This is a genomic window from Phreatobacter sp. GW821-FHT04C01, from assembly GCF_059420385.1.
On record NZ_JBWKTP010000004.1, the window covers coordinates 189,704 to 303,095 of the forward strand.

Below are 113,392 nucleotides of genomic sequence, written 5' to 3' on the forward strand. Positions count from 1 at the left end.
CCCCCCCCCCCCCCCCCCCCCCCCCCCCCCCCCCGCGGCCGGCCGGTGGAACGGAACCGGCCGCGCCACGTTGACCGCTCACGTCGAGGCGCTGGCCGGCCAAACGGCCGGGCACTGGCGCCGGAGGTCCGTTCGCGATGCGCCACGAGCCGGTCGAACAGCGCGATGCCGAGGCCCCCGGCGCCACCGATGGCTCGGGCAAGCCACGGCTGCTCGACATCCTGGGGCCGGGCCTGATCACCGGCGCCTCCGACGACGATCCGAGCGGCATCGCCACCTATAGCCAGGTCGGCGCCCAGTTCGGCTACGGCCTCGGCTGGTCGCTGATCGTCACCTATCCCCTGATGACGGCGGTCCAGATGATCAGCGCCCGCATCGGGCGGACCACCGGCAAGGGCATTGCCGGCATCATGCGCGAGCACTTCCCGCGCTGGCTTCTGATTGCGGTGGTCCTGCCGCTGCTCGTCGCCAACATCATCAATATCGGCGCGGATCTCGGCGCCATGGCCGATGCGACCCGGCTGATCGCGGGCGGGCCGCAACTCGTCTACCTCGTGGGCTTCGCCGTGATGTCGACGGTGCTGCAGGTGTTCATGCGCTATGAGCGCTACGTGGCCTTTCTCAAATGGTTGGCCCTGGTGCTGCTCGCCTATGTCGCGACCTTGATGATGGTCCATATCGACTGGGCCGAGGCGCTTTATCGCCTGATCGTTCCGGAGTGGCGTTTCGAGCCATCCTATGTCGTCGGGCTGGTCGCGGTGCTCGGCACCACCATCAGCCCCTATCTGTTCTTCTGGCAGGCTTCCCAGGAGGCCGCCGACGTCAAGGCGATGACATTACGGAAGACGCTCAAGAGCACGCCCGGCCAAGGCACCGTCGCGCTTCATCGCATCCGCTGGGACACGATGATCGGGATGGGGATTTCCAACGGCATCGCGCTCGCCATCATGCTGACGGCGGCGGCCACGCTGCACGGCCATGGGGTCTCCGCTATCGAGACCTCGGCGCAGGCCGCCGAGGCCCTCCGGCCGATCGCGGGCGCCGCCGCCGAATTGGTTTTCGCCGCGGGCATCGTCGGCACCGGCTTGCTGTCGATCCCGGTGCTGGCCGGGTCGGCCGCTTATGCGGTCGCCGAGACCTTCAGGTGGCGCATCGGGCTCGACCGAAAGCCGGGCGATGCCAAGAGCTTCTATGCCGTGATCGCCGTGGCGACGCTGCTGGGCGCCGCCCTCAACCTGTCGCCGGTCAATCCGATCCAGGCACTCTATTGGAGCGCGGTGCTGAACGGCGTCGTGGCGGTGCCGGTTCTGGTGGTGATGATGCTGATCGCGGCGCGGCCGGCGATCATGGGTGCCTTCACCCTGACCGGCTGGCTGCGCGGGCTCGGCTGGGCCACCACCGTCGTCATGGCCCTGGCCGTCATCGGCATGATCGCCACGGCTTTCCAGGGGTAGATGCGGCGCGCCGGCCAAGGCGGCCTCCGCCATCGCCCCCCGTTGGCCCGCATCCGGGCCGAAGCGGCGTCATGACACGAAAACGGGGCGTGGCGTAGAATGGCGATACGACGATCGACGGGCTTATTCATGAGGGAGGGGCGCATCATGGCGCTGCGCGGTTGGGCGACGTTCGCCTGGCAGGCCGATTATGGCCAGTTCTATCTCATCGACTGCGACGATTCCGATTTCATGGCGCCAACGGAGATCACGGCGGAAATGGAACGACGCAGCCTCTGCGTTCCGGCCACGGGAATCGTGATCTATACGGAAGGCAGCCTGCAGCAGCACATCCGTATCGCCATTCACGATCGCGAGCCGGATCACGCGCCGGTCGAGCCGATGAGCGGCAAGCCATGGACGCGGATCGAAACGGCGGATGTATGTTTCCCGTCGCGAAAATTCGCGATTTCGAGCCCATCGATGCCCCATCCGCTGCCGGCCGGGCCGGTCTTTTGTCTGGATGCCGCGACGGTGACGGCGCGCATCAGCTGGATGGAGTTTCAAGGCGGCCGGGATGACAGTGTCCCGGTCGAGCCGGATGTCATCGATCTCGCCTTTTGGGGGCGTTAGGCCACGTCGGTCCGTGCCGTCGGTCTCTGCGCTCTTGGTCGCCAGCCGATCCGCGGCCAAGCACCGGGACCGGGCCGAAAGCCGTGGCGGCAACCGCGAGGCCTTGGGGGAGGGCCGAACGCCGGACGTAAAAAATCCCCCGCGCCGGCGCGGCGCGGGGGCGAAGCCCAGCGATTGTCAGCTGGCGGCGCGCAGATTGACGCCGGCATTGGCGACCGCGGTCAGCTTCTTGTCGGCGGCCTTTTCCTCGTCGAGATTTTTCTGAAGCACGGCCGCGCAGTCGGCGCGCCCGAGCTGCTTGGCCCAGGCCACCAGAGTGCCGTAGCGCGTCATCTCGTAGTGCTCGACGGCTTGGGCCGCGGCGATCAGGGCGGCGTCGAGCACCTGCTTGTCGGCCACTTCGCCGGCGATCTCGTCGGCCTCCTTGAGAATGCCGTCGATGGCAGGGCAATCGACGCCGCTGACCTCGATCCCATGCATGCGGAACACCTCTTCCAGGCGCGTGACATGGCCTCTGGTCTCGGTGAGATGGGTGGCGAAACCGTCGCGCAGCTGCGGGTCGGTGGCCTTGTCGATCATCGAGGGCAGGGCCTTCACGATCTGGTTTTCAGCGTAATAGATGTCGCGCAGCGTGTGGACGAACAGGTCGTCCATGGTTTGAATATCTTTCGAGAACCAGCCCATGGCGGTCTCCTGCAGGTTTGAGGAATGATCGGGAGGGGGCGTCTCCGTCGGAGCCGTCAACCGAGCAACGTCGGCCTGGTCGTGCAGTTCCGGGACGCCGCGGTTTGTCCGTTCCGGTCAGCCGGTCCCGTGGAAACGGCGCGCAGGGACGGATCGGCCCGTGCCTGCGCGCCGCCGGTTCGATCGGACTATTCGATGACCTGAACGATCCGCCGCGTCCGCGGGTCGACCAGCACCGTCCGGTCGTTCACGATGGTGTAGCGGTACTGCACCTCGCCATACTGGCGCGGCACCTCGTAATAGGTCACGCCGGTGGCCGGCAATTCGGCGCCGACCACGACATCGGACGAATAGCGGTAGGACGGGTGATGGCGCTCCATCACATAGGTGCGGAACTGCGGACGCGAGGCCTCGGCGATTCCGCCGACGACCGCGCCGGCGACGCCGCCAACGGCCGCGCCGACCGGACCGCCGACCAGCGCGCCGCCGACCGCACCGGTCGCGGCGCCCGTGCCGACGCCCGGCGGGATACCGGGAGCCGGTGCACGCTCAGCGGGCTGCGCCAGGGCCAGCCCAGGCATCAGGGCGATACTCAGCACGGTCATCTTCGCGAGAGAATTGCGTTTCATATCAACCTCCTCCTCGGATTTCAGGCGACATTGCCTGGTTTGCATGGACTGAGGAGGAACGTCCCGGCGCCCGGGCCGGTTCGGGAGAGGTGCGAATAAACCGACGCGGCGGATACCGGCATTGCGTGTATTTCAACGCAGTTCGATCCAGACGGGCGCATGATCGCTGGCCCGGGGAAGGCCGCGGACCGCGCGATCGACGCCGCCCGCGACAAGCCGTTCGGCGATGTCCGGGCCGAGCAGCATGTGATCGATCCGCAGGCCGGCGTCTCGCGTCCAGCGGTTCCGCTTGTAGTCCCAGAACGTGTAGATCCTTTCCTCGGGAAACAACTGCCGCAGCGCGTCGGTCCAGCCCTGGCCGACGAGCCGGCGCCACGCCTTCCGGCTCTCCGGCTGCAGCAGCGCGTTGTCGGCCCAGGAGCGGCTCGGATAGATATCCATGTCGGTCGGCACGACATTGTAGTCGCCGGCCAGGACGACCGGCACGCCGGCCGCCTTCAGCGCACGCGCATGGCTGATCAGGCGCTGCATCCAGGCGAGCTTGTAGGTGAATTTCGGGCCGGGCTGGGGATTGCCGTTCGGCGCATAGAGCGAGGCGATCACCATGCCGCGAACCGCCGCCTCGACATAGCGGCTCTGTTCGTCGTGGCGTCCGCCGGGCAGGGCGGTGCGGGTCAGCACGGGCTCGGCGCCGCGGGCCAGGATCGCCACGCCGTTGAACCCGGGTTCGCCGACCCAGACGGCGCCATAGCCGGCTTTGGCCAGGGCGGCGGCGGGAAAGCGTGTTGCCGCGGCCTTCAGCTCCTGCAGGCAGACGATGTCGGGGCGGGTGGCCTCGAGCCAGGCGAGCAAATGCGCCAGGCGTCCGGCGATGCCGTTGATGTTGAAGGTTGCGATCCGCATCGCCGGCGCGGGCGCGACCGCTAGTTTCGATCGACGAAACGCGGCGCGGCCTCGAGCTGCAGCTTGGTGCGGTAGACAATGCCGAACATCCTGCCGGTGGGGTCGCGCATCCAGTTGACCTCGGTCCAGTCGACGGCGACGGCCTTTTCGCCGATGCCGAGGAAGCCGCCGACCCCAAGCACGATCTGATGGGCATGCCCGTCATTGGTGACGACGATATTGTTCACGTCGCCGATATTGTCGTGGTTCTCGCGGAGCGCGTTCCAGTCGGCCTCCGAAAGCGTCAGGATCACCACGTTGCGGGCGGGCGCGCGCGGGTCCGCCGGCGCACCCGGCGGCGTGCCGGCGGCGCTTGGCCGGTGGGTCGCCGCGTTGGCGGCGGGGGTCCCCGCTTTCGGGGCGTAAATCTTGGCCCCCAGCATGCTCGTGACCGTGGTTTCGCCCGGGCTCAGCGTGGTCGGCTGCGCCGGCGCGCGGGCGGCGGGGATGCCTGGAGCCGGCGTCACGGTCGGCGCCGACTGTGGGGCGGGGGCAGGGGCAGGCGCCGGGGTCTGGGCCTGAACGCCCGCTGTCAGCGCCAGCACGGCTGCCGTCGTCATCAGCACTCTGGTCAACATCGTCGCCTCCGGATTTTCAGGGGGCGGCAGCGTCGCCGGCGATCCCCCAGGATGACACAGGGAACGTCCCCGGCGATCCGAAGTTCCCCTGGCGGTCCGACCGGCGCAGCGGCGGCCTCTCGCGGCGAGGGGCGGGGCCTGCGCCGGTTAGCCGGCTTTCCGGACCTTGGGCCGCGGCGCCGTCGCTTCGGCCTTCGCCTTTGCCCTCGGGGCTTTTCGACCGCCGCGCGATGCACCCGCGGCGCTGGCGCGAAGCGCGTCCATGAGGTCGACGACCTTGGTGGCGGCCGGCGCCGGGCGGCGTTTGACCGGCCGTCCTTCCATCTTCGCCTTTACGAGCTCGGCGACGGCCGCCTCGTAGCGATCGTCGAAGCCGGCGGGATCGAACCGGCCCTGCTTGGTCTTGATGATGTGCTTGGCGAGATCGAGCATCTCACCCTTGATCTTCAAGGCGGGGATCTCGTCGAAGGCTTCCGCGGCCGGGCGGATCTCATAATCGAACTTCAGGGTATGGGCGATCAGGCCCGGGCCGTCCGGGCGGATCAGCAACGCGCGCACGCGCCGGAACAGGATGGCCCGGGCAAGCGCTGCCACCTTGCCGCTCGCCATGCCTTCGCGCAGGACCACGAAAGTGTCCTGCGACAGCCCGTCGGCCGGCGCGAGATAATAAGGCTTGTCGAAATAGACCGTGTCGATCTGGTCGCAAGGAATGAAGCTCTCGATCGCCAGGGTCTTGTCGCTCTCGGGCATGACCCTGGCGATTTCCTCGGGTTCGAGCACGACATAGCTGCCGGCCGACACTTCGTAACCCTTGACCTGGTCGTCGCGATCGACTGCTTTGCCGCTGGCCGGATCGATGAACTCGCGGCGAACGCGATTGCCGGTCTTGCGGTTGAGGATGTGGAAGGCGATGCGGTCGGTCGTCGAGGCGCCGGAAAACAGCGCGACGGCGCAATTCAGCTCGCCGAGCGTCAGATGGCCTTTCCAATTGGCTCTGGGCAACGCCATGACGGCTGTCTCCAAGGGACCCGCCAGATTCAACGCCGTCGCCGGCGTCATGTTCCCGGCGCGGCCCGGCGGCGCGGAACTGCCGAAGGGCCTCGGGCGTTGAACGGGGGATCGCAGCCGCGCCTGCACCTGTCGACAGCGAGCCGACCATGGCACCAAGATCGTTCTGGAAGGGCTACCTCAAACTGTCCCTGGTCACCTGTCCGGTGGCGATGGTGCCGGCGACGACCGAGGGCGACAAGGTGCGCTTCCATACGCTCGACCGGGCGACCGGTCACCGGGTCGAGAGCCGCTACGTCGACAGCGTCACCGGCAAGCCGGTCGACGACGATGACGAGGTCAAGGGTTACCAGACCGGTGCCGAAGACTATGTCATGCTGGAAGACGACGAACTCGACGACGTCGCGCTGGACAGCACGCGGACGATCGACATCGACACCTTCGTCGAACGGAGCTCGATCGCCTGGATCTATCAGGATCAGCCGCATTATCTGGTGCCCAACGGGCGGGTTGGCGAGGAGGCCTTTTCGGTGATCCGCGACGCCATGCGGGCCACCGGCATGGTCGGCATTTCCCGGCTGGTCCTGTATCGGCGCGAGCGCGCGGTGATGCTGGAGCCGCGCGATGCCGGCATCGTGCTGTGGACGCTGCGCTATGGCGACGAGGTGCGCGACATCGAGGATTATGTCGGCGGCATCGAGGCCGGCAAGCCGGCGCGCGAGATGATGACCATGATCAGGACGCTGATCGCCAGGCGCACCACGGATTGGGATCCGGACATGGTCAAAGATCCGGTTCAGAAGGAGCTGCTGCGGCTGATCCGTTCGAAGAAAAAGCGCACGGCGCCGAAAGCCGCCGATCCGGCAGGCGCCACGGCGCGCCGGCAGCCCGGTAACGTCGTCAACCTGTTCGATGCGTTGAAGAAGAGCCTGCAGGCGGAACCGGCGCGCGGCGGCAAGACCCGGTCGAAACGCCGCTGACCCGCCTCGGAGGCGTTTCAGCGCGGCGCCCGCAGGACCTTGCCGGTGCTGTCGGCGAAAGCCGGCCGCTTCACCGCGTAGGCGCGGCAGAACAATTCGCCGCGCTCGGTCAGGCGCATGTGGCGGCTCCGGACCTCGATCAACCCGAAGCTCTTCATTCGCGCGATCATCGCGGCATCGACCACCCGTACGACGCCGGTGGAGACGTCGAGAAGGAAGCGCTTCTCGAGCTCGCCGAGGTCTTCAGGTTGGACTTCAAGGGGGTGAAAAAGAGGACTTTCAGCCATCCGGCCTCCCATTGCGCTGGTGTGGTTGATTGTCAGTCCCAACCGATGGAATGACCGGCCGTTCCGCGACAGGTGCGTTTTTGTTCCCGGGCCCGCTCGCGGGCCGATTGTGGCTCTGGCCGGAACCGCTCGTTCCGGTAGGGCGTTTCCTTGGCGACGATCCAGACCCAAGGAGACCATCGATGTCCCGGAAAATTCTGACCGCCCTCGTGTTGTCGATCGGCATGATCGGCGGCGCGTTCGCCCAGGCTCCGGCGCCCGGCACCACCGGTTCGCCGCCGCCCAGCGCACCGCCCGCCATCAATGTGGCGCCGCTGGAGAACGGCGCCAACAGCTTCACCGAAGCGCAGGCGCGCGCGCGCCTGGAGCAGGCCGGACTTGCCGGCATCGGCGAGCTGAAGAAGGACGATCAGGGCATCTGGCGCGGCCGCGCCACGCGCAACGGCGCGGCGGTGGCGGTCGGGGTCGATTTCCGCGGCAATATCAGCGTGCAGTGAGCTGCTCGCCAACCCATTCACATCTCGAGGAGATGATCATGACCACGGTAGTTTCGGCGATCTATGACAGCTATGGCGACGCGGTGGCGGCGGTCGAGCGGGTGAAGGCGGCGGGCATCCCGGCCGAAGACATCAGCCTGGTGTCCAACGACACCACCGCTGACCGCTCCGGCTACGGCGATTACCGCTATCCCGGCACGAATGAAGCGGCCGAGGGCGCGGGGACCGGGGCCGGCCTCGGCGCGGCGGTCGGCGCCGCCGGCGGCCTGCTCGCCGGCCTCGGCATCATCGCCATTCCCGGCGTCGGGCCGGTGGTCGCCGCCGGCTGGCTCGCATCGACACTGGTCGGCGCGGCAACCGTCGGTGTCGCCGGCGGCATGGTCGGCGCGCTGGTCGGGTCCGGCGTCGATGAAAGCCATGCCCATGGTTACGCCGAGGGTGTCCGGCGCGGCGGCACGCTGGTCAACGCACGCGTGCCCGACGCCGATCGCGGGCGCATCAAGCTGCTCCTCGATACCGGTTCCTATGACCTCGCCGGCCGCGACCAGGCGTGGCGCAGCGACGGCTGGACCGGACGTTCGCCACCCACGCCGCTCTGATCGGGCGGCTGCAGTCACGCACGGGAGCGGGCCGCCGACGAGGCGGCCCGTTTCATGACGAGGCGCCCGCCCGAGCGGGATGGCTGAACCGTTTCTCGTCGCATTTGTTCCCTGATCTCCGAAAAAGATCGGTGACGGTCTCGGCGCGAAAAGAGGAACCAAGACAGGGATATGGCGGTTCTATCGGCAGCGGCGCAGGGCCGTCTTGGATCAAAGGGATCACCGATCATGAGCAGCACCACCGACAAGATCAAAGGTCTGGCCAACGAAGCGGCCGGCAATGTGAAGCAGGCCGCCGGCAAGGCGATCGGCAACAAGGAAATGCAGATCAAGGGCGCCATGCAGGAGCGCAAGGGCGAGGCCCAGCAGGCGGTCGGCAAGGCCAAGGATGCCGTGAAGAAGGTCGTCGACGGCGCCTGACGCCGTCAATGAGCCCGGCGCCCTCGCGGCACCGTTCGATCAAGGCTGCGCCGGCGCGACCGAAAGGGCGCGCCGGCGTCGCTATCTTGCCCCCGGCAACGGAAAGGCCGGCTGTCCCGATGGTTCGCCCGCCGGGTCGCGCAAGAGCGGCCCGCGGCGCGGCTCGCGGTTCAGAGCTGAAGGAGCATCCGATGACCCGTTCGACCGACAAGGCCTATCGCCGTCTCGCCGAAGCGACCGCCGAGACGCATCGCACGATCCAGCGGACGGTCGATGCGCCGAAACCGGAGACATCCAAACGGGTTTCGCCGCGGCCGACGGCCGAACGCGACTATCCCTATCCGCCGCTGCCGCCGCAGCATCTGTCGAAACCTGGTCTTGAATCGGAGGTCGAGCCGCGGCCGCAATATGAGGCGCCTCATTACAAGGGGTCGGAAAAGCTGCTCGACAAGACCGCGCTGATCACCGGCGGCGATTCCGGCATCGGCCGGGCCACCGCCGTGCTGTTCGCGCGCGAGGGTGCCGATGTCGCCATCGTCTATCTGAATGAACACCAGGACGCGGCCGAGACCCGCCAGGCAGTGGAGGCGGAGGGCCGCGCCTGCCTGTTGATAGCCGGCGACGTGACCGATCCGGACTTTTGCCGACACGCGGTCGAGACCACGCTGGAACGCTTCGGCAAGCTCGACATTCTCGTCAACAACGCCGCCTTCCAGGAGCACGTGGACCGGTTCGAGGACCTGACCGACGCCCATTTCGACAAGACGCTGAAGACCAATCTCTACGGTTATTTCTACATGGCCAAGGCGGCGACGCCGCACCTGCCGGCCGGCGGCGCCATCATCAACACCGGCTCGGTCACCGGCTTTCAAGGCAGCCGGGACCTGATCGACTATTCCATGACGAAGGGCGGCATCCACGCCTTCACGCGCTCGCTGTCGGCGCATCTGGTGGAGCGCGGCATCCGGGTGAACGCGGTGGCGCCCGGACCGGTGTGGACGCCGCTCAATCCGGCCGACAAGGCGGCGCCCGATGTCGCGCAATTCGGCGCGAAGACGCCGATGAAACGCCCCGCTCAGCCGGAGGAAATCGCCCCGGCCTTCGTGTTTCTCGCCGCATCCGCCTGCTCCAGCTACATCACCGGCGAGATCCTGCCCATCATCGGCGGCTATGGCCCGGGCTGAGGCTGGTCGTTTCCACTCCGTCGTCGAGGTGTCGTCATGACCGAGAAGCAACGCCGCAGTGTTTCGCCGGATGACGGCCAGGCCGGGCCGTTGACGACGGGCGCGGCGCGCGACCTGACGATCCGCCGGATCCGTTCCGGCCGCGGCTTCCTGTACCGGGATGCCCAGGACAAGCCGGTGACCAAGGCGAGCGTGCTGGCGCGCATTCGCGCGTTGGCCGTGCCGCCGGCCTATGCCGACGTCCGGATCGCGGCGGACCCGAATTCGCATCTTCAAGCCGTCGGCCGCGACGAAGCCGGCCGGCTGCAATATCGCTATCACGCGGAGTGGGAGGCGGTGCGCGAGGCCCGCAAGGCGAAGCGGCTGGCCCGTATCGCGGAGGTGCTGCCGCGGCTACGCGCCGCGGTGAAACGCGACCTCGCCCTGGACCCCGGCGGGCGCCGCCAGGCGCTGGCCCTCGCGGTCGCGCTGATCGATCGCGCCAATATCCGGGTTGGCGGCGATGCCTATGCGCGCGCCGATGGCGGACGTGGCGCGGCGACCCTGCTCAAGCGGGATGTCCGCATCGACGGCTCCCGCGTCCAGCTCAACTTCCGCGGCAAGGGCGGCAAGGCGATCACCTGCGACCTCGACGATGCGGTCATCGCCAAGGGCCTGTCGGCTCTGGGCAAACTGCCCGGCCGGCGGATCCTGCAATACCGGGGCGAGGACGGCGCCGTCCGCAAGGTCGGTTCGGCCGAGATCAATTCCTACCTGCGCGACACGGCCGGGGTGGCGATCAGCGCCAAGGATCTGCGCATGCTCGCCGGCAGCGCGCTCGCGGCCGAGATCCTGATCAAAGTCGAACCGGCGCCGCAGGATCGGGCCAAACGGCGCCAGCTGGCGGCGGTGATGCGCGCGGTATCGGAGCAACTGGGCAACACGCCGGCGGTGGCGCGCAAGAGCTACGTCCATGCCATCGTGATCGACGCCTTCCTGGCGGGAACCCTCAAGCGCCTCTATCGCGCGACCGAGCCGCGTCGCAACGTCCGGCGGGTCGAGCAGATGTTGCGTCGCCTCGCCGGCCGGGTTCGAAGCCGCCGCCGATCGCACTCGGAGGCCCCTGCGCAGCGGCTGGAGGTTTCCGTCGGTGGCCATGGCTCCTGATCGCCGGCAGGCCGAGAGCGAGAGTTCGGCGCATGACGACCTCCGTGAGGGCAGGGCGCCGTGGACCCGTCCCGAGGTTCCACGCTTCGCTCCTCCGGGCGAGAGCCTGAAATGCGATGTCGCCGTTGTCGGTGCCGGCATCACCGGCTCGCTGACGGCCGAGCATCTCTCGGCGCGTGGCCTGAATGTCGTCCTGATCGATCGCGAACAGGCCTCGCTCGGCAGCACCGCGGCCAGCACCGCCATGCTGCAGTGGGAAATCGACCGGTCGCTCGTCGAACTCGGCGGCCTCTACGGATTCGAGCGGGCGACGCGCGCCTATCGGCTCAGCCTCGCCGCGGTTACCGGGCTCGGCGACCTCATCGGTCGATTGGACATCACCTGCGCCCTCCGGCCGCGATCGACGCTTTATCTTGCCGCGGGCGAGGCAGGGCCGAACGACATCGCCGGCGAATTCAAATTGCGCCGCCGGGCCGGGCTTCCAGGCCACCATCTCGACAGCGGGCGCGTGCACCGGTCTTTCGGCATCGATCGGCCGGCGGCGATCCTGTCGCCCGGTTCGGCGGAGGCCGATCCGATGGCGTTGTCGGCCGGCCTCGCCTGGATCGCGGGGCGGCGCGGGACGCGGTTCGTCGCCGGCGATGCGCAGGATTTCGACGAGACCGACCGTGATGTCCATATCGGTCTCGCCGACGGTCGGGAGATCGAAGCCAAGCACATGGTGCTGGCTACCGGCTATGTCATGCCGGATGTCGTCGCCAGCACCCTGCACAAGGTGACCTCGACCTGGGCGATCGCGACCCGGCCGCAGGACCCGGCCAGGCTCTGGCGTGATCGCGTGCTGATCTGGGAGGCGTCGGAGGCCTATCATTATTTGCGAACCACGGCCGACGACCGGATCATCGTCGGAGGCGGCGACGAGCCTTATAGCGACCAGGACCGGCGTCGCGGCGAGGCCACGCCCAAGCATGCCGCCTTGCGCGCCATGCTCCAGGCGTTCTGGCCGCGGGCCGAGGGCGACATCGCCTTCGCGTGGTCGGGTGCATTCGGCCAGACCGAGGACGGCCTGCCGCTGATCGGCCCGGCGCCCGGCCGGCGCCGCATTTTCGCCGCCTATGGCTATGGCGGAAACGGCATTACCTTCAGCTACATGGCGTCTCGCATGATCGGAGCGATGATCGCCGGCGACACCGCGGCCTGGCATGCGGATTTCGCCCTGGATCGCGACAGCCCGGGGTAGCGACGCGGTGGCCCTCGGCCGCGACGCGGAACGCGATCGGCCATGGCGCGTTGATCGCCTGCACCGTCCGCATTCCGCTCCGACGGCAAGAATGGCGCCCGCATCATGGCCAAAAGCGACGCGAAAACCCGTCCCAGCGAAACCAAGGCGAAGTCCGCCGAGCTGACGATTGGCCACGGCGCCCTGGAACTGTCCTCGGTGACGATCGACAGCTACAACCTGGAACTGCGCGACAAGGACGGCTTCATCGGCGACCGGGCGAGCAAGCGCGCCTTCGCCGACAAGCTCGACGATTTGCGTTCGCGCCTGCAGAAGGTCGATGCCGACCCGATGGGCGACGTCGCCACCGAGGATATCAGCAAGAAGCAGCTCGACCTGCACGTGACCGGCAAGGACGCCACGGCGGCCGCCATCGTCCATGGCGCGATCGAGGAGTTTGCCGGGGAACTGGCGGAGGTCATCAGGCGCTTCATGCGCACCAAGGGATGGGGCGGCGTCGAGCGGATTGCCGCCGGCGGCGGCTTCAAGGAGAGCCGGGTCGGCGAACTGGCGATCGCCAGGGCCGGCGTCATCCTGAATGCCGGGGGCAGCCAGGTCGATGTCCGCCCGATCCATCACCATCCCGACGAAGCCGGCCTGATCGGCGCCATTCATCTCGTGCCCGCCTGGATGTTCGCCGGCCACGACGCCATCCTGGCGGTCGATATCGGCGGCAGCAATATCCGGGTCGGTGTCGTCAGCCTGAACCAGAAAAAGGCCAGGGACCTGTCCGAGGCCGAGGTCTGGAAGTCGGAGCTCTGGCGCCATGCCGACGACAGTCCGTCGCGGACCGACGCGGTCGACAAGCTGATCCGGATGATGAAGGACCTGATCGGCAAGGCGGGCAAGGCCGAGTTGAAGCTGGCGCCTTTCGTCGGCATCGGCTGTCCCGGATTGATCGAGGCGGATGGCCGGATCGACCGGGGCGGCCAGAACCTGCCCGGCGGCAACTGGGAAAGCGAGAGCTTCAACCTGGCCAATACCCTGGCCAAGGCGATCCCCGACATCGGCGACCACGAGACCTTCGTAGTGATTCACAATGATGCGGTTGTGCAGGGGCTCGCCGAAATCCCGTTCATGCAGGATGTCGGGAAATGGGGTGTCGTGACCATCGGTACCGGGCTCGGCAATGCGAGTTTCAGCAACAAGGCCGGCAAGTGATGGTGGAGCGGGCCATGGCGGGCCGGCGGCGCGCCGCCCCTCCGGCCGCAGCGCCACCCCCCGCGTTCACATGCGGTCCGGCGGATTGGTCGGGTCGGCCGGCGGGATCGGCTGGGTCGGCGGCTCCGGCTGTTCCGGCTGCGGCGGGATCGGCGGCGGGATCGGGCCCGGAAAGGGTTCCGGGGCCGGTTGCGGATCACCGGCCCGCCGGATGTCGTTGTCGTCGGCATGTTCGACCCAATTGGCCATCATCATCTCCCTTTGCTCGTGGGATGAACGGCGCAGGTCGCCGGTTCGTTCCGGTTTCAGCCGAGTTTCCCGGGCCGCGAGCGAAAATGAACCCGGGGCCGTCCCGCGCGTTGCGATCGGCGGGCGTCGCGCCGGCGGCCGCCCGAGGCCGGGTTCCGCCGGTGTTTGCACGGCCCGGCCTTTTGCGGGACAAAATCCGGGCTGGGCCTGGCGATGCGCGACGATTGGACAGGGCGACATGGATCTTTCGATCAGGCACGTCACGACCTATCACTATGGCTGCCCTGTCGAATTCGGCCCGCATCGGCTGATCCTCAGGCCACGCGACAGTTTCGATCTGCGCATCCTCGACACGCGACTCGATATCCGGCCCATGGCCCAGGTCGACTGGATCCACGACGTCTATGGCAATCCGGTCGCCATCGCGACGTTCCAGGAGCCGGGCGACCAGCTCGAAATCGTCAGCGAGCTCACGCTCCGGCGCTACGGTTCGACCTTTCCGCGCAATCACGTGACGGCGCGCAGCGCCCAGTTCGCGCCGCGCTATTCCGACGGCGAACGTATCGTTCTGCAGCCCTTCCTGGCACCGGCCTCCAGCGATGACGGATCGGCGCTGGCCGACTGGATCCATCAGGTCCTGTCGGGCGATCCGGTCGGCACCGACCCGATTTCCCACCTGCTGAATGCGATCCATGCCGGCTTCACCTATGTGGTGCGTTATGAGGAGGGCGTGCAGGCGCCGGCCCTGACGCTCGCGCTTGGTTCGGGCTCCTGCCGGGATCTCGCCTGGCTGTTCATCGAGGCTGTCCGGCGGCTTGGTTATGCCGCGCGCTTCGTCACCGGCTACCTGCATGGCGACCTTTCCAACCAGGACGCCATGCGTGCGCCGGTGAGCCTGACCCATGCCTGGGCGGAGATCTTCATCCCGGAGGACGGCTGGGTCGAGTTCGACCCGACCAATGCGCTGGTCGCCGATCCGCACCTCATCCGGGTCGCCATGGCCCGGGTGCCCTGGGAGGCTTCGCCGGTATCGGGCAGCTTCACCGGCCCGGCGGGGGCGCTCGGCGGCCTGTTCGTCGGCGTCGACATCGTCGGACTGCCCGATGACGGGACGACCGAACATCCGCGCGCCGCGTGAACGGACGGCCGAAGCCCGGTCGTCCGGCACGCAGTTCAGAACCGGCAGACCCGCTCGCCCCAGCGATTGATCCAGCAGCGGCGGCGCCAGGGCGCCGGTGGTCCCCAGGGACCCGGGCCATAACCGTAATAGCCACGGCGCCAGGGGCGGGGGCGGCCCCAGCCGTAACCGTAATAAGGCCGCGGGCCCCAGCCATATTGCATTTCGCGAGGCTCGGCGGAGAGCGGCGCGGCTTGCGCCTTGGCGCCGATGCCGGCGACCACGCCGCCCGCCAGGATGGTGAAGAACAATCTGCGGTCCATTGCAGCTCCTCCTCGAGACCGTCCATCTGTTCCGACAACGTCAGCCATCCGGCCGGGTTCCGTTGCTCGCAGACCGATCCTGCTCCGGCGCGCAATTCGACATGATCGCGGACAGCGACTCATGTCTAACGTCCCCATTCGCCTGCGGAGATTCCAGCCCTGGAAACGTCACTCTACCTGCCGGTCAAGCGCTTCCTGGAGACCCTCGGCTTCGTCGTGAAGGGGGAGGTGGCCGGTTGCGACCTGGTGGCCGTCAAGGATGGTGCGCCGCCCGTCGTGGTGATCGGCGAACTGAAAATGTCGTTCAATCTCGAACTGGTGCTGCAAGGTGTCGATCGGGCGGCGGTCTGCGACGAGGTCTGGCTCGCCGCGCGCATGTCGGTCCGCGGCAAGGGCCGGGAGAGCGACGCGCGCTTCCGCAATCTCTGCCGCCGCCTCGGCTTCGGGCTGCTCGGCGTGTCGGAGGCCGGCGACGTTCACGTGCTGGCCAATCCGGAGGCGCCGGGCCTGCGCAAGAATGCCAAGCGGCGGTCGCGCATCGTCGAGGAACATCGCAAGCGCCAGGGCGACCCGGCGGCCGGAGGCAGCACGCGGCAGCCGATCATGACCGCCTATCGCCAGCAGGCGCTCTGCTGCGCCGCCGCGCTGCGCGAGGGGCCGCTTCGGCCGCGCGACGTCAAGCTGCTGGTGCCGGAGGCGCCGAAGATCCTGCAAGGCAATGTCTATGGCTGGTTTTCCCGTCCCGAGCGCGGTCTCTACGGCCTGACCGAGGCCGGCCGGGAGGCGCTCGTCCGCTGGCCGCAGCCGCAGGCCGCCGGCGAGACCCATCCGCCGCGGGATCGGGCGCAAGCGGTGCCCTGACCGGCCGGCGCGCCCGCGGTGGGCTGGCCGGCAGGCCGGGGGGTGAGGAACCAATGGGCTTCCGGCCGGTTGCTTTGTCGAGCAAAGGGCAATCCCACAAGCCGGAGGTTTCCATGGCCTATATTCCGTCCGCCATTCGCAATCAGATGCACAATGCCCGCGGCATGGCCGATGATGCCGTCGAGCGCGCCGGCGAGGTGGCCGGCCGCCTGCAGCAGGACGCCGATTATCTGACGCGCTATCTGAGAACCAATGCGGAGGGAATGGCTTCGGCCGCCAATGACCGGCTTCGTAGCTTCGGTATCGGTCCGGAGGTGGTGGCGCAGGCCGCCGGAACACAGGCGACGAAGCTGCAACGGCTGCTGTTCAAGCATGCCGGCCGCCATCCGCTCGGCGCCCTCGGCGTGGCGGCGGTCGCCGGGGTGCTGGTCGGCCTCTATTACGCGCGGCAATCGCGCGAGACGTCGCCGCGGGCGCCAGCCGTGCATCGGCGCAGGAGCGAGGACTGACCTCGGGCCGCCGCCGCCGGAATTCCGGCGCCGCGCGCCGGGACTTGGCTACTTCGCCCGGCCCGGCATCAATCCGTCGAGCAGATCCATCGGCAGCGGGAAGACCACGGTCGACGAGCGCTCGCCGGCGATGTCGTGCAGCGCCGAGAAATAGCGCAGTTGCATCGCCTGCGGTTCGCCGGCGAGAATCCGGCCGGCCTCGACCAGTTTCTCGGCGGCCTGCTGCTCGCCCTCGGCATTGATGATCTTGGCGCGCCTGAGGCGCTCGGCCTCGGCCTGTTTGGCGATGGCGCGGATCATCGATTCATTGAGGTCGATATGCTTGATCTCGACATTGGTCACCTTGATGCCCCAGGCGTCGGTCTGCTGGTCGAGGATCTCCTGGATGTCGGCATTGAGCCGGTCGCGTTCGGCCAGCATTTCGTCGAGCTCATGCTTGCCCAGCACCGAGCGCAGCGTGGTCTGCGCGAGCTGGCTGGTGGCGGCCATATAGTCGGCGACTTTGACGATCGCCCGCTCCGGATCGATGATGCGGAAATAGAGCACGGCGCTGACCTTGACCGAGACGTTGTCGCGCGAGATCACGTCCTGCGGCGGCACATCCTGCACCACCAGGCGCAGATCGACCTTCACCATCTGCTGGATGAAGGGGATCAGGATGAACAGCCCCGGGCCCTTCACCCCGCTGAACCGGCCGAGCGTGAAAACGATGCCGCGTTCATATTCCCGGAGGATGCGGATCGCCGCCGCGAGGAACAGGACGACGACGACCACGAGCAGCACATAGGCCAGATAGTCGAACATCACGGCACGTCTCCCCTGTGAGCGCCCGGTATCGGCCTGCGCCGGACCATGAGCGTCAAACCCTTGATATCGCTGACCTCGACGGTGTCGCCGGAGGCGAAGACCTCGGCGCCCTGGGCCTGCCAGCGTTCGCCGCCGGCGAAGACATGGCCTTCGGCGCCGGACCAGTCGAGAACCCTGGCGGGCAGCCCGCGCATGGCCTGGGCACCGGTCCGCACCGGGCTGCTGCGGGCGCGCCAGAGTGCCCCGGTGACGACCATGACGAGGCCGCCGAGCAGGATCGCGGCGCTGGCGACCAGCGGCCAGGCCAGGTGGGCGCCTGATGTCTCGCCCCGGAACAGCATGGCGGCGCCGAGCACAAAGGCGGTGACGCCGCCCAGGCCGAGGACCACGGTCGGATTGTAGGTTTCGATCACCAGGAAGACGAGGCCGAGCAGCATCAGGCCGAGGCCGGCATGATCGATCGGCAGCATGTTGAGGCCGTAGAGCCCGAGCAGCAGTGAAATCGTGCCGACGACGCCCGGCGCGACCACGCCCGGCGACGAGAATTCCAGGACCAGCCCGTATATGCCGATCACCGTCAGGATGAATGCGATGTTGGGATTGCTGATCACCTGGAGCAGCTGGATCAGCCAGCCCGGCGTCAGCGTCTCGACGGTCAGGCCTCGGGTCGAAAGGCGCTGCTGGCCGCGGCCGGCGACCTCGACCATGCGGCCGTCGATCTGTGCCAGCAGTTCGGTCGGGCTCGCCGCGACAAGATCGATGACGCCGGCCTGCAAGGCGCCGCCCGCGGACAGGCTGGCCGCCTCGCGGACCGCCTTCTCGGCCCAGTCGGCATTGCGCCGGCGCAGTTCGGCGAGGCTGCGGATGAGGGCGACGGCGTCGTTGGTCGCCTTCGCGGTCATCGCATCCTGGGCCAGGGGCGCCGGCGGACCATCGGTCTTGCCGTCGCGGCCGGGAGCGGGCGGGCCGGAGGGCGCGTTCGGCGACGGGCCGCCGATCTGCACCGGTGTGGCCGCGCCGAGATTGGTGCCCGGCGCCATGGCGGCGACATGGGTCGCATAGAGAATATAGGTGCCGGCGCTGGCGGCATGCGCGCCTGACGGCGCGACATGACCGATGACCGGCACGGGCGAGCCGACCACGTCGGTGATGATTTCGCGCATGCTGGTGACGAGCCCGCCCGGCGTGTTCAGGCGCAGGATGACAACCGTGGCGCGCCGCTCGGCGGCGGTTGCAAGCGCATCCTTCAGGTAGCGTGCGGTCGCCGGACCGATCGGGCCTTCGAGGTCGATCGTCAGGGCAAGCCCGCGTCCGCCGGCCTCCTGCGCCGAAACCGGTGCCGCAGGGGCTGCGAGGACAAGGGCGATCATCGCAACAAGAAAGGTCGTCAGCGCCACTTTCATGGCATGGACCTCCTGACGCGATTCCATATGGGGTTGTTTTTTCAGAGCTCCATAAGGGCAGTACCGATCAGGGACGGCTCAGGCGCAGCAAGGCCGGCCTCCATGGCGCGACAGGTGGGGCCGCGACAGCGGCCGCCGTTGTCATTGGCGTGCGGCGGCCCGCGCGGCGACGCCGGTTACGGTCAGCACGAGCGGCGCGCGATGGTGACCGGTGTTGGCGCCAAAACCATCGGTTCCGGTGATCGCGACATCCCGGCCGATGAAACGGCGAAGATCGCGATATGCGGCGCGACTTGCGGGATTTCTCTCATCGAGCCTGAGGTGAATGCGGTTGAGCCTGACGCGCTCCAGCTCCTGGTCGCCCTCGGCATTGACGCAGGTGACCTGGCGAAGGGTCAGGATATAGGCGGGTTCCGGGGCATCGCCGCTGCGGACATCCTCGTAGCCGGGCGGGCCTGGAAAGATGTGGTGGCTCAAGCGCCCGGTGAAACGCGATACCGCGGTCCCACCGACCTCGGCGCAAGGGGCCTGGCCCTGTGTCTGGGCATTGCCGGGGCTTGCCGACAGCAAGCCGATGGCGAGGGCCGCGATCACGGCTTTCAAGGTCATCCACGTGCCCATCGGAGGTTGAACCGGTAGAGATTTGTATCCAGAACAAAGAGGCAACACAAGGGCCGGCATCCGGCACGCGGGATCGCGTGCCGCGGGCGTCGGCCGGACCGGTCACCGTGTCTGCCGACAAGCTCAGGACGCCCCCGGCATGGCCTGTTCCATCGCCTGGTTGAACAGGCCCGAGCCCTGCAGGCCGATGCCGCCGTCGACGACGATCTGGGCGCCGGTGATATAGGCGCCGAGCGGCGAGGCGAGCACCACCGCCATGCCACCGATATCGTCGACCGTGCCGTAGCGGCCGAGCGGCACCATGCGTTTCCAGGTGTCTTCGCCGGCCGCGCCGCCGAGCCGCTTCATGCCCTCGGTGCCCTCGATCGGACCGGGCACGATGGAATTGGAACGGATGCCGTGGCGGCCCCATTCGAGCGCGAGATTGCGCATGAGATTGTCGATGCCGGCCTTGGCAGCGCCGACATGGGCCTGGAAGGCGAAGGGCAGGTAGGCCTGTCCCGCCGAGACGAAGATCAGGTTGCCGCGGGTTTCCTTGAGCTGGTCGAAGGCGGCGTGCGCACCATGGAAGGCGCCGAGCAGGTCGATCTCGACCACGGTCCTGAAGCCCTTGGCGCTGATCGCCTCGGCGCGCGCGACGAAATTGCCGGCGGCGCCGCAGACCATGGTGTGAACCGGTCCCAGTTCCTCGCGGCTCCTGGCCAGCGCGGCCTCGACGGCCGCGTAATCACGGACGTCGGCGACCGCGGTCGAGACCCGAGCACCCATGTGACGCAGTTCGGCGGCGGCGGTCTCGAGCCGTTCGGCGGTGCGGCCGCAGATCGCCACATTGGCGCCGACCGACGCGAAGCTCTTGGCGATGCCGAGATTGATGCCGCTGCCGCCGCCGGTGACGAACACGGTATGGCCCTTCAAGAGGGTGATCGGTAGATATTTGCTGGCGTTCATGGTCGCCTCCGAACGATCGAGGTCATCAGCACTGTCGTATGACGGCGATGCTACTCCATCGCGCTCGCGGCGACAGGCGATCGCGCGTCCGCCATTCGGCCGATCCACGGTCAAAGGGCACCGGCACGCGCCTGCCGCCCCTTGATCGCCGGCCCCGTCAGATCGCGCCGCCGGCGCGCAGGCGCGCGATGTCGGCGGGCGCATAGCCGAGTTCGGCGAGAATGGTCTCGCTGTCGGCGCCGAGCACCGGCGGCGGCGTGCGCGGCTCGGGATCGCCGCTGGCGAGGCGAAAGCCGGCGCGGACCACGGAAACGCCGCGGTCGACGCCCGGAACCGCGTGGAAATGCCTGATCAGCTCGCGCGCCTCGACCTGCGGATGCGCGAGCACCTCGGGCACGCTCAGCACCGCGCCGGCCGGCACGCCTTGCTGGTTCATCAGCGCGGCCCATGCCGCGGCGGGCCGCGTCGCCAGGGCGGCCTCGATTTCGACGGTCAGCGCCGCGCGGTGCAGCTTGCGGTCCTCGCGCCCGGCGAAGCGGCGATCCTCGGCCAGGTCGGGCCGGCCGACGAGCCGGCAAAGCGTGACGAATTGCTCCTGCTTGTTGGCGGCGATATTGAGCAGGCCATCGCCGGTGCGGAACGTGCCGGAAGGACTGGCGGTCATGTTGTCATTGCCCATCGGTTCGGGCTGGACGCCGGCGATCAGCCAGTTGGACACCGCCCAACCCATCGAGACCAGGGTCGCTTCCAGCATGGAGACGTCGATCTTCTCGCCCGCCCCGTCGCGCTCGCGCCGGAACAGCGCGGCGGCGACCGCGAAGGCCGCGGTGATGCCGCCGAAGGTGTCGGCGACGGGATAGCCGACGCGCATCGGCGCCGAGGCCTTGTCGCCGGTGACGCTCATGACGCCGGACAGGCCCTGGACGATCTGGTCATAGGCCGGATTGTCCCTCAGCGGTCCGTCCTGGCCGAAACCCGAAATGGCACAATAGACGAGGTCCGGTGTGACAGCCTTCAGCGCCGCGTAGCCGAGCCCCAGGCGGTCCATCACGCCCGGCCGGAAATTCTCGATGACCGCGTCGGCGGTCGCGACCAGGCGCAGGAATACCGCCTTGCCGGCATCGCTCTTCAGGTTGATCGTCACCGAGCGCTTGCCGGCATTCTGGGCCAGGAACGAGGCACCCATCAGGCGCGTGTTGAGCTCGGGATCGGCACCGAGCTGCCGTGCCAGGTCGCCGGTGCCGGGTGTCTCGACCTTGATCACGTCGGCGCCGAGCTGGGCCAACTGATAGCAGCAGAACGGACCGGCCAGCACATTGGTCATGTCGAGGATGCGGATATCGGCTAGCGGCAGCGTCATCGGCCGGGCTCCTGAAGCGGTAAGGCGACGCCGGCGGGCCGGCGCAGCGCATGATGCGGCATCATCGGGCGAAAAACCCGCGCATTTGCGGGCGGCGACCCTGCCGGCGGTGCTCGGGGCTCATCCCGGCGCCGGGGTGGGGCAATTGATGATTGGCCGCATCCATGGGGCGGCATGCCGCCGGCGGTCGCGGACAGGCGAGCGCGCAATGACCCGAACCGGCCGGATGTCCGAAACGGACCGCGCGCACCGACCGCCGCAGCCTGCTGGCCTCGGGCGTCGCCGCAGTGGCGATTTTTCGCTTCCTGTCCGGACCTGCCGACCGAAGGTCGCGATCTTGGACGGCGGCCGGCCGCCGCCGGTGCTTCGGGCCGCGCGCCGAGGCCGGCGCCGGTCACTCCGCCGCGTGTTGCCGGATCGGGCGCGGATGGCCGAGCAGCGTCGCCTGTGGCGCGAGCGCGATCGCGTGCCGGAAATGCAGGATCGCCTCGTTCAGCAAGGTCGCCGCTTCGGTCTCCAGGACCAGCCCGGCATCGCCGCGCTGCACCTGGCCGGCCGCGACGAAGGTGCTCTGGACGATATGGCGCGCGCCCATGGATTGCAGGACCGGCCGCAAGGCGTAGTCGAGCGCCAGGACATGGGCGAGGCTGCCGCCGGTCGCCAGCTGCAGGATGGTCTTGCCGGCGAAGCCGAATTGCGGGAGCAGGTCGAGAAAGGCCTTCAGCAGACCCGAATAGGCCGCCTTGTAGATTGGCGTCGCGACGACGATGCCATCGGCCGCCTCGATACAGGCCATGGCCTCGGCAAGGCCGGCATCGTCGGGCCTGGCGCCGAGCAAGGCCGCCGCATCGATATCACGCAGCCGGATATGCCTGACGGCGAAGGATGCCGGGGGCAACTGGCCGAGCGCGTGCTCGGCCAGTTGGGCCGTGGCCGAGGCCGGCGAGGGGCTGCCGGATATCGCGACGACCAACAGCTTTCGTCCGGTCTTGTCGACATGGCGCGCCAGCATCGGCTGCTCCTGTTCAGGCCGTGATATCGGGCGGACCGATGCGCTCAGGCGCTCGGCGGCGGCAGGAACTCGACCTCGTGCAGGGCGGCGAGCCGCACCACCTCGGCCGGATCCGGCACGTTGTGCAGGGCGTGGAACAGGTCGAACAGCCGGCGCGTCGGCGACACCCAGAACAGGCAGGTGGTGGTCTTGCCGGACCGGTTGAAAATGCCGTGGGGGATGCCAGTGGGCAGCCGGGCGAGATCGCCGGCGACCGCCTGCATGTCCTTTCCGTCCAGCCAGAAATCCAATGTTCCGTCGAGCACATAGACGAACTCGTCCTGGGTCGGGTGGATATGCGGCGGCACGAAGGTGTCCTTCGGAAAGGTCGCGTGCCAGGACAGCGAATTCACCGAATGCTGCTTCGGCACATAGGTCTGGCCGAGAATGTTCCAGGCGATTCCGTCGAGGCCGTCCTGGCTGCGGGTCAGGCCGGCGGTCATGGTTGTGGTCATGGTGTCTCCTTGTCGATGGCGTGGCCGGGCCGGCGGCGGATGGGCCGGCCGGACCGCGCGATGGCGAATTGTCGGGGCAGGTCCCGGCGGGCGGCCTATTCGGCCGCGACGCCGAGGGCCGGCTCCTCGGCCTGGATCTGGCGGGCCTTCAGCATGGGGATCACCTCGTTGGCGAGGCCGGTCAGGGTCCGCACGACCTTCCAGTGCGGCATGTCGCCCCGATGGATCTGGAAGATGATCCGGCTCGAACCGGCTTCCTCGGCCCATTGCTCGATGGTGTCGGCGACCGTCTTGGCGGTGCCGGCGACGACGCGGAACTGCTGGCGGATCTGGTGCCAGTCGAAGGCGCCGCCATGGCTCGAGGGCAGCATGCGGCCGTTGCGCTTCTTGAACTCGTCGAGGCTCAGATAACCCGGCGCGTCGATGAACCGGCCGGCCTTGGTCAGGGTGGTGAAGAAATAGCGGACATGCGGCTCCATCTCGGCGAGGGCACTCTCGTCGTCGTCGCCGATATAGACCATGCAGACGATCGGGATCTGGTCGGGCGTGATGGTGTGGCCGTAATGGGCGGCGCGTTCCTTCAGCGTCTTCTGCGCGGCGAGCTGGGTGGCGATCGGGCTGAAGGTCGAGGAATAACCGAAGCCGCGCTGGGCCGCGAGTTCGATGGTGCCCGGGCTGCCGGAGCCGACCAGATAGACTTTTGGGTGAGGCTGCTGGTAGGGCTTGGGCCAGATGTTCAGGTAGCGGTAATTGTAGAAGCGGCCCTCGTGGCGGATCGGGCCATCCTCGGTCCAGGCGCGGATGATGACGTCGAGGGCTTCCTGCTGGCGCTCGCGCGAGGTCACCGGGTTGACCGAGTTCGACCAGTATTCCATTGGCGTGCCGAGCGGGAAGGCGACCTCGAGGCGGCCGCCCGACATGACGTCGAGCATGGCATAGGACTCGGCCAGGCGATGCGGCTGGTCGAGGCCTGCCGGCGTGCCCATGACGCAGATCTTGGCCTTGGTGGTCTGCGGGATCAGCGCCGCCGCGATCACGGAGGCGATCGGCATCAGGCTGTAGGGCGTGTTGTGATGTTCGTTGACGCAGACGCCGTCGAAACCGAGCTTGTCGGCGAGCACCAGCTCGGAGAGGTAGCGCTGGTAGAAGGCGTGGCCGGCCTTGGGATCGAAATATTTGTTCGGGAAGTCGACCCATAGCGAGTCGAAGTCGTCGATATTCTCGGGCAGGTCGGTATAGGGCATGAAATGCCAGGCGTAGAACTTGGTATCCGGCAGGATCGGCATCATTTCTCTCCGTTTTGACCGAAGGGGTGTCTCAGGGGGCGCTCAGGCGCGCTTCAATCGCCGGCGGCGGCGGTCCGCGCCGCCTGGATCGTCATGGCCGGCGCGGTGACGGGCTGGCGCAGGCTGGCCGCGCGGGCCTCGGCCTGGAACCGGGCAATGGTCGCGGCCGGCCGGATCAGGACCCAGGCGATCACCGCGCAGACGGCCTGCAGCAGGCCGAGGACCAGGAAGCCCAGGGCATAACCGGCCGCGGGCGTCGTCCCGCGCTCGACCACCAGGCCCATCAGGTAGGGCGCGAACGAGCCGGCCGCCGAGTTGGCGATGGTCGAGAACAGGCCGAGCATGGCGCCGCGCTGGGCAACCGGCGTCACCTCGGCGATGACGGCGGGGCTGAGCGTCCAGACCAGGGTCGGCAGGCCGAAACCGATGGCCAGCAGCGCCAGCTGCAATGGGCCGGGCGACAGGAAGGTCATCGCCGCGGTCGCGGCCCCGCCGGCGACCAGGCACAGGCAGAGGAAGCTTGCCCGGGCATGGCGGCTCGGCACGCCGGCGAGCATCAGGCGCTGGGACAGGTAGCCGCCGCCGAGCACCAGCACGATGCTGGCGATCCAGGGCAAGGTGGTGAGCCAGCCGGTCTCGGTGGTGGAATAGCCGAGGCCGCGGGTGAGGTAGGGCGGCAGCCAGGCCAGCATGATGGTGATGCCGCAGGCGACCGCGAAGCCGGCCAGCGTATTGCCGATGAAGGTCCGGTCGAGCAGCAGCAGGCGATAGCTGACCGGCTGCAGGTTGCCGGCCTCGGCGCTCGGCCGGTTGACCTTGCCTTCGCTGCCGAAGATCAGCCAGAGCACCACCCAGGCGGCGGTCAGGGTGCCGAGCAGGCCGAAACCGAAACGCCAGCCCTGGGCGACGATGAAATAGGCGACGACCGGCGCGGCCAGCACGATGCCGAAGGCCGCGCCCTCCGAAACGATGCTGGTCGGCACGGCGCGACGGTCGTCCTCGAACCATTTGAACACGGCATGCAGCACCACCGCGAAGGCCGGCCCTTCGCCCAGGCCGAGCAGGACGCGGGCGGCCACCACCTCGTTCAGCGTGGAAGCCCAGAGCATCGGGAATTGCGTGGCGGCCCAGACGGTCGCGAGCCCGGCGAGAACCCATTTGGTCGGCCAGCGGTTGACCAGGAAGCCGCCGGCGATGCCGGCCACCGGATAGACCCAGTACATGGCGCTGGCCGCCAGTCCGAACTGGCTCGGCGTCAGGTTCAGGTCGCGCATCAGCGGCACCGCGGCAAATCCCAGCACCGCCCGGTCGGCGAAGGCGAGGATCATGAACAGCGTCAGCATGAAGACGATGAACCAGGGTTTCAGGCTCTCGCGTGTCGTGGGCATCGTCCCCTCCGGACTTGGATGTTCGGTTCGTTCGGACGCCGGGCGGTTCTTGAATGACCGCGTCCTGGCGCCGGGCTTTTTGGTGGCGTCGCGCTCAGCGGGGCGCGAGGAACGCGGTGACGCGGGCCGCCGCCGAAGGCGTGTCCTCGAAGACCAGGTGGCCGGTGCCGGGCAGGCTCTCCAGCCGGGCGTCGGGCAAATGCTGGAGCCAGTGGGCGGCATGGGCGATCGGGCGGACGCGATCCTGCTCGCCCCACAACAGCAGGGTCGGCGCCCGCACGCGGTGCAGCCATTGGCCGAGCTTGGGATTGCCGGATGCGCGCTCCCAGATCAGCCGCGCGACGGCGGTCGTCTCGCGGTAGCGCAGGGTCAGGAATTCGAGGTCGTGGCCCTCGGGCAGGAAGGGCGCCAGCGCCGCCGGATTGGTCGCGAGATAGCCGGGCAATTGGGCGGGCGGGATGGTGAACAGGTCGGTTGCCGGCGGATCCTTGACCACCAGGCCGGCGGGGGCGACCAGCACCAGCCTGTCGAGCCGGTGGGCGTGGGCAATGGCGAATTCGGCGGCCATCCAGCCGCCGAAGGAAAAGCCGACCAGATCGAAACGCTCCAGCCCCATGGCGTCGAACAGGTCGAGATAATGCAGCACATAGTCCTGCATGGAATCGATCCGGTCGTCGTCACCCGATTCACCGAAGCCCGGATGGTAGGGAATGATCACCCGATGGCTGTCGGTCCAGCGCCGGGCGAAGCCGAAACCCGGGAAGGTGCCCGAGCCGTGCAGGAAAACCAGCGGCCGGCCGGTGCCGGCGGCATAGACGACGGTCTTGATGCCGCCGATCTCGAACTCCTGCCGGTCGAACCCGTCGAGGGTTTCGCGGGTGCGGTCGATGACGGATCCCATGGCATTCTCCCCACTTGCCGCCGGGCGCCGGCGGCTCTGAACCTGGGATCGAGTGTGGGGATGGGCGGCAAGGGCCGTCACCTATCGAAAGATAGTCGCCGGTGAAACGTCATCCGGCTGTGCCGAAGCGCCGATGCAACCGTGCCTGGACGACGGTTGAATTCTGGCGGGGCGCTGACACAATGGCCCCCTGATCGGCGATGAGCCGATGGCCGCGGTGATGCCCGCGCACCGACCAGATCGCGAACCATTTCCGCGCAGATGACCGATCTTATTGCCGAAGACATTTTCGATCCGGGGTTCGGACGCGCAGGCGTCCTGGACCGGCAAGCGGTGTCCGACCGCCGGATGCCGCCGCCGCCGGAGCCGGCGCTGCTGCTCCGGCCGCGCCTGATGGCAGACCTGCAGGCCATGCGGGGCGGTCGCCTGACCATCCTGCGGGCACCGGCTGGTTACGGCAAATCGGCGCTGGTCCGGCAGTGGCGCGATCACCTGGTCGCCGAGCGGCGCCACGTCGTGACGATCGCGGTCAGCGGGCAGGGGGCGGTGCTCACCGACAGCATCAGGCGCCCCGCCACCATCCGGCTCGACAGCCATCAGGCGATCGCGCCGGTGGTCGAGGAGCGCCAGCGTCAGCGCGGCGAAAGCGTGCTGATCATCGACGACTGGCATTTGCTGGCCGCCGATCTCGCCGACGGACTGGTCGAGCGGATCGTTTCCGGGCGCGATTCGGGGCTGCATGTCCTGCTCGTTTCACGCCTTGCGCCCCGCACCGCCCTGGCGCGCGCCCGGGCGCTCGGCCAGGTCTTCGATATCGACGCGCGCGCCCTGCGCTTCAGCCGCGAGGAGGCCGCCGACCTGCTGCGGGCCGAGGCCGGCCTGAGCCCCGACGCGACCGTGCTGGCCGATCTGATGCGGGCGAGCGAAGGCTGGCCCTTTGCCTTGCGCGCCGAGGCCGCCGGCCTGCGCAACGGTGTCCGGCGTGGCGCAGGCCAGCGGATATCAGGCGAAAGCGGGCTCATCCACGACTTCTTCCGGGAGGAGATCGTCGGCCCGCTGCCTTCGGCCGTGCGCGATTTCCTGGTCCGCACGGCACTGCTCGATCGGCTCGATCCGGATCTTTGCGACACGATGCTGGGCGCCTTCGGCAGCGCCGACATCCTGGAACAGCTGGAACAGGCCGGCCTGTTCGTCGAGGCGGTCGACGACCAGCGCGGCGGCTATCGCTACCATCGGCTGTTCAGCCAGTTCCTGCGCAGCCTGCTGCGCCGGCGGCCACCGGCCGAGGTGCGGGCCCTGGCGATCCGGGCGGCCGACTGGCTCGAGCTGAAGGGCTGGTTCGGCGATGCCGCGGGCCAGGCGATCGAGGCCGGCGCCTTCGATCGCGCCGCCGACATTCTCCAGGCCCATTGCTTCACCGCCTATTGCAACGGCACCGGCCACGGTTTCGCATCGCTGATGTTGCGCCTGCCGCGCCGGGTGCTGCGCAAACATCCGAAACTCCTGCTCTATGCCGCCCAGGCGGCTTCCGTCAGCCGTGAATTCGGCCTGGCCGAAGACCTGCTGAGCCTGGTCGCCGACCATATGCGGTCGGCCAGCGCGCAGGAGACGTCGGACGGCGCCCAGCTCGACCATCTGGTCCTGCACAAGCGGATGCTGATGGCCCAGGCCGAGGACGACCAGCCGGCGGCGGAACGCAAATGTGTCGAGCTCATGCGCAATTGCGACAGCTTCGACCCCTATACCCGCGGCACCATTTTCGGCTCGCTGCTCTATGCCCGGCGCGAGCAGTTCAAGCTCGCCGATGCCGGCGATCTCGAAGGCTCCGGCATCCGCGAGTTCAACCGCTGCAACAGCCCCTATGGCCTGGTCTGGCACCTCTCGGTGGTCGGGCCGACCCGTTTCCTGACCGGCGACCTTGCCGGCGCGGCACGCCGGCTCGAACAGGCCTTGACGCTGGCGACCGCGTTCGAGGACCAGAGCTGGCTCGCCGAGCTGCCCGGGCCGCTACTGGCCGAAGTCGCTTACGAGCGCGACGACCTGGAACGCAGCCGCGACCTGCTCGCCCGGCATTTCCCGTCGAGCGCCAGGGGCTTTGTCGATCAATATGTGGCGGGATATCTGACCGACGCGCGCCTGACCGCCCTGCGCGGCGATGTCGGGGCGGCGGAGGCCCTGCTGGTCCAGGGCCTGGCGGTGGCCGAGCAGCGCAACCTGGATCGCCTGCGCCAGAACCTGATCACCGAACGGATCAGACTGCTGCTGCATTTCGGCCGGCGCGACGAGGCCCTGAAGGTCGGCCAGGAGGAGGCGCTTCTGGCGGCGCCCGACAGCGTCAAGCCGCGCGCCGAACTGACCTCGCGCGACGAGGCACGCGCCTTCGGCTGGATGCGGCTGGCGATCGCCCGCGGCGCGGCGGCGGAGGCGACGGCGCTTGCGCAACGCTGGCTGCGGCTCGCCGCGCAGGCCGGGGCCGTGCGATCGGTCGTGCGCTGGGAGATCCTGCTGGCCCGCGCCTTCCTGGCCGGCGACGACGAACGGCAGGCGCAACGCGCGTTGCGCTCGGCGGTGGCCCGCGCGGCGCCCGGCGGTTTCATGCGCAGCTTTCTCGACGAGGGCGGCGACGTGCTGGGCCTGCTGCGCGGCCAGCTCGACGCCTCGCCGATCTGCGACACGCCGGCCGACCGCTTCCTGGCGCGGCTCCTGGCGACCCGGCCGGACCAGCCGGACCGCCAGGCGGCGGGCCATGCCGGTATCGTCGCCGGCGAACACGGCGCCTTGAGCGCGCGCCAGATCGACATTCTCCAGATGGCGGGCGCCGGCATGCGCAACAGCGAGATCGCAGAACGGGTCGGCATGACCGAAGGGTCGGTCAAATGGTATCTGCAGCAGATCTACGACCGGATCGGCGTGCGCCGCCGCTCCGGCGCCATCCAGCGGGCGCGGGAACTGGGCCTGATCGGCTGACGCGATGGCCGATCTATTGGCCGGCCGAATAGATCACGGCAAAATATCATAGCGCCGGTTATTGCCAGGGGCCCGCGCTGTGCGGAATGTTCACGATGTCGCCCGCATGGCAGCGGGGCGGCCATTCCTGTCGAAAAGTGCCGGCGATCTCACCTATAAGGTGATCGGCCACGACCTCGGTTTCCGCGAATCCGAGGCCCTCGGCGGGATGACGGAGAGTGTGCTGACAATGCAGGTGGCTGAACAACTGGGCGAGCTTCTCGACGTCGCCGCGCCCGCCGTCACGGTCGAGCAGGCGAGATCGCTGGCACGCGATCATTTCGGCCTCGACGTCACGGTCCGGCCGCTGACCGGCGAGCGCGACCGGAATTTTCACCTCACGGATATCCGGCGCCGGGCCTATGTGCTGAAGATCGTGCATCCGGCCGAGGATCGCGCGGTCACCGATTTCCAGAGCAGCGCGCTGCTGCATGTCGCGACGGCCGATCCGGGCCTGGCGACGCCGCGCATCATTCGCCCGCGCGGCAGCCATTTCGGCGACGTTGCCTGGCGGGTCGCCGGTCAGCCGGACCGGCGGGTGCGCTGCCTGAGCTATCTCGAAGGACGGCCGCTGCACCTGACCGAGCGCAGCGCGGCGCAGCGGCGCAATCTCGGCGCCTTCCTGGCCCGGCTCGACCTGGCGCTGGCCGGGTTCCGACATCCGGCCGAGAACCACGACCTGCTCTGGGACCTGAAGCGGGCCGATCGCGTCCGGGGCCTGCTGGCGGAGATCCCGGATGCCGAACGCCGGGCCTTGCCGCAGCGCGCGCTCGACCGTTTCACCACCCATGTGCTGCCGGTTCTGCCCGGCCTGCGCAGCCAGGTGGTTCACAACGACTTCAATCCGCACAACGTGCTGGCCGGCCCGACCGACGACGACCAGATCGCCGGGGTGATCGATTTCGGCGACATGGTGCGCTCGCCGCTGATCCAGGATCTCGCCACCGCCTGCGCCTATCAGCTGACCCCGGACGGCCATCCGCTGCAGGGCGTCGCCGAGATGGCCACGGCCTTCCACGCGATCTGCCCGATCCTGGCGGAAGAAGTCGCGGTGCTGCCGGACCTGATCGCCACCCGCCTGGCGCTGACCATCGCCATCAGTTCGTGGCGCGCCGCGCGGCACCCCGACAATGCCGACTATATCCTGCGCAACCAGGCGGCTGCCTGGGCCGGGCTCGCGCGGCTCGACGCATTGCCGCGCGAGGACGCCATCAACTGGCTCGGCGCCGAAATCGCCAAGGGATGACGCCATGACCATGATCAATGCCTATGACGCGGCCGCCGCCACCGGCATCGGCGAGCGCGAGCGCCAGCTGATCGCGCGCCGCGAGCGCCTGCTCGGCCCGGCCTACCGGCTGTTCTACGCCAATCCCGTGCATTTCGTCCGCGGCGAGGGCGTCTGGCTCTACGATCCCGACGGCAAGGCCTATCTCGACGTCTATAACAACGTCGCCTCCGTCGGCCATTGCCACCCGCATGTGGTGGCCGCGCTCGCCCGCCAGTCGGCCGTGCTGAACACCCATACCCGCTACATCACCGACGGCATTCTCGATTATGCCGAGCGGCTGCTCGCCAAATTCCCGGCCGAGCTCGGCCATGTCATGTTCACCTGCACCGGCAGCGAGGCCAATGATCTCGCCTATCGCGCCGCGCGCACCTTCACCGGCGGCACCGGCTTCATCGTCACCGAACTTGCCTATCACGGCGTCACCGTGGCGATCTCGGAAATGTCGCCGTCGCTCGGCCAGGGCATTACGCTGGCGCCCAATGTCCGGACTATTCCCGCGCCCGACCTCTACCGTTCCGGCGGTCGCGACGTCGGCGAGACCTTCGCCGCTCACGTCCGCGCGGCGATCGCCGACATGCAGGCCAAGGGCATCAAGCCGGCGGCGCTGCTGGTCGACACGATCTTTTCCTCCGACGGCGTGTTTTCCGACCCGGCGGGTTTCCTGAAACCGGCGGTGGCGGCGATCCGCGAGGCCGGCGGCCTGTTCATCGCCGACGAGGTGCAGCCGGGCTTCGGCCGCACCGGCGAGGCGATGTGGGGTTTCGAACGCCACGGCCTGGTGCCCGACATGGTCACCATGGGCAAGCCGATGGGCAATGGCCATCCGGTCGCCGGCATGGTGGCGCGGCCGGAGATTCTCGAAACCTTCGGCCAGCGCACCCGCTACTTCAACACCTTCGGCGGCAATCCGGTGTCCTGCGCGGTCGGCATGGCGGTGCTCGACGTCATCGAGGACCAGGGTCTGGTCGCCAATGCCAAGGTGGTGGGCGAGCGCCTGATGGACGGCCTGCGGCAGCTCGCCAAACGCCATGAACTGATCGGCGACGTGCGCGGCGCCGGCCTGTTCGTCGGCGCGGAACTGGTCACCGACCGCGCGACGCGCCAGCCGGCAACGCTTGAAGCCGCCAGGCTGGTCAATGGCCTGCGTGACAAGCGGGTGCTGATCAGCGCGGCGGGCCCCGCCGCCAATGTGCTGAAGATCCGGCCCCCGATGGTGTTCTCGTCCGACAATGCCGACCTGTTCCTGACCGCGGTCGACGAGGTCCTGACCGATATCGCAAGGACGCGTTGATCCCGGTGGGGCCTTCGAATGTGAGGCCGCGTCAAATCGAAACGTTGCAGTGCGGTCGGCGGTCCTTCGAGGCTCGCAAGAGCTCGCACCTCAGGATGAGGGATGTAGGTGTATGGCATTGATGTTGCTCATGAACCTTGAACGAATGAGCACATCTTGCACCGCCTCTGATGCAACCCTCCACCCCCTCATCCTGAGGTGCGAGCTCTTGCGAGCCTCGAAGGACGGCCGAGCGTCGTGCCGTGCGCTTCAATTCGAGACGATCAGACTCTAGCGGAGTATCCGGCGTGAACCTCTTGATCACCGACACCGTCGCGGTCACCTGCGACGATACGCGACGCGTTCTCGACCATCATGCCATCGCCGTCATCGACGGCCGGATCGCCGCGATCGGACCGACCGCGGAGCTGGAGGCGCATTATCCGGCGCTCGAGCGCTTCGACGGCCGGCGGCTCGCCGTGCTGCCGGGCCTGGTCAACGCCCATACCCACACCGTGCTGATGGCGCTGCGCGGCACGGTGGAGGATTGGTCGGGCGACGCGATCTACCGCTACATGACGCCGATCTCCTATGTGATGACGCCGGAGGAGCGCTCGGTCATCGCCATGCTCGGCTGCCTGGAGGCGATCCGCAGCGGCACCACCACGCTGGTCGACCCGTTCCGCCATGTCACCACCTATGCCAAGGCCATGGCCTCGACCGGTATGCGCCTGTGGCTGTCGGAGGCCTGCGCCGATATCGACACGCGGCGCATCCGCCACGGCGACTATGCGGTCGACCAGGCCTTCGGCGAGGCCTTTCTCGATCGGGCGACGGCGCTGATCGAGACCATGCACGGCAGCCACGGCGACCGGGTGCGCTGCCAGGTGGCGGCGCATGCGCCGGACAATTGCTCGCCGGCCATGCTCGCCAAAGTGCGGGAGATGGCGGCGCGCCATGGCGTGACCCGGACCATTCACCTGTCGCAGAGCCCGGGCGAGGTGGTCGCGGTGAAACAGGCCCATGGGCTGACCTCGGCGGCCTATCTCGACCGCGAAGGCTTTCTCGGCCCCGACCTGATCGCGGCGCACTGGACCTTCTGCACCGAGGCCGATATCGCCATCCTGGCGGGGCAGGGTGTCCAGATGGCCCATACGCCCGCCAGCATTTCCCGGCGTGGCGCGCACAAGGCGCTGATCGGCAAGATCCGCGACGCCGGTGTCAGCATCGCCTTCGGCACCGACAATATGAGCGAGGACATGTTCCAGGCCATGGCCTTCGGCTCGATCATCCACCGCACCGGCCGCGGCCGGGCGGAGGAGGGCGGGGTCTCGCCGTCGCCGCAGGAGGTGCTCGACGCGGTGACCCGGGCCGGCGCCCGTTCGGTGGGCGCCGAAGCCGAGATCGGCGCGATCGAGGTCGGCAAGAAGGCCGACCTGACCTTCATCGATCTCCATACGCCGGCGCTCCGGCCACTGATCCGGCTCGTCTCCAACATCGTCCATTACGGCCATCCCGGCATCGTCCATTCGGTCATGGTCGACGGCGTCTTCGTGATGCGCGACCGCAAGGTCCTGACCATCGACGAAGAGGCGCTGCTGAACGAAGCGGATATCGTCACCCGGCGCGTCTGGGAGCGCATGGTGGCAGCCAATCCCGACATTGCCCGTCCGCCCGGCGAATTGCAGTGGCTCGGCGCCTGAGCGCCTTGGCCTTTTGATACCCCTGACCGTTGCGATCCCGCCGGCGTCAGGCCGGCGCGCGCGGCGTTTCAACCAACCCTTCCGCAACGACGCCAATCACGGACCGTCGCAGATGTCTCAGGGCCGCTCCGGCCCCGGCCGCCGCCACGTTGGCGGGACCGGGTCTCGTCCGCGCGGCCTCCGCCACGACGCTGCGTTTCGTGCCGGGGATCGATTCGGCATTGCCGGCGTGATGAAGGGCACGGCGGTGCTCTGGAACGTCCGGCCGGCCTGATCGGCGCGCCTCCGACGATGGGGGCCACATGTTCGAATCGTGTCGGGCGCGCCACCGCTCGCGCCATCACCGGCTCATCAGATTATCGGCCTTGGCCAGGTTCTCGGCGGGTGAAGCAAAGAACCGCCGCAGTTCTTTGGCGACCAGCCTCGGCTTGCCGACATTGTCGGCTGCCATGTGACCGATGGCCTTGAGCTCCACCCGCTCCGCCCGCGGCAGCTCGCGCTGCAGCGCATCGAGCGCCATGCCCAGATAGTGGTTGGAATTGTCGCCGCCCATCAGCAGCACCGGCAGGCCGATTGCGCCGAAGCGCTGCGCCTGACCCGCGGTGGCGGCGACGAGCCGTATGTCGTAGTGGACGGTCGGCACCAGCGCGCGGATGGCGGCCGCCGCCTCGCCGCTGCCGCGCAGGGCCATCCGGATCATCGGCGTGAGCAGTGGCCGGGGCAGGTTGGTGAACCAGTCGCGCCGGTCGCCGGTCCCCTTCATCGCCGAGACCATGGCGGCGGCGATGTCGCCGGCCGCAAGATCGGCCTCGTAGCGCGGCGCGAAATCGAGCGGCGACGGCGAACCCACCGGCACCGGCGGCTCATAGAGCGCAATTCTGTCGAAAGCCTGCGGATGGCGCAGCGCCGTCCACAGCGTGGCGATGGCGCCCGAGCTCAGCGCGAATACGTCGCGCGCGCCTGTTCGCGCCAGCACCGCCGAGAGATCGTCGACCTCGGTATCGATGCCGTAGTCCGCTCCTGGCGGGCCGCTGAGGCCGCGCCCGCGCCGGTCCGGCAAGTAGAGCGTGAAGCGGTCGGCCAAAAGCTCGGCGAGCCGCGTGAAATTGAGGCTGCTCTGCATCGCGCCCGGCAGCAGAACGAGGCCGGGACCGACCCCGATCTGCCGATAGCCAATAATGCTGCCGTCGCGCGAGGTGGCGTGATCCATCGACCATGGGGGCATGGCTGAACTCCGGGTTCGCCGCCGATGCGACGCTGGACGCAGGTGGTGGCGGACGGGCTGTCGAGCGGCGCGCCGCGCGGCCGGCGACGTCTGCGGGTCGAACCACCATGACGCCCGCGCCTCGAGCGCCTCGGGCACGCCCGGGCGGTGCAGCAGAAGCCCGCTCGCGCGGTTGACCAAGCGTGGCGCCAGCGCCGCCGGCTGCCTCGGTTCGTTGTGGTTCGGCCGCGCCGGGAGCTCGATCACCTGCGCATTGGCCCGAACCGGTTTCAAAGCCAGCGCCAAGCCGACCGGCCGACCTCCCGCTATCGCGACGTCAAATTCGGCCATTCGAAAACCTTGATACGGTGTTCGCAGTAACTCATATATGGTACTGGGTACGCTGTTCGCAATAGGAGAAATGCATTGGCCGAAACCGCCGTCCCATCGGTCATCTGGATGCGCCCAACACGCGGCAGCCGAGGCCCACAGCCCTCGCGTGACCGCGAGGCGATCACCAGGACGGCCATCACCATTGCCGACCGCGAGGGCGTCGCGGCCGTCTCGATGCGCCGCATCGCGGCCGAGATCGGTACCGGTACGAGCTCGCTCTACCGCTATTTCGCGCGCAAAGACGATCTGCTGAACCTGATGGTCGATGGCGCGCTTGCCGGTGGTGAATCTCGGCCGTCCGGTGATTGGCGCGCGGATATGCGCGATGTCGCCGAGGCATTGCGGGCGCGATTCAAAGACCACCCATGGCTTTGTTCGACGCTCGCGGGCAAGCCGACCCTCGGGCCGAACAGGATGCGGGCGCTCGAACAATCGCTGTCCCAACTCGAGGTCACAAAACTGAGTCTGGCCGAGCGGTTGGTGATCATCGACACGGTTGCGTCCTATGTGCGTGGCTTCGTCGCTTCCGAAGTCGCCGATATTGCCGCTCGCGCACAGTCGGGCCTCGCCGAAGAGCAATGGGATTCCGATCAGGCCGAATATGCTGAATCGCTCAAGCGATCCGGAAATTATCCGCTTTCCGCGGCCTTGTTCGGTGAGCTCGAGAAAACCGAGTCCGCGCACCGGCAAAGCGAGGGCTTTGCCGCAGGCCTGGATATCATCCTCGATGGCATCCAGGTTCGGCTCGATCGCCGTAAGGCCTGAGGTTTCAAGCCGTCTGGCGAGCCTCGGGATTCCAGATGGGTGCTCATGGCCGCCCGGCATCGACGCTTACGACGATCAACACTCGGCCGGCGTCTGCGGGAGGCCGGAAACCAGCCAGGTGCCGTTCTTCTTGAGCGCACCAATGGAGCAACGCGGCCCATGATCGAGGGGCAGGAATTTCTCCTATCGGCGCGTCGAATTGTGCCGTTGCGTCACGGCATGGGGCGTCCTATCGTCTGAGCATGAGAGCTTCCATGCAAGGAAGCCGCGCTTTAAGGATCGGGAGGAAGTCCATGAGAAGATTGATGATTGCGGCCCTGTGCGCGTTTGCCGGCCTGGTGACGCGCGCCGAAGCCCAGGGCACGGCGCCGGCAAGTTGGCCGCAACGGCAGGTCACCGTGGTGGTGCCCTTCACCGCCGGCGGCACGACCGACCTGTTCGCGCGCATTTTCGCCCAGGCGATGCAGCAGAAATTCGGCACACCGTTCATCGTCGAGAACCGCGCCGGCGCGGGTGGCACGGTGGGCGCCGGTTATGCCGCGCGCCAGGCCAATGACGGCTATACGCTGTTCGTCGGCACCGCCAGCACCCACGCCATCGCGCCCTATGTCTACAAGACGCTGCCTTATGATCCGGACAAGGATTTTCAGGCCGTCAGCCTGTTCGCCACCTTGCCGAACTTGCTGGTGATCAATCCGCGCATTCCGGCGCGGACGCTGCCCGAACTGATCAGCTATGTGCAGGCCAATTCCGGCAAGCTCAATTACGGCTCGTCGGGCATCGGCGCCTCCAACCACATCCCGGCCGAAATCTTCCAGAACATGACCGGCGCCAAGATGACCCATATCCCGTTCCGCTCGTCGAACGAGATCATGAATGCGCTCGCCGGCGGCCATCTGGATCTCGCCTTCGACAACATGACGCTGGCCTGGCCGCAGGCCCAGGGCGGCACGGTGCGCGCCATCGCCGTCACCAGCAAGGAGCGCAGCCCGACCGCGCCCGACATTCCGGCGATCGCCGAGACGCTGCCGGGCTTCGACGTCGCGACCTGGCACGGGCTCTATGCGCCGGCCGGAACGCCGCGGCCGATCGTCGAGCTGATCTCGGCGGAAGTGAAGCGGATCTATTCGCAGCCCGACGTCATCGCCAAGCTGAAGGAGATCGGCGCGGTCGCCGCGCCCAATACGCCCGATGTCTTCACGGCTTTCGGCGCGTCGGAACGGGCGCGCTACCGCGACATCGTCAAGGCGGCGGGCATCGAGCCGCAATAGGGAACGAAGCGGCGAGTGGCGAATGGCGAGTAGCGCATGGGGATGATGCCGCGCGTGCGGCGCATGAATCCTCACCCACGTCTTCGTGGGAGAGAATGGCCTCGGCAGAAGCAATTGCTTCTGCCCGACGGCAGCGGCCGGTGAGGGCGGTTGCGTCGGTGCTATCGGTGCATTTCGGGCCGAATTGACGGGCCGGCCCTGTTCAAACCCTCCCCCGGCGCCTGACGGCGCCACTCTCTCCCGCAAGCGGGGCGAGGGTTGACGCGCACGGCGCGATCGGTTGCACCCCCATTCGCCATTCGCCATTCGCCATTCGCCATTCGCCATTCGCCGCGACTGCTCTAACCTCGGCAGCATGACCCCGATTCCGCGCCGTTCCGACAGCCTGTCCCTGAAGCAAGCGCGGCGGATCGCGTTGGCCGCCCAAGGTTTCGGCCAACCGCGCGCCGAGGAGCCGGCACGCCGGCGCGACCTCAAGGCGATGATCGAGCGGCTCGGCGTGGTCCAGATCGACTCGGTCAATGTGATTGCCCGGGCCCATACCTTGCCGGGCTTTTCCCGGCTCGGCCGCTACGACACCGCCGATCTCGATGTGCTCGCCTATGGCGGCCGCAAGCGCAGCCTGTTCGAATATTGGGGGCACGAAGCCTCCTACCTGCCGGTCGACCTGCAGCCGATGATGCGCTGGCGCATGGCACGCGCCGCGCGCGGCGAGGGGACCTATACCGGCCTCGCCAAGTTCGGCCGCGAGCGGCAGGAGCTGATCGGCGAGGTGCGCCGCGAGATCGCCGATCGCGGCCCTCTGGCCGCCTCCGAACTGTCGCATGATCATCGGGGCGAGGGCGGCTGGTGGGGCTGGTCCGAGGGCAAGCGCGCCATCGAATGGCTGTTCTGGGCCGGCATCGTCACCACCAAAACCCGCCGCGGCGCCTTCGAGCGGGTCTATGACCTGACCGAGCGGGTGTTGCCGCGGGCCGTCATTGATACGCCGACGCCCGAGGATGCCGAGGCCCACCGGGCGCTCGTGCGCATTGCCGCTTTCGCCATGGGGGTCGCGACCGAGCGCTGCCTCAGGGACTATTTCCGGCTCGAGCTGGCCGATGCCAGGGCGGCGGTCGCCAGCCTGGTGGAAACCGGCGAGCTCTTGCCGGTGACCGTCGAGGGCTGGTCGAAACCGGGTTATCTCGCGGCCGGGGCGCGCATTCCCCGGCGGATCGAGGCGCGCGCTCTGCTCGCGCCTTTCGATCCGCTGGTCTGGCAGCGCGAGCGCACCGAGGCCTTGTTCGGGGCGCGCATCCGGCTGGAGATCTATGTGCCGGAGCACAAGCGCACCCACGGCTATTACGTGCTGCCCTTCCTGCTCGGCGACCGAATCGTCGGGCGCACCGACCTGAAGGCCGACCGGGCGCGCTCGACTTTGGTGGTCCAGGCGGCGCATGCCGAGCCGGGTGTGGTGGGGGCCGAGATCGTCGAGCCGCTGAAGGCCGAGCTCGCGCTGATGGCGGCGTGGCTCGGGCTGGAGCGGGTGGAGATCAAGGGCAAGGGCGATCTGGCGGAAGTGTTGGGGCAGGGCTGACCGAATCAACCCTCTCCCGATGGGAGAGGGTTGATTCAGCTGCGCTTTTGCTTTTCGCCCCTATTCGCCGTTCGCGCCGTTCACCGCCCCTTGGCCTTGCGCCATTCGGCGAAATCGACCTTCGACTGCTCGTCGGTCGGTGGGTAGAGCCCGAGGATCGAGCGGCCTTCCAGCACCTTTTCGGTGACGAAATCCTCAAAGGCGGTCATTTCCACGGCCTCGTCGGCGATCGCATCGGCGATGTCGGCGGGAATGATCACCACACCTTCGCCGTCACCGACCACCACGTCGCCGGGCCAGACCGCGACGTCGCCGCAGCCGATCGGCACGTTGATGTCGAGCGCCTGGTGCAAAGTCAGGTTGGTCGGCGCCGAGGGCCGGTGGTGATAGGCTGGGATCGACAGGGTGGCGATCTCGGGGCTGTCGCGGAAGCCGCCGTCGGTGACCACGCCGGCGACGCCGCGTTTCATCAGCCGCGACACCAGGATGCCGCCGGCCGAGGCCGCGCGGGCATTCTTGCGGCTGTCGATGACCATCACCGCGCCCGGCGGGCATTCCTCCACCGCCTTGCGCTGCGGGTGGCCGCGGTCGAGGAAGACCGAAAGCGGGTTCAGGTCCTCGCGGGCCGGGATGTAGCGCAGCGTGAAGGCCTCGCCGACCATGTTGCCGAGCGCGGGGTTGAGCGGGTGGACGTCCTGGATGAACTGGTTGCGCAGGCCGCGCTTGAACAGCGCGGTGCAGAGCGTCGCGGTCGAGACGCCCTTGAGCTTGTCGCGGGTCGAGGCTGTCATTGCCATGGTCAGATCCAATCTCAATAAATGGCCGGTTCGCCGACCGGCGCGCCGAACTGGGTTTCAAGGAAGTCGAAATCGCAGCCGTCATGGGCCTGGCGGATATGCTGGGTGAACATCCAGCCGTAGCCGCGCTCGTAGCGCTTGGGCGGTGGCGTCCATTCGGCGCGGCGACGGGCGAGCTCGGCGTCGCTGACCTCGACGTCGATGCGCCGGGCCGCGACGTCGAGCGAGACCATGTCGCCGGTGCGGATCAGCGCCAGGGGCCCGCCAATATAGGCCTCCGGAGAGACATGCAGGATGCAGGCGCCGTAGCTGGTGCCGGACATACGGGCGTCCGACAGGCGCACCATGTCGCGCACGCCTTGCTTGACCAGCTTTTTCGGGATCGGCAGCATGCCCCATTCCGGCATGCCCGGGCCGCCATGGGGCCCGGCATTGCGCAGCACCAGGACATGGTCCTCGGTGACGTCGAGGTCGTCGCGGTCGATATTGGCCTTGAGCGCCGGGTAGTCGTCGAAGACGAGCGCCGGGCCCCTGTGCTTGAGGAAGCGTGGCGCGCAGGCGCTCGGCTTGATCACGCAGCCGTCGGGCGCGAGATTGCCGCGCAGCACGGCGAGCGCGCCCTCGGCATAGATGGGATTGTCGACGGTGCGGATGACGTCGTCATTGTAGACGCCGGCGCCTTCGAGCGTTTCCGACAGCGGCCGGCCGGTGACGGTCAGCGCGTCGAGATGGAGGTGGCCGGTCAGCCGGCTCATCAGGCCGGGCAGGCCGCCGGCATAAAAGAAGTCCTCCATCAGATAGGTGTCGCCGCTCGGCCGCACATTGGCGATGACCGGCACCTTTCGGCTCGCCTTGTCGAAATCATCCAGCGTGATGTCGACGCCGGCGCGGCGCGCCATGGCGATCACATGGATGATCGCATTGGTCGAGCAGCCCATGGCCATGGCGACCGTGATGCCGTTCTCGTAAGCCGCGCGGGTCTGGATCTTGGCCGGCGTCAGGTCCTCCCAGACCATGTCGACGATGCGCCGGCCGGCCTGGGTGCACATGCGGATATGGTTGGCATCGGGGGCGGGGATGGCCGAGGCGCCGGGCAAGGTCATGCCGATCGCTTCCGCGATGGCGGTCATGGTGGAAGCGGTGCCCATGGTCATGCAGACGCCGTAGGAACGGGCGATGCCGGCCTCGACCTCGGTCCAGTCGGCGTCGCTGATCTTGCCGGCGCGCCGCTCGTCCCAGTATTTCCAGGCGTCCGAGCCGGAGCCGAGCACATGGCCCTTCCAGTTGCCGCGCAGCATGGGGCCGGCCGGCACATAGATCATCGGCAGGCCGGCGCTGGTGGCGCCCATCAGCAGGGCCGGCGTGGTCTTGTCGCAGCCGCCCATCAGCACCACGCCATCGACCGAATGCGAGCGGATCAGCTCCTCGGCATCCATCGCCAGGAGGTTGCGATAGAGCATGGTGGTCGGTTTGACATTGCTCTCGGACAGCGAGATCGCCGGCAATTCGATCGGAAAGCCGCCGGCCTGGAAGATGCCGCGCTTCACATCCTCGACCCGCGTCTTGAAATGGGCATGGCAGGGCTGGGCGTCGGACCAGGTGTTGAGAATGGCGATCATCGGCTTGCCGGCCCAGTCGGCGGCGTCATAGCCCATCTGCATCCAGCGCGAGCGGTGGCCGAAGCTGCGCAGGTCGTCGGCGGCGAACCAGCGGGCGCTGCGCAGGTCGGAAGGCGATTTGCGGGTCATGAGGCGTTTCTCTCGGAGATTCTTTGTCCTGGCGGTCTTTGGATCCATCCAAAGGCCTTGAGCGATCGAACACAAGCTCAGTTCTGCAGACCCCATTTGATCACCGTCGCCCGCGCGATGCCGTGGAAGACGAGGCTGTCGCCCACCAGGCCGATGATGATCTCGCTCCGCCGGCGGCTGCGACACCGGCAGCAGGCCCGAAAGCGGCGGCCGGCTTGAGCATCGAGCCCGGTTTTGGCATGATGGCGCACGATTTCTACCGACGAGACAGGGTTGGCCGAGGCAAATGCCGGGCGAGAACAGCGACGATTCCTCCAGCCCCCGACCACGAAGTCGGCTGGCATCGCAGAGCCGATGTCAGCGTAAAAATCCTTCGCACCATCAGCATCCCAGGGATGTTCTCTGACGTTCCGCGCGACCGCCGCGCGGAGCGGCGGTCGCTTGCTGCCATTTTCCCGACAACAGGACCGCTTCGATCATGGAATGGATTGCCGACCCCAACGCCTGGATCGGTCTCGGCACGCTCGTCGTGCTGGAGATCGTGCTCGGCATCGACAATCTCGTGTTCATCGCGATCCTCGCCGACAAGCTTCCGCCGCATCAGCGCAACCGGGCGCGGATCATCGGCCTGTCGCTGGCGCTCGTCATGCGGCTCGGCCTTTTGGCCTCGATCGCCTGGATCGTCACGCTCCGGACGCCGCTGTTCTCGCTCGGCGGGTGGCCGTTTTCGGGACGCGACCTGATCCTGATCCTGGGCGGTGCCTTCCTGCTGGCGAAGGGCACGATGGAGCTGCATCATCGGCTCGAGGGCCCGCAGGAGCAGAAGCCTGGCCAGGTCGTCCACGCGGTGTTCTGGCAGGTCATCGCCCAGATCGTCGTGCTCGACGCGGTGTTCTCGCTCGACAGCGTCATCACCGCCGTCGGCATGGTCAGCGAACCCGCCGTCATGATGATCGCCGTGGTCATCGCCGTGGTCGTCATGATGGCGGCGTCGCGGCCCCTGATGCTGTTCGTCAGCCGCCATCCGACCGTGGTCATCCTTTGCCTCGGCTTCCTGATGATGATCGGCTTCAGCCTGATCGTCGAAGGTTTCGGCTTCCACATTCCGAAGGGCTATCTCTATGCGGCGATCGGTTTCTCGGTGCTGATCGAGGCGGCCAATCAGGTCGGCCGGGCCAATCGCGTGCGCGTGGCGAGCTCCCGGGACCTGCGCGACCGCACGGCCTCGGCGGTTCTGCGCCTGCTCGGCGGCGAGCGCGAGACGTCGCCTTTGTCGGAGACCGTCGACGGCATTGCCGAGCGGACCGCGGCGGCCGCGGTGTTCAAGCCCGAAGAGAAGGAAATGATCCGCGGCGTCCTCGACCTCGCGGAGCGGCCGATCCGCTCCATCATGTCGCCGCGCAACCGGGTCGAGTGGCTCGATCTCGATGATCCCGAGGAGACGTTGCGCCGGGACATCCGCCGGCTCACCCATTCGCGGGTGGTTCTCGCCCATGGCCGGGTCGACGATTTCGTCGGCGTCGCGCTGGTCAAGGATCTCTTGAATGCGCTCGCCCATGACGGCCGGATCGATTGGTCGAGCGTGCAGCGGCAGCCGCTGGTCGTTCACGAGAGCATCAAGGTGCTGCGCGCCATGGAGCAGCTGCGCCAGGCGCCGGTGCAGATGGCCGTGGTCGTCGACGAGCACGGCGCCTTCGAGGGAGTGGCGACGCCGGCCGACATTCTCGAAGCCATCGCCGGCGAGTTCCCCGACGAGGGCGAGCAGGCGGCGGCGGTCGCGCGCGCCGAGGACGGTTCCTGGATGGTCGACGGCGCGGTCGACATTCGCCGCCTGAGCAGCCTGGTCGAGGTCAATCTGGTCGACCGCCACAACCGCTATGCGACGCTCGCCGGCTATCTCCTGTCCCATCTCGGCCACCTGCCGGTTGCGGGCGAGCGCGTGGTCGAGCAGGGCCTGGCCTTCGAGATCGTCGAAACCGACGGCCGCAATATCGGCAAGGTCAGGATCTCGGTTCAGGCCGCCCTGGCCGACCCGTCCTGACCAGGAACTGGCGGTCAGTCGCTGGTCCGGATGGTCCAGGTGGCATGCTGGACGAAGGGCTGGGCCTCGAGCATGCGGGCGACCGTGTCGAGCTCGGCCGAATCGACGGCCGTCGACATCAAGGTAGCGACGACCTCGATCAGGTCGTCGGCGCGTTCGACGGCGTCGACCTCGCGTGCCGGGTAATGGGCCTTGTCGAGCAAGTCGACGATCAGTTCACGCGCCTGGTCCTGGCGCTCGGCCGGCACGGTGACGCGGATCTCGTAGGTCGCCTCGGTCTGGCTCTCGTCGATCGGCGAGCGGTTGATGGCATTGACCAGCGGCCGCAGCAACGTATTGCCGGCGAGCACCACCAGCGCCAGGAGCACGGCTTCGGCCGGCAGGTCGGCGCCGGCGAAGGCGCCGACGGCGGCCGAGCACCAGAGCGTCGCTGCGGTGTTCAGGCCGCGGACGTTCATGCCCTCCTTCATGATCACGCCGGCACCGAGAAAGCCGATGCCGGAGACGACATAGGCCGTGACCTGAATGGCGCCGCGGGTGCCCTCGAGCCGCATGCCGAGATCGACGAAAGCGGCGGCGCCCACCGCCACCAGCACGGCGGTCCGCAAGCCGGCGGTGCGCTGGCGGTACTGACGCTCGGCGCCGATCGCCGTGCCGAGCACAAAGGCGGTGACCAGACTGACCAGCGTGTTGAGGAATTCGGCGAGATTGAAGGCGGTCAGGGCATTCATGGGGCACTTCGCGGCGCGAGCGGATCTGACGAGAATGACAGGCCCGGCTCAATGCTCAAGTGTTGTGACAGGAACGTGTCACGGGGCCGCCGGGCGAGGGTGGTCGCGTCGGTGCTCTCGGTGCATTTCCGATCGATGCATGAGATGAGACTCGGCCGGTTCCTTCGGCGCGGAATGCACGTCACGCATCGACGCGGCGACCCTGACCCCGGTCCTCCGGACCGACCCTCTCCCACGAAGGCGCCGGAGAGGGTTGCGCGCGAGGGGCGCGCGACTCATCTTCCATTCGCCATTCGCCATTCGCCATTCGCCATTCGCCATTCGGGACCGCCGCACCATGCCAGACGAGCACCTGCCATTCCCAGCGGCCGCGGCCTCCGAGGTCGAGCCGCATGTGCTTGTCGTCGACGACGATGGCGAGATCCGCACGCTGGTCGCCAAATTCCTGCGCGATAACGGTTTTCGCGTCTCGACCGCGCGCGACGGGCGCGAAATGCGCGACGTGCTCGCGGCCGCCGCCATCAACCTGGTGGTGCTCGACATCATGCTGCCGGGCACCAACGGGCTGGATCTCGCCCGCGATCTCAGGCGCACCTCGTCGCTGCCGATCGTCATGCTGACCGCCAAGGGCGACGAGACCGACCGGGTGGTCGGGCTGGAGATCGGCGCCGACGACTATATCGCCAAGCCGTTCAGCCCGCGCGAATTGCTGGCGCGGATCAAGGCAGTGCTCAGGCGAGTCAATATCGCGCCGGTGGTGAACGGCACGCCCGGCAAGCTGTTCCGTTTCGAAGGCTGGACGCTGGATCCGGCGCGGCGCGAGCTGACCGATCCGGCGGGCGTGGTGGTCGACCTGTCGACCGGCGAATATGACCTCCTGCTATCGTTCATCGAGGGGCCGCAACGCGTGCTGTCGCGCGATCAGTTGCTCGATCGCGCCCATAATCGCGTCGCTTCGGGTTTCGATCGCTCGATCGACGTGCAGATCAGCCGGCTGCGCCGCAAGATCGAGCCGACCGAAGACGCGCCGCCGATGATCAAGACCGTGCGTGGAGCCGGCTACATGTTTGTCCCGAAGGTCGAGCGGGCATGACATGGCTGGGCGACACCATCGCCGGACGCACCATCGTGGTGCTGCTGGTAGCCATGGGCATGCTGCACCTGGCGAGCCTCTGGGCCTATCAGTCGTCGATCGAGCAGGAGGTCTCGATCACCAATGAGACGCTGGTCGCCGACCGGCTGGTGGCGGTGGCGCGGGCGGTGGCGCGGGCCGCCCCGGCCGACCGTGACGACACCGCCCATGCCCTGTCGGGCGGGCCGCTGAACGCCCATTGGAGCCCCAGCCGCCAGGTCATGCCGATCGCGGGAACGTCGCCGTTCCTCGTCGGCTTGCGAAGCCGCATCCTGGAGGCGGCGCCCGATATCGGCGCCGACGGGGTGGTCACCGGCGTCCATACGGTGACCGACGACGATCCACATCTGGCGCTCGTCTCGATCCGCCTGCCGGACCAGAGCTGGGTCAATATCAACCTGGTCCAGTTCAGGCCGCATGAACATGCGGCATCGGCCCATGGCACCGTGCTGTCGACCACGCTGATGGCGGTCGGCATCGTCATCGTCGGCATTCTGCTGGTGCGCTGGTTCGCCCGGCCGCTGGCGCTGGTGGCCGCGGCCTCGCGCGATCTCTACACCACCGCCGAACCCAAGCGGCTGGCCGAGACCGGCCCGCGCGAGGTGCGCGACCTCGCCCATGCCTTCAACGAGATGCAGGACCGCATCGCCAAGCTGATCGACGACCGGACGCAGACGCTCGCCGCGGTGTCGCACGACCTGAAGACGCCGATCACCCGGCTGCGCTTCCGGATCGAGGACCTGCCGGCGAAGAGCCGGACGCTGATCGCCGCCGACCTGACCGAGATGGAGCGCATGCTGGACGGTACGCTGGCCTTCCTGAAGGGAGACCGGTCCGACGAGGCGGTCCGCTCGATCGATCTCGCCAGCCTGATCGAGACGATCGTCGACGACCTGGCCGACCAGGGGGCGACGGTCAGCTACGACGGACCGCGATCGGTGGTGGTCAAGGGACGCCGGCTCGCGCTGAAGCGGGCCTTGTCCAACCTGATCGACAACGCGGTGAAATATGGCGGCACCGCGCGTGTCGGCATGACCATGTCCGAACAATCCGCCATCGTGACGATCGATGACGACGGGCCGGGCATTCCCCCGGCATCCGTCGAGGACATGTTTCGTCCCTTCGTCCGGCTCGAGGCGTCGCGCAATGCCGAAACCGGCGGCGTCGGGCTGGGATTGACGGTTGCCCGTACCATCCTGCGCGGCCATGGCGGCGACGTGACCATGGCCAATCGCGACGGCGGAGGCCTGCGCGTCAGCGTCATCTTGCCGCGCGCTGCTGCAACAATCCGTAACAAAGGCGAAATCGGCGCGTAACAGGGGCCACGCAAACGGGGCGGATAGTGTCCGCGAACCGGTCTGACGATGCCCCTGATGCGCCTGTCCATAGCCAGCCTGCTGTTGTCTTTCGCCTTGATGGTCGCGCCCGCCGCGGCCCATCCGGGCCATGACGAGGCAGCGCCGCCGCCGCCCGGCGCCCTGGCGCCGCGGGTGGATGCGGTGTCGGCCGCCTTCGAGCTGGTGATCGTCCGGCGCGGCGAGGCGCTCGAACTGACGCTCGACGATTTCCGCACCAACGAGCCGATCACCGAGGCGGAGATCGTCCTCGAAGGGCCGGGTGGCTCGGTCAATGCGGTGAAGGGCAGGGGAGCGCAATCCGAATCCTGGCTGGTGCCGGCGCCTTGGGCGCGCCAGCCGGGCTCGCATGAGCTGTTGTTCACCGTCAGCGCGCGCGGCGAGACCGAGATCATGACGGCGACGCTGGTGATTCCCGAAGCCGGCGGTGACGCGGCGCCGGCGGAGCGGAGCTCCTGGCTGGTTCCGTCCGCCTTCGCCGACGGCCTGCGCGACCGGATCCAGAGCCGCGACGTGTCCCTCTACGCCATTGTCGGCGCCAGCTTCGCCGCCGGTTTCCTGGTCGCCCTGCTGGTGTGGCGGCGGCGATCCGCCGCTGCTGTCGTGCTCCTCGGTATCGGCCTGGCGCTGGCGCCAGCGAGCGATCCGGCACGGGCCGATGGCGCCGGGCACGCTCACGCAGCGGTCGCGGCGGTCGAGCGCGACGTGGCGATCCGCTTGCCCGACGGCGCCGTCTTCGTGCCGAAAACGACCCAGCGCATCCTCGGCGTCAGGACCTTGCTGGTCGAGCCGGCGGATCATGGCCGCTCCGTCGAGCTGCCCGGGCGGGTGATCCCGGACCCGAATTCGGCCGGCAATGTCCAGGCCGCCGTCGCCGGCCGGCTGACGCCGCCGCCGGGCGGCTTTCCCCGCCTCGGCACCCGGGTCCAGGCTGGCGATATCCTGGGTTTCGTGACGCCGCCTCTGACCTCGGCGGAGGCCTCGGACCAGCGCCAGCGCGCCGCCGAGCTCGACCAGCAGATCACGCTCGCCGAAACGCGGCTGGCGCGCTCGATCCAGATGGGATCGGCGGCGCCCCGGGTGCAGGCCGACGAATTGCGCATCGAGATCCAGGGCCTGAAGGAACGCCGGGCGCGGCTCGACCGGTTCCGGCGCGAGCCGGAAACGCTGGTGGCGCCGGTCAGCGGCGTCGTCGCCTCGGCCAATGCGGTGGCCGGCCAGATCGCCGATCCCGCGACCCTGATCTTCCTGATCGTCGACCCCACCCAATTGTGGGTCGAGGCCTTGTCCTTCGACACCTCGCTCGGCGTGCGTGGCGCCACGATGCGCACGGCCGAAGGCCGCAGCGAGACACTGGCCTATCGGGGTTCGGGATTTGCCGATCGCAACCAGGCGATCCCGGTGCATTTCGCGATCGACGGCGAGACCCGGGGACTCCGGCTCGGCCAGTTCGTCACGGTGGCGGCGGAGAGCGGCGACCGGCGCAACGGGCTCGCCGTGCCGCGCGCGGCCGTGCTGCGCGGCCAGAACGGCCAGACCATCCTCTATGTGAAGACCACCGGCGAGCGGTTCGAGCCGCGCGAGGTGCGGGTCGAGCCGCTGGACGGCGAGCGCGTCGTCGTGGTCGCCGGCCTGGCGCCCGAGCAGCGGGTGGTGACCCGCGGCGCCGAACTCCTGAACCAGGTCCGGTAAGCCGGCGATGTTCACATTCCTCGTTACCCAGTCGCTGAAGAACCGGCTCTTCGTGCTCGCCTTCGCGGCGGTGATCATCCTGTTCGGCGCGCTGAACGTCACGCGCCTGCCGGTCGACGTATTTCCCGACCTCAACCGGCCGACCGTCACCATCATGACCGAGGCCGAGGGGCTGGCCCCGCCCGAGGTCGAACAGCTCGTCTCGTTCCCGATCGAGACCCAGATGAACGGCCTGCCCGGGGTCACCCGGGTGCGCTCGGTCTCCGGCGTCGGCCTGTCGATCATCTATGTCGAATTCGACTGGAACACCGAGATCTTCCGCAACCGGCAACTGGTCAACGAACGGCTGACGCTGGTGCGTGACCAGCTGCCGCCCACCGCGCGGCCCCAGATGGGCCCGATCAATTCGATCATGGGCCAGGTGCTGCTGGTCGGGCTGACGGCGGAGACGACCTCGCCGATGGAATTGCGCGAGATCGCCGACTGGGTGATGCGCCCGAGGCTCCTGACCATCCCGGGCGTCGCCCAGGTGATCCCGATGGGCGGCGAGGTGCGCCAGTTCCGCGTCGCGCCGAACCCGGCCGCCATGCGCGCCACGGGCGTGACCCAGGCCCAGCTCGAAACCGCGCTCGCCCAGTTCGGCGTCAACAGCGGCGGCGGCTTCACCGACCAATATGCCCGGGAATTCCTGATCCGGAACATCGGCCGCACCGCCAGCCTCGACGACCTGCGCCAGGTGGTCATCGCCACCGTCGCCGGCCAGCCGGTCTATGTGCACCAGGTGGCGGAGGTGTCGTTCGGCGCGCGTCAGAAGCGCGGCGATGTCGGCTTCATGGGCCGGCCGGCGGTCAGCCTGTCGATCGAGAAGCAACCGGGCGCGGACACGATCAAGCTGACCCGCGAGATCGAGCTGGCGCTGAAGGAGATCGGCGCCAACCTGCCGCGCGACGTGAAGGCCGACCATATCCTGTTCCGCCAGGCCGATTTCATCGAGACCTCGATCGCCAATCTCAAGAAGGTGCTGGGCGAGGCGATCATCGTGGTGGCGATCATCCTGTTTGCCTTCCTGCTGAACGTCCGCACCACGCTGATCTCGCTGACCGCCATTCCGGTGTCGCTGCTGGCAACCGCGATCATCTTCCATTTCGCGGGATTGTCGATCAACACGATGACATTGGGCGGGCTCGCCATCGCCATTGGCGAACTGGTCGACGACGCGGTGGTCGATGTCGAGAACATCTTCCGGCGGCTGCGCGAGAACCGCGAAAAGGGCAATCCGCGCTCGGTGTTCCAGGTGGTGGTGGCGGCCTCCAACGAGGTCCGCTCCGGCATCGTCTATGCCACAGCCATCATCGTCCTGGTCTTCGTGCCGCTATTCGCCCTGTCCGGTATCGAGGGGCGGCTGTTTGCACCGCTGGGCGTCGCCTATATCGTCTCGATCCTGGCGAGCCTCGTCGTGTCGATCACGCTGACCCCGGTCATGGCCTATTGGCTGCTGCCCGGCATGAAGCGGCTCGATCATAAGGAGAGCGGGCTGATCCGCGTGCTGAAGGGCGTCAATCGCCGCGCGCTCCTGTGGTTCTTCGACCGGCCGCGCCGGCTCCTGGCGACCGTGGTGCTGGCGGTGCTCCTCGCCGGCTTCGCCGCGACGCAATTGCCGCGCGCCTTCCTGCCGCCGTTCAACGAGGGCACCTTCACCATCACGATGCAGTTCAATCCGGGCATTTCGCTGGCCGAAAGCAGCCGGATCGGGCTGGTCGCGGAGCGCCTGCTGATCGACGTGCCGGAGGTCAAGACCGTCGGACGCCGCACCGGCCGGGCCGAACTCGACGAACATGCCGAGGGTGTTCATGTCTCCGACCTCGAGGTGGCGCTGAAGCCGGGCGGCCGGCCGAAGCCGGAGATCGTCGCCGACATCCGGCAGCGGCTCGCCGTGCTGCCGGTGACCACCAATGTCGGCCAGCCGATCTCGCACCGGCTGGACCACATGCTGTCGGGCGTGCGCGCCCAGATCGCGCTGAAGATCTTCGGCGAGGATCTCGATACGCTGCGCGCCGTCGGCGAGGAGTTCCGCGCCAAGCTCGCCCGCATCGAAGGCCTGGTCGATCTGCAGGTCGAGAAGCAGGTGCGCATCCCGCAGCTCGAGATCGTCGTCGACCATCAGCGCGCGGCCCTTTACGGCGTGCAGCCCTCGGCGGTCACCGAACAGCTCGAGCGCCTGTCCAACGGCCGGGTCGTCTCGCGCATCGTCGACGGCATCAGGCGCTTCGACGTGGTGGTGCGGCTGGCCGACCAGGTGCGCACCACCCAGGGGCTCGGCGACCTCTTGATCGAGACGCCGGTCGGCTGGGTGCCGGTGCGCCAGATCGCCACCGTCACCGAGACCGACGGCCCGAACCAGATCCTGCGCGAGAACGGCAAGCGGCGCGTCGTGGTGCTGGCCAATTCCGACGGCGTCGCCGACATGGCGCGGCTGATCGCCGATATCCGCAAGGAAATCGCCGCGACCAGCCTGCCGCCGGGCTTCTTCGTCAGCCTGGAGGGCGCGTTCCAGGCCCAGGAGGAGGCGAGCCGGACCATTGGCCTGCTGTCGCTCCTGTCGCTCGGCCTGATCTTCGCCATCCTCTATTCGCGCTACCGCTCGACCGTGCTGGCGCTGATCATCATGGGCTCGATCCCGCTGGCGCTGATCGGTTCGGTGGCGGCCTTGTGGATCGCCGGCCAGCCGATGTCGGTCGCCTCCATGGTCGGCTTCATCACGCTGACCGGCATCGCCACCCGCAACGGTATCCTGAAGATCAGCCACACGGTCAACCTGGCGCTGCACGAAGGCATGAGCTTCGGCCGCGACCTGGTGGTGCGCGGCAGCCTGGAACGGCTGACGCCGGTGCTGATGACAGCGCTGTCGGCCGGCGTCGCGCTGGTGCCGCTGATGGTCGATCCGCTGGCGCCGGGCAAGGAGATCCTGCACCCGGTGGCCGTGACCATCTTCGGCGGCCTGGTGACGGCGACCTTGCTCGACACCATCGTCACGCCGGTGCTGTTCCTGCTGTTCGGGCGCAAACCCCTGGAGCGGCTGATGTCGCTCCATTCCTCATCCGACGAAACCGCGGAGCCCGCCGGTGCCAAGGCCGAGACGTTCTGACCCACCGAGATCTTCCGACCTGCCGCCGTTCCGGCCGCCCCGCATCCATCCGACCCCCGAAGGAGACCATCCGATGAAGCGACTGCTGTTCCTCGCGCTCGCCGCGGCGCTGAGCGCCACGCCCGTTCTCGCCCACGAGCCCCATGCCGGACCGAACGGCGGCACGGTCTACGAGATGGCCGATACCTATCATGTCGAGCTGGTCGCCAAGGGCACGACGCTCGACCTCTATCTGACCGACCATGACGACAAGGTGGTCGCCGCCGCCGGTTTCCAGGGCGTCGCGATCCTGGTGGTCGACGGCAAGTCGGTACGCGTGACGCTGGCGCCGGTTTCCGCCAACCGGCTGACCGGCACCTCCAGCGTCGCGCTGCCGCAGCGGCCGCGCGGCGCCGTCCAGCTCACCCCGCCGGGCCGGCGGATGATCCAGGCCCAGGTCCGCTAGGAAAAACGGCATGACCCGATCGAAGATCATCGGCGCGCTGGCGCTGGCTTTCGTCATCGGTGCCGCCGGCGCCGGTTTCGCCCAGCAGGGCGGCTCCATGGGTGGTGGTCCGATGGGCCACGGTTCCATGGGCGGCCACCAGGGGCACGGCCAGCCGACCGGGACGGCGCCGGCCTCGCCCTCGACCAGGGCTTTCGAGGCGGTCAATGAGCGCATGCACCAGGGCATGGCGGTCCGCTACAGCGGCAATGCCGATCGCGACTTCGTCGCCGGCATGATCCCGCACCACCAGGGCGCCATCGATATGGCCAAGGTCGTGCTGCAATATGGCCGCGACCCCGAGGTCCGCAAGCTCGCCGAAGAGGTGATCAGGGCCCAGGAAGCCGAGATCGCCCAGATGCGGGTGATGCTGCAGCGGCTGGGCAGTCAGTGAGGCGGCGAATGGCGAGTGGCGAATAGCGAATAGCGAATAGGGAAATGCCGCCTGCTCAAAAAGGACCGCGCGAACCCTCGCCTGCGTCTTCGCGGGCGAGGGTTTACGCGCATCGGACGACGGTCAATGAAAAACCCGTCCGCCGTCGACGACCAGCGTCGAGCCTGTGGCGAATGCTGAGGCCGTGCTGGTCAGGAACAGCGCCGCGCTGGCGATGTCGTCGGGCTGGCCGATACGCTGGAGTGCTGCCCGCGTGCGAACCATCTCCTGCATGCCCGAGGGATCGCCGGCAGCCTCGAAGCCGGCCCGCAGCATGGGGGTGTCGATGGCTCCGGGGCAAACGACATTGACCCGGATGTTGCGGGGCGCGAGTTCCAGGGCGAGAGCCTTGGAGAACATGATGAGGCCGGCCTTGGACGCGCAATAGGCCGTCCGCTGGGTCAGCGGTTGCAGGCCGGCACCCGAGGCGAGATTGACGATGGTGGCCCCGGGGCTGCGCGCCAGCGCATCGACGGCCGCATGGCAGACCGACATCGTGCCGGTCAGGTTGATCGCGATGACCCGGTGCCATTCGGCCGGCGTCATGGCGGCGAAGTCCCGGATGAGGTCGACGCCGGCGGCGTTGACGACGCCGTCGAGCCCGCCGAGCGTCTCGATCGCCTGCCCGATCGTCCGCGCGACCGCGTCATGATCGGCGACATCGCAGCGCAGGGCGACCGCGCCGGGAATGGCCCGTGCGAGTTCCGCCAGCGCGTCGCCATTGACATCCAGCAGCGCCAGCCTGGCACCGGCCGCGGCGAAGCGCAGGGCGATCGCCCGGCCGATGCCCGAGGCCGCCCCGCTGATGAGGATCGTGCGTCCTTCGAGCGTCATGACGGCCTCGCCGACGCGAGGAGTTCGTCGACCAGCGCCGGTCCCTGCGCCGCCATGCCCTGCTCGAGCCGGTCGATCAGCGCGACCAGCTTGCGGCTGATCGGGACGGCCAGGCCATGCCTGGCCGCGATATCGAGGACCGGGGCGAGCTGCGCGCCCGCGTCGGTCTTCAGCTTGAGCACGGCGATGTCGCGCCAGGGACTGCTATAGGGCTTGTCGGAGGCGCCCCAGAACGCCGCGATCCGTTCCAGGCACGCGTGGGCCGGCGCATCATCGGCAACCAGGAAGGCCTCCGGGTCGAAGCCGTCGAAGCCGAGCGGCGTCACGCCTTCCGCCCGGGCGACGGCCAGAAGCTCGCGCACCAGCTGCAGGTTGAGCCCGCGAAGCCGCGGATCCCGGATGAAATCGGCGATCGTCTGATCGCTCAGCGCCTCGGCCTTCAGCAGGGCCGAATAGGCGGTCTTGCCCCAGAGATAGCCCCAGATATTGCCGGTGAGCACGGCCTTGGGCTCGAACATCGCGAGGATCGCGTGGATCTCCCGCGTCCGCGCCCGCACGCTGCCATCGATCTCGCCGACGACGACCGCGGCGCGCGTGCCGAAGCGCAGCTTGCCCGGCTCCAGGACATCGGCGCCGAAATTGATGAAGGAGCCGACGGTTCGCCCGGCGCCGACGATCTTGGCGATCATCCTTTCGCAAAGCCCGTTCTGCAGGGAGACCACGGCGCCGTCGGCGGCGAGAAGCGGCTCGATCTGCCGCGTGGCAGGCTCGGTGTGATGCGCCTTCACCGCCAGGAAGACTAGGCCGAGCGGGCCTTGCACCTCGTCCGGGCGGAGCGCTTCGATGCGCACCGTGAAATCGCCTTCGCGGCCGGTGATGGTCAGGCCGTGCCGGTTGATGGCGTCGATATGGGCGCCGTTGGCATCGACCACCCGGACAGCTCGCCCCTTGGCGGCAAGATGGGCGGCGATCGTTCCGCCAATGGCTCCCGCGCCCCAGAAGACGATGGGCTGGCTGGTCATGGATCGATCCTTCGTGTCTGGCGGGCGTCGCCTCGACCCGGCTTGCCGGGTCGGCCCCGTTGGCTTAGCGCCGAGCCGCGCAGCGCGGCCCGGTGGTTTTCGCTGGTCACGACGTCCGGGTGACCAGGCGAGGGGAGTGTTGCGGATCTCGCGCCGCGGCACAGTGATTTTTGACCGATTGATCTTGGTACGAACAAGTCGTGGATGCCCGGGACAAGCCCGGGCAAGACGAAGTGGGGCGAGCAAGAGGACGTGGTGCCAGGTCGCCCTTGCCCTGCTTTCTCCGTCCTGGCCGGGCTTGTCCCGGCCATCCACGAATTCAGCCCAATTGCACAAAGAACCCCGGAAAACGTCGCGGTTCCTATCCAGTCAAATCGTCATGATCACTGCGACGCGGCCCTATCGCAGGGCCGCGCCGGCGGTTTCCTTGAGCCGGATCACCACGAACAGCGAGATCAGCGCCGCGGGGGCCAGGTAGAAGTAGGTCGGGGAGACGGGCGAGCCGGTCGTGGCGATCAGCCAGGTTGCGACGAACGGCGCGAAACCACCGAACACGGCGACGGCCAGCGTATATCCCGCCGACATCCAGGTGGACCTGAGATGGGTCGGGAAGATCTCCGAAATGGCCGCCGGACCGGGGCCCGAATAGAGGGCCAGCAGGACGCCGAACAGGATCTGGATCGGCAGGACCACGGAAAGTCCGCCGCCCTTGGCCATCAGCGAGAACAGCGGCCAGGCCAGGACGCCGATGCTCAAGGCACTGGCGATCAGCAGCGGACGGCGGCCGATCCGGTCGGAGACCGCGCCCCAGACCGGCACGGCGATGACCATGGCGATGAGGCCGATCGTATTCGACCACAGCGCCTCGGACGGGGTGAGGCCGGCAAACCGCTGGGTGAAGCTCGGCATCCAGGCCAGCAGCGTGTAATAGGCGATCGTCCAGAAAATGGTGAAGCCGAAGGCCAGCGCGCCCAGCGGCGCGCCGGAAACGACCGGCTCTCCGGCGGCGGCGTCACGGCTGGCCTCGAAGGACGGCGTTTCCTCGACATTCCGGCGCATGTAGACGCCGACCACGAGCAGGATGGCGCCGAACAGGAAGGGCAGGCGCCAGCCCCAGTCGAGCATCGCGGCCGCGCTCAGCGACGAGGTGAGGATGGCGGCGGTCGCCGAACCCAGCAGCGAGCCGCCGGCCGTGCTGACCTGCTGGAAGCTGCCGAAGAAGCCACGCCGTTTCGGCGGCGACCATTCGATGATGAAGGCGGTCGAGGTGCCCCATTCGCCACCCGCGGCAATGCCCTGGACGATGCGCAGGGCGACCAGCAGGATCGGCGCCCAGATGCCGATGGTTTCGTAGGAGGGCAGGAGGCCGATGCCGATCGTGCCGAGCGCCATCATGAAAATGGTCAGCACCAGGGCCGTCTTGCGCCCCTTCGTGTCGCCCAGGCGTCCGATCACGATGCCGCCCAGGGGGCGCGCCAGGAAACCCACGCCATAGGCCGCGAAGGCCGCCAGCAGCGAGGCGGTCGGATCCGTGCCGGGGAAGAATTTCGCGGCGATCATGGTCGCCAGATAGGCGTAGACGCCGAAGTCGTACCACTCGAGCAGATTGCCGATGGACGCCGCCCATATGGCCTTCCGCGCCTTGCCGTTGAGTTTGCTGTCCTCGCCCGAAGCGAGAGAACCGGCCGTCATGATGTGCCCCCTGGGATGTCCGAGGTATTGCATTGCAATACGAAATAGTGCAGAAAAATACGCTAGGGGCCGAGGAGGGAAACGTCAATGTCGCAGGCGGCTGGAGCGGTGCGTGCCAATCCGTTGTTCGTGAATTCCGTCGCGAAATGCATGACGGTGCTGCGCGCGTTCACCGGCCCGGGCCGGTTCCTGAGCCTGCTGGAGATCGCCAACCGGGCCGGGCTGGACAAGAGCACGGCGCAGCGCATGGTGCACACGCTGCACCAACTCGGTTATCTCGAAAAATGCCCGGACACGCGCCGCTATGGCCTGGGCAGCGCGATGCTGGATTTCTCGTTCCAGTTCATTCGCACGCACCCGCTGGTCGAGGTCGCGACCCCGCACCTGATCGAACTCCGGCGGGCCTGCGACGAGCGCGTCGACATGAGCCTGTTCGACGGTGCGACGCTTGTCTATGTCATCCGGCTGCAGAGCCGGCGGGCCAAATATTACACAACCGTCGTCGGCCGCAGGATGCCGGTGTTCTGCACGGCGGGCGGCCGGGCCATGCTGGCGCAGCTGCCGCGCGACGAGGCCCTGGCCATTGTCGAGGGCAGTTCGCGCGAGCCGCGCACCAGGCACACGATCACCGACGTGGCGACGATCATGGCGAAAGTCGATCAGGCCCGCCGCGACGGCTATTCGGTGGCGGTCGAGGAGGCGGTCGCCGGTGAAATCACCATCGGCGCGGCGCTGGTCGACGCCGGCGGCGCGCCGGTGGGGGCGATCCATATCGCCGCGGCCACCGCGAGCTGGAGCCCCGACGCGCTGGTCGAGCGCATGCTGCCGAAACTGCAGGAGACATTGCGGGCGCTGAACCCGGGAGCCGTCTGAGGGCGAGGCCCCTCCCGGCGGATTGCGTCCCGGGACGGCCAGGTCTATTTAGCAAGTTTATTCTTGTTAAAAAGATCAGGCAGCAGATATGACACTCGTTCTCGCCCAGGCCATCGCGGCTTTCGGCTTCGCCCTCTGGTCGACACTCGCTTTCGTCAACAATGTCAGCGACTTCAAAGGAGCGGCTCACGCGGTTGGCGTGACCATGAGCATGCAGCTCCTCGATCAGCAGCCAGCGATGCCGACGCCCTTGCGCCGCCGGGCCCTGCCGAATCCCGCCCTGGCCAGGATCGCGCTGGTGCTCATCGCGTTCTGGCAAATGACGACCGCGATCCTGTTCTGGCTGAGCGGTGCCCAGTTTCTGTTCGGCCAGGTGACCCTTGCCAAGGGATCGGCGACGCTGGCTCTGAGCGCTCTTTCCGCCCTGTGCTTCGGCTTCCTGCTCGGCGGCATGTGGTTTGCCTCTTGGATACGGCAGGAGGCGCTGCAACTGACACATATCGGCCTGCTCATCGCTTCGATCGCGGCGACGGTGCTCATGCAGATCTAGTGTCGGGCCCGGAACCGGTCGTGCTCGCCGTCAGCGCGCGGCTGCCGCTTCCGGGACGATCGAATAGGCGCATCGGCGCGAGCCGGCCAGGATGTGCTCCAGCCGCTCGATCCGCACGCCCGGTCCCAGGACATTCCTGAACAGGTCGATCTCGGCGCGGCAGAAGCCCTGGCAGGCCGCGGCCGCGGCGCAGATCGGGCAATGGTTTTCGATCAGCAGCAGCGTTCCCTCGGGCGTTTCCTGCCAGTCGGCCATATAGCCCTCGGCCGAGCGGATCTGCGCGAGACGCTCGACGCGATCGCGCAAAGTCGCGACGCCGCTCATCGCAGCCTGATAGGTCCTGCGGGTGTCCTGTTCCCGGGCGGCGATGATCGTCTCGATGGCCTGCTCGCCGAGCGCGGCACGCATGGTCTGCAGCAACTGAACGGTCAGCTCGGCGTGGGTGTCGGGGAACTGGCTGTTTCCCGTTGGCGTAAGCTCCCAGAACTGGGCCGGCCGGCCGACGCCGCGCACCTCGGATCGTGCTGCCACCAAGCCGTCCTCCGCCAGGCGCACGAGTTGCTGGCGCGCGGCTTCGCCGGTGATCGACAGGCGCTTGCCGAGTGCCGCCGCGGTCTGGGCGCCGTGCATCTTCAGCACCATCATGATCCGCTGCCCCGGCGAGCGGAGGGCGTGATCGGAGGTGTTCAACAAAGCGTTCCTCGACATATCACTTGCGGCCCATTTAAAAAGTACTAGCTTGGAAAATAGGCCGCGCCCATCGCGAGCGCAAGCCGGGACGCCCAGCGCCGCCACGGGCGGTGCGGGCAAGCTTAACACAGGAGGCCATCATGGCTTTTGAACTGCCTTCACTGCCCTATGCGACCGATGCACTGGCCGATCTCGGCATGAGCGCCGAGACGCTGGAGTTTCACCACGGCAAGCACCATCAGGCCTATGTCACGGCGCTCAACGGTTTCGTCGACAAGAACGATGCGCTGAAGGGCAAATCGCTCGACGAGATCGTGCTGCTGTCCAACGGCAAGGCCGATCTGGCGCCGGTGTTCAACAATGCCGGCCAGCACTGGAACCATATCCTGTTCTGGCAGGCCTTGTCGCCGAAGGGCGGCCGGCTGCCGCCGGCGCTCGAAGCCAAGCTCACCGCGGATTTCGGCAGCGTCGCGGCTTTCAAGGAGGCGTTCAAGACGCAGGCGACCGGCCAGTTCGGTTCCGGCTGGGCCTGGCTGGTGCTGGCCAAGGACGGCCGGCTGAAGGTCACCAAGACGGCCAACGGCTCCAATCCGCTGGCATCAGGCGAAGGCAAGGCGCTGCTGGGCCTCGATGTCTGGGAACACAGCTATTACATCGACTTCCGCAACCGCCGGCCGGATTACGTGACGAATTTCCTCGACCGGCTGGCCAATTACGAATTCGCCGAAGCGCAGCTGAAGGCGGCTTGACGGACCGTATCAACCCTCTCCCGCGAAGGCGCGGGAGAGGGCTTGCGCGTCAACCCTTCGCCGCCGCCTCGCATTTCGCATAATGCGCGGCGATCTGTTCGCCGGTGGTGATCCAGACGTCCTTGTGATCGAGCGCATAGGTCAGGAAGTCGCGCAGGAGGCGCAGCCGCATCGGCCGGCCGCTGACCTGGGGGTGCAGCACGGTGGTGACCATGGCGCCCCAGTCTCTGACCTCGTCGAGTTCGTCCTTCCACATGGACAGGACATGTTCCTTGGGGAACACCGAGCGCGGCGAGAAGCGGGCGCTCAGGCCATGCATCCAGTCGTCATAGCTGGACGTCGGCGGCAATTCGATCACGCCGGGCGACCCATCGGGCAGGACCTGCCGGTAGGGCCGGACATCGTCGCGCCAGGACGACGAATAGAGGATGCCGCGCTGCTTCAGGCTGACGCGCAGCTCGTCGCAGCTCTCGCCGAAGGGCGCGCGATAGCCGACCGGCACCACGCCGAGCCGGCGCTTGAGGGTTTCGAAACCGCGGTCGAGCTCATCCTGGATATAGGGATCGCCGGGATCCGGCAGCAGGTGGTGATAGCCGTGATGGCCGATCTCGTGGCCGGCCTTCAGGATGGCTTCGGCCATGGCGGGATGGGCGTCGACCGCCCAGCCGGTGATGAAGAAGGTCGCCTTCAGGCCGAGCTGGTCGAGCAGTTCCAACAGCTTGGGCGTGCCGACGCGCGCCTCGAAGCCGCCGAAGGACATGGTGACGAGCCGCTCGGCATGGGCCGGATCCTTGGAGGTCCAGGCGCTCTCGGCATCGACGTCGAAGGACAGGAACATCGCCGCGCGATGGCCGTTCGGCCAGGGAAATTCAGGCGCCGGCGGCGCCATATTCGCTGGCCTGGTCGGGATCACGTCCCATTTTTCATTGCCCGGCATTGATCGTCACCCTTTCGATGGCATTGGCGGAGAGCTTCCATTTGTCGAGAAGCCTCCGATAGGTTCCGTCCGCGACCAGCTCGGTCAGCGCCCCGGCCAGGGCCTGCTGCAATTCGGTCGCGTCCTTGGCCGTGGCGATACCCATCAGCTGGGTGGCGATCGGTTCGCCGACGGGATGGTAGGTATTGGGTTCAAGCCCCATGATATAGGGCAGGGTCTCGTTGCCCTGCATGGCGGCGTCGATGCGGCCCTGGCGCAACTGCGTGCGCGCATCGGCCGAGCCTTCGGTGCCGACGAAGGTGATCGCCGGCTTGCCGGCGGCCGCGCACTGGGTCTCGCTCCAGCGGGAGATCTCGCGCGGATAGGAGGTCCGCCGGCTGGCGCCGACCGTCTTGCCGCAGAGCGACAGCATGTCGGGGAATTCGGCGGCACGCGCCGCGCGGACGAAGAATTGCGGGCCCGAGCGCAGGTAATTGACGAAGCTCGCGGTGTCGCGCCGGCTCGGCAGGTCGCTCATGCCGGAGAGGACGATGTCGACCCGGCCGGTGGCGATGGCCGGGATCATCTGCTCGAAGCTCGTTTCCTGCCACTGCATGCGCACGCCGAGCTTGGCGGCGATGGCCGCGCCCAGCTCGACGTCGAAGCCGGTCAGTTCGCTGGTCGCCGGATCCTTCAGATCGAGCGGCGGATAGTTCGGCACGATGGCGGCGATGATCGTGCCGCGCGCCTTGATGGCGGCCGGCAGCTCGGCGGCCTGGGCCGAGCCCATCAGGCCGAGCAGGCAGGCCGCGAAAGCCCATTTCTTCATGTCGGAACCCCTCTTTGTTGTTGCAGCTTCTACGCAAGAACCGCCGACAGGAAGGCCCGGGTCCGCTCTTCCCGGGGAGAGCCCAGGACCTCTTTGGCGGGCCCCTGTTCGACGATGGCGCCGTGGTCCATGTACACCACACGGTCGGCGACCTCGCGGGCAAAGCCCAGCTCATGGGTGACGACGATCATGGTCATGCCGCTCCGCGCCAATTCCTGCATGACCGTGAGAACCTCGCCGACCAGTTCGGGGTCGAGCGCCGAGGTCGGCTCGTCGAACAGCATCAGCTTCGGTTGCATGGCGAGCGCGCGGGCGATCGCAACGCGCTGCTGCTGGCCGCCGGAGAGATTGGCGGGGAAGGAACCTTCCTTGGACGCCAGGCCGACGCGGTCGAGCAGCACCCGTGCCTCGCGGGTCGCCTCGGCCTTGTCGCGCTTCAGCACCTGCACCGGACCTTCGATGATGTTCTCGAGCGCGGTCATGTGCGGAAACAGGTTGAAGCGCTGGAACACCATGCCGGTCTTCAGCCGCTGGCGGGCGATCTCGACCTCAGTCAGCGGATAGAGCTTGTCGTCGACCCGGCGGTAGCCGACCAGGTCGCCGTCGACCCAGATGGCGCCGGCATCGATCTCGACCAGCTGGTTGATGCAGCGCAGAAGCGTGGTCTTGCCCGAGCCGGAGGCGCCGATGATGCACAGCACCTCGCCCTGGGTGACGTCGAGCGAGACGTTGTTGAGCGCCTGGAACGTGCCGAAATGCTTGGCGACGGAGCGAATGGAGACGAGCGGCGCGGTCATGGTCAGCGCCCTTTCGCCGCGCCGCGCGCGAAATATTTCTCGAGCAGCATCTGCAGCGGCGTCAGCACCGAGACGATCACCAGGTACCAGATGGCGGCGACGATCAGGAGCTCGATGACGCGCGAATTGGCATAATAGATGTTCTGGGCGTTGTGCAGCACCTCGGAATATTGAATGACGCTGGCGAGCGAGGTCAGCTTGATCATGCCGATGAACTCGTTGCCGAGCGGCGGAATGACCACTCTCATGGCCTGCGGCAGGATGATCCGCTTCAGCGACAGGAGCCGGGTCATGCCGATCGACTGGGCCGCCTCGTATTGGCCGTGGTCGACCGAGATCAGGCCGGCGCGCACCACTTCCGAGGTATAGGCGCCCTGGTTGATGCCGAGCCCGAGCAGGGCCGCGACGAAGGGTGTCATGATGTCGACGGTACGGGCGCTGAACAGGCCGGGAATGCCCATGGTCGGAAAGATCAGCGCCAGGTTGAACCAGAGCAGCAATTGCAGGATCACCGGCGTGCCGCGGAAGAACCAGGCGTAACCCAGCGCCACCGAGCGCAGCACCGGATTGGGCGACATGCGCATGATGGCGACGAGCACGCCGAGCACGATGCCGAGCCCCATGGCGAGGATCGACATGGTGATGGTGTTGACCACGCCCGAGAGAATGGACGGCACGGTCAGGAAACGGCCGACATAGGCCCATTCGATCTGGCCGCGGGCGAAGGCAAGGCCGATCCAGGCGAGCACGGCGACGATGGCCGTGGCCGCCAGCCAGCGGCCCCAATGGGTGCGCCTGACGATCTTCAGCCCGGCAATATCGGGAAACGGGTCGCCGGCGGCGGATGTGCCGAGGCTTTGGGTCGATGCGAGCGTCATCGGGCTTCCCCATTGATGATCAGGCCGGGAACCGCATTGCCGGGCAGGTTCCATTTGGCCAGGATCTGCTGATAGGTGCCATCCCTGATGAGCGCGACAAGGGCCTCGGCGACGGCGTCGCGAAAGGCCGTGTCGGCCTTCTTGAAGGCGATGCCCTGGTAGTTGACGGTGAACGAACCGCCCACCGTCTTGAAGGCGCCGGGGTCGAGCGACATCGTATAGGGCACGGTCTCGCTGCCCTGGACCGCGGCGTCGATGCGGCTCTGCTTCAGCTGGGCGCGCGCATCCGCCGTGCTTTCGGCCGGCACGACCACGATCGCCGGCTTGCCCCTGGCTTCGCAGTTCTCCGCGCTCCAGCGACGGATCTGGTCGGGAAACGAGGTCGAGCGGCTGGTGCCGACCCGCTTGCCGCAGAGGTCCTCAGGCGTCGCGAAGGGCGCGGCGGCGAGCGTGTAGAACTGCGCGCCCGACTTCAGGTAGTCGATGAAGTCCATGGTCTCGCGGCGTGCCGGCAGGTCGCTGAGGCCGGACAGGATGAGATCGGCGCGGCCGGTCTGCAGGCCGGGAATGAGCTGCTCGAAGGCGCTCTCCGACCATTCGATGCGCACGCCGAGTTTGGCCGCCAGCGCCTCGCCGAGATCGATGTCGAGCCCGACCAGCTTATTGGTGGCGGGGTCGCGATATTCCATTGGCGGATAGATGGCGTTGACGGATATGCGAATGATGCCGGATTGCCTGACCTGGGCCGGCAGTTCGCCGGCCTGAAGTCCGCCCGCCGCGATCATCAGGCCCGCCGCGGCGAAACCTGCAACAACATGCCTGATCATCTGTACTCCCCTCCAGATGCGGCGGCCGGCAAGCGGCGCCTTTTGAAGCTTTGAGGCTAGGCGGCCGTCTCCCGGTCCGGCTCGATCACGCCGACCTGGCCGGTGATCGGGCCGTACCATTGCGGCCGCCGATGGGCCTCGAAATTGAACATCTTGGACTTGCCCTGGCGGCAGAGATCGAAGTCGCAATCGGCGATGATGATCTCGTCGGCGAGGGTTGCCGCCTCGGCGACGATGACGCCGTTGGGATCGACGATGCAGGAGCCGCCGATCAGGCCGGCGCCGTCCTCATTGCCGGCCTTGGCCACCGCGACCGCCCAGGTGGCGTTCATATAGGCGTTGGACTGCACCGCCAGCTTGGCGTGGAAGGTGCGCAGCGCCGCGTCCTCGCGGTCGCCGCCATTGGGGTCATAGGCCGCCGAATTATAGCCGACGCAGACCAGTTCCGCGCCCTGCAGGCCGAGCACGCGCCAGGCTTCCGGCCAGCGCCGGTCGTTGCAGATCAGCATGCCGGTAATGGCGCCGGCCCAGGCTTCGGGCGCGCGCACTGCCGGGAAACCGAGGTCGCCATATTCGAAATAGCGCTTTTCCAGCTGCTGGTATTTTTCGCCGGCGCGCGGCTCGACCGAGCCGGGCAGGTGGATCTTTCGGTATTTCGAGATGATGCGGCCGTCCGGCCCGACCAGGATGGAGCTGTTGAAATGGTGACCGTCCTCGGTCAGCTCGGCATAGCCGACATAAAAGCCGATATTCAGCTCGCGCGCCCGGTCGAACAGCGGCTGAACCGCGGGGTTCGGCATGGCGGGCTCGAAATAGGTGGCGAGCTCATTGGCCTCCATGAGCCAGCGCGGGAAGAAGGTGGTGAAGGCAAGCTCCGGAAACACCACCAGCCCGGCGCCCTTGGCGGCCGCCTGCTCGAGCAGTGCGATCAGACGGGCGAGCGTCTCGGCCCGGCTGTCATCCCGCTGGGTGGGACCCATTTGCGCACCAGCGACGCGAAGACTGCGCGACATCGTCTTGCCTTCTCTCAGCTCATGAAGCGGGCGGTTCGAAGCTCGATCCGATCGAACGCGAACCCGCCGGACGACGAAACTGTGACATTGGGATGGCGGTGCAACAATAGGCCGGACTATGATATTTCGGCCTCGTCTATTTGCTGGAATGATAGTGAGGATATCGCCATGACGCTGCGCCAGCTGGAGATCCTGCGCGCCATCATCCGCTATCGCACGACGGTGGCGGCAGCGAGCCAGCTCGGCTTGTCGCAGCCGGCGATCAGCAACGCGATCAAGGCCATGGAGGCGCAAACCGGCTTTCCGCTGTTCGAGCGGATCAACAACCGGCTGTTCCCCACCCGCGAGGCGCAAATGCTGCATGACGAGGCGGAATCGATCTTCACCATGCACACCATCCTGGAAAACAAGCTTCGCGACCTGAAGGAGAGCAAGGCCGGCCATTTGCGCATCGTCGCGACGCCGCCGATCGGCTACGGCGTCATTCCCTCGGCGCTGCGCCAGTTCCTGGCCCAGCGGCCGCAGGTGCAGGTGTTTTTCGACGTCCGCCGCTACGAAGGGGTGATCGACAGCGTCGAAAACAACCTGGTCGAACTGGGCTTCGCCATCGGCCTGGAGGATCGGCCCGGCCTGCATTGCGAGGCGGTGTTCACCGGCGACATGGTCTGCGTGGTCAAGCCGGGCCATCCGCTGGCGGCCAGGCCGGTGATCACGCCGGCCGATCTCGACGGTTACCCCTTCATCGCGCTCGAACGCGGCACCCGGCTCGGCGAGGCGGTGCGCGAGAGCTTCCGCAAGGCCGGCCAGCCGTTCAAGCACGCGGTCGAGGTGCGCTATTGCAACACCGCCTGCGTGCTCGCCGAAAGCGGTGTCGGGGTGGCCGTGGTCGACCCGTTCTCGCCGCGCTACGGCGCCGGCGACGACCTGGTGGTGCTGCCTTATGAGCCGGTGACCCGGGCGGTCGCCTCGGTGGCCTGGTCGAAGAGCCGGCCGCTGTCGAGGCTCGCCCAGGCATTTCTGGCCGAGGTGCGGGCGGGGGCGGCGCGGATGGAGCGGGATTACCGGGAAAGGTTGAGCAAGCGGGATTGAAGGGGGGTGCCGAGCAGGTCGATTGGCTTCTGGTGCTGCATCAAGGTTGGTTGCCGGCGCCGCATTGAGGTTTGCCGTCCTTCGAGGGGCGCGCCGGAACCACTGTCCCCACCTCTCCCCGGCGGGGAGAGGTCGGCGCTTTAGCGCCGGGAGAGGGGGAATTGTGGCCTCAAAACAAGGCTTTGCCCGCTTCGCATGGTGCATTTCCGTCGAGCGCATTTCCCCCTCTCCCGACCGCTCGCTCCGCTCACGGTCGACCTCTCCCCGCTGGGCGAGGTGAGCGTGGTGGTTCTCGTGCGAGGACTGGAAGGATGGCCGAACCGAATGCCATGCTCCCCTCACATCGTCGCCGCCCGCCCCACGGCGAGCCGCACCGCCGCCGGAACCGGCTCGACCAGCGGCGCCGACACGTCAGGACCGATCCGCCGGGCCGCCACCGCGAGCGGGCCGCCGCCGATGACGATCGCCTCGGCGCTGAGATCGCGCACAGCCCGCCGGCACGCGTCCAGCAAGGCCTCGGCGAGCCGGTCGGGATCGGCCATGACGGTTTGCGTGTCGCCTTCGGTCAGGACGGTGCCAAGGAATGCCGCGCCATGGCCATAACGCCCGGCGAGGCCGGCGATCGAGGCGGTGAGATCCGGCGTGGTGGTGACCACGGCGAAACGGCGGCCGCCGGCGGCAGCCTCCGCCATGCCGGCCTCGGCGATGCCGGTGACCGGGACCGCCAGGATATCCTTCAGGCGCGGCAACGCGGGATCGCCGAAGGCCGAGATGATGACGCCGTCGACCCCGGACAGTGGTCCCGTGAGCGCCGCGACGACCGCTTCGGCCGCCGTCGCAAGCGCGGCGGCGTCGGTGATCAGGGGCACGCCGAAGGGCGCGGTCAGGCCTTCGATCGTGATGCCCGGCACGGCGTCGCGGGCGATCGCGACCATGGCCTCGGTCGTGACGGGATTGGTGTTCGGATTGACCAGCAGCAGGCGCATGGTCAGGACGCCGGCACGGCGGTGGCGAAGGCCTCGGCAATGGCGTCGCGGCGGGCCACATAGACGCGATCGCCGAGGGCGGCCAGCCGGTCGAGTATCCCGGTGAAAGCCGGGAAGCGGGCGGGCCGGCCGCAGATCCTCAGGTGAAAGCCGATATTGAGCAGGCGCGGATGACCGCGCCCGGCCTCGGCCAGCAGGGTCGTCAGCGCGTCCTCGACATAGCCGACCATCTCGCTCGCGCGGACGAAACCGTTGGGGTGGAAGAACTTCATGTCATTGGTATCGAGCGCATAGGGCAGCACCAGCAGAGGCCGCGCACCTCGGCGATCCCAATAGGGCAGGTCGTCGTCGAAGCCGTTCGACGCATAGCGGAAGCCGCGTTCGACCAGCAGGTCGCGGGTCCAAGGGCTCTCGGCGCCGCGGCAGAAAAAGCCCGAGGGCCTGACGGCGCAGGCTTGGCCGATGACATCAAGGCAGCGGTCGAGATCGGCGGCCTCGGCCGCGCGGGTCTCGTAATCGGCATGGGGCCGCCAGCGCCAGCCGTGAATGGCGGCCTCATGGCCACGTTCGGTGACCGCCCGGGCGAGCTCCGGCACCCGTTCCACCGCGCGCCCGCACAAGAAGAAGGTCGAGGGCAGGCGGCAGCGGTCGAGCGCGTCGAGCATGCGCCAGAGGCCGGCGCGCATGCCATAGGCGAAGATCTGCTCCTGGCCCATGTCGCGCCGGCCGGCCTCGACCACGCTCAGGACCTCGCCCATCCGTTCGCTCTGCGGGTCGCCGTCGCCGACCTGCCACTCGGCGCCTTCCTCGAAATTGACCACCACGGAGACGGCGAGCCTGGCGCCGTTCGGCCAGCGGAAATCGGGCCAGCGGCCGCCATAGCCGAGGAGATCGCGGGAGGAGGGCTCCGGCATGGTCAGACCTCGAAGGGCGAGAGCGACGGGCGGGGCGCCCAGGGATCGAGGCCGAGGCCGGCGCGCCAGGCGGTGGCGATGGCGTCGCGGCGGGCCAGCCAGACCCCGGGTTTCTCGGCGATATGGGCAAGCAGCGCTTCGAGCCCGCCAATACGCCCCGCCCGGCCGATGATCCTCAGGTGCAGGCCGATCGACAGCATGCGCGGCTCGGACGCGCCCTCGGCATAGAGCCGCTCGAAAGCCGAGATGCAGTAGCGGGCGAAGTCGTCGCCCTGGACGAAGCCGCCGCCGGGCTGGAAGCGCATGTCATTGGTGTCGAAGGCATAGGGCAGGATGACCAGATCGCGGCCGCCGGCCCGGTGCAGCTGCGGCATGTCGTCGTTATAGGCATTGGAATCATAGAGGAAACCACCATGCTCGGTGAGCAGCCGGCGGGTGTTGACCGAGGTCGCCGAACGGGTGTGCCAGCCGACCGGCGGCGTCCCGGCAGCGGAACCGATGGCCGCAACCGCGCGCGCAATGACCTGGCGCTCGGCGGCTTCCGCCATATGCACCTGGCGCTCCCAGCGCCAGCCATGGGCCGAGACCTCGTGGCCGTCGGCCACCGCCTCCCGGGCGAGCCAGGGCGACCAGGCAATGGCCCGGCCGCAGGCATTGAGGGTCGCCGGCACCTGATAGTCGGACAGGAGTTTGCGGATGCGCGGCCAGCCGCGCCGGGGGCCGTAGTCGTAATGGCTTTCCATGCAGAGGTCGCGGGCGCCTTCAACCCGTTCGACCGCCTCATAGATGAACTCGTTGGCTTCGTCGCCCGAACCCAGCGACAGTTCGGCGCCTTCCTCGACATTGACCACGATGGAGACCGCGAGCCGGGCGTCGTTCGGCCAGCGGATCGCGGGCGGATGGGCGCCGTAACCGTGGAAGTCGCGGTCGGCCGGAGGCGGGGGGAAGGTGGGTTCAGTCATCGCGAGGGAGGTCGCCCTTGGAGGTTCGCGCCGGAACCAGGGGCCGACCTCTCCCCGGCGGGGAGAGGTCGGCCGAAGGCCGGGGGAGGGGGTGTCGATCGATCAGGACAAGGAGTGGGGGCTTCGCATGGTGCATTTCCGGTGAGCGTCTCGCCCCCTCTCCCGACCTTTTCGCGGCGCTCAAAGGTCGACCTCTCCCCGCCGGGGAGAGGTGAAGGTGGTGGTTCCGGCGCGAACCTCGAAGCACGACCGAGCCAGGTAGCGGATGCCACAAGACCGTACCCCTTCTAAAAATCCGCCATCCGCCGCAGCCCGACCAGCCTGTCGCCAATCACCAGCGAAACGACGGCCAGCCCGATCAGTCCGGTCGAGATCGCCGCGATGATCGGATCCGGCCGTTCCTCGACATATTGCAGCATCTGGATCGGCAAGGTCTTGGTCCAGGCGTCGGTAAAGAAGATCGAGATCGGATAGTTGTCCATGGAGGCGAGAAAGGCGAACATGGCGGCGGTGAGGAAAGCGGGTGCCAGCGCCGGCACCAGGACCTTGGCGAGCGCCCGGGCATAGGAACAGCCGAGCGTGCGCGCCGCGTCGATCAGGGTGAAGTCGAACAGGCTGAGCGCCGCCAGCACGGTGCGCACCACATAGGGCATGGTGATCACCACATGGGCGATCAGCAGGCTCGGCCAGGCCTCGCGCAGGCCGACCGCCTTGAAACCCTGCAGCATGGCGATACCGACGACGAGACCCGGCAGCATCAGCGGCGAGACCAGGAAGGTGGCGATCGCCTCGCTGCCGCGAAACCGGCCGCGCACCAGGGCAATGGCGCAGAGCGTGCCGAGGACCAGCGAAATGCCCGTCGACAGGCCGGCGATCTGCACCGAGGTGACGAGCGAGGGCCAGAGCCCGCGGGTTCCGCCGAGCTGCTGGTACCAGCGCGTCGACCAGGACGGCGGCGGCAAGGTGAAGACGGCCGAGGAGCCGAAGGACACCGCGATGGTAACGACGAGCGGCGTCATCAGGAAGACCACGGCGAAGCCGGTGACGATCCAGACGAGCGCCCAGGTGATCCGTTCGATCGCGGTCATGCCGGCCTGCCGATCCGCCGGGCGAGCCAGGTCGAGGCGAGCACGATCGACACGGCGATGATGAGCAGCGCCACGGCGGTGGTGGAGCCGAGCGCCTCGTCGCGCATCAGGAGGAAGGCGCGGCCGGTGAGCGTCGCCAGCATCTGGAAGCGGTCGCCGATCAACAGGCTCGGCACGACGAACATCGAGACCGCCATGGAGAAGACGAAGGCGATGCCGCTGACGATGCCGGGCAGCGTCAAGGGCAGCAGGATGCGGCGGAAACGATAGAACGGGCTGGCGCCGAGCGTGGCGCCGGCTTCGGTCAGGCGCGGGTCGACCAGTTTCACCACCGAATAGATCGGCAGGATCATGAAGGGCAGGAAGACATTGGCCGCGCCCAGCACCAGGCCGCCCTCGGTGAACAAGAGGCGCTGCGGCTCGTCCCAGATGCCGGTGGCGACCAGCAGTTTCGAGATCACGCCGTCGCGGCGCAGCACGATCTGCCAGGCGAAGGCCTTGACCACCACGCCGATGGACAAGGGCAGGATGATGGCGACCAGCAGGATGACCTGGGCGATGCCCCTGGCGCGCGCCATGGCGATGGCCACGGGATAGCCGATGATGAGCGAGACCAGGGTGACCATGACGGCGATGCGCAGCGTGTTGCCGATGACGCGCCAGGAATAGGGATCGGCGAAGAAGGCCGCGAACAGCTTGAGCGTGAAGCCGTCGGGACCGGTGACGCTGCGCGCCAGCAGGAAGGCCAGCGGCACGGCATAGACCAGCCCGAGCCAGGCGACCGCGGGCGCCGCCAGCCAGCCGATGCGGGATTGCGGGGCTGTGACGCTCATGATTTGAGCCTGGGATAGACCAGCGTTTCGGCGACCGGCCAGGAGATCGGCGTCTCGGTGCCGGCGGTGAGGCCCGCGGGCAGGGCGCCCATGCTCTCGATCTGGATCGGTTCGCCCGGCGGCGCGGCGAAATGGGCCTGCACGCGGGAGCCCTGGAAGACGATATCGGTGAGCCTCGCCTTGATGGTGTTCTCTCCCGGCTGCGCCCCGAAGGCCATCCGTTCCGGACGCACGCCGATGAGCACCGGGCTGCCCGGCGTGAACCGGCCCCGGCCGCGGATCCGGCCGAAATCGGTCGCGACCGCCACTTCGCCCGGACCGCTGGCCTCCAGCGCGGTGCCGGCGATGCGGGTCGACAGCCCGACGAATTCCAGCGCGAAGGGGGTGGCGGGCCGCTTGTAGATGGCATCGGGGGTGTCGAGCTGCTCGATCTGGCCGCGGTTCATCACCGCGACGCGGTCCGACATCATCAAGGCTTCGTCCTGGTCGTGGGTGACGAAGATCGCTGTCGTGCCGAGTTCGCGCAGCAGCCGCTTCAGGTCGATCTGCATGGTCTCGCGCAGCTTGCGGTCGAGCGCCGAGAAGGGCTCGTCAAGCAAGAGGAGCTTCGGCTGCACCGCCAATGCGCGGGCGACCGCGACGCGCTGCTGCTGGCCGCCCGACAGGGCCTTCACCGAACGGTCGGCGAAAGCGGCCATCTGGGCGAGGTCGAGAAAGCGCCTCACCGTCGGGGCGATCTGGTCCTTGCGCGTACCGCGCGCCTTCAGGCCGAAGGCGACGTTCTCGCCAACGCTGAGATGGGGAAACAGGGCGTAGTTCTGGAACACCACGCCGACGTCACGGCGATGCGGCGGACGCGCCGAAATGTCCTCGCCGTCGAGCACGATCCGGCCGGTATCGGCCGCCATCAGGCCGGCGACGATGCGCAACAGCGTGGTCTTGCCGCAGCCGGACGGGCCGAGCAGCGAGACGAACTCGCCTGGCGTGACGGCAAGGTCGACGCCGTCGAGCACCATGGCGCTGCCGAAGCTCTTGGCGGCGCGGCGAATGTCGAGAAAGGCTGAATCGGTCATGGGGCTACGCGGCAGTTGTCGTACGAGGGCTTCGCCTAAACCTCTCCCCAGCAGGGAGAGGTCAGCCGCATAGCGAGTGCGAACGCATCTCGCGTTCGCGCGATGCCATGCGGCCGGGAGAGGGGGATTTGAGGTTGGAGAACAAGGCCTTGCGCGCTTCGCATGGTGATTTTCCGTCACGCACCTCGCCCCCTCTCCCGACCTTTCGCTGCGCTCAAGGTCGACCTCTCCCCGCCGGGGAGAGGTGAGGCGGAGTGCTTCTGGTGTCAGCCCTCGACGGACGGGCAGGCGGTTGTGCCGCGCATCCGGCCGCCTGTCGCCTCACATCGACATCTCGCGGTCCCAGCGCTGAACCCAGGCATTGCGGTTTTCGGCGACGAAGGCCCAGTCGATCGGGTGAACCGTGACATCGGTCGGCATGCCCGGCGGCGGAGCGACGTCGACATTGGTCGGCAGCGCGAAGGTCGGCGGCGCGATCTGGGCCTGCAGTTCGGCGCCCAGGAGCTCGTTGACATAAGCGAAGGCGAGGTCCTGGTGCGGCGCGCCCTTGACCACGGCAATGCCCGACGGCACCGCGAAAATGCCTTCCTTCGGCGCGGCGAGGCCGAGCGGCGCGCCGTCGAGCTTGCGCTGCAGGGCGAAGGAGGACAGCGCGCCGACGATCATGTGCGCCTCGCCCTGTTCCAGCAGGCTGAAGGCCTGGGGCATCTGGTTGTAGACGGTGAGCAGGTTGGGCTTGAGCGAGATCAGTTTCCTGAAGCCGGCCTCGGTGTCGCGCAGCGCTTCCGCCATCGGCTTGCCGGTGGCCAGGTGCGAGGCCATGAACAGATTGGCGAGACCCTCGGTGTTCTGCAGCGAGGGGATGATGATGCGGCCCTTGAACTTCGGATCGAAGGCGTCGGCCCAGGAGGCCGGCGGCGTCTTGATCACGTCGGTATTGTAGGCGACGCCCTGCCAGGGCTGCAGGTAATTGGCCCATCGGCCGTCCATATGAACGGTGCCCGGCTTCAGCTTGGCGAGATTGGCGGCCTTGGCCGGCGTCAGCGGCTCCAGGAGGTTTTCGCGCACCGCCAGGATCATCACCGGATCGTCCATTTGGACCACCGAAAGATAGGGCCGGTCCTTGTTCTTCTGCATCTTTTCCAGGTTCACCAGCGAGCGGGTGCCCTCGAAGGTCAGCTTGGCATTGTATTTCTTCTCGAACAGCGGGGTGACGAACTGCTCGACCCAGGGCTTGTGGCTGGCGGCGCCGCCGACCACCAGTTCGCGCGGCTGCGCGCGGACAAGCTTCGGGGCGGCCAGCGTCATGAGCGTGCCGGCGCCGAAACCGGTTATGACCTGCCGGCGGTCGAGGCCGGCTTTCCCTGTGGCTTCGGTCATGGGGGATCTCTCTCGTCTGGTTGCCGGCGGCCAGCGCCATTTCAGCCATTGAGGTCAGCAAGAGGCGTGCCGGAGATCGCTGCCAGGAGTGTCAGCGATGATTTTGCGGGCGTGGCGCAAATTTGTGCAGATTGGTTGGTGGAAGGCGCACTAAAAGTGCGCAGCCATCGGACAGTTCATGCTGCAAAACGGGCGGGCTTAGCAGGGCTGGACAGTGGTCATGACTTGTTGATTTCGGTGCAAACAATTCGTGGATGCCCGGGACAAGCCCGGGCAAGACGATGTGTTGAGCTCACGGTGTGCTGGGCAATGGGCGCGGGGGCCGCACCGCTTCCAGGGATGACGCCTCCTCTTGCCCGGGCTTGTCCCGGGCATCCACGACTTGCACCGAAATCACCCGGTCAAAATCAGCTGCGCAGCAGTCCTAAAGCAAGGCCTCCACGGCCGCGGCGATGGCCAGCAGCTTGCGGTCCTTCAGGCGCGGCGCGACGATCTGCAGGCCGAGCGGCAAGCCGCTGGCGTCGATGCCCGAGGGCACCGAGATCGCCGGCTGGCGGGCATGGTTGAACAGCGGCGTGAACACCGCATGGCCGCGCGGGCCGACCTTGACGCCGGCAATGGTGTCGGGACCGAGTTGGCCGATCGGCCAGGCTGCGCATGGGGTTGTCGGGCCGATGGCGGCATCGAAACCGTTGTCGCGGAAGAATCGGGCCGCCGACAGCGCGACCTGTTCGGACAGCAACAGGGCGCGCCCGACATCGTGGCCGGCATAGTCGAAACCGCCGGCGATCTGCGCCCCGAGATCCGGGTCGATGAGGTCGGGTGTCTGTCGCCAGGCCTCGCCATGAAGGGCCGCCAGCCCTGAATGCTGGATCGGGTTGAGCCCGGCTTCGGCGACGCCCGCCGGCCAGACCGGATCACGGGCGACCAGGTTCAATCCGGCCCGGCGAAGGGTGTCCACGGCGGTTTCGAAATTCTCGATGACCTCGGGCTCGACCGGCACGTCGAGGCCCCATTTGGGCGTGTATGCAATGGTCAGGCTGGTGATGTCGACGGGCTCGCCCGCCTCGACGAAAGCCGAATGGGGATCGCGGGCATCGGGGCCGGCCATGACCTCGAAAGCGAGCGCCGCCTCGGCGACGGTGCGGGTGATCGGGCAGGGGCAGGACACGCCGAAAAACGGCTCTTCGAAGCCCGGGCCATAGGGAATGGCGCCGAAGGACGGCTTGAAACCGACGAGCCCGGTATGGGCGGGCGGGCGCCGGCTGGAGCCGCCGGCATCGGTGCCGAGCGCCAGCGGCACCAGTCCGCCGGCCACGGAAGCGACCGCGCCGCCCGACGAGCCGCCGGGCGTCAGGCTCGGGTTCATCGGGTGCCGGGTCGCGCCGTAGAGCAGATTGGTGGTCTGCCCCTTGGCGGCGAATTCCGGCGTATTGGAAATGCCGAGGACGACGGCGCCGGCTGCCTCGAGCCGTTCGACCGCGACGGCGTCCTCGGGCGCGACGAAGTCCTTGAACAGCCTGGAGCCCTGGCTGATCCGCCGGCCCTTCACCCAGATATTGTCCTTGATGGTCACGGGAACGCCGGCCAGCGGCAATTCCTCGCCGGCCTGGACCCGCCGGTCGACCGCGTCGGCGCGGGCCAGGGCATCGGCTGGATCGAAATTGATGATGGCATTGAGCCCGGGATTGAGCCTGACGATGCGTTCGATCGCGCGTTCGGTCTCGGCGCGTGCCGTCGAGCGCCCGGAGCGGACGGCTTCGGCGAGCGCCATGATCGAGGGCCAGGGCGCGTCGAGCGGCGACAGATCGGGGAACGGCGGTTCGGATAGGGGCATGCACGGGCTCCATCGATCGCGGCGTCCCAGGGTGCCCATGGGCCGCCGATGCAGGCAAGGGGCAAGGACGCGCAGGCTGGCCTGTTCGTGCGTCGAACGCGTGGCGGGCGACCGCCGCATGCGTTTGGCATGGCCGTTGCTACCTGGACCAGGGCGCCGGACGCAGGCGCCGCCACCAGGGCCTCTCGCATTCCCATGCTCGCCATCGCCGATCCCGCACCCGTCGCCGCCCAGCCGCTGACGCTCGACGGCATCACCCACAGCTACGGCGCGGGGCTCGCCGTCGACAACGTGACGCTGGAGGTCAAGGGTGGCGAGCTGGTCGCGCTGCTCGGGCCCTCCGGCTGCGGCAAGACCACGCTGCTCCGGATCGTCGCGGGCTTCATCGCGCAGACCAACGGCAAGGTGATCATCGGCGACCGGCCGATCGACGACAAGCCGCCGAACAAGCGCGACATCGGCATCGTGTTCCAGAACTATGCGCTGTTCCCGCATATGACGGTGGCCGACAACATCGCCTACGGCCTGGCGGCGCGGGGCGAGAGCCGGGCGCTGCAGCGCGAACGGGTCGGCGAGATGCTCGGGCTGGTGCAGATGAGCGACTTCGGCGACCGCAAGCCGAAACAGCTCTCCGGCGGCCAGCAGCAAAGGGTGGCGCTGGCGCGCGCGCTGGCGGTCAGGCCGCGCATCCTGCTGCTCGACGAGCCCTTCGCGGCGCTCGACAAGAACCTCAGGCTCGACATGCAGATCGAGATCAAGCGGCTGCAGCGGCAATTCGCGCTGACCGCGATCATGGTCACCCATGACCAGGACGAGGCCATGTCGATCGCCGACCGCATCGCGGTGATGAACCAGGGGCGGATCGAACAGCTCGGTTCTCCGGTGGCGATCTACGACGCGCCGGAAACCCTGTTCGTCAACAATTTCATCGGATCGAGCAATCTCCTCGACGGCACGGTCGAGGCGGTCGAAGCCGGCGAATGCCGGGTGAGGCTCGCCAGCGGCGCGGTCTGGATGCTCGCGGCGCGGCGCGGCTTCGCCGCCGGCCAGTTGGTGACCGTCTCGGTCCGTCCGGAACAGATGGAGCTCGCCGACGAGGCGGCGGCCGACCGGATCCCGGTCGACCTGAAGCTCAGCCTGCCGATCGGCGGCGACCTGATCCACGACGTCACCGGCCCGCAGGGCGAGGCCTTGAAGGTTACGGCGCCGCGCCGGCCGGGCGCCGCCTTCGGCCAGACCGGCCGGTTCCATTGCGCGCTGAGCCGGCATGCCCGGCCGGCTCTGTTTGCCCGATCCCAGTCCTGACCCCGAGGAGATCCGCCATGCTCAAGCTCAACCGCCGTGACCTCGTTGTCGGAGCCGGCCTTCTCGGCCTCGCCGGCGCCGGTCCGCGGCCCGCCCGCGCAGCCGGCAGCCTGACCGCCGCGATCTATCCCGGCACCTGGGAGGAGGCTTATCGCGGCGTGGTCGCACCGGCACTGAAGAAGAGCGCCGATATCGAGGTTGCCTTCGACTCGCTGTTCGCCGTCGACCAGGTGGCCAAGGTGCGCGCCGCCCGCGGCGTGCCGCCGTTCGACTGTTTCGTGCTCGATCCCGGCCCGGCGGCGGCAGCCCAGGCCGCCGGCCTGTTCGAGCCGATCGACGCCTCGAAACTGAGCAATGCCGGCAAGGTGCCGGCCGGGCTGATCACCTCGCACGGCGTGACCTGCAATGCCCAGGTGGTCGGCATCGCCTATAATCCGAAGAAATTCGCCACGGCCCCGAAGAGCTGGACCGACCTGTTCGCCTCGCCCTTTGTCGAGCGGCTCGGCCTGACCGGCTTCCAGACGACATTCGGCACGGTGTCGCTGATCGAAATGGCGAAAGCCTTCGGCGGTTCGGAAGCCAATATGGATCCGATCTTCGCCGCGCTGAAAACCGCGGTGTCGAAGGCCGCCGCCGTCGCCGCGCCCGCCGCCATGCCCGGCCTCTACCAGCAGGGCCAGATCGACGTGATGTATACCAACACCAATACGGTCGCGATCCTCAAGGGCCGCGGCGTCGACATCGACTTCGTCCAGCCGGCGAGCGGCGCGATCACCTTCCAGACGACCCTGCACATCGTCAAGGGCGCCGACAATATCGCCAATGCCTACAAATACATGGACACCGCCATTTCGGCCGAGGTGCAGTCGGCGCTGCAGCGCCAACCCTACAACATGATCCCGATCAACAAGGACGTGACGCTGGTCGATACGCTCGACATCAAGTCGGTCGACGAACTGACCAGAATGGTCACCCATGACTGGACCAGGATCAATCCGCAGCGGGCCGCCTGGATCGAGCGGTTCAACAAGGAGATCACCAAATAGGCCTGTCGTCATGGCCCATTCAGCCGCCATCGGGGCCGCAAGCGGCCCGCGGGACAAGGTCGACTGGCGCCTCGCGGCGCCGCTCGGCCTGACCTATCTCGCCTTTTTCGCGGCGCCGCTCATCCTGCTTCTCGGCATCAGTCTGTTCGCCGACAGCGAGCTGACCCGGCTCGGTCTCGACAGCTGGATCAAGTTCTACGGCGACGCCTTCTACCTGAAGGTCATTGCCGACACGCTGAAGCTCGGCGTCCTGGCGGTCGCGGCGACGACGGTGCTCGCCTATCCCTTGGCCCTGGTGTTCCGCGCCTCGCGGCCGCGGGTGCAGCAGGTGCTGATCTTCGTCATCCTGATGCCGCTGCTGACCTCGGTGGTGATCCGCACCTTCGCCTGGATCGTCATCCTGGCGCGCGAAGGCGTGGTCAACCAGACGCTGATCGGCATGGGCCTGACGTCGACGCCTCTGAACCTGCTGCAGACCGAGCTCGGCCTGGTGATCGCGCTGACCCAGATCGAAATGCCGCTGATGCTGCTGCCGCTGATCACCATCATGCGCCAGATGGACCAGAACCTGATCGATGCCTCCCGGGCCCTTGGCGGGTCGCGCTGGCGCACCTTCTTCCGCGTCGTGCTGCCGCTGACGCTGCCGGGCTGGATCGCCGGCGCGACACTGGTCTTTGCGTCCGCGACCACCGCCTTCATTTCGCAATCGGTGATCGGCGGGGCGAGGCTCGTCTACCTGCCGTCGCTGATCTGGCAGCAGGCCATGGTGGTCTATAACTGGCCCTTCGCGGCGGTCGCCTCGGTGACCCTGCTGTTCACCGTTCTCTCCGGCATCATGGCGCTCGGCTGGCTCGGCCGCTTCGCGCGGACCTCCTGAGGCAAGCATGACGCAACGCTCGACCGCGGCCGACATCAGCTACACCTGGACGATCGGGCTGATCGCCGCCCTGGGGATCCTGATCCTGGTCGGGCCGGTGCTGATCGTGCTCGCCACCTCGTTCACGACCTCGGCGACGCTGAAATTTCCGCCGCCGGACCTGTCGCTGCGCTGGTATCGGGATCTGTTCGACACCGCGCGGTCGGCGCAGATCCATCGCGCCGCCGGCAACAGCCTGTGGGTGGCGGGGCTTGCCACCGTCCTCGGCGCCATCCTTTCGGTGCTGGCCGCGCTGTCGATCGCCCGGATCAACCGGCCCTCGGCGCGGGCGCTGGAGGCGAGCTTCCTGTCGCCGCTGGTGCTGCCGACACTCGCCTATGGCCTGGCGACCTTGATGTTCTTTTCGTTCCTGGGGCTCAGGCCGTCGCTCAACCTGCTGATCGCCGGCCACCTCGTGGTCATCGCGCCCTTCGTGTTCCGCACCACGCTGGCGAGCCTGACCCAACTCGATCCGGTGCTGCTCGAATGTTCGTCGAGCCTGGGCGCCAGCCGGTTCTACGCGTTCCGGCGGATCACCTTGCCCTTGATCGCGCCCGGCATTGCCGCCGGCGCCTTCCTCGCCTTCATCTCCTCCATGGACAATGTTCCGGTCTCGCTGTTCCTGTCGAATGCGCGCACCGACATGCTGCCCATCCGTCTGTGGGGGATGATGGAATCGACCCTCGATGTGAGGATCGCCGCGGTGGCCGGCGTGCTGATCGCCGCCACCCTCGTGCTGATGATCGCCATGGACCGGCTGACCGGCCTGACCCGGCGGATCAGCGGCTGAGCCGAAACCCGACCCGGAGATGACCCGATGACGCTCCCCTATGACCGAGACCTGATCGGCTATGGCGCCCATCCGCCGGATCCGAAATGGCCTGATGGCGCCCGTATCGCCATCAATTTCGTGATGAATTACGAGGAGGGCTCGGAGCCTTCGGTCCAGGACGGCGAGGGTTTCACCGAGATCGGCCTGACCGAGGTCAACGGCATCGATACCGGCGTGAAGGGCCGGGACCTGGCCGGCGAGGGCATGTTCGCCTATGGCAGCCGCGTCGGCTTCTGGCGCCTGATGCGGTTGTTCCAGGAGCGTGGCCTGCCGCTCACCGTGTTCGGCTGCGCGCTCGCCATCGAGCGCAACCCTGAAGCCGCCGCCGCCATCAGGGCCTCCGGCTTCGACGTCTGCTGCCACGGCTGGCGCTGGGTGAAGCATTACCTGCTGAGCGAGGCGGAGGAGCGCGAGCATATCGCCAAGGCGGTCGCTTCGTTGAAGGAGACCGTCGGCGAGCGGCCGCTCGGCTGGTATTGCCGTTACGGGCCGAGCGTCAACACCCGCCGGCTGGTCATGGAGGAGGGTGGTTTCCTCTATGATTCAGACGCTTATGACGACGAGCTGCCCTATTGGAAGCTGGTCGGCGGCAAGCCCCAGCTGGTGGTGCCCTATTCGCTGGTCAACAATGACGGCAAATTCGGCAATGGTCAGTTCGCCACGTCGGCCGACTATTTCGAATGGCACAAGGATGCCTTCGACATGCTCTATGCCGAGGGCGCGACCAGCCCGAAAATGATGTCGGTCGGCCTGCATATGCGGCTGATCGGCCATCCCGCGCGGGCCGCGGGGCTTGCCCGTTTCCTCGATTATGTGAAGGGCCACGACAGAGTCTGGGTGACACGGCGGCTGGATATCGCGCAGCATTGGGCCAAGACTCATCCGTTTGCAGGATAATCGCCGTGAGCGCACATGAACTGATCGTCGCCCTGGGGGACGCCCGCTATCGCGTCGAGCGTCCTTTCGGCAGCTGGCCGGCCAATGCCGGTTTCGTCAGCGACGTGGCGGTGGACGGCCGCGGCCATGCCTTCGTGCTGCTGCGCCACGACAGCCAGACCCAGGCCGACGACCCCAGGGTGATCGAGCTCGGGCCCGACGGCGCCTATCTCGGCGGCTGGGGCGGCGACGCCATCGCCGATGCCCACACGCTGACCACCGATGCCGATGGCCGGGTCATCGTCGTCGACCGGGACATGCACGAGATCATCTGGTTCTCGGCGACCGGCGAAAGGCTCGGCCATCTCGGCGGGCGCGGCCTGCCGCTGTCGCCGTTCAACCACCCGACCGATGTCTCGGTGTCGCCCTGGGGCGACATCTATGTCTCGGACGGCTATGCCGCGAGCCATGTCCATCGCTTCTCGGCGGACGGCCAGCTGATCGCCAGCTGGGGCCAGCTCGGTTTCGAGGCCGGCGAATTCGGCGAGCCGCACGGCATCTGGACCTTCGCCGACGGCCGGGTCGTGGTGCTCGACCGCACCCGCGACCGGGTGCAGGTGTTCGACCGCGACGGCAATGTGCTCGACGTCTGGGAGGGCTTCTACCGGCCGATGGCGATCTGGGGCGACGCGCAAGGCCGCTCCTATATCACCGACCAGGTGCCGAGCCTGCACCTGATCGGCGCCGATGGCGTCAGACTGGGCCGCGCCCGCCCGGTCCTGAACGGCGCGCATGGCCTGTTCGGCACGCCGGAAGGCGATATCCTGATGGCGGAAGGCAATCCGAGCCGCATCACCAGGCTCCGCTTGATCCGCTGAGGGCGGCGGCCGGCCTTTGGGGCGGTTTTGTGGCTCCGTCATTCCATTGGGTTGCAGCATGGCAGAAATGCCCGCATCGGCACAATGGTACCATTGTCTTCCGGATGGTAAGGAGAGGCCGGATTCGGCTGCGGAGAGTGAAGTGAATGAAGGTTGCCGCCAGCAGGGATGAGGACTGCGACATCGACTTCGTGGAAGTCGCGCCGTGGACCGTCCTGATCGCCGAGGATTCACCGCTCTGGCGCGGACTTGTTCGCAGCGGGATCGAGGCTTTCGACCGGACTTCGATCGTTCTTGAAGCCAAAAACGGCCGGGAGGCGCTCGACGTGCTGTCGGAGCGCCCCGTGGATATCGCCTTTGTCGACCTGGCCATGCCGGAGATCGATGGCGCCGAAGTGGTCGAGCGGGTCAAGCATCACGGCAAGATGCCGTTTTTCGTCGTGATTTCGGTGACCTCGGATGCCGAGGCGATCACCCGGATGCGCAAGCTCGCGGCCTATGACTACCTGGTCAAGCCGTTCGGCCCGGAGGCGATCACGCCGGTGCTGCAGACCTTCGAACGGGTGAGCCAGCGCACGCGCATCCTGATCGTCGACGATTCCGGCACGGCGCGGACGATCGTCACGCGGATCCTGACGCATTCGATCTTCAACCTGGAGGTCACCCAGGCGGCCGATGGGGTGAGCGCGCTGGAAAACTACGCCAAGCGCGCGCCGGATATCGTCTTCCTCGACATGAACATGCCCTGGATCGACGGCGCCGACACGCTGCGGCTGCTGCGGGCGGTCAATCCGCATGTGCGGGTGGTGCTGATGTCGGCCAGTCCGGACATCGCCGAACGGGCACGCGAGCTCGGCGCCGCCGCCTACCTGAAGAAGCCGTTCTTCGCCCGCGATCTCGACCGGACGGTGCACCAGCTGTTCGAATTGCGGGTTCCCTATTCGGATTAAGGCGAGTGGCGAATAGCGAGTGGCCACTCACCATTCGCCCACTCAGCGAAACACCACCGTCTTGCCGCCGTTCTGGAACACCCGGTGCTCGACATGCATGCGCACGGCCCGGGCGAGCACCCGGGCCTCGATCTCGCGGCCGATGGCGACGAATTCGTCGACGCTCATGGCGTGGTTCACCCGCTCGGTCTCCTGCTCGATGATCGGGCCTTCGTCGAGATCGCTGGTGACGTAATGGGCGGTGGCGCCGATCAGCTTGACGCCGCGGGCATGGGCCTGGCTATAGGGCGCGGCGCCCTTGAAGCTCGGCAGGAACGAGTGGTGGATGTTGATGCATTTGCCGGCGAGCTTGGCCGACAGCCCGTCCGACAGGATCTGCATGTAGCGCGCCAGGATGACGAGATCGGCGGCCTCCTGGCCGATCAGCCTGACGATCTCGGTCTCCTGCTCGAGCTTGGTCTGCCGGGTCACCGGCAAATGGTGGAAGGTGATGCCGTGCTGCGCGGCGAGGCCGCGGGCGTCCTCGTGGTTGGAGACGATCGACACGATATCCATGGGCAAGGTGCCGATACGCCAGCGATAGAGCAGGTCGACCAGGCAATGGTCGTGCTTGGACACGAGGATGACGACCCGCGGACGCGCATGGGCGTCCCAGACGCGCCAGGTCATGGCGAAGCTCTCGGCGACCGGCGCGAAGGCCTCGGTGAAGGCTCCCGCCGTGACGCCGGCCGGCGCGGTGAAGGCGACGCGCATGAAATGCATGCCGGTCGCGGGATCGCCGAACTGCGCGCTCTCGGTGATGTTGCAGCCCTTGTCGGCGATGGCACGCGAGACGGCGGCGACGATGCCGACGCGGTCGCGGCAGACCAGGGTCAGGACAAAAGCGGGCGCGGAGGCAGGGCGGCTGGTCGTGGCGGTCATCGAAAGGGTTCCGGGAGGTCGACGTGAGGCGTCCGGCCGGCCTTTTGCCATGGTGCGATGCCGTAGGCGATCTCAATTTGCGGTCGCTTGCCGCAGCGCGGCATGGGACAATCGCAAACAGCCTCTTCCCTCGGAGCCAAGAACCTGATGAGTTCGCCCTGTGCCGCGCTGCAGCGCGGGCGCCTCGTTTCGAACGGTCAGTGACGGCAACACGATGAATTATTCCGCGCTCAGGCTTTTCCGCGAAGGTCTGCGCAATCACTCCGGCTGGGAACCGGCCTGGCGTGACGCCGAGCCGCAGGCCTCCTACGACGTGGTCATCGTCGGTGGCGGCGGCCACGGCCTCGCCACCGCCTATTATCTCGCCAAGGAGCACGGTATCGGCCGCGTCGCGGTGATCGAGAAGGGCTATATCGGCGGCGGCAATACCGGCCGGAACACCACCATCATCCGGTCCAACTACCTGCTGGAGGCCAATGCCCAGTTCTACGAACTGTCGCTGAAGCTGTGGGAGGGACTGTCCGCCGACCTCAACTACAACGTCATGTTCTCGCAGCGCGGCGTCATCAATCTCGCCCATTCCGACAGCCAGCGCGACGCCCATATGCGCCGCGGCAATGCCATGCGGCTGAACGGCATCGATTCGGAATGGCTGACGCGCGAACAGGTCGCGGCCATGGTGCCGCTGCTCGATTGCTCCGACGAAGCGCGCTTCCCGGTGGTTGGCGGCCTCATGCAGCGTCGCGGCGGCACGGCGCGCCATGACGCGGTGGCCTGGGGTTATGCGCGCGCCGCCTCGCAGCGCGGCGTCGACATCATCCAGAACTGCGAGGCGACCGGGTTTCTGATCGAAAACGGCCGGATCCAGGGCGTCGAGACCACGCGCGGCACCATCCGGGCGGCCAAGATCGGCATCGCGGTCGCCGGCCACACCAGCCATGTCGCGGCCATGGCCGGCCTGCGAATGCCGATCGAGACCCACCTGCTGCAGGCCTTCGTCAGCGAGCCGCTCAAGCCCTTCATCGACACGGTCGTCACCTTCGGCGCCGGCCATTTCTATGTCAGCCAGTCCGACAAGGGCGAACTGGTGATGGGCGGCGATCTCGACTTCTATCCCTCCTACGCCCAGCGCGGAAACCTGCCGATCATCGAGGAGGCCATGTCCTGCGGGCTGCAGATGTTCCCCTCGCTATCGCGGCTGCGCATGCTGCGCCACTGGGGCGGCGTCATGGACATGTCGATGGACGGGTCGCCGATCATCTCCAAGACGCCGGTCGGCGGGCTCTACCTGAACGGCGGCTGGTGTTACGGCGGGTTCAAGGCGACACCCGGCTCGGGATTCGTTTTCGCCCATATGATTGCCCGCGACGAGCCGCATCCGTTGAACGCCGCCTTCACCCTCGATCGTTTCGAGCGCGGCTACGCGATCGACGAAAAGGGCGCCGGACCGACCCCGAATGCGCATTGAGGCTGCCTGATGCTGACGATCCGTTGCCCCTATTGCGGCGAGCGCACCCATACCGAATTCACCTTCATGGGCGACGCGTCCAAGGTGCGGCCGGCCGATGACGCGCCGCAGGCGGTCTGGTTCGACCATGTCTTCCTGCGCGACAACCGACGCGGTCCCCTGCGGGAGATCTGGCAGCACAATCTCGGCTGCCGCGGCTTCGTGGTGATCGAACGCGACCTGGTCAGCCACGCCATCACCGATATCCCGTCGCTGCCGGAGGCCGCATCGTGAGCCATATCCGCAGCGGCCAGACCGCCGGCGACACCATGGCCGGCCCGGCCGACCAGCCGTTCCGGCTTTCCGGCGGCAGCGGCCTCGACCGCGAGCGGCGCCTGTCCTTCACCTTCGACGGCCGTTCGCTTTCGGGGTTCGCCGGCGACACGGTGGCCTCCGCCCTGATGGCCAATGGCGTGCGCCGGGTCGCCCGCTCGTTCAAATATCATCGGCCGCGCGGCACTCTGTCGGCCGGGCCGGAGGAGCCCAATGCGATCCTGCGCATCGGCACCGGCAACCGGGCCGAGCCGAACAGCCGCGCCACCATGGTGGAATTGCACCAGGGCCTCGTGGCGGAGAGCCAGAACCGGTTTCCCTCGCTCGGTTTCGACCTGGGCGCGGCCAATGCGCTGATCGGCCGCTTTCTGCCTTCGGGCTTCTACTACAAGACCTTCATGGGCCCGCAATTCGCCGGCCAGAACCGCGCCTGGATGATCTATGAGCGGTTCATCCGGGCCGCCGCCGGCATGGGCAAGCCGGTGCGGCATGCCGATCCGGATAGCTACGAGCACCGCACCGTCCATTGCGACGTGCTGGTGGTCGGTGGCGGGCCAGCCGGCCTTGCCGCGGCTCACGCCGCGGCCGAGGCCGGCGCCGATGTCATCATCGCCGACGAACGCCCGGCGCTGGGCGGCCAGCTGCGCTTCGAGACCTATGACATCGACGGCCTCCCGGCCCCGGCCTTCGCCCAGCGGATCGCCGCCGATCTCGCCGGCCGGCCCAATGTCACGATCCTGACCCGCACGACTGCCTTCGGTTTCTATGACCACGGCACCGTGGCGCTGGCCGAGCGGGTCACCGATCACCTCGGCGCGGTGGCGCCGGCGATCCTGCCGCGCCAGCGCCGCTGGCAGGTCAAGGCGCGCCGCATCGTGCTGGCGCAAGGGGCGATCGAGCGGCCGCTGGTGTTTGCCGACAACGACCTGCCCGGCGTGATGCAGGCCTCCGCCGTCCGGCGTTACGCCAACGAGTTCGCCGCCGCCGCCGGCAAGCAGGTGCTGATCGCGACCAGCAATGACGACGGCTACCGCACCGCCCTCGATCTCGCGGCAAAGGACGTGCGCATCGCCCTGATCGCCGATTCGCGCGCAACGCCCGGCCCGATCGCCGAACGCGCCCGCGCCGCCGATATCCGGGTGGTCACCGGTTATGTGCCGACCCAGGCGATCGGCCGCGGCGAGGTGCAGGGCTGCGCCATCGCGCCGGCAGGCGGCGGCAAGGGCTGGATCGTCAGCTGCGACGCCATCGCCGTCTCCGGCGGCTTCACGCCATCGGTGCATCTGCATTCGCAGGCCGGCGGCAAACTCACCTGGCACGAGGAGATCGGCGGCTTCGTGCCCGGCCAGATCGGCCAGGCGGCGGTCGCGGTCGGCGCGGGCAAGGGCACGTTCGGGCTCGCCGCGATCCTGGCGGAAGCCGCCGGCGCGGGCGCCGATGCGGCCGAAGCCTGCGGTTTCGCGCGCCATGCGCTGCCCACCTGGACGGTCGAGGACGAGATGACCGCACCGGCCGAGGCGCTGTGGGCCGTGGCCTTGCCCGCGGGCTTGAAGGCCAAGCGTTTCGTCGATTTCCAGAACGACGTGACCGCCGACGATCTCGGCCTGGCGGTCCGGGAGAACTACCGCTCGATCGAACATGTCAAGCGCTACACCACGCTCGGCATGGGCACCGACCAGGGCAAGACCTCGAATCTCAACGGGCTGGCGATCGTCGCCGGCCAGCGCGACGTCGCGATCCCGGCGGTCGGCACCACGACGTTCCGGCCGCCCTATACGCCGGTGACCTTGGGGGCGCTGGTCGGCCCCGAGACCGGCAAGCACCATGCCCCGACCCGGCGCACGCCGCTCGATGCCTGGCACCGGACCCATGGCGGGGTGATGACCGCGGCGGGCCTGTGGGAACGGCCGAAGACCTATGTCCGGCCCGGCGAAAGCTATCGCGACGCCTGGATCCGCGAGACGCTGGCGGTGCGGTCGGGCGTCGGCCTTTGCGACGTCTCGACGCTCGGCAAGATCGACGTGCAGGGACCGGATGCCCAGGTCTTTCTCGATCGGCTCTATTGCAACCCGATGGGCTCGCTCGCCGTCGGCAAGGCGCGCTACGGGCTGATGCTGCGCGACGACGGCCTGGTGTTCGACGACGGCACGGTGACGCGTATCGGCGACACCAGGTTCTACGTCACCACGACCACGGCCAATGCCGGCAAGGTGCTGAGCCATATGGAGTTCCTGCTGGCGACGGCCTGGACCGGATTGAAGGTGCAGGTCGCTTCGATCTCCGACCAGTACGGCCAGATCGCGGTGGCGGGCCCACGCGCGCGCGCCGTGCTCGAGGCAGCCTCCGGCACCGGTCTCGGCGACGACGTGCTGCCGCATCTCGGTACGCTGCAGGTGAATCTCGCCGGCCATGCCTGCCGGCTGTTCCGCGTCAGCTATTCCGGCGAGCGGGCTTATGAGGTGTCCGTGCCCTGGCGCGCCACCGCCGAGGTCTGGAACCGGCTGATGACCGCCGGGTCCGTCGAGGGCATCGTGCCCTACGGCCTGGAGGCCATGGGCGCCATGCGCATCGAGAAGGGGCATGTCGCCGGTCCGGAGCTCGACGGCCGCACCACGCCGGCCGATCTCGGCCTCGGGCGCATGGTGTCGGCGAAGAAGGCCTTTGTCGGCAAGGTTCTGCTCGGTCGCGAGGGCCTGCGTGATCCGGACCGGCTGAAGCTGGTCGGCCTGGAGCCGGTCGACGGCACGACGGCTATTCCCGCCGGCGCCAATCTCGTGCGCGATCCGGAGGCGGCAACGCCCATGCCGATCCTCGGCCATGTCACGTCGGCCACCTATAGTCCGACGCTCGGCCGGCCGATCGCGCTGGCCCTGCTCAAACCCAGCGCCGTGCAGGAGGGGCAATCCCTGTTCGCCGCGGCGCCGGTGCTCAATCTCGCGGTGGCGGTGAAAGTCTGCGATCCCGTGTTTTTCGATGCCGAGGGAGGGCGGATGCATGGCTGAGCCGGGACAAGCCCATCGCATTCTGTCGGGCGACGGCCTGACGGTCGAACGGATCGCGCCGGCGGCGCTGGTCCTGGTCAGCAGTTTTGGCGGCGGCGATGCCGGCGGCGCCCTGGCCGGGGCGCTCGGGTGCGCGGAGCCTGCGGCGAACCGCTGGACCGAAACCGACGATCATCTCCTGGCGAGTGTCGGGGCAGGGCGCTGGATGGTGTCCGCCGACGGCGAGGCCGCCGGTACCTTGTCGACGCGGCTCGAGGCCGCGCTCGGTGCGCAAGCCGCGGTGGTCGACCTCGGCCATGGCCGGGTCGTCTTCGCACTCGAGGGGCCGGGCGCCCGGGCGGTTCTCGCCAAGGGCTGCACGGTGGATCTGCGGCCCTCCCGGCTTGGCGCGGGCACGGCCGTCGTCACGGCCTTCGGCAGGCTGGCCGCGACCATCCTGGTGCGTGAGGACGAACGCTTCGAGATCTATGTCGCGAGTTCCTATGCCGATTATCTCGAGGAATGGCTCGCGGCCGCGACACGGGAGTTTGCGTGAGGTGCACGTAGACCCTCTCCCACGAAGACGTGGGCGAGGGTTTACGCGCAGTGGTTCTCACTCACACCTTTTCCAGCGGCCGGTGTGGTTCCGCCGGCAAGGTGATCTGGACCGCGTCGCCCGGCCTGACCAGGCCGCCGGCCCTGACGATGCCCATGACGCCGGCCTTGCGGACGAGCCGGCCTTCGGCATCGCGGCCGAGCACCGCGGCGGTCAGGCCCGGCCGGAACTGGTCGAGCTGGATGCAGGGATTGCGCAGGCCGGTGACCTCGATGCGGGCGGTGCCGATGCCGATCACCGCGCCGGTCGGCAAGCCGAGCAGATCGATCCGCAGGGTGGTGATGTTCTCGCCGATATCGCCCGGTGCAATGTCGAAGCCCTTGGCCTTCAGCTCGTCGAACAGTTCGGCGTGGACCAGGTGGACCTGACGCAGGTTGGGCTGGGTGGGGTCGACGGCGACGCGCGAGCGATGCTTGACCGTCTCGCCGGCATGGGCGTCGCCCTCGACGCCGAGGCCGGCCAGCAGGGTGATGCCGCGGCAGGGCGTCTTGCTGAAGCCGTGGTGGCCGCTGCGGCTGACCGCCAGAACATGCGCGCTCATCGGGGGCTCCGGTTCCGGTCCGGCGGAAGCGAACTGTTTGCGCGATTTGCCGGACAAAGTCACTGCCTGGGGATGCGGATGACCGATGCCGTCGCGGCATGGACCTTTGGCCGTCGCCGGGGCTAGATGCGGGCCATGACCTTCACCGTTCTCTTCGACCTCGACGGCACGCTCACCGATCCGGCGCCCGGCATTATCGGCTGCTTCCGCCAGGCCCTGATCGATCTCGGCCACCCGGCGCCGCCATTCGACGAGCTGAAATGGATCATCGGTCCGTCGCTGCGCTCGTCCTTTCCGACATTCATGCCCGAGGGCGCCGACGTCGAAGCCGCGCTCGCCCGCTATCGCCTGCATTATGGCGGCGGCGGCCTCTACGACCTGACGCTCTATCCCGGCATGATGGAGGCGGTGGAGACGATCCGCGCCGAGGCGGGACGCCTGTTCGTCTGCACCGCCAAGCCGGAACCCTTCGCCCAGCCGATCATCGACCATTTCGGTTATGCGCGGCTGTTCGACCGGGTCTACGGCACGACGCTCGATGGCAGCCTCGACGACAAGGGCGACCTGATGGCCAAGATCATCGCCGAGCAGAGCGTCGATCCGGCGCGCGCGATCATGGTCGGCGACCGCAAGCACGATATCCTGGCCGCCCGGCGCCACGGCGTCACGTCGATCGGCGTCACCTGGGGTTATGGCGGAGCCCGGGAGCTCAGCGAAACCGGCGCGACGCATCTGTGCGCCGATCCGACCGAGCTCGCCGGCCTCGTCGGACGGATCGCGGCCGACTGGCGCTGACGCCGGCGCCGCGCCAGCCGGGGGCCTGGCGGGCTTCCGTCAGGCTGCCGCTCGCTCGGACCTTGCATCTTCAGGCGCTTTGCTATATCGCCCGGCGCATTCCACACGCGGACCTGCGGCGGAAGACGTTTGTCTTTTGCCGCTCCGGTGGTGTCGAGGTTCCATCCCGGAACCGGCCCATGTCCGCGGAGGCTTAACCGGAGAAGACCATGGCGCTGCCCGATTTCAGCATGCGTCAGCTTTTGGAAGCTGGCTGCCACTTTGGCCATCAGGCCCATCGCTGGAACCCGAAGATGAATCAGTACATCTTCGGCGTCCGCAACAACATCCACATCCTCGACCTCGCCCAGACCGTGCCGATGCTGCATCGCGCGCTGGTGGCGGTGTCGGACACGGTCGCCAAGGGTGGCCGCGTGCTGTTCGTCGGCACCAAGCGCCAGGCGCAGGAATCGATCGCCGAGGGCGCCAAGAAGTCGGCGCAGTATTACGTCAACTCGCGTTGGCTCGGCGGCACGATGACCAACTGGAAGACGGTGTCGCAGTCGATTTCGCGCCTGCGCAAGCTGGACGAGTCGCTCAGCCACGGCGGCGCCGGCTACACCAAGAAGGAAGCCCTGACGCTCACCCGCGAGCGCGACAAGCTCGAGCGGGCTCTCGGCGGTATCAAGGACATGGGCGGCACGCCGGACCTGATGTTCGTGATCGACACCAACAAGGAAGCGATCGCCATTCTCGAGGCGCGTCGCCTGGGCATTCCGGTGGCGGCCATCGTCGACACCAATTGCGATCCCGACGGCATCACCTATCCGATCCCGGGCAATGACGACGCCGGCCGCGCGCTGACGCTCTATTGCGACCTGATCGCGCGCGCCGCCATTGACGGCCTGGCCCGTTCGCAGGGCTCGTCCGGCATCGATCTCGGCGCGTCCGAGAAGCCGATGGTCGAAGAGATCCCCGAGGCGGCCCCGGCCGGCTTCGAGCGTCTCGCCGGTCCGCGCGGCCCGGCCGACGAGCTGACCAAGCTCACCGGCGTGTCGGCGGCGATCGAGAAGCAGCTCAACGACCTCGGCATCTTCCACTACTGGCAGATCGCCTCGTTCACCCCGAAGGATGCCGCCGAGGTTGGCGACAGCGTCGGCCTTCCCGGCCGTGTCGACGGCTGGGTTGCCCAGTCCAAGGCGCTGGTCGAAGCCGAAGCCGCGTAAGGCATTCGCCTGACGTCATCCGCTCGACATGGCAGCATGGTGAGCGGAAGACCCGGTTGACGTGATTCCGGCCGGTCCGAACCCTCGGGCCGGCCGTTTCCCATCCAAATCTTCCAATCGATTTCAAGGAACGACCCCCATGGCGAACATCACCGCCCAGATGGTCAAGGAACTGCGCGAGATGACCGGCGCAGGCATGATGGACTGCAAGGCCGCGCTGACCGAGACCAACGGCGACATGGAAGCGGCGGTCGATCTGCTGCGCAAGAAGGGCCTGTCGAAGGCCGCCAAGAAGGCCGGCCGCGTCGCAGCCGAAGGCCTTGTCGGCGTCTGGGTCGAGGGCGCCAAGGCGGCGGTCGTCGAAGTCAACTCGGAAACCGACTTCGTTGCCCGCAACGACCAGTTCCAGGGCCTGGTGAAGATGGTCGCCCATGTCGCCTACAAGACCGGCGGCGATGTCGCGGCGATCCTGGCGGCTCCGGCTTCCGCCGGCACCACCGTTGCCGACGCGCTGACGACGGCCGTTTCGACCATTGGCGAGCATATGTCGCTGCGCCGCGCGGCCGTGCTGTCGGTCACCGACGGCGTGGTCGCCAACTACCTGCACAACCAGGTCGAGCCGGGCCTCGGCAAGATCGGCGTGCTGGTCGCGCTCGAATCGACCGGTTCGAAGGAAGAGCTTTCGGCGCTCGGCCGCATGCTCGCCATGCATGTCGCCGCCGCCAATCCGCTGGCGCTGGAATCGGCCGGCCTCGATCCGAGCGTGGTCGCCCGCGAAAAGGCGATCCTGGCCGAGAAGAATGCCGGCAAGCCGGAGAACGTGCTGGCCAAGATCGTCGAGTCCGGCCTGAAGACCTATTACAAGGAAGTCTGCTTCCTCGATCAGGTCTATATCCACGACACCGGCAAGTCGGTCGGCCAGGCGGTCAAGGATGCCGAAGGCAAGGTCGGCGCGCCGATCAAGGTCACCGGCTTCGTGCGTTATGCGCTGGGTGAGGGCATCGAGAAGGCCGAGAGCGATTTCGCGGCGGAAGTCGCCGCCCAGGCCGGCATCAAGGCCTGACCGGCCTGACAGTGCGAATACGAGGAGGGGCGGGCGACCGCCCCTTTTTCTTGCGCTGAAGGGGCGAATGGCGAGTAGCGAATGGCGAATAGGGCATGATGCGAAACACAGCGCGCATACCCACCCCCGCAAAGACGCGGGAGAGGGTTGTTCCCGGCACCTTCCGCATCGTGCCCTATTCGCCATTCGCCACTCGCCATTCGCCTCGGTCGGGCTTTTCCTGGGGGTGTTGCTCTCCGGGAGCCAGTGCAGCGGTTGCGCTGGCGCCTCGTTTCGCTAAACCCGGGGCCAGTCGAACAGTGTATTGTTTTCGAATCGGGAGGCGACGATGACCGGACCTCGCTACAAGCGCGCGCTGGTGAAAGTCTCCGGCGAGGCGCTGGCCGGCAAGGCTGATTTCGGCTTCGATCCGGCGGTCGTTCGCGCCATCGCCGAGGATCTGATCGCCGCCGCCAAGGCCGGCATCGATATCGCCGTGGTCGTCGGCGGCGGCAATATCTTCCGCGGCAAGCAGATTGCCGGCATCGGGCTGTCACGTGTCGATGCCGATGCCATCGGCCGGCTGGCCACCGTGATGAACGCGCTGGCGCTGGCCGGCCAGATCCAGGCGCTCGGTCATCCCGCGGTCGCCCTGTCGGCCGAACCCGTGCCGGAGGCGCTCGACACCTATACGGTGCGCCACGCCCTGGAGCATCTGGCGCAGGGTCGCATCGTGGTGCTCGGCGGCGGCATCGGCGTGCCGCTGCTGACCACCGATACGACCGCCACGATGCGCGCGGTCGAACTGAGATGCGACGTGGTGCTGAAGGGCACCAATGTCGACGGCATCTATTCGGCCGACCCCAAAAAGGATCCGCAAGCGGTCCGCTTCGACACGCTGACCGCCGACGAAGCCATCGCGCGCGACCTCAAGGTGATGGATACGGCCGCCTTCGCTCTTGCCCGGGAGAACAGTCTTCCGATAATCGTGTTCTCTCTCGATGCTCCAAACGCCGTCACCTCCGTGCTGACCGGCACGGGGCGCTGTACGGTGGTCACGGGCTGACCAGCAATTTTCCCGCGGGCTGACCGGCCTGCGCAACGATCAAGAGGCGTATCCCATGGCCGCGTCCCCGACTTTCGACATCGCCGAGATCACGCGCCGCATGCAAGGCGCCATCGGCAGTTTCAAGCACGAGCTTGGCACCCTGCGTACCGGCCGCGCGTCGCCGAACCTGCTCGACCCGATCATCGTCGAGGCCTATGGCCAGACGATGCATGTCAACCAGGTCGCGACAGTCAGCGTGCCCGAGCCGCGGCTGCTGTCGGTGCAGGTCTGGGACCGCTCCATGGTGCAGGCGGTGGAAAAGGCGATCCGCGATTCGAGCCTCGGGCTCAATCCGCAGACCGAAGGCCAGGTCATCCGCCTGCGCATTCCGGAACTGACACAGGACCGCCGCAAGGACATGGTCAAGGTCGCCCATAAATATGCCGAGGGTGCCCGCGTCGCCGTGCGCCATGTGCGCCGTGACGGTCTCGACATCCTCAAGACCAAGGAAAAAGACCATACGATGAGCGAGGACGATCACGCTCGCAATGCCGACCAGGTCCAGAAAGAGACCGACAAGCACATTGCCGAGATCGATCAGCTCCTGGTTCACAAAGAAAAAGAGATCATGACCGTTTGACGGGGATTGCCCAGGCGATGACCATGATTGACCGGCAGGGCCTGGAGGCTGGCCAGACGTCGGACCCGGCGGGAGAGCGATCTCCGGGCCTGCCGCGTCATGTCGCCATCATCATGGACGGCAATGGCCGCTGGGCGACCGCCCGCGGCCTGCCGCGGGTCGAAGGCCATCGCCGCGGCGTCGAGGCGCTGCGCCGTACCTTGCGCGCGGCGCGCGAGATCGGCATCGAGATCGTCACCGTCTATTCCTTCTCCTCGGAGAACTGGTCGCGGCCGCCGGCCGAGGTTTCGGCCCTGATGGGCCTGCTGAAACGCTTCATCCGCAACGACCTGGCCGAGCTGCACGAGGCCGGCGTCAGGGTCCGGATCGCCGGGGATCGCCAGCACCTGGCGCCCGACATCGCGCGCCTGCTGGTCGAGGCCGAGGCGCTGACCGCCGGTAACCGGCGCCAGACCCTGGTGGTCGCCTTCAACTATGGCAGCCGGCAGGAGATCGCCGCCGCCGCCCGGGCGCTCGCCGTCGAGGTGGCCGCGGGCCGGCGTGATCCGGCTTCGATCACGCCGGAGGCGATCGAGGCGCATCTGTCGACGGCGGGCATTGCCGACCCGGACCTGATCATCCGCACCTCGGGCGAGGAGCGGCTGTCCAATTTCATGCTGTGGCAAGCCGCCTATTCGGAACTGGTGTTCCAGCCGATCCTCTGGCCGGACTATGGCCGCGAGGCGCTGCTCGAGGCGCTGGCCGAATATGGCCGGCGCGAGCGCCGGTTCGGCGGCCTCGCGACGGCCGCGGGCGCGTGAGGCGATGAACCCGGACCAGCGGCCCGCCGGCGCCTTCTCCGATCCGGATCTGCTGCGGCGGATCGCCTCCGCCCTGGTTCTGGTGCCGGTCGCGATCGCGGTTGCGTGGTTCGGCGGCTGGCCTTTCGCGCTGTTCTGGCTCGCAGCCGCCATCGCCGTGCTGTGGGAATGGAACCGGCTGGTGCACACCGATGCGCCGCCGGCACTGATCGCCGGTGAAATCGCCGCCCTGGTCGCGGCGGTCGTGCTGATCCGCTATTTCCTCAATCCGGGCTTCGGCCTGGTCGCGCTCGGCATCGGCACGGGCTTCGCGCTCGCCTTCAGTCCGGCCGGGGTCTCGCGCTGGGCCATCGCGGGCCTCGTCTATGCCGCGGCGGTGGTTGCCGGTCCGGTGATCCTGCGCGACGACGCGACCTATGGCTTCATTGCCATTCTCTGGCTTTTCGCGGTGGTCTGGGGCACCGATGTCGGCGCCTATTTCGCCGGCCGGGCCATTGGCGGCCCGAAGCTCTGGCCGCGCCTGTCGCCGAAGAAGACCTGGGCCGGGTTCGTTGGCGGCACGCTGATCGGCAGCGCGCTCGGTTGCGTGATCGTCAAGGCGGCGGGGCTGCCGGTCGGTCTGGGGCTGATCCTGGCCAGCCTGGCGGTCGCGGCGCTCAGCCAGGCCGGCGACCTCTTCGAATCCGCGGTCAAGCGGCGGTTCGAGGCGAAGGACGCGGGCGGCCTGATCCCCGGCCATGGCGGTGTCATGGACCGGCTCGACGGCTTTCTGGTCGCGGCGATCGTCGCGGCTCTCATCGGACTTGCGCGCGGCGGATTTGCCAATCCTGCGGCCGGCATCCTGATCTGGTAGGAGAGGGCATGCGCGCGCTTACCATTCTCGGAGCCACCGGCTCCGTCGGCACCAGCACGCTCGACCTGGTCTCGCGGCATAGCGACCGCTTCCGGGTCGAAGCGGTCACCGCCAACGGCCATGCCGAGGATCTGGCCGCCATTGCGCTTGCCCATGGCGCGCGGTTCGCCGCGGTTGCCGACCGGGATGCCTATGGCGCGCTGAAGGCGGCGCTCGCCGGCTCCGGCATCGAGGCGGCCGCCGGTCCCGAAGCGATCGTCGAGGCGGCGGCCCGGCCGGCCGACATGGTGGTCGCGGCCGTCTCGGGGGCCGCCGGCGTGGCGCCGGTACTGGCGGCGATCGGGCAGGGCACCACCGTGGCGCTGGCCAACAAGGAGAGCCTGGTCGCGGCCGGCGACCTGGTGATGGGCGAGGCGCGCCGGCGCGGCGTGACCTTGCTGCCGATGGATTCCGAACATAATGCGGTGTTCCAGGCGCTGGCCGGATCGCGCATGGAAGATGTCGAGACGGTCTGGCTGACGGCCTCCGGCGGCCCGTTCCGGACCTGGGATGCTGCCGCGATTGCGCGCGCGACGCCCGAGGATGCGCTGAAACATCCGAACTGGTCGATGGGCGCGAAGATCACGATCGATTCCGCGAGCCTTATGAACAAAGGCCTCGAACTCATTGAGGCCCATTATCTTTTTGGCTTTTCGCCGAAGCAGCTTGCGGTGCTGGTCCACCCGCAATCGATCGTCCATGGCATGGTTGGCTACCGTGACGGCTCAGTCGTCGCCCAGCTCGGCACGGCCGACATGCGCGTGCCGATCGCGGTCTGCCTCGGATTCCCCGAAAGGATCGACGGGCCGGCGAAGCGGCTGGATCTCGCCGCCCTCGGCAGCCTGACCTTCGAGGAGCCGGACGTCGTGCGGTTTCCGGCGCTGCGCCTGGCGATGGAGGCCATGGCGAGCGGTGGCCGCGCGCCTTGCGTGCTCAATGCGGCCAACGAGATCGCGGTCGAGGCCTTTCTGGCCGGCCGCATTCGTTTCGGTGCTATTCCGGGCATTGTCGAGGATGTGCTGGCGGCGCTGGGCTCCGGCCCCGCTGCGGCCACATTGGATGACTTAAGATTCATTGACCATGCTGCGAGAGATCGGGCGCGGTCCTCTTGTATCTGACGCCAGCTCCGGCATCCTGACCTTGGGAGGGTGTGGGTCCGGAACAGAAGAGCCGGCGCATACCCAGGGACACGAATATGAATTTCATCTCCGCGTTGGGCGGTGGGGGTTGGGGCATTGTCCTGACCGTCATTTCGTTCCTGTTCGTGCTGACGATCGTGGTGTTTTTCCACGAACTGGGCCATTTCTGGGTCGCGCGCCGCTGTGGCGTGCGGGTCGAGGCCTTTTCGATCGGCTTCGGGCGGGAACTGGCCGGCTTCAATGACCGCCACGGCACGCGGTGGAAGCTCTGCGCCATTCCGCTGGGCGGCTATGTCAAGTTCTTCGGCGACGCCGACGCGGCGAGCCGGCCGGATTTCGAGACCGCCGGCGCGATGACCGAAGCGGAGCGGTCCGGAAGCTTCTTCCACAAGACCCTGGGGCAGCGAGCGGCCATCGTCGCGGCCGGCCCGATCGCCAATTTCGTTCTGGCCATCGTCATCTTCACTTTCGTCTTCACGCTGTTCGGCAAGCCGATCACGGCGCCGCGTGTCGATACGATCGTGGCCGGCAGCGCGGCCGAGACGGCCGGCTTCAAGCCCGGCGACCTGGTCGTGGCCATAGACGGCCGGGCCATCGACAATTTCGCCGACATGCAGCGCATTGTCGCAGGCAGTGCCGGCCGGTCGCTCGCCATCACCGTCGATCGCGACGGCCAGCGCAGCGACCTGGCGGCGACGCCGGCGGTGTTCGAGTTCAAGGATCGCTTCGGCGGCACGCATCGAATCGGCCGCCTCGGCATTTCCAAGTCGACCCAGCCGGGCGATGTCGAGATCCGGCGCTACGATCCGCTCACCTCCGCCTGGATGGGCGTGAACGAGACCTGGTTCGTCATATCGAGCACGCTGAGCTATCTCGGCGGCATCATCATGGGCACGCAGAGCGCCGACCAGCTCGGTGGTCCGATCCGGATCGCGCAGGTGGCGGGAGAGGCGGCGCAGATCGGCTTCAGCACGCTGATGGGCTTTGCCGCGCTGATCTCGGTGTCGATCGGACTGCTCAATCTGTTCCCGATCCCGCTGCTCGACGGCGGTCATCTGGTGTTCTACGCGGTCGAGGCGATCCGCGGCCGGCCGATGAGCGAGAGGGCTCAGGAAGCGGCCTTCCGTATCGGCTTCATCGTGGTCATGACGTTGATGATTTTTGCGACTTGGAACGACCTCCGGGGACCACTCGGAATGATCTTCGGAAGGTTGGTTGGATGATGGGGTGCGTGGCGTTGCGGCAACGGGCATTAAAAAACAGTCGGACGGTTTCCGGTGCGGTTTGCACTGTCCGTGAAACCGGCTACAAGCAACCCGCTCCCGGGGATTCCGTGAGTGGTCCGCGTTCGCGCGGAAAACGACAAATTGAACAGACAGGCGCGTGATTCATGACTTTTTTCGCTCGGACGGTCCGAACGGTCGTGATCGCAGGGACGGTAGCGACTTCAGGCGTGGCAGCAGCCACCCTGGCCAGCACCGCGCTCTCGACAGGGGTCAATGCGCAGTCGGCGAGCTCGATTGTCGTCCAGGGTAATCGGCGCATCGAGGCCGATACCGTCAGGTCCTACTTCTCCACCGGTCCGGGCGAGCCGCTTTCGGCGGCGCGCGTCGACGAAGGCATCAAGGCGATGTACGCCACGGGCCTGTTCCGCGACGTCCGGGTCAGCCGGCAAGGCGGCCGCCTGGTGGTGACCGTCGTTGAGAACGACGTGATCAACCGCGTCGTGTTCGAAGGCAACCGGCGTCTCAAGACCGAACAGCTGATGAACGAGATCGAGTCGCGGCCGCGCGGCACCTTCTCGCGCTCCACCGTCCAGTCCGACGTCCAGCGCCTCTATGACGTCTATCGCCGTACCGGCCGCTACGACGTCGAGATCGTGCCGAAAACCATCCAGCAGCCGAACGGCCGCATGGACCTGGTGTTCGAGGTCAACGAGGGCAAGAAGGCCTCGGTCCGCTCGATCAATTTCGTCGGCAACAACAATTTCGGCCGCCAGCGGCTGCTCGATGTGATGACGACCGGCGAGACCGGCCTGTTCTCCTGGCTGCGCTCCAACGACGTCTATGACGCCGACCGGATCAATGCCGACCAGGAAGCGCTGCGCCGGCTCTATCTGCGCAATGGTTACGTCGACATGCGCGTGGTTTCCGCGCGGTCCGACTTCGATCGCGCCGCCAATGCCTTCACCATCACGATCGAGATCGAGGAAGGTCCGCAATATCGCATCGGCACGGTCGACGTTCAGTCGAACATCCGTGACGTCGATGGCGCCACGCTGCGCCGCGCGGTCCGCACCTCGACGGGCGGCGTCTACAATGTCGAACTGGTCGACAAGTCGCTCGAGGACGTGACCCTCGAAGTGGCCCGTCGCGGTTACGCCTTCGCGACCGTCCGTCCGCGTGGCGAGCGCGATCCGTCGACGCTCACCGTCAACCTCGTCTATGTCGTGGAAGAGGGCCCGCGGGTCTATGTCGAGCGGATCAACATCCGCGGCAATACCCGCACCCAGGACCGGGTGGTCCGGCGCGAATTCGATATGGCCGAAGGCGACGCCTATAATCGCGTTCTGGTCGATCGCGCCGAGCGGCGCCTGAAGAACCTCGGCTTCTTCAAGAACGTCAAGATCACCACCGAGCCCGGCTCGGCGGCCGATCGCGTCATCGTCAATGTCGATGTCGAGGATCAGCCGACCGGCCAGTTCTCGATCTCGGGTGGTTTCTCGACCTCCGACGGCTTCATCGCCGAAGCTTCGGTGGAAGAGCGCAACTTCCTCGGCCGCGGCCAGTTCGTCCGCCTCGGCGGTACTTTCGGCCAGCGCACCCAGGGCCTGAACTTCTCGTTCACCGAGCCGTACCTGCTGGACTACCGGCTGTCGGGCGGTTTCGACCTGTTCTGGCGCCACAGCAACGTGTCGAACTACCAGGCCTATTCGTCGACCTCCTATGGCGGCACGCTCCGGCTCGGCGTTCCGATCACCGAGAACTTTGCCATTCAGGGCCGTTATACCGGCATGATGCAGCAGATCACGCTGCGTCAGGATCTGACGAACTGCTACGGCAGCTACAGCGACACGCTGCATCAGTACACGCGATCTGATGGCACCGTTCTCAATATGACGACGGCGCAAGCCACGGCGCTGAACAATGATCCGAACCGGCAATTTAGCTATACGGACAACGGTGCGCTTTCCAATGTGGGCGGTGTTCCGGTCCTGTCGACAAGTGCCCCGGTTGGCAGTCCGGCCTTCGGCTGCTTGGACGACGGTGAAGCTTCGGCCGCTCTGCGGGCGATCGACGGCAAGAACCGCTTCATTTCGATGCTTGGTTATTCGCTGATCTATTCAAATCTGGATCGCGCGATCAATCCGAGCCAGGGGCTCTTCGCCGAGCTCCGCCAGGATGTGGCCGGTGTCGGCGGCGACGCGAAGTTTATTCGGACCACCGGCGAACTGCGCTACTACCATGACCTGACCAATGACTGGATCCTGATGTTGCGCGGTCAGGCCGGTAACATCTTCGGTTGGGGTTCGACCAAGCCGAACGGCGGCAAGCTCGACTCGATCGACCAGTTCTTCATGGGACCCGAACTGGTTCGCGGCTTCCAGACAGCAGGTATCGGTCCGCGCGATTTCGCCAGCGCTGGCGGCACGACGGGACGTCTGGCTGACGCCGTCGGCGGCACGTCCTACTGGGGTGCTTCGGCGGAGGTCACCTTCCCGATCACCTTCCTGCCGAAGGATTTCGGCATGCGCGGCGCGCTCTACGCCGACGCCGGTGCGGTCTGGGGCTATAACAGCGTCACCGGCCTGGCGACGGGCGGCGGCACGCTGCCGGTCAACCTGAACGACCCGTCGGGACGCAATTCCGCCGATCACGTCGTCCGTTCGTCGGTCGGTGTCGGCCTGTTGTGGAACTCGCCCTTCGGCCCGATCCGCTTCGACTATTCCTTCGTGCTGACGAAGGCGGCGTGGGATCGCACGCAGTTCTTCCGCTTCTCGGGCGGCACGCGCTTCTGATCGACAGCGCTCCGTGCGAACGGAGCGCGGAGATCGCAAGCAGGCTGATCATGACCGATCCCGTTTTCTTCACTCCGGCCGAGGCGATGACTGTCGCCTCGGTCGCCGCTTTTCTGAAGGTCGAGCTGGCACTGGCCGGCGGCGACCGGCCGCTCAAGGGCGTCGCGGCGCTGGCTGACGCCGGTCCGGCCGACCTGACCTTCCTCGACAATCCCAAATATGCCGGGCAACTGGCGACCACGCGGGCCGCCGCTTGCCTGGTAACGGCGCGGCATCGCGGCGACGTGCCGGCCGGGACGATCGCCATCGTGGTCACCCATCCGCATACGGCTTTCGTGTCGATCACGCGCAAGATGTTCCCGCTCGCGCTCAAGCCGCAATCGATGTTCGGCTCGGTCGGCGTCTCGCCGGGCGCGGTCGTGCATCCCTCGGCGCGGCTCGAGGCGGGGGTGATCGTCGATCCGAGCGCCGTGATCGGCCCCGGCGCCGAAATCGGGTCCGGCACGCTGATCGCCGCCGGCGCGGTGATCGGTCCGGGCGTCCGGATCGGCCGCGACGGTGCCATCGGCGCTGGGGCTTCGGTTGCCCATGCCCTGATCGGTAACCGGGTCATCCTGCATGCCGGTGTCAGGATCGGCCAGGATGGTTTCGGCTTTCAGCCGGGGCCGGGCGGTCACGCCAAGATCCCGCAGATCGGCCGGGTCATCGTCCAGGATGATGCCGAGATCGGCGCCAATTCGACGATCGACCGCGGCCATATCCGCGACACCGTCATCGGCGAAGGCACGAAGATCGACAATCTCGTGCAGATCGCGCACAACGTGGTGATCGGGCGGCATTGCATCATCGTCAGCCAGGTCGGCATATCCGGGTCGGCGACGCTGGGTGATTTCGTCATGCTGGGCGGCCAGGTGGGCGTCAACAATCATGCCGTAATCGGGTCGGGCGCGCAGATCGCCGCGACCTCGGTGGTCAAGGATGACGTGCCGGCGGGGGCGCGCTGGGGCGGCCGGCCGGCAAAACCGGTCAAGGACTGGTTCCGCGAGATCGCGACCCTGGAGCGGCTCGCGCGGGCCAAGCAAACGGACTGACGGGCGTGAAGGGCCGAGGTTTCTGACGATGAACGACACGACCAGCATCGATTCCGCCGGTATCCAGAAGCTGATGAGCGTGCTGCCGCACCGCTATCCGTTTCTCTTGATCGACAAGGTCATCAAGATCCGTGGAGACGAGTTCGGCGTCGGCATCAAGAACGTGACCGTCAACGAACCGCAGTTCATGGGGCATTTCCCGGGCAATCCGATCATGCCGGGCGTGCTGATGATCGAGGGCATGGCGCAGACCGGTGGCGTCCTGGCGCTGCTCGCTCAGGGCGGCGGGGCCGGCAAGCTGGTGTTCTTCATGACCATCGACAAGGTCAAATTCCGTAAACCGGTGATCCCTGGCGATGTCGTCGAGTATCACATGACCAAATTCGCCAAGAAGCGGAACATCTGGTTTTACCGCGGCGAGGCCTTTGTCGACGGCAAGCTGGTGGCGGAAGCCGAATTGTCCGCCATGCTGGCCGACGCTTGAGGATATCGATGGCCGACAGACCCGTTACGATCGACCCCTTGGCGCATGTCGCGCCGTCCGCCAGGATCGGCGCCGGCGTCACCATCGGGCCGTTCTGTATCGTCGGGCCGGATGTGGAGCTCGGCGACGACGTCACGCTGCACGGGCATGTCAATCTGTCCGGCCATACCAGCATCGGCGCGCGCAGCCAGGTCCATCCTTTCGCAGCGCTTGGCGGGCCGCCGCAGGACCTGTCCTACAAGGGCGAGCCGACACGGCTGACGATCGGCGTGGATTGCGTCATCCGCGAGAGCGTGACGGTCAATCGCGGCACGCCCAAGACTGGCCTGACCAGCATCGGCGACCGCTGCTTCATGATGGCCTATGCCCATGTCGCGCATGATTGCCGGGTCGGCGACAATGTCGTCTTCGCCAATGCGGCCACGCTCGGCGGCCATGTCAGCGTCGGCGACTTCGTCTTTCTCGGCGGCCTGTGCGCGGTGCACCAGTTCACCCGGGTCGGCGATTTCGCCATGGTCGGCGGCCTGACCGGCGTCAAGGACGATGTCATTCCGTTCGGCATGGCATTTGGCGCCAATGGCGTGTCCGGCGAGCTGATCGGGCTGAATGTCGTCGGAATGAAGCGGCGTGGCTATGCCCGCGACGACGTCAAGACCGTGCGGGCCTGCTACGAAATGCTGTTCTACGGGCCGGGTACCTTCGCCGATCGGCTGGCGCAGGCCACGGCTGCCTATCGCGACCATCCGGCCGCCGGTCGCCTGATCGCTTTCATCGAGGCGGGCGGCAAGCGCTCGGTGATGATGGCAGCGCCGAAAAAGACGCGCGTGGTCGGAGCCGATGACTGACGCGACGGCATTGTCCGGCATCCGATGACACGGTTCGCGTGAAGGCCATGGCGCAAACCGAGACAAGCAAATCCCCGTTCGAGACCGCCGGTTCCGCCGGTGGACCGGCGCCGCTCGGCATCATCGCCGGCGCCGGACGGTTTCCGCTGGCCCTGGCCAAGGCCGCGACGGCCCAGGGGCGGCCGGTTTTCGGCATTCTGCTGAAAGGCATTGCCGGCCCGGAGCTGCAGGCCTATCCGCATGCCTGGGTCGGCATTGGCCGGTTCGGCGCCATGCTGCGCGCCGCGCGGCGCGCCGGCTGCCGCGACCTGGTGTTCATCGGCGCGCTGGTCAGGCCCAATCTCTGGACGACCGTGCCGGATGTCGGCGCTTTGCGCATCCTGCCGGAGATGCTGAAGCTCTATCGGGGCGGCGACGACCATCTCCTGCGCGGCATTGCCGGCCTGTTCGAGCGGCAAGGCTTCCGGCTGCTGGCGGCCCAGGACGTCGCGCCCGAACTGCTCATGCCGTTGGGGTCGCTGTCGCGCTGCCAGCCGAACCATCAGGACCTCTTGGACATTACCCAGGCGCTGGCGGCGATCCATGCGCTCGGTCCCTACGATGTCGGTCAGGGCATGGTGATCGGCGCCAAGCGCGTGGTTGCGGTCGAAGGCGCGGAAGGCACCGACGGCATGCTCGAGCGCTGCGCCGCGATGCGCGTCTCGGGCCGGCTGAAATGGAGCGGTGCCAGCGGCATCCTGGTCAAGGCGCCGAAACCCGGCCAGGACCACCGCATCGACATGCCGGCGATCGGCCCCGCGACAGTGGAGAAGGCGGCCGCAGCGGGCTTGCGCGGCATCGCGGTGGTCGCGGGTTCGACGCTGATGGTCGAGCCCCAGGAGATCGTCCGCCTGGCCGACAAACATGATCTGTTCGTCGTCGGTGTCGATGCCGGGATCGAGCGTAGCGATGGCTGAATGTTTTCATGACTGAGACTGGCCGCCCGCTCGACGTTTTCATCATTGCCGGCGAGGAGTCGGGCGATCAGCTCGGCGCCCACCTGATGGACGCCTTGTCGGCGCTGGCGCCGGCGGGCGCCCGGTTTCGCGGCGTCGGCGGCCCGCGCATGGCCGAGCGCGGCCTGGCGTCACGCTTCCCGATGTCGGACATCGCCCTGTTCGGCATCACCTCGATCATCGCCCATATCCCGACCATCCTGCGCCGGGTGCGCGAGACGGTCGCGGCGCTGAAGGCCAGTCCGCCCGACGTGCTGGTGCTGATCGACTGTCCCGGCTTCAACCGGCGGGTCGGCCGTGCCATCCGCAAGATCAGGGCGGACATCCCCACCGTCTTCTATGTGTCGCCGACGGTCTGGGCCTGGCGGCCGCGGCGGGCGGCCGAGATGCGGCCCTATGTCGACCACCTCCTGGCGTTGCTGCCGTTCGAGCCGGCAATCCACGCCCGGCTCGGCGGCCCGCCGACGACCTATGTCGGTCACCCGATTTCCGAGCGGATCGCCGATATCAGGCCGGATGCCGTCGAACAGGAGCGCCGCGACGGCGCGCCGCCGCGCGTCCTGGTGCTGCCTGGCAGCCGCCGGCTCGAAATCGCACGGCTGGCGCCGCTGTTCGGCGCGACGCTCGCCAAGGTGCGGGACATGGTCGGCCCGATGGACCTGGTGCTGCCGGCGGTGCCGCACCTGCGTGGCCAGATCGAGCAGGCCATCGCCGGCTGGCCGCTGAAGCCGCGGGTGATCGATACGGAGACCGAGAAATTCGAGGCGTTCCGCACGGCGCGCGCGGCGCTCGCCTGTTCGGGCACGGTCACCCTGGAGCTGGCGGTCGCCGGCATCCCGCAGGTGGTGGCCTATCGCACGGGCTGGCTGGAGGCGCAGATCGCGCGCCGGCTGATCACCGCGGAAACGGCGGTGCTCGCCAACCTGGTGCTCCGAGACACCGTCGTTCCCGAGTTCCTGCAGGAATATGGATCGGTCGAGACCATTGCGCCGGCACTGGCCGCCGTGATCACCGATACGGCGCAGCGCCGGGCCCAGCTCGAAGCCTTCGCGAAGCTCGACACCATCATGGCCTTCGACGGCGAAGATCCGAGCCTCAGGGCCGCCAAGGTCGTGCTCGAGACGATCGAGGCGAGGCGGGCAGGGCGCGTGGCGGCCTGAAGGGGCTGCGGTCCTCAGCGCGGATCTGCACTGCTCGCGCTTCAGACCATGGGACAAGCGGAGCGGCGGCTTTATCCGGTAGTCTTCCCTCTGCGGCATTTCTCGTCTTGGCCGGGCTTGTCCCGACCATCCACGAATTCAGCCCTGTTGGTCCCAAGGCAGACCTCATCGGACTTGCGCCCCCGGCCGTGGCAAGGCGCTCGCGACGAGATTGGGCGAAACCATCGCACACAGCAGAAGTCGTGGATGCCCGGGACAAGCCCGGGCAAGACGATGCGTTGAGCGCACGCTTTGCCTGGCCACGGCACGCATCCCGCGCCTGGCGGTGCCAGCCCGCGTTCGCGCTTTACCAGCCCAATCCAAGACGCCTGTTCCCCAAACAAAAAACGGGGCGCTCGAGGCGCCCCGTTTCATTCAAGTCCTGATCGGTCGGGCTTACTTGCGCCGGGAGATCGGCACGAAGTCGCGGCGCGGGGCGCCGGTATAGAGCTGGCGCGGACGGCCGATCTTCTGCTCGGGATCCTCGATCATTTCCTTCCACTGGGCGATCCAGCCGGCGGTGCGCGCCAGCGCGAACAGCACGGTGAACATGGTGGTCGGGAAGCCCATCGCCTTCAGCGTGATGCCCGAATAGAAGTCGATGTTCGGATAGAGCTTCTTCTCGATGAAATAGTCGTCGTGCAGCGCGATGCGCTCGAGCTCGATGGCGACGTCCAAGAGCGGGTCGTCCTTGATGCCAAGCTCGCCGAGCACTTCGTGGCAGGTCTTCTGCATGATCTTGGCGCGCGGGTCGTAGTTCTTGTAGACCCGGTGACCGAAGCCCATCAGGCGGAACGGATCGTTCTTGTCCTTGGCCTTGGCGATGAATTTCGGAATGTTGTCGACATGGCCGATCTCGCCGAGCATTTTCAGCGCGGCTTCGTTGGCGCCGCCATGCGCCGGGCCCCAGAGGCAGGCAATGCCGGCGGCGATGCAGGCAAAGGGATTGGCGCCCGACGAACCGGCGAGACGCACGGTCGAGGTCGAGGCGTTCTGCTCGTGATCGGCGTGCAGGATGAAGATCCGGTCCATGGCGCGGGCCAGCACCGGGTTCGGCTTATATTCCTCCGCCGGCACGGCGAAGCACATGTTCAGGAAGTTCGAGGAGTAGTCGAGATTGTTCTGCGGATACACGAAGGGCTGGCCGATCGTGTATTTATAGGCCATGGCCGAGAGCGTCGGCAGCTTGGCGATCAGGCGGATCGACGACACCATGCGCTGGTGCGGATCGGCGATGTCGAGGGAGTCGTGATAGAAGGCAGACAGCGCGCCGACGGCGGCGACCATGACGGCCATCGGATGGGCGTCGCGCCGGAAGCCCTGGAAGAAGCGCGACATCTGGTCGTGCACCATGGTGTGGCGCGTGACGCGATAATCGAAATCGGCCTTCTGGGCAGCCGTCGGCAGCTCCCCGTACAGCAAGAGGTAGCAGGATTCCAGGAAGTCGCCGTGCTCGGCCAGCTGTTCGATCGGGTAGCCGCGATAGAGCAGGACGCCCTCGTCGCCGTCGATATAGGTGATCTGGCTCTCGCAGCTCGCGGTCGAGGTGAAGCCCGGATCATAGGTGAACATGCCGGTCTGGGCGTAAAGCTTGGCGATATCGACCGTCGAAGGGCCGATCGTCCCGTCCGAAACCGGGAACTGCACCGTCTTGTCGCCGTAGGTCAAAGTGGCCGACTTAGAGTTGGCGGACATTGGCAACCTCTTGAATTTCCACAATGAATATCGTGTGCACGTGCGAAATGACCAAGTCCGGCCAGCCGACGGGCCATGACCGTTCGGATAGCCCGTTTTTGGGGGCCGGGCAAGCGCCGGGCCCGCGCGTGGCAACTACCTACGACACAGGTATGAGATCAACACTTGGAGAGCCCGGCGCGGCGCCGATCAGCCGGTTGCCTGATCGGCGATGCGGGCCAGGCTTTCGTCGCGGCCGAGCACGGCGAGCACGTCGAAAATGCCCGGTGACGTGGTGCGTCCGGTCAGCGCCACCCGCAGGGGCTGGGCCAATGCACCGAGCTTGATGCCCTTGGCTTCGACCTCGGCGCGCACCGCCGCATCGGCGGCCTCGGCCGACCATTCCGGCAGGGCCGAAAGCCGCTGGTGGATGGCGGCCAGATGGGCGCGCGCCTCGCCGGTCAGCAGGGTTGCGGCCTTGGCTTCGATCGGCAGCGGTCGCTTGACGGTGATGAAGGCGGCGCCGTCGATCAGTTCGAGCACGGTCTTGGCGCGCTCCTTCAGGCCGGGCATGGCCTTCAGCAACTGGGCGCGCACGGCCGGCGTCAGGCTCGCGGCGATCGCGGCCCCTTGCGGAATGTGCGGCAGGATGTCGTCGATCGCCTGGATCAGCCTGCTGTCGTCGGCATTGCGGATATAGTGGCCGTTGGTCGCCTCGAGCTTGGCAAAATCGAAGCGCGCCGCCGAGCGGCCGACCGAGCCGAGGTCGAAAGCCTCGATCATCTCTTCGGTCGAAAAGATCTCCTGGTCGCCATGGCTCCAGCCGAGCCGCACCAGGTAGTTGCGCAGGGCTTCGGGCAGATAGCCGAGGGCGCGATAGGCGTCGACGCCGAGCGCGCCGTGGCGCTTCGACAGCTTGGCGCCGTCCGGCCCGTGGATCAGCGGGATATGGGCCATGGCCGGCACGGTCCAGCCGAGCGCCTCGTAGATCTGGGTCTGGCGGGCCGCATTGGTCAGGTGGTCGACGCCACGGATGATATGGGTGATGTCCATGTCATGGTCGTCGACGACCACCGCATGCATATAGGTCGGCGTGCCGTCGGAGCGCAGCAGCACGAGATCGTCGAGATCCTTGTTGGGGATCACCACGCGGCCCTGGACCAGGTCATTGACGACGGTCTCGCCGTCCTGGCGGGCCCGGAGCCGGATCACCGGCTTGACGCCGGCCGGGGCCTCGGCGGGATCGCGATCGCGCCAGCGGCCGTCATAACGCGGCGGCCGGCCCTCCTTCATGGCGAGCTCGCGCATGGCGTCGAGCTCTTCCGGCGTCGCGTAGCAATAATAGGCCTTGCCGGCGGCCAGCAGTTCACGCGCGACCGCGGCGTGGCGATCGGCGCGGGCGAACTGATAGATCGTCTGGCCGTCCCCTTCCAGGCCGAGCCAGGCGAGGCCGTCCAGGATCGCGCCGATGGCCTCCTGGGTCGACCGCTGGCGGTCGGTATCCTCGATGCGCAGCAGCATCTTGCCGCCGGTCTTCTTGGCATAAAGCCAATTGAACAGCGCGGTGCGGGCGCCGCCAATGTGCAGGAAGCCGGTCGGGGAGGGAGCGAAGCGGGTGACGACCGTCATGATTCATCCGAAGACGACAGAGTGCGCGGGAGCGCGATAGTCTTACTATCGCGAGGGGCGTGCCTGTAGCACGCCCGGCACGGTTTGGGGAACCGCGATTGCCTGCCCTTTGTGGCGGAGCGAAGGCGGCGAAGGACCTGTTGGGGGGCGAACGTGAGGGCGCGCGCGCAAGCCATTGCCGCAGCCATCGGGCAGGGGGCCCGGCCGGCCATGTCGGGCGGCCTGCGCGGCCTGTTCGACGACTGCCTGGAACGGGCGGCCGAGTGGTTCGCGCTCGAGCAGGAACGCGGCCGCGCCTTCCTGTTCCTGCCGGTCGCCTATGGCGCCGGGATCCTGCTCTATTTCTCCACCGCCGACGAGCCGAGCCTGTGGGCGCCCTTTGTCGTGGCCGGGCTTCTGGGCGTTCTGGCCTACCGGATCCGGGACCGCCGGCTCGCCTTTCTCGCGGCCGTCGCGCTGGCGGCGGTCGCCGCGGGTTTTGCCGCCGCGACCTTGCGCACCGCCATCGCCGGTCATCCCGTGCTCGCCGCCGAGACCGGCGCGGTGACCATTACGGGCTGGGTCGAAGTTTTCGAGCGGCGCGAGAATGGCGACCGGCTGACCCTGCGTGTCGTCAAGGCCGAGCCGGCGCTGGCCCAGCCGCCGGAGCGGGTACGCGTCACCAGCCGGCGCGCCACGGGCGCGCAGACGGGGGCCGCCCTGAGCCTCATGGTCCGGCTTCGGCCGCCGGCCGATCCGCCCGGGCCCGGTCTCTACGATTTCGGCCGCGACGCCTTCTTCAACGGCATCGGCGCCAGCGGTTTCGTCATCGGGCAGGTCCGGCGGGTCGAGCTCGGCGAAGCGCCGCTCGGCGTCCGGCTCCGAACCCAGCTCGACCGGGTCCGCACGACCATCAGCGAGCGCATCCGCGCCGCCATTCCCGGCCATGCCGGCGCGGTCGCCGACGCCCTGGTCACCGGCAAGCGCGACGGCATTCCCGAGGGGCTGAACGATGCCATGCGAGCGGCCGGCACCTATCACATCCTGTCGATCTCGGGCTTCCACATGGCGCTGGTCGCGGCGCTGGTCTTCGTCGCGGTGCGCGGCTCCCTGGCCCTGGTCCCGTCGCTCGCCCTGAACCGCCCGGTGAAGGCCTGGGCGGCCTTCATCGCACTTGTCGTTTCGACCGCCTATCTGGTCATCTCCGGCGGCGAGGTCGCCACCCAGCGCTCCTGGATCATGATCGCGGTGGTGCTGATCGGCGTCATGCTCGGGCGCGGCGCGCTGACGCTGCGAACCCTGGCGCTGGCCGCGCTGCTGGTGCTGACGCTCGCGCCGGAAAGCCTGCTCGGCCCGAGTTTCCAGATGTCGTTCGCGGCGACCCTCGCGCTGGTCTCCGGTTATGCCATGCTCCGGCCCTGGGCCGAACACCATGCCGGCGACCGGCGCGGCCTCGGCCGAGGCCTGCTGGCGCTCAGCAACGGCGTCGCCGGCCTCGCCATGAGCTCCTTCGTCGCCTCGCTCGCCACCACGCCCTACGCGGCCTACCACTTCAACCAGATCCAGCTCTACGGCGTGCCCGGCAATCTGCTGGGCGCGCCGATCGTCGAATTCGTCACCATGCCGCTGGAGATCCTGGCCCTGCTGCTCTGGCCGCTCGGCCTCGACCGGCCGGTCTGGGTGCTGGTCGGCTGGAGCGTCGACCTGTTCGTCAGGGTGGCCGAATGGGTCGCATCCTGGCCGGGCGGCAAGCTCGAAGTGCCGACCTTCGGCCCGCTGCCGCTCGGGCTCCTGTCGATGGGGCTGATCTGTCTCGCCATGCTGTCGACGCCGCTGAGGCTGATCGGCATTCCCCTCGCGGCCCTCGGGCTTGCCATCGCGCCGCTCAGGGAGCGGCCGCTGATCGCCGTGGATGCCGAAGGTCTGACGGTTGCCGTGCGCGCCGGCGACGGGCGCTATCGCGCGCTGTCGCCGCGTGCCAACCGTTTCACCCTGCAGCGCTGGCTGGCGGCCGATGCCGACCCGCGGCTGGCCTCCGACCAGACGCTCATCGCCGGCGTGCTCTGCGACGCGGTGGGATGCGCCATGGCGCTGCCGCAGGGCGGGCGGATCGCCTATGCGCGCGACCCGGAGGCGCTCGCCGATGATTGCCGCGAAGCGCGCATCGTGGTGACCCGTTTCAGCGTGCCGGCGGATTGCCGGGCAACGGTCCTCGACCTGCGCGGCCTGCCATGGACCGGCGCCGTCGCCTTGTTTGTAGCCGGCGAAGGTTATCGGGTCGAGACCGGCCGCGATCCGGCGAGCCGGAGGCCATGGTTTCGTCCGCGCCCAGCCGGGCAGGCGATTGCCCTGATCAGGCCGGCCGGGGCTGCCGCCGTGGCCAGGCCGGTTCAGCCGGCGTCCGAGACCGAGGCTCCGGACGAGCCGGATCCGGACCGGTGACATCGGCTCAGTAGCGTCGGATCAGGCCGACGAGCTTGCCTTGGATCCGCACCCGGTCAGGGCCGAGAACGCGGGTTTCATAGGCTGGATTGGCGGCCTCCAGCGCGATCGACGTGCCGCGCTTGCGCAGGCGCTTCAAGGTCGCCTCCTCGTCGTCGATCAGGGCAACGACGATATCGCCGGTCTCGGCGGAATCGGTCTTGCGGACCAGCGCCAGGTCGCCTTCGAGGATGCCGGCCTCGATCATCGAATCGCCGCGCACCTCGAGTGCGTAATGTTCGCCGCGCGTGAGCATTTCCGGCGGCACCGAAATGGTGTTGATGCGGTTCTCGATCGCTTCGCGCGGCACGCCCGCGGCGATCCGGCCCATGACCGGCACCGAGACCGGCATGACCGCGTCGTCTTCGGTGGCGGGGGGCCGTGCGCGGCCGAGCGAACCTTCGATGACGCTGGGGGCGAAGCGCTGCCGGGCCGGGCCGGCCGATTGCTCGGGCTGCTTGATGACCTCGAGCGCGCGGGCGCGGTTCGGCAGGCGGCGGATGAAGCCGCGTTCTTCCAGCGCCGTGATCAGCCGGTGAATGCCGGATTTGGACTTCAGGTCCAGCGCTTCCTTCATCTCGTCGAACGAGGGCGGCACGCCACTTTCCTTCAGCCGTTCCTGGATGAAGCGGAGAAGTTCGTGTTGCTTGCGTGTCAGCATCGGGTGCTCGTCCCCTGGATGTGATCGGCCCGACTCGCTCGAACAGATCATGAACAGTCCCTATCTGTTCTTTATGTGTTCCGCAAGCGTTGATATTTCGTGAAGTATTCGGGATCGGCGCGCGACGGCTGGCGATGCCCGGCCGGTCGCGTCCGGTTGCATGGGCGGCAATGTGCGCCGGGCAGGCCGCTTCCAGATGAACGATTCAGAGCGTTTCGCGCAACCCGATGAAGTCGCGAGCGATTTTCCCGAAGCTCTGCGCTGGATGAGAAGACAGTGTCCCGCCAACCATGTCATGTCTCGGCTCAATCGGGGTGCAAAACCCGCAAGGACGAGGTGGGGCAGTCGGGAATGAATGCGCGGCGGAATGGGACCGGGCTCGATGCCGCGTTTCCGGCGGGGATCTCTGCGTCCAGGATGGTGCGGCCGGCTTCGGGCGGTCGTGCGTGGCTGCGCCATTCGGTCTCCGTCGCGGCGCTCTGTGCCGCCATGGTGCCGCTTGCGGGCGGCGCGGGACGCGGCCAGACCTTGCCGACCGGTGGCAGCGTCGCCACCGGTTCGGCCACGATAGCGCCGGCCGGCAGCGGCACCCTGACCATCAACCAGACCTCGCAGCGCGCCGTCATCAACTGGAATTCGTTCTCGGTCGGCCAGGGTGGAACGGTGTCGTTCCAGCAGCCGAACAGCACATCGGCGACATTGAACCGGGTCACCGGCGCGACCTCCTCGACGATCGCCGGCCAGGTGCAGGCGAACGGACAGGTCTACCTGGTCAATCCGAACGGCATCCTGATCACGCCGAGCGGCTCGGTCGACACGGCCGGCTTCACCGCCTCGTCGCTCGATACGGGCAATGACGACTTCATGGCCGGCCGCGGTCGCTATGTCGGCAATGGCCGCTCCGCCGATGTCACCAACCAGGGCCGGATTCGTGTCCGGGGCGGCGGCGACGCGGTGCTGATCGGCGGGCGCGTCACCAATGAGGGCACGATCAGTGCCAATGGCGGCCGGGTTGGCCTCGGCTCGGGCGAACGGATCTCGGTCGATGTCGAGGGCGACGGCTTCCTGACGGTCGCGGTGCCGACAGCCGATACCGACCGGACGCGCGCGCTGATCCGCCAGACCGGCCGGATCAATGCGGCCGGCGGCCGGGTCGAAGCGCGTGCGGCGACCAGTGCGGACGTTGCCCGCGCGGCGATCCAGCTCGGCGGCACGATCGAGGCCGGCGGCGTGGCGCAGACCAGTTCGGGGGTCCGGTTCGGCGATCAGGCCGCCGCGCCGGCGCCGGGCAGGACCGGCCACGCGGCATCGCATGGCGCGGTCGGCGGTTCCGGGCGACCGGCGCGGGCGTCCAACGGCATGGACAGGCGCTCCGGTCAAAGGCCCGCGGTGACGCGGCCGGCGGGCACGGTGGTGGTCGATGGCGGCGCCGGCGGCCGGGTGTCGGTCACGGGCAAGGTCAATGTCTCCAGCCCGACGCAGGTGGGCGGGGCGATCACCATCACCGGCCGGGCGATCGATCTTTCCGGGGCGCGGCTCGATGCCTCCGGCGCGACCGGCGGCGGCCAGGTCCGCATTGGCGGCGACTATCAGGGCAGCGGGCCGCTGCAGCGCGCCGAGACCGTCTCGGTGGATGCGGCGACGGTGATCCGCGCCGACGCCACCACGCGCGGCGACGGCGGCCGGGTGATCATCTGGTCGGACCAGCAGACGCGTTTTGCCGGCACGATTTCCGCACAGGGCGGCGGGCAGGGCGGTGATGGCGGTTTCGCCGAGGTGTCCGGCAAGGCGACCTTGTCCTTCACGGGGCTCGCCGATCTGCGCGCCGCGCATGGCCGTTTCGGCACGCTGCTGCTCGATCCCTATAACGTCACCATCTCGAACGATCCGGATGCCAACCAGTCCGGCTTCACCGCCACCGGCGACAACAGCGTCATCAATGCCGGGACGCTGCAGAACCAGTTGGCCCTTTCCAATGTCACGATATCCACGGGATCGGGGGGCTCGCAGGCCGGCGACATCACCATCGCCGCCCCGCTGGTCTGGTCGTCGGGATCGATCCTGACGCTGAGCGCCTATCATTCGATCGCGGTCAACGCGAACCTCTTCATCACCGGCGCAGGCGGCCTGGCCTTCAACACCAACCAGGGTGGGTCCGGCGGCACGCTGTCCTTCGCCTTCGGCGCCGGCACGAACTATATCGGCACGCCGCATACCGGCCAGTCGCTGTCGATCAACGGGCAGAGCTACACGCTCATCTATGACGTCAACGAGTTGCAGGCGATCAATTCCAACCTGAACGGCCGCTACGCGCTGGCGCGCCCGATCGACGGCGGACCGACGGCGAGCTGGAACGGCGGCCTCGGCCTGGTCGCGCTCGGCATGGACAGCAATTCGAACATCCAGAACGGCGGCAACGGCTTCAACGGCACGTTCGAGGGGCTCGGCAACGTCATCTACAATCTGAACGTCCGGCAGATCCCGACCAATTATGTCGGCCTGTTCGGCTTTATCGGGACGTCGGGCGT

Annotated in this window: 105 protein-coding genes (1 of these 105 only partly in view); 59 read left to right on the forward strand and 46 right to left on the reverse strand. The window is 67.7% G+C overall.

The genetic code is table 11. The features are described from left to right. Positions 1-137: 137 nt before the first annotated feature. A complete protein-coding gene (locus AC07WJ_RS16850) occupies positions 138-1,454 on the forward strand; it encodes an Nramp family divalent metal transporter (RefSeq protein ID WP_494935770.1) in 1,317 nt (438 codons plus the stop codon). A gap of 147 nt (positions 1,455-1,601) precedes the next feature. Further along, positions 1,602-2,066, forward strand: coding sequence for a hypothetical protein (locus AC07WJ_RS16855; RefSeq protein ID WP_494935771.1), 465 nt, complete (start codon positions 1,602-1,604; stop codon positions 2,064-2,066). Positions 2,067-2,243: 177 nt separating this feature from the next. On the opposite strand, the gene AC07WJ_RS16860 is transcribed toward AC07WJ_RS16855, so the two are convergent. The 5 genes from AC07WJ_RS16860 to ku (AC07WJ_RS16880) form a co-directional block, all read right to left on the reverse strand. Next, entirely contained in the window at positions 2,244-2,750 is a 507-nt protein-coding gene (locus AC07WJ_RS16860; RefSeq protein ID WP_494935772.1) for a YciE/YciF ferroxidase family protein, read from the reverse strand. Positions 2,751-2,938: 188 nt separating this feature from the next. Then, complete coding sequence (locus AC07WJ_RS16865; protein ID WP_494935773.1) at positions 2,939-3,379, reverse strand: DUF1236 domain-containing protein; 441 nt, start codon at positions 3,377-3,379, stop codon at positions 2,939-2,941. Positions 3,380-3,511: 132 nt separating this feature from the next. Then, positions 3,512-4,282, reverse strand: a complete 771-nt coding sequence (locus tag AC07WJ_RS16870) for an exodeoxyribonuclease III (protein ID WP_494935774.1) — start codon at positions 4,280-4,282, stop codon at positions 3,512-3,514. A gap of 20 nt (positions 4,283-4,302) precedes the next feature. Further along, positions 4,303-4,899 (reverse strand): PRC-barrel domain-containing protein, encoded by a 597-nt coding sequence (locus AC07WJ_RS16875; RefSeq protein ID WP_494935775.1) that lies wholly within the window; start codon positions 4,897-4,899, stop codon positions 4,303-4,305. Positions 4,900-5,046: 147 nt separating this feature from the next. Continuing rightward, positions 5,047-5,907 carry a non-homologous end joining protein Ku gene (ku, locus tag AC07WJ_RS16880; protein ID WP_494935776.1) on the reverse strand — a complete coding sequence of 287 codons (861 nt, stop codon included), beginning with the start codon at positions 5,905-5,907 and terminating at the stop codon, positions 5,047-5,049. A gap of 149 nt (positions 5,908-6,056) precedes the next feature. Here ku (AC07WJ_RS16880) and ku (AC07WJ_RS16885) point away from each other — a divergent pair, with 149 nt between their 5' ends. Then, a complete protein-coding gene (gene ku, locus AC07WJ_RS16885) occupies positions 6,057-6,887 on the forward strand; it encodes a non-homologous end joining protein Ku (RefSeq protein ID WP_494935777.1) in 831 nt (276 codons plus the stop codon). Positions 6,888-6,904: 17 nt separating this feature from the next. On the opposite strand, the gene AC07WJ_RS16890 is transcribed toward ku (AC07WJ_RS16885), so the two are convergent. Then, a complete protein-coding gene (locus AC07WJ_RS16890) occupies positions 6,905-7,174 on the reverse strand; it encodes a hypothetical protein (RefSeq protein WP_494935778.1) in 270 nt (89 codons plus the stop codon). A 182-nt stretch (positions 7,175-7,356) separates the two neighbouring features. Here AC07WJ_RS16890 and AC07WJ_RS16895 point away from each other — a divergent pair, with 182 nt between their 5' ends. The 7 genes from AC07WJ_RS16895 to AC07WJ_RS16925 all read left to right on the forward strand — a co-directional run bounded on the left by AC07WJ_RS16895 (position 7,357) and on the right by AC07WJ_RS16925 (position 13,460). Then, positions 7,357-7,671, forward strand: coding sequence for a PepSY domain-containing protein (locus AC07WJ_RS16895; protein ID WP_494935779.1), 315 nt, complete (start codon positions 7,357-7,359; stop codon positions 7,669-7,671). Positions 7,672-7,709: 38 nt separating this feature from the next. Beyond that, complete coding sequence (locus tag AC07WJ_RS16900) at positions 7,710-8,270, forward strand: hypothetical protein (RefSeq protein ID WP_494935780.1); 561 nt, start codon at positions 7,710-7,712, stop codon at positions 8,268-8,270. Positions 8,271-8,498: 228 nt separating this feature from the next. Then, complete coding sequence (locus AC07WJ_RS16905) at positions 8,499-8,690, forward strand: CsbD family protein (protein ID WP_494935781.1); 192 nt, start codon at positions 8,499-8,501, stop codon at positions 8,688-8,690. A 191-nt stretch (positions 8,691-8,881) separates the two neighbouring features. After that, positions 8,882-9,874 (forward strand): SDR family oxidoreductase, encoded by a 993-nt coding sequence (locus tag AC07WJ_RS16910; RefSeq protein ID WP_494935782.1) that lies wholly within the window; start codon positions 8,882-8,884, stop codon positions 9,872-9,874. 36 nt (positions 9,875-9,910) lie between these two features. Further along, a complete protein-coding gene (locus tag AC07WJ_RS16915; RefSeq protein WP_494935783.1) occupies positions 9,911-11,020 on the forward strand; it encodes a DNA topoisomerase IB in 1,110 nt (369 codons plus the stop codon). After that, positions 11,010-12,260, forward strand: a complete 1,251-nt coding sequence (locus tag AC07WJ_RS16920; RefSeq protein WP_494936244.1) for an NAD(P)/FAD-dependent oxidoreductase — start codon at positions 11,010-11,012, stop codon at positions 12,258-12,260. Before AC07WJ_RS16915 ends, AC07WJ_RS16920 begins: the two co-directional genes overlap by 11 nt. Positions 12,261-12,365: 105 nt before the next feature. Then, on the forward strand, positions 12,366-13,460 hold the full coding sequence (locus tag AC07WJ_RS16925) for an ROK family protein (protein WP_494935784.1): 1,095 nt from the start codon (positions 12,366-12,368) through the stop codon (positions 13,458-13,460). 66 nt (positions 13,461-13,526) lie between these two features. Here the strand turns inward: AC07WJ_RS16925 and AC07WJ_RS16930 are convergent, their stop codons facing one another. Further along, positions 13,527-13,709: a hypothetical protein gene (locus tag AC07WJ_RS16930; RefSeq protein WP_494935785.1), complete on the reverse strand. Its 183-nt coding sequence runs from the start codon at positions 13,707-13,709 to the stop codon at positions 13,527-13,529. 238 nt (positions 13,710-13,947) lie between these two features. Here AC07WJ_RS16930 and AC07WJ_RS16935 point away from each other — a divergent pair, with 238 nt between their 5' ends. Then, positions 13,948-14,847 carry a transglutaminase family protein gene (locus AC07WJ_RS16935; RefSeq protein WP_494935786.1) on the forward strand — a complete coding sequence of 300 codons (900 nt, stop codon included), beginning with the start codon at positions 13,948-13,950 and terminating at the stop codon, positions 14,845-14,847. 35 nt (positions 14,848-14,882) lie between these two features. Here the strand turns inward: AC07WJ_RS16935 and AC07WJ_RS16940 are convergent, their stop codons facing one another. Next, positions 14,883-15,149, reverse strand: coding sequence for a hypothetical protein (locus AC07WJ_RS16940; protein ID WP_494935787.1), 267 nt, complete (start codon positions 15,147-15,149; stop codon positions 14,883-14,885). A gap of 159 nt (positions 15,150-15,308) precedes the next feature. On the opposite strand from AC07WJ_RS16940, the gene AC07WJ_RS16945 reads away from it, so the two are divergent. Continuing rightward, positions 15,309-16,010, forward strand: a complete 702-nt coding sequence (locus AC07WJ_RS16945) for a DUF2161 domain-containing phosphodiesterase (protein ID WP_494936245.1) — start codon at positions 15,309-15,311, stop codon at positions 16,008-16,010. Positions 16,011-16,123: 113 nt separating this feature from the next. After that, positions 16,124-16,519 carry a hypothetical protein gene (locus tag AC07WJ_RS16950; protein WP_494935788.1) on the forward strand — a complete coding sequence of 132 codons (396 nt, stop codon included), beginning with the start codon at positions 16,124-16,126 and terminating at the stop codon, positions 16,517-16,519. 48 nt (positions 16,520-16,567) lie between these two features. Here AC07WJ_RS16950 and AC07WJ_RS16955 read toward each other — a convergent pair whose 3' ends face one another. The 10 genes from AC07WJ_RS16955 to AC07WJ_RS17000 form a co-directional block, all read right to left on the reverse strand. Continuing rightward, entirely contained in the window at positions 16,568-17,326 is a 759-nt protein-coding gene (locus AC07WJ_RS16955) for a slipin family protein (RefSeq protein WP_494935789.1), read from the reverse strand. Then, a complete protein-coding gene (locus AC07WJ_RS16960; RefSeq protein ID WP_494935790.1) occupies positions 17,323-18,729 on the reverse strand; it encodes an NfeD family protein in 1,407 nt (468 codons plus the stop codon). The genes AC07WJ_RS16955 and AC07WJ_RS16960 overlap by 4 nt, the downstream gene beginning before the upstream one ends. Positions 18,730-18,870: 141 nt before the next feature. After that, a complete protein-coding gene (locus AC07WJ_RS16965; RefSeq protein WP_494935791.1) occupies positions 18,871-19,410 on the reverse strand; it encodes a DUF4431 domain-containing protein in 540 nt (179 codons plus the stop codon). A 63-nt stretch (positions 19,411-19,473) separates the two neighbouring features. Continuing rightward, entirely contained in the window at positions 19,474-20,298 is an 825-nt protein-coding gene (locus tag AC07WJ_RS16970; RefSeq protein WP_494935792.1) for an SDR family oxidoreductase, read from the reverse strand. A gap of 157 nt (positions 20,299-20,455) precedes the next feature. Next, positions 20,456-21,658 carry a CaiB/BaiF CoA transferase family protein gene (locus tag AC07WJ_RS16975; RefSeq protein WP_494935793.1) on the reverse strand — a complete coding sequence of 401 codons (1,203 nt, stop codon included), beginning with the start codon at positions 21,656-21,658 and terminating at the stop codon, positions 20,456-20,458. A 394-nt stretch (positions 21,659-22,052) separates the two neighbouring features. Continuing rightward, positions 22,053-22,670, reverse strand: a complete 618-nt coding sequence (ssuE, locus tag AC07WJ_RS16980) for an NADPH-dependent FMN reductase (RefSeq protein ID WP_494935794.1) — start codon at positions 22,668-22,670, stop codon at positions 22,053-22,055. A 44-nt stretch (positions 22,671-22,714) separates the two neighbouring features. Next, a complete protein-coding gene (locus tag AC07WJ_RS16985; RefSeq protein WP_494935795.1) occupies positions 22,715-23,164 on the reverse strand; it encodes a cupin domain-containing protein in 450 nt (149 codons plus the stop codon). 95 nt (positions 23,165-23,259) lie between these two features. Next, positions 23,260-24,450: an LLM class flavin-dependent oxidoreductase gene (locus AC07WJ_RS16990; protein ID WP_494935796.1), complete on the reverse strand. Its 1,191-nt coding sequence runs from the start codon at positions 24,448-24,450 to the stop codon at positions 23,260-23,262. Positions 24,451-24,503: 53 nt separating this feature from the next. Next, entirely contained in the window at positions 24,504-25,838 is a 1,335-nt protein-coding gene (locus AC07WJ_RS16995) for an MFS transporter (RefSeq protein ID WP_494935797.1), read from the reverse strand. Between the two features lie 94 nt (positions 25,839-25,932). Further along, entirely contained in the window at positions 25,933-26,739 is an 807-nt protein-coding gene (locus AC07WJ_RS17000) for an alpha/beta fold hydrolase (protein WP_494935798.1), read from the reverse strand. A gap of 261 nt (positions 26,740-27,000) precedes the next feature. Between AC07WJ_RS17000 and AC07WJ_RS17005 the strand changes: the two genes are divergently transcribed. The 4 genes from AC07WJ_RS17005 to AC07WJ_RS17020 all read left to right on the forward strand — a co-directional run bounded on the left by AC07WJ_RS17005 (position 27,001) and on the right by AC07WJ_RS17020 (position 34,006). After that, positions 27,001-29,706, forward strand: a complete 2,706-nt coding sequence (locus AC07WJ_RS17005; RefSeq protein WP_494935799.1) for a winged helix-turn-helix domain-containing protein — start codon at positions 27,001-27,003, stop codon at positions 29,704-29,706. 106 nt (positions 29,707-29,812) lie between these two features. Further along, positions 29,813-30,991 carry a phosphotransferase gene (locus AC07WJ_RS17010; protein ID WP_494935800.1) on the forward strand — a complete coding sequence of 393 codons (1,179 nt, stop codon included), beginning with the start codon at positions 29,813-29,815 and terminating at the stop codon, positions 30,989-30,991. A gap of 4 nt (positions 30,992-30,995) precedes the next feature. Beyond that, a complete protein-coding gene (locus tag AC07WJ_RS17015; protein WP_494935801.1) occupies positions 30,996-32,324 on the forward strand; it encodes an aspartate aminotransferase family protein in 1,329 nt (442 codons plus the stop codon). A 287-nt stretch (positions 32,325-32,611) separates the two neighbouring features. Beyond that, complete coding sequence (locus AC07WJ_RS17020; protein ID WP_494935802.1) at positions 32,612-34,006, forward strand: amidohydrolase family protein; 1,395 nt, start codon at positions 32,612-32,614, stop codon at positions 34,004-34,006. Positions 34,007-34,346: 340 nt separating this feature from the next. Here the strand turns inward: AC07WJ_RS17020 and AC07WJ_RS17025 are convergent, their stop codons facing one another. Continuing rightward, the gene (locus AC07WJ_RS17025) at positions 34,347-35,231 is read right to left on the reverse strand and encodes an alpha/beta fold hydrolase (RefSeq protein WP_494935803.1); all 885 of its coding nucleotides are present in this window, start codon (positions 35,229-35,231) and stop codon (positions 34,347-34,349) included. A 405-nt stretch (positions 35,232-35,636) separates the two neighbouring features. Between AC07WJ_RS17025 and AC07WJ_RS17030 the strand changes: the two genes are divergently transcribed. The 3 genes from AC07WJ_RS17030 (at position 35,637) to AC07WJ_RS17040 (ending at position 39,215) form a co-directional block, all read left to right on the forward strand. After that, on the forward strand, positions 35,637-36,368 hold the full coding sequence (locus AC07WJ_RS17030; RefSeq protein ID WP_494935804.1) for a TetR/AcrR family transcriptional regulator: 732 nt from the start codon (positions 35,637-35,639) through the stop codon (positions 36,366-36,368). A gap of 305 nt (positions 36,369-36,673) precedes the next feature. Further along, on the forward strand, positions 36,674-37,639 hold the full coding sequence (locus AC07WJ_RS17035; protein WP_494935805.1) for a Bug family tripartite tricarboxylate transporter substrate binding protein: 966 nt from the start codon (positions 36,674-36,676) through the stop codon (positions 37,637-37,639). 355 nt (positions 37,640-37,994) lie between these two features. Next, a complete protein-coding gene (locus tag AC07WJ_RS17040) occupies positions 37,995-39,215 on the forward strand; it encodes a winged helix-turn-helix domain-containing protein (RefSeq protein WP_494935806.1) in 1,221 nt (406 codons plus the stop codon). Between the two features lie 80 nt (positions 39,216-39,295). Here the strand turns inward: AC07WJ_RS17040 and AC07WJ_RS17045 are convergent, their stop codons facing one another. From AC07WJ_RS17045 to AC07WJ_RS17055, 3 genes are all read right to left on the reverse strand, one after another. Beyond that, positions 39,296-40,012 carry a ribonuclease activity regulator RraA gene (locus tag AC07WJ_RS17045; RefSeq protein WP_494935807.1) on the reverse strand — a complete coding sequence of 239 codons (717 nt, stop codon included), beginning with the start codon at positions 40,010-40,012 and terminating at the stop codon, positions 39,296-39,298. A 14-nt stretch (positions 40,013-40,026) separates the two neighbouring features. Further along, a complete protein-coding gene (gene araD / locus AC07WJ_RS17050) occupies positions 40,027-41,760 on the reverse strand; it encodes an L-arabinonate dehydratase (protein WP_494935808.1) in 1,734 nt (577 codons plus the stop codon). A 77-nt stretch (positions 41,761-41,837) separates the two neighbouring features. Continuing rightward, positions 41,838-42,104, reverse strand: coding sequence for a hypothetical protein (locus AC07WJ_RS17055; RefSeq protein ID WP_494935809.1), 267 nt, complete (start codon positions 42,102-42,104; stop codon positions 41,838-41,840). Between the two features lie 134 nt (positions 42,105-42,238). On the opposite strand from AC07WJ_RS17055, the gene AC07WJ_RS17060 reads away from it, so the two are divergent. Continuing rightward, a complete protein-coding gene (locus AC07WJ_RS17060; RefSeq protein WP_494935810.1) occupies positions 42,239-43,801 on the forward strand; it encodes a TerC family protein in 1,563 nt (520 codons plus the stop codon). A 14-nt stretch (positions 43,802-43,815) separates the two neighbouring features. Here AC07WJ_RS17060 and AC07WJ_RS17065 read toward each other — a convergent pair whose 3' ends face one another. Next, complete coding sequence (locus AC07WJ_RS17065) at positions 43,816-44,532, reverse strand: MgtC/SapB family protein (RefSeq protein WP_494935811.1); 717 nt, start codon at positions 44,530-44,532, stop codon at positions 43,816-43,818. A 337-nt stretch (positions 44,533-44,869) separates the two neighbouring features. Here AC07WJ_RS17065 and AC07WJ_RS17070 point away from each other — a divergent pair, with 337 nt between their 5' ends. The 6 genes from AC07WJ_RS17070 to copM all read left to right on the forward strand — a co-directional run bounded on the left by AC07WJ_RS17070 (position 44,870) and on the right by copM (position 52,734). Beyond that, complete coding sequence (locus AC07WJ_RS17070; protein WP_494935812.1) at positions 44,870-45,625, forward strand: response regulator; 756 nt, start codon at positions 44,870-44,872, stop codon at positions 45,623-45,625. Continuing rightward, positions 45,622-46,980 (forward strand): ATP-binding protein, encoded by a 1,359-nt coding sequence (locus AC07WJ_RS17075; RefSeq protein WP_494935813.1) that lies wholly within the window; start codon positions 45,622-45,624, stop codon positions 46,978-46,980. The genes AC07WJ_RS17070 and AC07WJ_RS17075 overlap by 4 nt, the downstream gene beginning before the upstream one ends. A gap of 57 nt (positions 46,981-47,037) precedes the next feature. After that, on the forward strand, positions 47,038-48,711 hold the full coding sequence (locus AC07WJ_RS17080) for an efflux RND transporter periplasmic adaptor subunit (protein WP_494935814.1): 1,674 nt from the start codon (positions 47,038-47,040) through the stop codon (positions 48,709-48,711). A gap of 7 nt (positions 48,712-48,718) precedes the next feature. Further along, positions 48,719-51,856 carry an efflux RND transporter permease subunit gene (locus tag AC07WJ_RS17085; RefSeq protein WP_494935815.1) on the forward strand — a complete coding sequence of 1,046 codons (3,138 nt, stop codon included), beginning with the start codon at positions 48,719-48,721 and terminating at the stop codon, positions 51,854-51,856. A 73-nt stretch (positions 51,857-51,929) separates the two neighbouring features. Next, on the forward strand, positions 51,930-52,301 hold the full coding sequence (locus tag AC07WJ_RS17090; RefSeq protein ID WP_494935816.1) for a hypothetical protein: 372 nt from the start codon (positions 51,930-51,932) through the stop codon (positions 52,299-52,301). 10 nt (positions 52,302-52,311) lie between these two features. Further along, positions 52,312-52,734, forward strand: coding sequence for a CopM family metallochaperone (gene copM / locus AC07WJ_RS17095; protein WP_494935817.1), 423 nt, complete (start codon positions 52,312-52,314; stop codon positions 52,732-52,734). Between the two features lie 123 nt (positions 52,735-52,857). Here copM and AC07WJ_RS17100 read toward each other — a convergent pair whose 3' ends face one another. From AC07WJ_RS17100 to AC07WJ_RS17110, 3 genes are all read right to left on the reverse strand, one after another. Then, positions 52,858-53,607, reverse strand: coding sequence for an SDR family NAD(P)-dependent oxidoreductase (locus tag AC07WJ_RS17100; RefSeq protein ID WP_494935818.1), 750 nt, complete (start codon positions 53,605-53,607; stop codon positions 52,858-52,860). Next, positions 53,604-54,629 (reverse strand): ketopantoate reductase family protein, encoded by a 1,026-nt coding sequence (locus AC07WJ_RS17105; protein ID WP_494935819.1) that lies wholly within the window; start codon positions 54,627-54,629, stop codon positions 53,604-53,606. The genes AC07WJ_RS17100 and AC07WJ_RS17105 overlap by 4 nt, the downstream gene beginning before the upstream one ends. Before the next feature lie 399 nt (positions 54,630-55,028). Beyond that, complete coding sequence (locus tag AC07WJ_RS17110; protein WP_494935820.1) at positions 55,029-56,321, reverse strand: MFS transporter; 1,293 nt, start codon at positions 56,319-56,321, stop codon at positions 55,029-55,031. A gap of 87 nt (positions 56,322-56,408) precedes the next feature. Here AC07WJ_RS17110 and AC07WJ_RS17115 point away from each other — a divergent pair, with 87 nt between their 5' ends. Beyond that, the gene (locus AC07WJ_RS17115) at positions 56,409-57,194 is read left to right on the forward strand and encodes an IclR family transcriptional regulator (protein WP_494935821.1); all 786 of its coding nucleotides are present in this window, start codon (positions 56,409-56,411) and stop codon (positions 57,192-57,194) included. Positions 57,195-57,282: 88 nt separating this feature from the next. Beyond that, positions 57,283-57,744 carry a DUF2165 family protein gene (locus AC07WJ_RS17120; protein ID WP_494935822.1) on the forward strand — a complete coding sequence of 154 codons (462 nt, stop codon included), beginning with the start codon at positions 57,283-57,285 and terminating at the stop codon, positions 57,742-57,744. A gap of 30 nt (positions 57,745-57,774) precedes the next feature. Here AC07WJ_RS17120 and AC07WJ_RS17125 read toward each other — a convergent pair whose 3' ends face one another. Further along, positions 57,775-58,389 (reverse strand): helix-turn-helix transcriptional regulator, encoded by a 615-nt coding sequence (locus AC07WJ_RS17125; RefSeq protein ID WP_494936246.1) that lies wholly within the window; start codon positions 58,387-58,389, stop codon positions 57,775-57,777. A gap of 185 nt (positions 58,390-58,574) precedes the next feature. Here AC07WJ_RS17125 and AC07WJ_RS17130 point away from each other — a divergent pair, with 185 nt between their 5' ends. Next, on the forward strand, positions 58,575-59,183 hold the full coding sequence (locus AC07WJ_RS17130) for a superoxide dismutase (protein ID WP_494935823.1): 609 nt from the start codon (positions 58,575-58,577) through the stop codon (positions 59,181-59,183). Positions 59,184-59,232: 49 nt separating this feature from the next. On the opposite strand, the gene AC07WJ_RS17135 is transcribed toward AC07WJ_RS17130, so the two are convergent. Genes AC07WJ_RS17135 through AC07WJ_RS17160 form a run of 6 tightly spaced genes read right to left on the reverse strand, consistent with a single transcriptional unit; the run spans position 59,233 to position 64,443 of the window. Then, positions 59,233-60,120: a polysaccharide deacetylase family protein gene (locus AC07WJ_RS17135; protein WP_494935824.1), complete on the reverse strand. Its 888-nt coding sequence runs from the start codon at positions 60,118-60,120 to the stop codon at positions 59,233-59,235. Continuing rightward, on the reverse strand, positions 60,107-60,928 hold the full coding sequence (locus AC07WJ_RS17140) for an ABC transporter substrate-binding protein (RefSeq protein WP_494935825.1): 822 nt from the start codon (positions 60,926-60,928) through the stop codon (positions 60,107-60,109). The genes AC07WJ_RS17135 and AC07WJ_RS17140 overlap by 14 nt, the downstream gene beginning before the upstream one ends. Before the next feature lie 29 nt (positions 60,929-60,957). Then, complete coding sequence (locus AC07WJ_RS17145) at positions 60,958-61,725, reverse strand: amino acid ABC transporter ATP-binding protein (RefSeq protein ID WP_494935826.1); 768 nt, start codon at positions 61,723-61,725, stop codon at positions 60,958-60,960. Between the two features lie 2 nt (positions 61,726-61,727). Then, positions 61,728-62,603 (reverse strand): amino acid ABC transporter permease, encoded by an 876-nt coding sequence (locus AC07WJ_RS17150; RefSeq protein ID WP_494935827.1) that lies wholly within the window; start codon positions 62,601-62,603, stop codon positions 61,728-61,730. Continuing rightward, on the reverse strand, positions 62,600-63,430 hold the full coding sequence (locus AC07WJ_RS17155) for an ABC transporter substrate-binding protein (protein ID WP_494935828.1): 831 nt from the start codon (positions 63,428-63,430) through the stop codon (positions 62,600-62,602). Before AC07WJ_RS17155 ends, AC07WJ_RS17150 begins: the two co-directional genes overlap by 4 nt. A gap of 56 nt (positions 63,431-63,486) precedes the next feature. Next, entirely contained in the window at positions 63,487-64,443 is a 957-nt protein-coding gene (locus AC07WJ_RS17160; protein WP_494935829.1) for an N-carbamoyl-D-amino-acid hydrolase, read from the reverse strand. Between the two features lie 168 nt (positions 64,444-64,611). Here AC07WJ_RS17160 and AC07WJ_RS17165 point away from each other — a divergent pair, with 168 nt between their 5' ends. After that, a complete protein-coding gene (locus AC07WJ_RS17165) occupies positions 64,612-65,532 on the forward strand; it encodes a LysR family transcriptional regulator (protein ID WP_494935830.1) in 921 nt (306 codons plus the stop codon). Positions 65,533-65,870: 338 nt separating this feature from the next. On the opposite strand, the gene AC07WJ_RS17170 is transcribed toward AC07WJ_RS17165, so the two are convergent. The 8 genes from AC07WJ_RS17170 to AC07WJ_RS17205 all read right to left on the reverse strand — a co-directional run bounded on the left by AC07WJ_RS17170 (position 65,871) and on the right by AC07WJ_RS17205 (position 74,605). Beyond that, the gene (locus tag AC07WJ_RS17170) at positions 65,871-66,518 is read right to left on the reverse strand and encodes an aspartate/glutamate racemase family protein (protein ID WP_494935831.1); all 648 of its coding nucleotides are present in this window, start codon (positions 66,516-66,518) and stop codon (positions 65,871-65,873) included. A gap of 2 nt (positions 66,519-66,520) precedes the next feature. Then, complete coding sequence (locus AC07WJ_RS17175; RefSeq protein WP_494935832.1) at positions 66,521-67,432, reverse strand: polysaccharide deacetylase family protein; 912 nt, start codon at positions 67,430-67,432, stop codon at positions 66,521-66,523. A gap of 2 nt (positions 67,433-67,434) precedes the next feature. Beyond that, a complete protein-coding gene (locus AC07WJ_RS17180) occupies positions 67,435-68,394 on the reverse strand; it encodes a polysaccharide deacetylase family protein (RefSeq protein ID WP_494935833.1) in 960 nt (319 codons plus the stop codon). A gap of 287 nt (positions 68,395-68,681) precedes the next feature. After that, positions 68,682-69,482, reverse strand: coding sequence for an ABC transporter permease (locus AC07WJ_RS17185; protein ID WP_494935834.1), 801 nt, complete (start codon positions 69,480-69,482; stop codon positions 68,682-68,684). Continuing rightward, on the reverse strand, positions 69,479-70,315 hold the full coding sequence (locus tag AC07WJ_RS17190; RefSeq protein WP_494935835.1) for an ABC transporter permease: 837 nt from the start codon (positions 70,313-70,315) through the stop codon (positions 69,479-69,481). The genes AC07WJ_RS17185 and AC07WJ_RS17190 overlap by 4 nt, the downstream gene beginning before the upstream one ends. Beyond that, positions 70,312-71,388 carry an ABC transporter ATP-binding protein gene (locus tag AC07WJ_RS17195; protein WP_494935836.1) on the reverse strand — a complete coding sequence of 359 codons (1,077 nt, stop codon included), beginning with the start codon at positions 71,386-71,388 and terminating at the stop codon, positions 70,312-70,314. Before AC07WJ_RS17195 ends, AC07WJ_RS17190 begins: the two co-directional genes overlap by 4 nt. 321 nt (positions 71,389-71,709) lie before the next feature. Further along, entirely contained in the window at positions 71,710-72,768 is a 1,059-nt protein-coding gene (locus tag AC07WJ_RS17200) for an extracellular solute-binding protein (RefSeq protein WP_494935837.1), read from the reverse strand. A 424-nt stretch (positions 72,769-73,192) separates the two neighbouring features. Continuing rightward, positions 73,193-74,605 carry an amidase gene (locus AC07WJ_RS17205; RefSeq protein WP_494935838.1) on the reverse strand — a complete coding sequence of 471 codons (1,413 nt, stop codon included), beginning with the start codon at positions 74,603-74,605 and terminating at the stop codon, positions 73,193-73,195. 129 nt (positions 74,606-74,734) lie between these two features. On the opposite strand from AC07WJ_RS17205, the gene AC07WJ_RS17210 reads away from it, so the two are divergent. From AC07WJ_RS17210 to AC07WJ_RS17240, 7 genes are all read left to right on the forward strand, one after another. After that, on the forward strand, positions 74,735-75,910 hold the full coding sequence (locus AC07WJ_RS17210; RefSeq protein ID WP_494935839.1) for an ABC transporter ATP-binding protein: 1,176 nt from the start codon (positions 74,735-74,737) through the stop codon (positions 75,908-75,910). Positions 75,911-75,927: 17 nt separating this feature from the next. Further along, a complete protein-coding gene (locus tag AC07WJ_RS17215) occupies positions 75,928-76,956 on the forward strand; it encodes an extracellular solute-binding protein (protein ID WP_494935840.1) in 1,029 nt (342 codons plus the stop codon). A 10-nt stretch (positions 76,957-76,966) separates the two neighbouring features. After that, positions 76,967-77,833, forward strand: coding sequence for an ABC transporter permease (locus tag AC07WJ_RS17220; RefSeq protein WP_494935841.1), 867 nt, complete (start codon positions 76,967-76,969; stop codon positions 77,831-77,833). 7 nt (positions 77,834-77,840) lie between these two features. Then, a complete protein-coding gene (locus tag AC07WJ_RS17225) occupies positions 77,841-78,662 on the forward strand; it encodes an ABC transporter permease (RefSeq protein ID WP_494935842.1) in 822 nt (273 codons plus the stop codon). A gap of 27 nt (positions 78,663-78,689) precedes the next feature. Then, on the forward strand, positions 78,690-79,601 hold the full coding sequence (locus AC07WJ_RS17230) for a polysaccharide deacetylase family protein (RefSeq protein WP_494935843.1): 912 nt from the start codon (positions 78,690-78,692) through the stop codon (positions 79,599-79,601). A 5-nt stretch (positions 79,602-79,606) separates the two neighbouring features. Continuing rightward, the gene (locus AC07WJ_RS17235; RefSeq protein ID WP_494935844.1) at positions 79,607-80,458 is read left to right on the forward strand and encodes an NHL repeat-containing protein; all 852 of its coding nucleotides are present in this window, start codon (positions 79,607-79,609) and stop codon (positions 80,456-80,458) included. Positions 80,459-80,604: 146 nt separating this feature from the next. Then, entirely contained in the window at positions 80,605-81,408 is an 804-nt protein-coding gene (locus AC07WJ_RS17240; protein ID WP_494935845.1) for a response regulator, read from the forward strand. Between the two features lie 42 nt (positions 81,409-81,450). Here the strand turns inward: AC07WJ_RS17240 and purU are convergent, their stop codons facing one another. Next, entirely contained in the window at positions 81,451-82,329 is an 879-nt protein-coding gene (gene purU / locus AC07WJ_RS17245) for a formyltetrahydrofolate deformylase (protein WP_494935846.1), read from the reverse strand. 214 nt (positions 82,330-82,543) lie between these two features. On the opposite strand from purU, the gene AC07WJ_RS17250 reads away from it, so the two are divergent. From AC07WJ_RS17250 to AC07WJ_RS17265, 4 genes are read left to right on the forward strand one after another with little or no spacing between them, the layout of a single operon-like run. After that, positions 82,544-83,797: a sarcosine oxidase subunit beta family protein gene (locus AC07WJ_RS17250; RefSeq protein ID WP_494935847.1), complete on the forward strand. Its 1,254-nt coding sequence runs from the start codon at positions 82,544-82,546 to the stop codon at positions 83,795-83,797. Between the two features lie 9 nt (positions 83,798-83,806). Beyond that, positions 83,807-84,070: a sarcosine oxidase subunit delta gene (locus AC07WJ_RS17255; protein ID WP_494935848.1), complete on the forward strand. Its 264-nt coding sequence runs from the start codon at positions 83,807-83,809 to the stop codon at positions 84,068-84,070. Further along, positions 84,067-87,111, forward strand: a complete 3,045-nt coding sequence (locus AC07WJ_RS17260) for a sarcosine oxidase subunit alpha family protein (RefSeq protein ID WP_494935849.1) — start codon at positions 84,067-84,069, stop codon at positions 87,109-87,111. Before AC07WJ_RS17255 ends, AC07WJ_RS17260 begins: the two co-directional genes overlap by 4 nt. Then, positions 87,104-87,646, forward strand: a complete 543-nt coding sequence (locus AC07WJ_RS17265) for a sarcosine oxidase subunit gamma (RefSeq protein ID WP_494935850.1) — start codon at positions 87,104-87,106, stop codon at positions 87,644-87,646. The genes AC07WJ_RS17260 and AC07WJ_RS17265 overlap by 8 nt, the downstream gene beginning before the upstream one ends. Before the next feature lie 61 nt (positions 87,647-87,707). On the opposite strand, the gene AC07WJ_RS17270 is transcribed toward AC07WJ_RS17265, so the two are convergent. Then, the gene (locus AC07WJ_RS17270) at positions 87,708-88,247 is read right to left on the reverse strand and encodes an MOSC domain-containing protein (RefSeq protein WP_494935851.1); all 540 of its coding nucleotides are present in this window, start codon (positions 88,245-88,247) and stop codon (positions 87,708-87,710) included. A gap of 135 nt (positions 88,248-88,382) precedes the next feature. Here AC07WJ_RS17270 and AC07WJ_RS17275 point away from each other — a divergent pair, with 135 nt between their 5' ends. From AC07WJ_RS17275 to lpxB, 15 genes are all read left to right on the forward strand, one after another. Continuing rightward, positions 88,383-89,042 carry an HAD hydrolase-like protein gene (locus AC07WJ_RS17275; protein ID WP_494935852.1) on the forward strand — a complete coding sequence of 220 codons (660 nt, stop codon included), beginning with the start codon at positions 88,383-88,385 and terminating at the stop codon, positions 89,040-89,042. A 209-nt stretch (positions 89,043-89,251) separates the two neighbouring features. Beyond that, positions 89,252-90,247: a 30S ribosomal protein S2 gene (locus AC07WJ_RS17280; protein WP_494935853.1), complete on the forward strand. Its 996-nt coding sequence runs from the start codon at positions 89,252-89,254 to the stop codon at positions 90,245-90,247. 139 nt (positions 90,248-90,386) lie between these two features. Then, entirely contained in the window at positions 90,387-91,310 is a 924-nt protein-coding gene (gene tsf, locus AC07WJ_RS17285) for a translation elongation factor Ts (RefSeq protein ID WP_494935854.1), read from the forward strand. 328 nt (positions 91,311-91,638) lie between these two features. After that, the gene (pyrH, locus tag AC07WJ_RS17290) at positions 91,639-92,355 is read left to right on the forward strand and encodes a UMP kinase (protein ID WP_494935855.1); all 717 of its coding nucleotides are present in this window, start codon (positions 91,639-91,641) and stop codon (positions 92,353-92,355) included. A gap of 55 nt (positions 92,356-92,410) precedes the next feature. Next, positions 92,411-92,977: a ribosome recycling factor gene (gene frr / locus AC07WJ_RS17295; RefSeq protein ID WP_494935856.1), complete on the forward strand. Its 567-nt coding sequence runs from the start codon at positions 92,411-92,413 to the stop codon at positions 92,975-92,977. 17 nt (positions 92,978-92,994) lie between these two features. Further along, on the forward strand, positions 92,995-93,777 hold the full coding sequence (locus AC07WJ_RS17300; RefSeq protein WP_494935857.1) for an isoprenyl transferase: 783 nt from the start codon (positions 92,995-92,997) through the stop codon (positions 93,775-93,777). 4 nt (positions 93,778-93,781) lie between these two features. Then, positions 93,782-94,630, forward strand: coding sequence for a phosphatidate cytidylyltransferase (locus tag AC07WJ_RS17305; protein WP_494935858.1), 849 nt, complete (start codon positions 93,782-93,784; stop codon positions 94,628-94,630). A gap of 8 nt (positions 94,631-94,638) precedes the next feature. After that, positions 94,639-95,787 carry a 1-deoxy-D-xylulose-5-phosphate reductoisomerase gene (gene dxr / locus AC07WJ_RS17310; RefSeq protein ID WP_494935859.1) on the forward strand — a complete coding sequence of 383 codons (1,149 nt, stop codon included), beginning with the start codon at positions 94,639-94,641 and terminating at the stop codon, positions 95,785-95,787. A gap of 77 nt (positions 95,788-95,864) precedes the next feature. Next, positions 95,865-97,031, forward strand: coding sequence for an RIP metalloprotease RseP (rseP, locus tag AC07WJ_RS17315; protein WP_494935860.1), 1,167 nt, complete (start codon positions 95,865-95,867; stop codon positions 97,029-97,031). A gap of 230 nt (positions 97,032-97,261) precedes the next feature. Next, positions 97,262-99,826, forward strand: a complete 2,565-nt coding sequence (bamA, locus tag AC07WJ_RS17320) for an outer membrane protein assembly factor BamA (protein ID WP_494935861.1) — start codon at positions 97,262-97,264, stop codon at positions 99,824-99,826. A gap of 50 nt (positions 99,827-99,876) precedes the next feature. Next, entirely contained in the window at positions 99,877-100,917 is a 1,041-nt protein-coding gene (lpxD, locus tag AC07WJ_RS17325; RefSeq protein WP_494935862.1) for a UDP-3-O-(3-hydroxymyristoyl)glucosamine N-acyltransferase, read from the forward strand. Positions 100,918-100,945: 28 nt separating this feature from the next. Beyond that, positions 100,946-101,401: a 3-hydroxyacyl-ACP dehydratase FabZ gene (gene fabZ / locus AC07WJ_RS17330; protein WP_494935863.1), complete on the forward strand. Its 456-nt coding sequence runs from the start codon at positions 100,946-100,948 to the stop codon at positions 101,399-101,401. An 8-nt stretch (positions 101,402-101,409) separates the two neighbouring features. Beyond that, positions 101,410-102,246: an acyl-ACP--UDP-N-acetylglucosamine O-acyltransferase gene (gene lpxA, locus AC07WJ_RS17335; protein WP_494935864.1), complete on the forward strand. Its 837-nt coding sequence runs from the start codon at positions 101,410-101,412 to the stop codon at positions 102,244-102,246. Between the two features lie 47 nt (positions 102,247-102,293). Then, a complete protein-coding gene (locus AC07WJ_RS17340) occupies positions 102,294-103,202 on the forward strand; it encodes an LpxI family protein (RefSeq protein ID WP_494935865.1) in 909 nt (302 codons plus the stop codon). 8 nt (positions 103,203-103,210) lie between these two features. Then, positions 103,211-104,401, forward strand: coding sequence for a lipid-A-disaccharide synthase (lpxB, locus tag AC07WJ_RS17345; RefSeq protein ID WP_494935866.1), 1,191 nt, complete (start codon positions 103,211-103,213; stop codon positions 104,399-104,401). A 435-nt stretch (positions 104,402-104,836) separates the two neighbouring features. On the opposite strand, the gene gltA is transcribed toward lpxB, so the two are convergent. Beyond that, the gene (gene gltA, locus AC07WJ_RS17350; RefSeq protein ID WP_494935867.1) at positions 104,837-106,135 is read right to left on the reverse strand and encodes a citrate synthase; all 1,299 of its coding nucleotides are present in this window, start codon (positions 106,133-106,135) and stop codon (positions 104,837-104,839) included. Between the two features lie 189 nt (positions 106,136-106,324). Then, positions 106,325-107,743, reverse strand: coding sequence for a glutamate--tRNA ligase (gltX, locus tag AC07WJ_RS17355; RefSeq protein ID WP_494935868.1), 1,419 nt, complete (start codon positions 107,741-107,743; stop codon positions 106,325-106,327). A gap of 153 nt (positions 107,744-107,896) precedes the next feature. On the opposite strand from gltX, the gene AC07WJ_RS17360 reads away from it, so the two are divergent. After that, a complete protein-coding gene (locus AC07WJ_RS17360) occupies positions 107,897-110,164 on the forward strand; it encodes a ComEC/Rec2 family competence protein (protein ID WP_494935869.1) in 2,268 nt (755 codons plus the stop codon). Positions 110,165-110,171: 7 nt separating this feature from the next. Here AC07WJ_RS17360 and lexA read toward each other — a convergent pair whose 3' ends face one another. Then, positions 110,172-110,864, reverse strand: a complete 693-nt coding sequence (lexA, locus tag AC07WJ_RS17365; protein WP_494935870.1) for a transcriptional repressor LexA — start codon at positions 110,862-110,864, stop codon at positions 110,172-110,174. Positions 110,865-111,353: 489 nt separating this feature from the next. On the opposite strand from lexA, the gene AC07WJ_RS17370 reads away from it, so the two are divergent. Further along, on the forward strand, positions 111,354-113,392 hold the start of the coding sequence (locus AC07WJ_RS17370) for a beta strand repeat-containing protein (RefSeq protein ID WP_494935871.1). The gene runs 5,950 nt beyond the window's last position; 2,039 of the gene's 7,989 nt are visible here — the first part of the coding sequence; its start codon is at positions 111,354-111,356; its stop codon lies beyond the right edge, outside the window.

Bases quoted from the DNA above. Each gene is read 5' to 3' on its own strand.
- AC07WJ_RS17075 (WP_494935813.1), top strand. From the start codon at position 45,622: ATGACATGGCTGGGCGACACCATCGCCGGACGCACCATCGTGGTGCTG.
- ssuE (WP_494935794.1), bottom strand. From the start codon at position 22,670: ATGCTGGCGCGCCATGTCGACAAGACCGGACGAAAGCTGTTGGTCGTC.
- AC07WJ_RS16915 (WP_494935783.1), top strand. From the start codon at position 9,911: ATGACCGAGAAGCAACGCCGCAGTGTTTCGCCGGATGACGGCCAGGCC.
- AC07WJ_RS17155 (WP_494935828.1), bottom strand. From the start codon at position 63,430: ATGATCAGGCATGTTGTTGCAGGTTTCGCCGCGGCGGGCCTGATGATC.
- lpxD (WP_494935862.1), top strand. From the start codon at position 99,877: ATGACCGATCCCGTTTTCTTCACTCCGGCCGAGGCGATGACTGTCGCC.
- copM (WP_494935817.1), top strand. From the start codon at position 52,312: ATGACCCGATCGAAGATCATCGGCGCGCTGGCGCTGGCTTTCGTCATC.
- AC07WJ_RS17090 (WP_494935816.1), top strand. From the start codon at position 51,930: ATGAAGCGACTGCTGTTCCTCGCGCTCGCCGCGGCGCTGAGCGCCACG.
- AC07WJ_RS16890 (WP_494935778.1), bottom strand. From the start codon at position 7,174: ATGGCTGAAAGTCCTCTTTTTCACCCCCTTGAAGTCCAACCTGAAGAC.
- AC07WJ_RS17120 (WP_494935822.1), top strand. From the start codon at position 57,283: ATGACACTCGTTCTCGCCCAGGCCATCGCGGCTTTCGGCTTCGCCCTC.
- ku (WP_494935776.1), bottom strand. From the start codon at position 5,907: ATGGCGTTGCCCAGAGCCAATTGGAAAGGCCATCTGACGCTCGGCGAG.
- AC07WJ_RS17045 (WP_494935807.1), bottom strand. From the start codon at position 40,012: ATGGCAATGACAGCCTCGACCCGCGACAAGCTCAAGGGCGTCTCGACC.
- AC07WJ_RS17165 (WP_494935830.1), top strand. From the start codon at position 64,612: ATGACGCTGCGCCAGCTGGAGATCCTGCGCGCCATCATCCGCTATCGC.
- AC07WJ_RS17110 (WP_494935820.1), bottom strand. From the start codon at position 56,321: ATGACGGCCGGTTCTCTCGCTTCGGGCGAGGACAGCAAACTCAACGGC.
- AC07WJ_RS17060 (WP_494935810.1), top strand. From the start codon at position 42,239: ATGGAATGGATTGCCGACCCCAACGCCTGGATCGGTCTCGGCACGCTC.
- AC07WJ_RS17170 (WP_494935831.1), bottom strand. From the start codon at position 66,518: ATGCGCCTGCTGCTGGTCAATCCGAACACCAATCCCGTCACGACCGAG.
- AC07WJ_RS16895 (WP_494935779.1), top strand. From the start codon at position 7,357: ATGTCCCGGAAAATTCTGACCGCCCTCGTGTTGTCGATCGGCATGATC.
- AC07WJ_RS17280 (WP_494935853.1), top strand. From the start codon at position 89,252: ATGGCGCTGCCCGATTTCAGCATGCGTCAGCTTTTGGAAGCTGGCTGC.
- AC07WJ_RS16860 (WP_494935772.1), bottom strand. From the start codon at position 2,750: ATGGGCTGGTTCTCGAAAGATATTCAAACCATGGACGACCTGTTCGTC.
- AC07WJ_RS16995 (WP_494935797.1), bottom strand. From the start codon at position 25,838: ATGCCCACGACACGCGAGAGCCTGAAACCCTGGTTCATCGTCTTCATG.
- AC07WJ_RS17065 (WP_494935811.1), bottom strand. From the start codon at position 44,532: ATGAATGCCCTGACCGCCTTCAATCTCGCCGAATTCCTCAACACGCTG.
- AC07WJ_RS17015 (WP_494935801.1), top strand. From the start codon at position 30,996: ATGACCATGATCAATGCCTATGACGCGGCCGCCGCCACCGGCATCGGC.
- AC07WJ_RS16865 (WP_494935773.1), bottom strand. From the start codon at position 3,379: ATGAAACGCAATTCTCTCGCGAAGATGACCGTGCTGAGTATCGCCCTG.
- AC07WJ_RS16855 (WP_494935771.1), top strand. From the start codon at position 1,602: ATGGCGCTGCGCGGTTGGGCGACGTTCGCCTGGCAGGCCGATTATGGC.
- AC07WJ_RS17135 (WP_494935824.1), bottom strand. From the start codon at position 60,120: ATGCCGGGCAATGAAAAATGGGACGTGATCCCGACCAGGCCAGCGAAT.
- AC07WJ_RS17210 (WP_494935839.1), top strand. From the start codon at position 74,735: ATGGCCGTTGCTACCTGGACCAGGGCGCCGGACGCAGGCGCCGCCACC.
- purU (WP_494935846.1), bottom strand. From the start codon at position 82,329: ATGACCGCCACGACCAGCCGCCCTGCCTCCGCGCCCGCTTTTGTCCTG.
- ku (WP_494935777.1), top strand. From the start codon at position 6,057: ATGGCACCAAGATCGTTCTGGAAGGGCTACCTCAAACTGTCCCTGGTC.
- AC07WJ_RS17255 (WP_494935848.1), top strand. From the start codon at position 83,807: ATGCTGACGATCCGTTGCCCCTATTGCGGCGAGCGCACCCATACCGAA.
- AC07WJ_RS17000 (WP_494935798.1), bottom strand. From the start codon at position 26,739: ATGGGATCCGTCATCGACCGCACCCGCGAAACCCTCGACGGGTTCGAC.
- AC07WJ_RS17195 (WP_494935836.1), bottom strand. From the start codon at position 71,388: ATGACCGATTCAGCCTTTCTCGACATTCGCCGCGCCGCCAAGAGCTTC.
- AC07WJ_RS17240 (WP_494935845.1), top strand. From the start codon at position 80,605: ATGAAGGTTGCCGCCAGCAGGGATGAGGACTGCGACATCGACTTCGTG.
- AC07WJ_RS17180 (WP_494935833.1), bottom strand. From the start codon at position 68,394: ATGACTGAACCCACCTTCCCCCCGCCTCCGGCCGACCGCGACTTCCAC.
- AC07WJ_RS17340 (WP_494935865.1), top strand. From the start codon at position 102,294: ATGGCGCAAACCGAGACAAGCAAATCCCCGTTCGAGACCGCCGGTTCC.
- AC07WJ_RS17010 (WP_494935800.1), top strand. From the start codon at position 29,813: ATGGCAGCGGGGCGGCCATTCCTGTCGAAAAGTGCCGGCGATCTCACC.
- AC07WJ_RS17005 (WP_494935799.1), top strand. From the start codon at position 27,001: ATGACCGATCTTATTGCCGAAGACATTTTCGATCCGGGGTTCGGACGC.
- AC07WJ_RS17305 (WP_494935858.1), top strand. From the start codon at position 93,782: ATGAACCCGGACCAGCGGCCCGCCGGCGCCTTCTCCGATCCGGATCTG.
- rseP (WP_494935860.1), top strand. From the start codon at position 95,865: ATGAATTTCATCTCCGCGTTGGGCGGTGGGGGTTGGGGCATTGTCCTG.
- AC07WJ_RS17175 (WP_494935832.1), bottom strand. From the start codon at position 67,432: ATGCCGGAGCCCTCCTCCCGCGATCTCCTCGGCTATGGCGGCCGCTGG.
- AC07WJ_RS16870 (WP_494935774.1), bottom strand. From the start codon at position 4,282: ATGCGGATCGCAACCTTCAACATCAACGGCATCGCCGGACGCCTGGCG.
- AC07WJ_RS17300 (WP_494935857.1), top strand. From the start codon at position 92,995: ATGACCATGATTGACCGGCAGGGCCTGGAGGCTGGCCAGACGTCGGAC.
- AC07WJ_RS16900 (WP_494935780.1), top strand. From the start codon at position 7,710: ATGACCACGGTAGTTTCGGCGATCTATGACAGCTATGGCGACGCGGTG.
- AC07WJ_RS17055 (WP_494935809.1), bottom strand. From the start codon at position 42,104: ATGCCAGCCGACTTCGTGGTCGGGGGCTGGAGGAATCGTCGCTGTTCT.
- AC07WJ_RS17125 (WP_494936246.1), bottom strand. From the start codon at position 58,389: ATGATGGTGCTGAAGATGCACGGCGCCCAGACCGCGGCGGCACTCGGC.
- gltX (WP_494935868.1), bottom strand. From the start codon at position 107,743: ATGACGGTCGTCACCCGCTTCGCTCCCTCCCCGACCGGCTTCCTGCAC.
- AC07WJ_RS16935 (WP_494935786.1), top strand. From the start codon at position 13,948: ATGGATCTTTCGATCAGGCACGTCACGACCTATCACTATGGCTGCCCT.
- AC07WJ_RS16965 (WP_494935791.1), bottom strand. From the start codon at position 19,410: ATGCCGGCCCTTGTGTTGCCTCTTTGTTCTGGATACAAATCTCTACCG.
- AC07WJ_RS17160 (WP_494935829.1), bottom strand. From the start codon at position 64,443: ATGTCGCGCAGTCTTCGCGTCGCTGGTGCGCAAATGGGTCCCACCCAG.
- AC07WJ_RS17150 (WP_494935827.1), bottom strand. From the start codon at position 62,603: ATGACGCTCGCATCGACCCAAAGCCTCGGCACATCCGCCGCCGGCGAC.
- fabZ (WP_494935863.1), top strand. From the start codon at position 100,946: ATGAACGACACGACCAGCATCGATTCCGCCGGTATCCAGAAGCTGATG.
- AC07WJ_RS16950 (WP_494935788.1), top strand. From the start codon at position 16,124: ATGGCCTATATTCCGTCCGCCATTCGCAATCAGATGCACAATGCCCGC.
- dxr (WP_494935859.1), top strand. From the start codon at position 94,639: ATGCGCGCGCTTACCATTCTCGGAGCCACCGGCTCCGTCGGCACCAGC.
- AC07WJ_RS16850 (WP_494935770.1), top strand. From the start codon at position 138: ATGCGCCACGAGCCGGTCGAACAGCGCGATGCCGAGGCCCCCGGCGCC.
- AC07WJ_RS16990 (WP_494935796.1), bottom strand. From the start codon at position 24,450: ATGCCGATCCTGCCGGATACCAAGTTCTACGCCTGGCATTTCATGCCC.
- AC07WJ_RS17085 (WP_494935815.1), top strand. From the start codon at position 48,719: ATGTTCACATTCCTCGTTACCCAGTCGCTGAAGAACCGGCTCTTCGTG.
- AC07WJ_RS16910 (WP_494935782.1), top strand. From the start codon at position 8,882: ATGACCCGTTCGACCGACAAGGCCTATCGCCGTCTCGCCGAAGCGACC.
- AC07WJ_RS17230 (WP_494935843.1), top strand. From the start codon at position 78,690: ATGACGCTCCCCTATGACCGAGACCTGATCGGCTATGGCGCCCATCCG.
- AC07WJ_RS16985 (WP_494935795.1), bottom strand. From the start codon at position 23,164: ATGACCACAACCATGACCGCCGGCCTGACCCGCAGCCAGGACGGCCTC.
- AC07WJ_RS17080 (WP_494935814.1), top strand. From the start codon at position 47,038: ATGCGCCTGTCCATAGCCAGCCTGCTGTTGTCTTTCGCCTTGATGGTC.
- AC07WJ_RS17200 (WP_494935837.1), bottom strand. From the start codon at position 72,768: ATGACCGAAGCCACAGGGAAAGCCGGCCTCGACCGCCGGCAGGTCATA.
- AC07WJ_RS17100 (WP_494935818.1), bottom strand. From the start codon at position 53,607: ATGACGCTCGAAGGACGCACGATCCTCATCAGCGGGGCGGCCTCGGGC.
- AC07WJ_RS16940 (WP_494935787.1), bottom strand. From the start codon at position 15,149: ATGGACCGCAGATTGTTCTTCACCATCCTGGCGGGCGGCGTGGTCGCC.
- AC07WJ_RS17070 (WP_494935812.1), top strand. From the start codon at position 44,870: ATGCCAGACGAGCACCTGCCATTCCCAGCGGCCGCGGCCTCCGAGGTC.
- lpxB (WP_494935866.1), top strand. From the start codon at position 103,211: ATGACTGAGACTGGCCGCCCGCTCGACGTTTTCATCATTGCCGGCGAG.
- pyrH (WP_494935855.1), top strand. From the start codon at position 91,639: ATGACCGGACCTCGCTACAAGCGCGCGCTGGTGAAAGTCTCCGGCGAG.
- AC07WJ_RS17265 (WP_494935850.1), top strand. From the start codon at position 87,104: ATGGCTGAGCCGGGACAAGCCCATCGCATTCTGTCGGGCGACGGCCTG.
- AC07WJ_RS16920 (WP_494936244.1), top strand. From the start codon at position 11,010: ATGGCTCCTGATCGCCGGCAGGCCGAGAGCGAGAGTTCGGCGCATGAC.
- AC07WJ_RS16925 (WP_494935784.1), top strand. From the start codon at position 12,366: ATGGCCAAAAGCGACGCGAAAACCCGTCCCAGCGAAACCAAGGCGAAG.
- AC07WJ_RS17220 (WP_494935841.1), top strand. From the start codon at position 76,967: ATGGCCCATTCAGCCGCCATCGGGGCCGCAAGCGGCCCGCGGGACAAG.
- AC07WJ_RS17140 (WP_494935825.1), bottom strand. From the start codon at position 60,928: ATGAAGAAATGGGCTTTCGCGGCCTGCCTGCTCGGCCTGATGGGCTCG.
- AC07WJ_RS17145 (WP_494935826.1), bottom strand. From the start codon at position 61,725: ATGACCGCGCCGCTCGTCTCCATTCGCTCCGTCGCCAAGCATTTCGGC.
- AC07WJ_RS17025 (WP_494935803.1), bottom strand. From the start codon at position 35,231: ATGCCCCCATGGTCGATGGATCACGCCACCTCGCGCGACGGCAGCATT.
- AC07WJ_RS17040 (WP_494935806.1), top strand. From the start codon at position 37,995: ATGACCCCGATTCCGCGCCGTTCCGACAGCCTGTCCCTGAAGCAAGCG.
- AC07WJ_RS17250 (WP_494935847.1), top strand. From the start codon at position 82,544: ATGAATTATTCCGCGCTCAGGCTTTTCCGCGAAGGTCTGCGCAATCAC.
- AC07WJ_RS17035 (WP_494935805.1), top strand. From the start codon at position 36,674: ATGATTGCGGCCCTGTGCGCGTTTGCCGGCCTGGTGACGCGCGCCGAA.
- AC07WJ_RS16930 (WP_494935785.1), bottom strand. From the start codon at position 13,709: ATGGCCAATTGGGTCGAACATGCCGACGACAACGACATCCGGCGGGCC.
- AC07WJ_RS17215 (WP_494935840.1), top strand. From the start codon at position 75,928: ATGCTCAAGCTCAACCGCCGTGACCTCGTTGTCGGAGCCGGCCTTCTC.
- AC07WJ_RS17205 (WP_494935838.1), bottom strand. From the start codon at position 74,605: ATGCCCCTATCCGAACCGCCGTTCCCCGATCTGTCGCCGCTCGACGCG.
- AC07WJ_RS17225 (WP_494935842.1), top strand. From the start codon at position 77,841: ATGACGCAACGCTCGACCGCGGCCGACATCAGCTACACCTGGACGATC.
- AC07WJ_RS17105 (WP_494935819.1), bottom strand. From the start codon at position 54,629: ATGACCAGCCAGCCCATCGTCTTCTGGGGCGCGGGAGCCATTGGCGGA.
- AC07WJ_RS16970 (WP_494935792.1), bottom strand. From the start codon at position 20,298: ATGAACGCCAGCAAATATCTACCGATCACCCTCTTGAAGGGCCATACC.
- AC07WJ_RS17115 (WP_494935821.1), top strand. From the start codon at position 56,409: ATGTCGCAGGCGGCTGGAGCGGTGCGTGCCAATCCGTTGTTCGTGAAT.
- AC07WJ_RS17275 (WP_494935852.1), top strand. From the start codon at position 88,383: ATGACCTTCACCGTTCTCTTCGACCTCGACGGCACGCTCACCGATCCG.
- AC07WJ_RS16905 (WP_494935781.1), top strand. From the start codon at position 8,499: ATGAGCAGCACCACCGACAAGATCAAAGGTCTGGCCAACGAAGCGGCC.
- gltA (WP_494935867.1), bottom strand. From the start codon at position 106,135: ATGTCCGCCAACTCTAAGTCGGCCACTTTGACCTACGGCGACAAGACG.
- AC07WJ_RS17185 (WP_494935834.1), bottom strand. From the start codon at position 69,482: ATGACCGCGATCGAACGGATCACCTGGGCGCTCGTCTGGATCGTCACC.
- tsf (WP_494935854.1), top strand. From the start codon at position 90,387: ATGGCGAACATCACCGCCCAGATGGTCAAGGAACTGCGCGAGATGACC.
- AC07WJ_RS16875 (WP_494935775.1), bottom strand. From the start codon at position 4,899: ATGTTGACCAGAGTGCTGATGACGACGGCAGCCGTGCTGGCGCTGACA.
- frr (WP_494935856.1), top strand. From the start codon at position 92,411: ATGGCCGCGTCCCCGACTTTCGACATCGCCGAGATCACGCGCCGCATG.
- lpxA (WP_494935864.1), top strand. From the start codon at position 101,410: ATGGCCGACAGACCCGTTACGATCGACCCCTTGGCGCATGTCGCGCCG.
- AC07WJ_RS16975 (WP_494935793.1), bottom strand. From the start codon at position 21,658: ATGACGCTGCCGCTAGCCGATATCCGCATCCTCGACATGACCAATGTG.
- araD (WP_494935808.1), bottom strand. From the start codon at position 41,760: ATGACCCGCAAATCGCCTTCCGACCTGCGCAGCGCCCGCTGGTTCGCC.
- AC07WJ_RS16960 (WP_494935790.1), bottom strand. From the start codon at position 18,729: ATGAAAGTGGCGCTGACGACCTTTCTTGTTGCGATGATCGCCCTTGTC.
- lexA (WP_494935870.1), bottom strand. From the start codon at position 110,864: ATGCTGACACGCAAGCAACACGAACTTCTCCGCTTCATCCAGGAACGG.
- AC07WJ_RS17270 (WP_494935851.1), bottom strand. From the start codon at position 88,247: ATGAGCGCGCATGTTCTGGCGGTCAGCCGCAGCGGCCACCACGGCTTC.
- AC07WJ_RS17190 (WP_494935835.1), bottom strand. From the start codon at position 70,315: ATGAGCGTCACAGCCCCGCAATCCCGCATCGGCTGGCTGGCGGCGCCC.
- AC07WJ_RS17130 (WP_494935823.1), top strand. From the start codon at position 58,575: ATGGCTTTTGAACTGCCTTCACTGCCCTATGCGACCGATGCACTGGCC.